Source organism: Pandoraea pneumonica (genome assembly GCF_049918595.1).
Classification (GTDB): domain Bacteria; phylum Pseudomonadota; class Gammaproteobacteria; order Burkholderiales; family Burkholderiaceae; genus Pandoraea; species Pandoraea pneumonica_A.
In genome coordinates this window covers 1-115,343 of record NZ_JBNCRZ010000006.1, presented here as the reverse complement: position 1 = coordinate 115,343, position 115,343 = coordinate 1, and the positions used below count along the sequence as shown (strand labels likewise).

The window sequence follows — 115,343 nt, the reverse complement described above, 5'->3', positions numbered from 1 at the left end:
GCGTTGGCGACCAGCCCGGCACAGGCGTCGTGGGTTTGCGTAAATAGGCCAGCGATGTTGGCGGTCAGGGCGTGCGGGTCGAGGGTGTTGTCATGCGCAGCGAGGTTGCCGGCACGTCTGAGCCATGTATCGGATGCGGTATCGCGCGTGAGCCAGCGATGGGCGAAGTCGGTGAGCGCGGTTGCCGCGTTGTGGCCGCGTGCGATGACGTCGAAGTTTGGCGCAGGGCGTGCTGACTCCGCCATCGCAGCAACGAGCGCGTGGGTGTTTGCAAATACGTCAACCCATTGTGATTCCGGCACCCCGAGCCAAGCCGCAAGCGCGTAAATCGGCTGACGAAAAACGTAGTCATCGAGCGTTTCGGCGAATCGGCGTGCATCGAACAGTGCGGCGGCGCTGGCGTGCGCGAGCGCTGACCTATCGACGGTTAGCGTCGCCAGTTGCGACGCAAGCCAGGGCTTTAGCGTGGAATGCCCTGCGCCGTCGTTCATGCGAACCAACTGCCCGAACCATGCCCCCGCCGCACCGGAGGCGAGCGCTGCGGGAACACGTGCACCCGCCGGGCGCACCCCGAGCGCAGGATGGCTAAGCACCTCGGCAAGCGCCTCCGGTCCTGCGGCGACCCACATACCCAGCGAAGCGTCGAAATCGAACGGCCGCTGCTCTGCCAGTGCGCGGTAATACGGATAGGGATCGGGGTGGGTGACGGCGGCCAGGGCGTTCGTCGGAGGCGACTTGTCGATACGCATGGCGTATGGATCCGTATGAGTGAGAAGGTGCTGTCATTCTGCCGCTCGCCAAATACGACATGGTTCATGACGGATTGAAATGTCGAGCGGGACACGAGACTTATACTGCGCAGCATATTCTCCGACAGAGGCAAACCATGGACCTCACCCGCGATTACGCCCCCGGCGTAAGCTCACTTGCCGCGTTGCTCGCTGACGGCGGCCGCATGACGATGCTTTGGGCGTTGATGGACGGCTCGGCCCGTCCGGCGGGAGAACTGGCGTTGGTCGCCGGGCTCTCCCCTTCTAGCGCTAGCGGCCATCTCGCCCGGCTCGTAGACGGCGGTGTACTCGCGCAAGAAGCCCGTGGACGCCATCGCTACTTCCGCATCGCGACCCCGGAGACGGCCGCCGCCATTGAAGCCCTCGCCAGCGCGGTGTTGGCAACGCGTGAACTGCGTCCGCGCCCGGTTCCGGTCAGCCGCAGCACGCCTGTTCCGCTGCGTCACGCACGCACCTGCTATGACCATCTCGCCGGCGAGATCGCCGTCGACCTCTTCGCACGGATGCGCGATCACCGCTGGATACGCATCGACGGCAGCGACGTCGCACTGACTGACGCCGGTGTCGACGGCCTCACCTCACTCGGCGTCGACCTCACCTCCGCACGCGCCCGCCGCCGCCGTTTCGCCTGCACTTGCCCCGACTGGAGCGAGCGCAAACCACACCTCGGCGGCGCACTCGGAGCAGCATTGCTTAACACCTGTCTTCACGCCAAATGGCTCGAACCCACGCGTGAACCGCGCGCCCTGCGCGTCACGCCACTGGGCGAACGCCATCTCGCAGACTTCGCCACCTGAATCCACCCGACGCACAAAAAGAAACACCCCGCGCAAAAATCGCGCGGGGTGTGAGGCACCGGGAGCGGTGGGCTACGGGACAGGATCCGAAGTCGATCGTCCTGGCCGCCGTGGCCTTTTAACTACCAGCGTAAGTCGAGTTAATCAATTCGGTCGAACCTTGCACACGTGCACCCACCGGATGTCCGTAAGTCTTCAACTGCGGGTACTGGCTATCGGTCTGCGTGAGCTTGCCCTGGGCTTGTGCTTCGATCAGTTCCTGACGAACTTGGGCGCTCGGCACGGCGAGCTTTTCGCTATACACGCTCGATTGCCAGAACAAGTTTTCGTTCGGATAGCCGTTACCGCCAGTGCCAGCGAATGCGGCCGGTGCAGCCGCCACAGTCAGGGTCGCTGCAATCAACAGATGCGAAAGAGTGCGGGTCATGATGTTTCTCCTGTCTTTTCTTCTTGGGTGGTCGGCCGGATCACTTAAGTGTCCGGCACCGCCTACGCCTCTAAGGTAGGACGACCACGCCGCAGGAGTAACCGCACTGGACGCAACAATGCATTGCGGATATCGTGCCACCTCGAAACCCGCATGTGGCAAGGGTTTCAAGGCGGTCGACGTTATCGTATCAGTCGAATGCCGGCTCTAATGAAGATGTTAATTAACAGGAGTGCGACAGGATGTCGCAGCGCTCAGAACTTGTAGCCGACGCCTGCGAGGAAGATATCGCTGTCGCGGTCGTAGCCGGTCACTACGCGGTTCCAAGAGATGCGTCCCACCCAATGATCGGCGAAGCGGTACGCCATGCTCATCGTGAGCAGACCCGCCACGACGTTTTGCGCGCCGCCTGCTGATCGGTTCTGCTTGTACTTGTTCCACGTGACATACGGGCCGAAGCCGAGGCCGAGGCTGAAGCGGTCGCTGAAGAAGTCGTTCTTCACCCACGCTTGCGCCGCAATGCCCTGACGGTTGCCGATATCGCTATGGCCTTCGTTGATCAGCGACACCGTGCCGTCGAACCATCGGCCGAAGCCGTGCCGATATTCGATCCCTTCCGCCGCCGCGTTCTGCGAGTCGAGACTGTTCACGATGGAAAGCCCAGCCATCACCGACAGCACATCGCCTGTCGGCACCGGTGGATCCATGTTGCCGATGACCGGACCCGGCGTCGACGGCTTGTCCAACTGATAACCGACACCCAACAGGTATTGCACGGTGTTGATGCTCGACGGCGATTGCACGTAATTGGCACGCGCTTGCACATACCAGCGGCTAGCGAAGTAATAGGTGGCAGTGGCCGAGAACATGGCGCCCCAGCCGTGATCGTCTTCATAGCGCTTGCCGCGGCTACCGGCCACCGTGTCGTAGTAACGATACGGGCCGACCCCCACGGCAACGTCGAAGCGGCGATCGAAGAACGCCTGACGTGCCCACACCTGCACGGCGAAACCGTCGCGGTGATGGTCGGGCACATGGCCTTCGTTCAGCCACGTGAAGCTCGCTGCGAAATGCTCGCCGAGCCCTTGGCGATAGTCCATGCCCCACGAGTAGGTGTGCGCGTTGTCGTCGTTACGCGCATTCATGGCACCGGCGTAGACAGTGGCTTCCTGCGCTTGGGCAACATGGGTGAGCGCCGACGCGCTACAGAAAACGCCAGCTAAGGCCGTTCGCACCCACCATGGATTGTTCTTCATGTTCGATCCGCTGCAATGAGGGCGTTTGCCCGTCGCGACTGACGACGGTCGGGGAATTCGATGCACGGCACCGAGACGGTGCCTCTCAGTCAGCGCTATCGTAGCAGCGGCCCCCTGACAGGCGCGAAACAACCGGGTGTTGCTTCAAATTACCGAAAATTACGGCATCGGCGATGCCACATCGTATGGCATACCGAAGCACTTTAGCAAACAAGGTGTGAGGCAGTGAAAGGGGGCGATGTTCGACGCGAAGGCGCACGATCCGATCGCGCGAATGCTCTGGGTTTAGGCGGTCCCGGCGACAACGTGTGTCCCCCGGGATCCCGCACGGAAAGTCAGACTCGTTCTGCTGCCGCCAGGAAAGCTGGCGCGTCTGCCAGTAATACGGTGAGATCGGCAGCCCCCGATTTGACGACCGCCGCCGTGCGCTCCCGGCTGAGTGCATCGGTCCCCACCAGCGAGCGTGGCCCGGCCACGCTCAAAGCCGCCAGCGGACGCCCCTGGGCATCAAGCACTGCCGCCGCACAGGCATCGATCCCCGCTTCGAAACCGTCCTGACTCCATGCGCAACCGGTCTCCCGGTCGCGGGCCAACTGCGCATCTAGCGCCGCATACGTTCGTGCACTCTGCGCCGTGGCCGCTGCCAGCGGCTCCGGGCCGAGTAGCGCACGGCGGCGCTCGGGGCTCAAGTGCGCCAACAGCGACCGCCCCGGTGCCGTCAGGTGCGCAGTGACCCGGCTGCCTGCCCGGATGTTGCTCACCAGCGGCAGGGCAGGGGTTTCGCACAACAGATAGCGCACCTGCGTGCCATCGAGCACGGTCAGATAGCTCGACAGGCCGGTCTCGGTGGTCACACGAGCGAGCACGCGTCGCGCCGTGGCGAGATGATCTTCGCCAGCGAGCGCCGCAGCGGACAGCGTGAGAAAACCAAGGCCGAGCCGATGGCCGCCATGCGGCAGCGGCTCGAGCACGCCTTCGTGTTCCAGCGTCGCGAGCAGCCGCATCACGGTCACACGGTTCACGCCGATACGCCGCCCGACCTCGCTCATGTTGGCCGTCGAGCCACCGTCAGCCACGAAGCGCATGAGCTTGAGCGCACGGATGACCGGCGTCACAAGCCCGGCTTGCGCGGCGTCGTGATCGCCATCATGGGGGCTGAGGGCGGCGCTATCCGCGTCAGAAGTGCGGGTACCGCGAGCGGTGTCGGGCGAAGCTTTCGTCATGCGGTGCGATGAACTTCTCGTTGTGTCGAAAGAGGCCGGATATCGATGGCCGGAATCAGGCGTCACGCCCAGCCAATTGCTGAGCAAAAACTCACGCGGCAACCGGCACCTGCCATGCGTCGTATTCGTAGACCCAATCGGCATTGCCGCCTTCCTTGAGCCACTGATTGCCACGCGAGCCGATTTGTACGCGTGCGGTGCGTTCGCGACGTGCCGCCTCGTAGCGAGCGAGCGCCCCGGCCAATGCGTCGGCATCGGCGTTCGGGCCGACCTCGGCGAGGTGGCGAGACATTACCACAGCGTCTTCGATGGCCATACCGGCCCCCTGCGCCATGAACGGCATCATCGGATGACACGCATCGCCAAGCAACGACACTCGGCCACGCGACCACTGCGGCAGCGGGTCGCGCACGTACAACGCCGACTTCAACACGCTGTCGCACGCATCGAGCAGCGCACGGGCCTCCGGATGATAGTCGGCGTACATTGCGCGCAACTCCAGCACGTCGCCCGGTGCCGTCCACGATTCCAAGGTCCAGCTGTCCTGCGCCGTGGTGGCGAACACAAAAATATCGCGGCCGAGATTGAGCGGGAACGTCACGATCTGGCTCGACGCGACCGGCCCCCACCACTTGGTGAACGCGCCCAGATTCGGCACGCCACCGAGTTTCTCCGCAGGCACGACGGCCCGATAGGCGACCACACCGGTGAACTCCGGCGACTCCGGCCCGAACAGGCCCGTGCGCACCACCGAATGAATGCCGTCGGCTCCGATGAGCACATCCACGTCGTCATGCGAACCATCGGCAAACGTGAGCCGAATGCGGCCCGCCTCGCCAACGCCCGGCGCTTCGAACGACACGAGCTTCTTGCCAAGTGCGATGTACTCCGCAGGCACGGCTTGCTCCAACGCCTGAAGCAAATCGGCGCGATGCATCGTGAGTTGCGGTGCGCCGTACTTGGTCTGTGCCGTCTGCGCCATTTCCAGTCGCGAGGTCTCTTCGCCGGTGTCCCACGTGCGGCTGATGCGGTGACTCGGTTGCGCGGCGGTTTCGCGCAACGCGTTGCCAACGCCGAGGCCATCGAGCGCACGCACCGCATTGGGCGTCAGGTTGATATCGGCACCGACGCGTGCGAACTGCGCCGCCTGCTCGTAGACACGCACACGAAAGCCAGCGCGAACGAGCGCAATCGCGGCAGCCAGACCGCCGATGCCGGCACCGTTGATGCCGATGAGAGGAGCTTGCGGAGCTTGCATGGGGACACCCTTTTGATGAAGGTTACGACGAATGCGAAAAAATAAAACGTTCAAATATGAACATGATGTTCAAATATTATTGTTTTTGATTCGATCAATCGCAAGCCATCCTCGGGTAAATCCCGACCTAAGCCGATTCGCAGGAACGGTTTAGCGGCGGGACTTTCGGCAACGCTGACGGGACGAGTAGCACCTGCGACGCACTTGAAATCGTGGAACTTTAACGCCGATTGCGCGCGTGTTATCACACCAAATTCTCGTCATCAATTCGTGCATCTCCGCTGCGAGACTCACGCGTCACCTGGCCTAAGCTCCGCATTGTTGGTTTCATAAGTAATCCAACGTTTCACAGGTGGAACGTCGAAATGCGGTCGCACGAGGGGTGTGACCGGCTGGGGTTGCCGTGCGCCGCACCCGACGTCATCACCGTTTTCGAATCATCGAATCATCGAACGACAGGAGTACACAGATGAAGCGGTTTCCGACGGGGCGGATCTCGGGGATGACAAAAATTGCGGCAGCCATGTTGCTCGCCGCAGGCGTGCCGATGGCGGCAAACGCACAAAGCAACATCACGATCTACGGCAGCATGGATGCTGGTGTGGCCTATGTGAACAACCAAGGCGGCACCAGCAACTGGATGGCGCAGCAAGGCGGCACCCAACCGGATCGCTGGGGTTTTCGCGGCGTTGAAGATCTGGGCGGTGGCAATCGCGCGATCTTCCTGCTGGAAAATGGCTTCTCCACGCTCACGGGCAATACGCTGAAAGCCGGCGCGATGTTCAACCGCCAGTCGTGGGTCGGCTTGCAATCCGACACGCTCGGCACGCTCACCATCGGCCACATGGCCCCGTTCAGCTTCGAATGGCTCGGCCCGTTCAGCACGGCCTATCTGGGCATGAACTGGTACATGTTCCACCCGGGCAACCTCGACGAACTGGCCAACACCTCGGTCGTGCAGCTCGACAACTCGGTGAAGTACGTCACACGCGATTTCGCCGGTTTCAAGGCGGCGGGCATGCTCTCGCTGGGCAACACCACGAACTTCGCAACCGGCAAGAAGTGGAGCGTGGCAGCGAACTACACCAACGCGGGCTTCAAGGCGTCGGTGGCCTACTCGAACGAAAACAACCGCACGCCCAATGTCGCCGTGCTCGGCGGTGCGACCTTCCAGAATCAACCGGTCGCGACCTATTCGGCGTCGAACATCGAGAACATGGGGGCAGGTGTGTCGTATGGCTTCGGCCCGTGGCTGCTGCACGCGTTGTACACGCGCGTGAAACTGGCATCGCCGGGCTACAGCGACACCTACCAGTCGTTCGATGGCGGCGTGAACTACGCCTCGAGCATCGCCAACACGATCACCTTCGGTGCGGCCACGACGAACATGTCGGGCAAGCGCTGGACGCAGGTGAGCCTTGGCGACGTCTACGCGCTCTCGAAGCGCACGCAGGTGTATGTGAGCGGTGTGTATCAGCACGCGAGCGGTAATGGCGCGGTGACGGCAATCAACACCATCGGTGCGTCGTCGACCGCCAATCAGGTCGTGATCATGTCGGGCGTGCATCACGCGTTCTGACGATCGCGCAGAGGCCCATCAGAAAATCACCCTGTGAACTCACTCAGTGGGCTCACCTCGCGCCGATCAGCGTTCGTTGATCGGCGTTTTTTTGCGGCTCTTTTCCGCGTTTTACATGGGATCCACGTGCCGTAACACCCCCAAATCCGGGTTTCCCCTAGTCAAAAAACAATTTTGACTCCGGCCGTCACTCCCTATAATTGATCCATAAGTAAATCAACGTTTCATATATGAAACGTGAGCCGAAAGGCGAAGGACAGGTTGGCAGGCGATGCAGGCGACGAAAGCGGCACGCTGCCCGAGGCAAGTTGAACATCCAGAAACACGGTGGTTTCCCATGCTCAGGTCGATTCAATTGCAGGACGCGAACGTTGCCGAGGCGTATGCCGACGCACGTCACACGCCGGTGACGGCACCGCTGCCGTTTGCCATCGAATATCGCGGCGTGACGCGTCGATTCAAAAATCGCCAGGGCAAGGGCGAGATGACGGCGGTCTCGAACGTCTCCATCGGTATCAAGACGGGTGAGTTCGTCTCGCTGATCGGCCCGAGCGGCTGCGGCAAGAGCACGTTGCTCAACATGGGCGCGGGCTTGTATGCCCCGAGCGAAGGGCACGTCACGCTCGCAGGCAAGCCGGTGCGCGGTCCGTCGCAACAAGTCGCGTTCATGCTGCAAAAGGATTTGCTCATGCCGTGGCGCTCGATTCAGAAGAACGTCGAACTCGGCATGCAGATTCGTGGCCGCAGCAAGGCAGAGCGAGCCGAAGTCGCGCAGAAACTGCTCGCTCGCTGCCATCTGAAGGGCTTCGAGAATCACTACCCGCACCAACTCTCGGGCGGTATGCGCCAACGTGCGGCACTCGCCCGCACGCTCGCCGTCGAGCCCGACGTGCTGCTCATGGACGAGCCGTTCTCGGCACTCGATGCGCAAACGAAGATGGTGTTGCAACAAGACCTCGCGCAGATGCTCGCTGCCGAGGGCAAGACCGCGCTGATGATCACCCACGATCTGGCCGAAGCCATCGCACTCTCGGACCGCGTGTTCGTGATGAGCGAACGCCCGGGCACGATCATCGAAGAGATCACCGTCGATCTGCCGCATCGCGACAACCCGATCGAGCGCCGCAAACAGGCGGGCATGAACGAGTACGTCGCCCATCTGATGGAACTGCTCAAGGTCGGCCGCGACGATCACCTCGGTTGATGCGCACTCGCCATCTCTTGCACAAGACACTGGAATTCCCGCTATGAAAACCCTCACCAAAGCGCAACTGACCGCTGGCAGCTTCGTGTTGCTGCTGCTCTTCGCGGCTGTCTGGCAATGGGGCCCGACGGCGTTCGGCGTGCCCGAGTTCGTGCTGCCCAAGTTGTCGTCGACCATCGTCGAAGGCGTGCGCATGTTTCAGGTTGAAAACCTGTGGCTGCATATCGGCGTGACGGCGCTCGAAGTGATCGCCGGTTTCGTGATCGGCTCGGCACTGGGCGTGATGATCGGTGTGATTCTCGGCTTGTCGCCGTCGACCGAAGCGATGCTCTCGCCGTACATCCTCGCGCTGCAAATCGCGCCGAAGGTGGCGTTCGCGCCGCTGTTCGTGATGTGGATGGGCTACACCATCTACCCGAAGATTCTCGTCGCGGTGCTGATCGTCTTCTTCCCCGTGATGATCAACGTGCTGGGCGCGGTGCGCTCGGTCGACCCCGACATGGTCAACCTCGTGCGCGCCCTGTGCGGCCGCCGTTGGCAGATTTTCCGCTTCGTCGAATTCCCGTCGGCCATGCAGGCGCTCTTCGCCGGGCTGCGCATCGCCTCGACGCTTGCCGTGATTGGCGTGACCGTCGGCGAATTGGTCGGTGGCGATCGTGGGTTGGGCTATCTGCTGGTCTACGGCGAAGGGCAGGGCAACACCGCGATGGTGTTCGTCGCCATCGCCGGGCTGACCGTCATCGGCATTGCCGCCTACGCGGCAGTGGTCTGGCTCGAGCGCCGCGCACTGCACTACGTGCCGCGTGCTGCCATGAACATCGCCTGACGTGTCGATCGTCGATAAGGAACGCATCGTGACCGAACTGCCCATTCTCCCGCTCGACACTGCCACGCTAGCACCGCTCGACGGCAAGAAACTGCTGGTCACCGGTGGTGCCCGCGGTCTCGGTGAAGGCTTCGTGCGTGCTGCGCTCGCGCGTGGCGCACAGGTCACGATTGCCGACATCGCAGTCGACGCCGGACAAGCACTCGCCGCATCGTTGCGCGATGCCGGTCATGCCGTGACGTTCGTGCGCGTCGATCTGTCCAATCCGGCGTCGATTGATGCGGCTGCCAAGGCGGCTGCCGAGCAAATGAGCGGCATCGACGGCTTGATCAACAACGGCGCGATCACCAACTCGGGCGGCAAGCTCGCCACCGAGCTGAGCATCGACACGTGGGACGCCGTGATGAATGTCAACGTGCGCGGCACGTGGCTCATGACGATGGCAGCACTGCCCTATCTGCGCGCGTCCGGTCAGGGCCGCGTCGTGAACATCGCGTCGGACACCGCGCTGTGGGGCGCGCCGCGACTGCTCGCCTACGCCGCCAGCAAGGGCGCGGTCATGGCGATGACACGCTCGCTCGCCCGCGAACTCGGCCCGGACGGCATCACGGTGAATGCTATTGCACCGGGGCTGGTGGAAGTCGAAGCCACGGCTTACGTGCCGGTCGAGCGCCATCGCCACTATCTGGAAGGACGCGCCTTGCCGCGCGCACAAGTGCCCGACGACGTGGTCGGGCCGGTGCTGTTCCTGCTCTCCGACGCTTCTCGTTTCGTGACCGGTCAGGTTTTGCCGGTCAACGGCGGCTTCGTGATGCCCTGACGCGGCATGACGCAGACGCCCTTTAGCCCCCTTATTCGCAACGCCTTCAAGGAGTTACAACATGGCGCAAGCCGAAGCTAAAAACACCGCGACGCCTCAGGCCGTCGAGAGCTGGACGCAGGCCGAAGGCCAACCGTTCAGCGAGTGGCTGGACTCGCGTGTGGCGCGTTTTTCGACGCGCAAATACGACTGGGACGCCCTCAAGTTCCAAGCCGATTACGACCCGAAGTATCGCCGTGCGCAGATGCGCTATGTCGGTACGGGCGGCACCGGTGTTGCTAAAGACAGCAACACCGTGCCCGCAGGTCACTTCACGTTCTCGACCATGGTGATTCCGGCCGGCAACATCGGCCCGAGCCATATCCACATGGACGTGGAAGAAATCTTCTTCGTCATGCGCGGCAAGATGAAAGTGGTCTGCGAGCGCGACGGCGAGACGTGGGAAGCCATTCTCGGCGAGCGCGATCTGATCTCGGTGCCGCCCGGCGTGTATCGCACGGAAATCAACATCGGCGATGAAGACGCGCTGATGTGCGTGATGCTCGGCTCGCAAAAGCCGGTCACGCCGACGTACCCGCCCGATTCACCGCTCGCCAAGATCAAGCGCGAACAGAAGTAAGCGACGGGACGCGAATACCTCCCGAAAGTCCGGTGCAGCGCGCGCCACGTGCGAGCGCTCCACCGGCAAGAATTTTTCCGAGTCATTGCACAAGACGTTACCCGAAGCCATGTCAGCCGAAGCGCTCAAATCCAGTCAGCCCGATGCCAACGATGGCACCGTCGGCCCGCTTTGCGAGCGCCTGAAGGCGTTTGCGTATCGCACGATTGCCACGCGCGCAGGCACGGTCGGTTATCGCTGCACCGTCACGGCCGACGATAGCCGACTGCCGGTGGTAATGCTGCACGGCATCGGTTCGGGCGCGGCCTCATGGCTCGCGCAGCTGGAAGCCGCGGGCCTCGATGTGGCGCTGTATGCGTGGGATGCGCCGGGCTACGGGGAGACGTCCAATGTGGGCGACGCCGAGCCGCACCCCGACGCCTATGCCGACGCGCTCGAAGCTTGGCTCGATGCGCTTGGTCTGGATCGCGTTGCGCTGGTCGGCCACTCGCTGGGCGCGATCATGGCGACGAAGTTTGCCAGCCGCGCACCGCAACGTGTTCGGGGCCTCTTTCTCTGCTCGCCCGCCAATGGCTACGGCAAGGCCGATCCGGCGGTGCGCGTGTCGAAGCGCGACAGCCGACTGGCGATGCTCGACAAACTGGGTCCGGCTGGGATGGCGCGCGAACGCAGCGACAACCTGGTGGCACCGGACGCTGCCGACCTGCCGCGCGCCTGGGTGAAGTGGAACATGAGCCGCGTGCTGCCCGTTGGCTACGCCCAAGCGACGCACCTGCTGTCGAACGGCGATGTGGCCGGTGAGTTGGCGCAATACGTGGCAGCCAACGCAGGCCCGGTGGCCGTGGCGGTCGGCGCGCAAGACGCCATCACGACGCCCGCGGCCTGCCAGACCATCGCCGACGTCGCCGGGGTACCGCTGCAAATTATCGACGGCGCGGGACACGCGTCGTATATCGAAACGCCTGACGTTCTGAACACTGCCCTTGCGGGGTGGCTGGAACGTGTGGCCGCAGGAGCGCGCTGAGATGGCACCGGCAAACCCGAAACGCGCGGCTGCCGCGCTGCCCGACGACGAAGCGCTGGACGCACTCGATGCAGTCGATGAGACGAGCGAACAAGACACCGAGGCGGGACCGACCGAGTCGCGCTATCTCGTCCCCGGCCTAGAGCGCGGCTTGCGCATCCTTACGCAATTCTCGCCGCGCGAGTCGGTGTTCAGCGCCCCCGAGTTGTCGCAGCGCCTGGGCATTCCGCGCACTACCGTCTTTCGGCTGTTGCAGACGCTCGAAGCCATGGGCTTCTTGGAGCGCGCAGGCAGCGAAAAGAACTTCCGTCTGGGCGTCGCCGTGCTGCGTCTGGGCTTTGAATACCTGAGCTCGCTGGAACTGACCGACCTCGGCATTCCGATCATCGAGCGCCTTCGCGACGCGACCCAACTCACATCACACATCGTGATTCGCGACGGCCGCGACATCGTGTTCGTCGCCAAAGCGCAGAGCGTGGCGGGCGTGTTCAATTCGATCAAGGTGAACGTGGGCACGCGCTTGCCTGCCCACGCGACGGTGCACGGCCATGTGCTGATGGGCGATCTGACGCTGGCGGAACTCAAGGCGCTCTATCCGGAAAAGACGCTGGAAAAATTCACGCCGCAAACGCCCGAAACGCTTGCTGAATTGTTTGAGCGCGTGCGCGAAGACGCCGAGCGTGGCTATGCCGTATCGGCTTCCTCGTTCGAGCGCGGCATCAGCGTGGTGAGCGCGCCGGTGCGCAACGACGCAGGCCATATCTGTGCTGCGATCACGGTCACGATTCCGCGCGCCAACATCGATGCGTCGATGCTCGATGCAGGGCTGATCGGACAAGTGCGCGAAGCCGCCGATGCGCTCTCGCACCGGTTGAATTACCGGCCGGGCAGTGACGGCCGCACCACCCCCTACATGAAGTCACTGGGATTGAAATGATCAAGATCGACCTTTCCGCACGCGCGGCGCTGGTCACCGGCGGCTCGTCCGGTATCGGACTCGCCACGGCCGAGCGCCTGCTCGAAGCCGGTGCCGCCGTCGCGATTTGCGGGCGCGACACCGAACGTCTGGCACAAGCCGAAGCGCACTTGCGTGAGCGTCATCCCGACGCACGCCTGATTGCCGCGCAATGCAACGTGCTCGAAGCGGCCGATGTCGCCGTGCTCACCGAGCGTATTCAACGCGAGTTCGGCCGTCTGGACATGCTGATCAACAACGCCGGTCAAGGCCGTGTGTCGACGTTCGCCGACACCACGGACGACGCATGGCGCGAAGAGCTGGAGTTGAAGTACTTCAGCGTGATTCGCACGACACGTGCCTGCCTGCCGATGCTGCGCGACGCTGCGCGCGAGACGGGCGACGCCGCCATCGTCTGCGTGAACTCGCTGCTTGCGCTTCAGCCGGAACCGCACATGGTCGCGACGTCCTCCGCTCGCGCCGGTATCCAGAATCTGGTGCGTTCGATGGCGGGCGAATTCGCCCCCGACGGCGTGCGTGTGAATTCGATCCTGATCGGGCTGGTGGAGTCGGGACAGTGGCGCCGCCGCTTTGCCGCGCAAGGCGAAGGCAAGACGTGGCAAGAGTGGACCGGCGAGCTGGCCCGCAAGAAGCAAATTCAGTTGCAACGTCTGGGCAAGCCTGAAGAGGCGGCCGCAGCGATCTTTTTCCTGGCGAGCCCGCAATCGTCCTATACGACGGGCAGCCATATCGATGTTTCCGGAGGCTTGGCAAGACATGTCTAACAAAACCACCGTCGGCGAAGTCATCGCGGCGTTTCTCGAACAATGCGGCGTGCAAACCGCATTCGGCGTGATCTCGATTCACAACATGCCGATTCTCGACGCCATCGCGCGCCGCGAAAAAATCCGTTACGTCGGCGCACGCGGCGAAGCGGGCGCACTGAACATGGCCGATGGCTTGTCGCGCGTCTCGGGCGGCCTGGGCGTGGCCTTCACCAGCACGGGTACGGCGGCGGGTAACGCGGCGGGCGCGATGGTCGAAGCGCTGACGGCAGGCACGCCGGTGCTGCATATCACCGGCCAGATCGAAACCGAATTCCTCGACCGCGACCTCGCCTACATCCACGAAGCGCCCGATCAACTGAGCATGCTCAAGTCGATCTCGAAGGCCGCCTATCGTGTGCGTTGCGTCGACACGGCACTCTCGACTGTGCGCGAAGCCGTGCGTGCAGCGCTAAGCGCGCCGACGGGCCCGGTCAGTGTCGAAATTCCTATCGATATTCAAGCGGCCGAAATCGAATGGCCAGCCGATCTGGCAGCGCCGCATATCAGTGTGCCGTCGCACGACGAGCAGCGCGTGGCCGAACTGGCCGACAAGCTGGCCGCAGCGCATCGTCCACTGCTGTGGCTGGGCGGTGGCGCACGCGGTGCAGAAGCCGCCGTGAAACGCCTTGTCGACATGGGCTTCGGTGTAGTGACCAGCGTGCAAGGTCGCGGCATCGTGCCGGAAGATCACGCTGCCACGCTCGGTGCCTTCAACATTCACCCGACGGTCGAAGCGTTCTACAAGACGTGCGACGCCGTACTGGTAGTGGGTTCGCGTCTGCGCGGCAACGAAACGCTGAAGTACAAACTCGGTCTGCCGCGCCCGCTGTATCGCGTCGACGCCGACGGCAAAGCCGACAACCGTGGCTATCGCAACGACCTGTTCGTGCAGGGCGACGCCGCGCGTGTGCTGAACGCACTGGCTGACTGCCTGCAAGGCCGTATGTCGGTCGACCCGGCATTCCACGCCGATCTCGCCGCCGCGCGCGACGCAGCCGTCAAGCAAGTGGCCGAGGGCCTTGGCCCGTATCGCCAACTCGTGGCTGCATTGCAAGGTGCGCTGGGCCGCGACTTCAACTGGGTGCGCGACGTCACGATCTCCAACAGCACGTGGGGCAACCGTCTGCTGAAGATCTTCTCGCCGCGCGCAGGCGTGCACGCGTTGGGTGGCGGCATCGGTCAAGGCATGCAGATGGGCATTGGCGCAGCACTGGCTGGCAACGCGAAGAAGACAGTCGCGTTGTGCGGCGACGGTGGCCTGATGGTCAACGTCGGCGAACTCGCCACCGCCGTGCAGGAGAAAGCGCCAGTCATCATCTTGTTGATGAACGACCAGTGCTACGGCGTGATCCGCAATATTCAAGATGCGCAGTACGGCGGCCGCCGTCACTACGTGCAACTGCATCAGCCGGACTTCGCAGCGTTCTGCGCCAGCCTGCAACTCAAGCATGAGCGCATTACCGCCATCGATCAGGCGGAAGGGGCAGTGGCGCGCGCGGTGGCCCACGACGGCCCGGTGCTGCTCGAAGTCGACATGCTGTCGGTCGGCAGCTTCGCGTCGCACTTTGCCGGTCCGCCGGTGCGGGAGCCTGCCAATGCGTGAGTTGAATCATCGACCGGTGGACGTGGCGCTGATCGGCTTCGGTGCCATCGGTTCCAAAGTCTACGAGGCGTTTGCATCTGATCCGTCGCTGCACATCGCTCATGTGATCGTGCCCGAGGATGCCGCAGCCCGCGTGCGCGAGAGCGTACGGGAAGGCACCGAAGTCGTGTCGTCGGCGTCTGCGTTTAGCCGCCGTCCAGACTTCGTCTTGGAATGTGCAGGCCATAGCGCGCTGTCGGCGCACGTCGTGCCGTTGCTCAAGTCGGGTATCGATTGCGCGGTGGCCTCCATCGGCGCGCTGTCCGACTCGGCACTGCTCGCCGCACTGGAGCAGGCCGCCAAGGAAGGCGAGTCGACCGTCACGCTGCTCTCGGGCGCCATTGGCGGTATCGACGCGATTTCTGCTGCTCGCGAAGGCGGGTTGGACGAGGTGGTCTACACGGGCCGCAAGCCGCCGCTGGGCTGGCAGGGCACGCCTGCCGAAGACGTGTGCGATCTGGCGACGCTCGTCAGCGCGACAGTGATCTTCGAAGGCAGCGCCCGCGATGCGGCGCGGCTGTATCCGAAGAACGCCAACGTGGCCGCGACCGTGGCGATTGCCGGTCTGGGGCTCGACGCGACGCGTGTGCGCCTGATCGCCGACCCTGCCGTCACGCGCAACGTGCATCACATTGCGGCGCGCGGTGCTTTCGGTGAAATGTCGCTGGAGATGTGCGGCAAGCCGTTGCCGGATAACCCCAAGACGTCGGCCCTCACCGCTTATTCGGCGATTCGCGCGCTCAAAAACCGCGTTGCGAATTGCGTGATCTAGCTCTCGCAGGACAAGCACCATGAGTCATCAAGATTTGCTGCAAGGTTTTTCGAGCGACATTCTGGTCGGCGGTGAATGGCGTGCCGGCACGGGCAAGCGCTATCAGAGCCTGTATCCGGCCGACGAGAGCGTGAACGCCGAAATTGCGGCGGCAGGCGCGCAAGACGCGACGGACGCCGTAGAAGCCGCCGACGCGGCGTGGCGCCGTGCCGACTGGGCGGGGCTTAAGCCGCATCAACGCGCTGCTGTGTTGCATCGCGTGGCCGATGGCATCACGCAACGCGCCGAGGCGCTGGCGCATCTGCAACGCCGCGACAACGGCAAGCCGATCAGCGAGACGCGTGCGCTCGTCGCAAGTGCTGCGGGCACGTTCCGTTATTTCGCGTCGTGTCTTGAGACGTTGGAAGAAACGCTCACGCCGTCGCGTGGCGACTATCTGACGATGAGCGTGCACGAGCCGCTCGGCGTGGTGGCGGCCATCACGCCGTGGAACTCGCCGATTGCGTCCGACGCACAGAAGCTCGCGCCCGCGCTGGCCGCAGGCAACGCCGTGGTGCTCAAACCGGCAGAAGTCACGCCGCTGGCCTCGCTCGAACTGGGTCGCATCTGCGAAGCCGCGGGGGTGCCGCGTGGCGTGTTGTCGGTGCTGCCGGGCAAGGGTTCGGTGATCGGCGACATTCTCGTGCGCCATCCGAAGGTCAAGAAGGTGGCGTTCACGGGCGGCACCGAAGTCGGTCGCGGCATTGCGCGTCTGGCAGCCGAGAAGCTCATGCCCGTCTCGCTCGAACTGGGCGGTAAGTCGCCGACCATCGTGTTCGAAGACGCGGATATCGACCACGCCGTGGCCGGGGTGCTGTACGGCATCTTCAGTTCATCGGGCGAGTCGTGCATCGCCGGGTCACGCCTGTTTGTGCACAAGAAGATTTTCGACACGTTCGTCGAGCGGCTGGTCGCCGGTGCGAAGCAATTGCGCGTGGGCGACCCGTTGCGCGAAGACACGCAGATGGGGCCGCTCGTCACGTCGGCGCATCGTGAGTCGATCGAGCGGTATGTCGCCATCGGACTGGAAGAGGGCGGCCGCTTGCTGTGCGGCGGCGAGCGTCCTGCGGGCGACGGGCGCGAGAAGGGCTACTTCTATCAACCGACCATCATCGCGGGCCTGACCAATCAGGCGCGCATGGTGCAGGAAGAAATCTTCGGCCCGGTGCTCGCGGTGCTGCCGTTCGAGAACGAAGACGACTTGCTGGCGGAAGCCAACGATAGCGTCTACGGATTGGCGGCAGGCATCTGGACACGCGACTACAAGCGCGCGTGGCGTCTGGGCCGTGCGTTGGAAACCGGCACTGTCTGGATCAACACCTACAAGCAGTTCTCGATTTCGACGCCGTTCGGTGGCTGGAAGGAGAGCGGCATGGGGCGTGAGAAGGGGCGTCTGGGACTGCTCGAATACACGAATCAGAAGAGCCTCTATTGGGGCATGAACGACAACCCGCTCGGCTGGGCGGGACGCGTCTGAACAACAAGAAGCTAACAAGCTGTGGCATCAACCACCGCGATGCACGGGGCATCGCGGTAACCCAAGACTTGAGCGAGGCAGAGATATGTTGTCGATTTTCCGTGCATCGTTGGCGCGCCGCGCCTTTCTGACGGCTGGCCTGTGTGCCTTCACGGGCCTGGCTGCTGCGCCGGTGTGGGCGCAACCGGCCACCCAGCAAATCACCTATTTGCTGCCCGCCCCGGCAAATCTGCCGGCGTTCGCGCCGCTCATGCTGGCCGAGAAAAAGGGCTACTACGCCGCCGAAGGGCTGTCGGTACGCTGGCTCACCGTGCAGGGCGGCGCCGACGTCGGTAAGCAGCTCGCGTCCGGCAACGGCGATCTCGGCGGCGGTCTGGGCGACACGCCCATCGTGCTGCGCCCCAACGGTATTCCGATCAAAGGCGTTGCCCTGCTGGGCGGGCGCACGCTGCACCAGTTGGTGGTGCGCGACGACGCCAACATCAAGTCGCCTGCTGATCTGAAGGGCAAGACGATCACGGTGCTGGCGTATCAGGACACCGGTTTCTACGCGACGCTGGGGCTGCTGGCTTCGGCGGGCCTCACGCGTAACGACGCACGCATTCAGGGCGCTGGCCCGGCAGGCGTGTGGCAGCAAGTGGCCACGGGTAAAGCCGAGGTGATGGTGGGCACGCCGGAGTGGGCGCAGAACATCGAAGACGCGGGCGTGAAAATCACCATGACGTCGACCGACAAGTATTTCCCGGGCATGGCGCAGGCGATTCTCGCCTCGGACAAGACCATTGCCGAGAAGCCCGAGATGATCCGCAAGTTCGTGCACGCCACGCTCAAGTCGGTGGCCGAAATCATGCGCGATCCGGCGGGTGCCGCGAAGGACTACTGCGCGGCGGTGCCCGCTTACAAGGGCAAGGAAGCGGAGATCGAGAAGATCCTCACGTATTACGCGCGCAATGTTTATCCGGGCCAGCAGCGTCTGGGCGCCTTCGATCCGGCACGTGTGACGAAGCTTCAGGATTTCTACGCGCAAGAGAAGGTCATTCGCGACAAGTCGAACCCGGCCGACCTGTTCACAAACCAATTCGTGCAGTAACGCATACCCCATGACCGAGACCGCTACCCCGGTGGATGCCCCGCAAACGATGCTGTTGACAGTGTTTTTGCGGCATGACCAATCGAACAATCTCGACGCGTTTCAGGAGCGCCTGAAGGCGGCCGAGTGGTGGGAGCGCTTTCCGCCGGAGGGCGTGAAGGTGGTGTCGTGGACGGTGGCGATGGGCTTCGGTCAGATCGTGACGCTGGAGTTGCCGCCCCACCTGCTGCCGGTGGTGAACGTGGAGCTAGAGCGTTCCGCGTGGGGCGTGTTTCGCACCGAATGCTATCCGACTTACGACTTTGTACCCGTGCACGCACGCATTCGCGAACGGGTTCGCAACGGAGGGAAATGATGGACCGTTATCTTGACCCGCATCAAGCGCGTCGCCATGTGCCGACGCAATACGAAAGCCTGCTGGGCGACGCCATTGAGCGCGCCTACGCCGCAGGCACGCACGATCTGGCGGGCCTCGTCGCTTACCTGAATCGCACGGGCCCTGGCCCGCAAGAGGGCGAGATGTGGACTGAAGAAGTCTACAAGGCGCAGATCGCCCGCATGGCCGAAGAGTAAAAACATCACATGACGATGCGCTCGCTAACTGGCACGAGCCGGGGCGAGGCGCCGACGATGGAGAGGTCCCCCCATGACTACGCAACAAGTTGTTCTCACTGCTGACGCCATTCTTGAGCGCGGCCTGAAGAATCTTTGGTACCCGATTTGCCCGTCGCATATGGTCGGCCGCGAGCCGGTCTCGCTGCGCCGCCTCGGCAAGAAACTGGTGTTCTGGCGCGATCAAGACAATAAGGTGCATGCGCTCGACGATCATTGCCCGCACCGTGGCGCACCGCTCTCGAAGGGCATCGTGATGGGCGACCGCATCGCGTGCGGCTATCACGGCGTGCAAGTGCGTTGCGACGGCACGGTCATGCGTGTGCCGGGCAGCCCGGGTTGCAAGCTCGAAGGCTCGCGTCCGACGCAGGCGTATCACATCGTTGAACGCAACGAAGCGATCTGGCTGTACAACGCGACCGAAAACATCGACACGCCGCCGCCGCTGGTATTGCCGGAAGAACTCGATGCCGACGGCGAGTTTTCGTCGTTCCTCTGCTACACCGAGTGGAAGGGCGACTACCGCTACGTGCTCGATAACGTGATGGACCCGATGCACGGCACGTATCTGCACAAGCAATCGCATTCGATGGCGGAAGGCGATAACACGGCGGCGTTCCGCATTCGGGATACGGACATCGGCTTTGTCTTCGAGAAGGAAGGCCAGCGCGACGTGAACTTCGACTGGACCGAATGGGCGGATACCGGCACGCATTGGATGCGTCTCGAAATTCCGTATCCGAAGACGGGCGGCCCGGGCGGCAACTTCGTGATCGTGGGCAGCTACACGCCGATTTCGCCGACGCTCGCTGCCGTCTTCCACTGGCGCTGTCGCAAGCTGCAAGACTGGCAGCGCAACACGTGGCGCTTCCTGTATCGCAATCGTCTTGAGGCGCGTCATTGGGCCGTGCTCGAGCAAGACCGCGTGATGCTCGAAGACATGGAGCCGGACGCCAATCAGAACGAGCATCTGTACCAGCACGATATGGGCATCGTGCGTCTGCGCCGCCATCTGAAGAATCTGGCGAAGGCAGAACTCGAACGCATGCAACAGGGGAAGGCGTAAGCCGTTCACGTCATGTCATCCAATGCTCAAGCGTGCGGGCACGCCGACACCGATACCGTGCTGAAAGCGGAGCGCATTCGCGCGCAAACCGTGCCCGATCTGTCGACGGCGACGTGGACGAACGGTATCCGCTTCGGCAACGAGATTCTGCTCTCGGGCATGACGGCGCACCCGGCCACGCGCGATGCTGCGCAGCCGCTGACGGCTTACGAGCAGACGCTCGTCGTGCTCGGCAAGATTCGCGCGCTGGTCGAAGCGGGCGGCGGTCGGCTCGCGAACATCTACAAGCTCGTGGTGTATGTGACCGACATTGCCGACAAGGACGACGTGGGGCGCGCCCGCCGTGATTTCTTTGCCGAAGTGGCGCAGAACGGTGGCGCGTATCCCTGCTCGACGCTGGTGGCAGTGCGCGGATTGGTATTCCCCGAGCTGCGCGTGGAGATCGAAGCGTTTGCGCGGCTCGATATCGATATGTCGAAAGCGGGTTGACCGACGCTGACCGATTCGTTAGCGCCCGAGCAGGTGGTTTTTCATTACGGATGCAGGATACGCCTGCAAGCAACAACAGAGAGCTGGGTCATGAGCAAGTCAAACCTGAGTGCGATGGTGCGCACGCTTCGCTTCGAAGCGGCGGGCATCATGAGTATCGAACTCGTGCCTGCGGCCGTTGGCGGCGCATCGGCGCAGACGTTCCCGGACTTCACCCCGGGCGCGCATATCGACCTGCATCTGCCGAGCGGGCTAGTGCGCAGCTATTCGCTCGTGAACGCGCCCGGGGAGACGAACCGCTACGTGCTCGGTATCCTCGCCGACCCGAAGAGCCGCGGCGGGTCGCGTTTCATCCACGACAATTTCCGCGTGGGCATGACGCTCGATATCTCCGCACCGCGTAATCACTTCGAACTCGACGAGAACGCGGCGCACACCGTGCTGGTGGCTGGCGGTATCGGTGTGACGCCGATTCTGTGCATGTATCGCCGCCTGCGTGTGCTGGGGCGCAGCGTGAAGCTGCTCTATTGCGCGCGCACGGCACCCCAAGCCGCTTTTATCGACGACATCAACGCGCTGGGTGGCGATATCACCTATCACTTCGACGATAAGCAAGGCGGCAAGCCCGCGTCGCTGGCTGGTTTTCTCGCGGGACAACCTGCGGGCACGCACGCCTATTGTTGCGGCCCCGGTGTGATGCTCGATGCGTTCGACGCGGCCTGCGCCGAAGCGGGCATTGCCAACGTGCATATCGAGCGTTTCGCCGCAGCACCCGACGCGCCGCCGCCAGCGACCAGCGAAGGCTATGTCGTCAAGCTGGCGAAAAGCGGCAAGGAGATTGCCGTGCCAGCCGGCGCGACGCTGCTCGACACGTTGCTCGCAGCGGGCATCGACGCTGAACACAGTTGTATGGAAGGGGTTTGCGGGGCGTGCGAGACGCGCGTGCTCGAAGGCTGCCCCGATCACCGCGACTCGGTATTGAGCGCCGGAGAGCGCGCCGAGAACAAAGTCATGATGATCTGCGTGTCCGGTTGCAAGGGCGACCGCCTGACGCTCGATCTTTGATTCCGACCTATCACCCGAGACTGCCATGACGATTCTGGGCATCGAACAAATTACTTACGGGGTGACCGACCTCGACACCTGCCGCCGCTTTCTTGCCGACTGGGGACTCACCGAAGTTTCGGCAGATGCCAATGGCGCGCGCTTCGAAACGCTGAATGGCGGCCGTGTGCTGGCCGTGCGGCACGACGATCCGTCGCTACCGCCTGCGATGGAAGACGGCCCGACCTTGCGAGAGGTGACGTGGGGGGTGACGACGGCCGACGAAGTCGCTGCGATTGCCGACAAGCTTGCCGGTCAGCCGGGGTACTACTTCGCCGATGGCGCGACAGGCTGTATCGACCCGAACGGTTTGGCCGTGCGCGTGGAAGTGAGCACGAAGCGAGCGCTCGACCTGAAGGGCGCACCGACCAACCCGTGGGGGCTGCCCGCGCAACGTGTGAACACGCCGAGCCCGGTGTACGAGCGCGCACAGCCGATTGAAGTCGGGCACGTGGTGTTCTTCACCAATGCGCTCGCGGCGACGCAGAAGTTCTACGAGGACATGCTGGGCTTCGAGTTGTCAGACCGTTATCCGGATCGCGGCGCGTTCATGCGCTGTGCGCCGCACGGCGGCCACCACGATCTGTTTCTGCTCGCGTTGCCCAACGGCAAGCGCGGACTGAATCACGTGGCGTTCACGGTGCGCGATATTCACGAAGTGTTCGGCGGCGGAATGCACATCGACCGCTGCGGCTGGGAGACGCAACTCGGCCCGGGCCGTCACCCGATCTCGTCGGCGTACTTCTGGTACTTCAAGAACCCGTGCGGCGCCTTGATCGAGTACTACGCGGATGAAGATGTGTTGACGCCCGAGTGGCAGCCGCGCGACTTCGAGCCGGGGCCGACGGTGTTTGCAGAGTGGGCGGTCGATGGCGGCATCGATGGCACGACGCGGCGTCAGAAGAAGGGGGGTGAAGCGCCGACCGGCAAGTTCATGACCGACACGGCCAAGCGCTGAGCCGGGCGTTGCAGGCGCGTCGATCCGGGGGGACGGCGCGCCTGTTGTCGCGATGAATTACTTCGCCAGTTCGGCGTCGATGGCGGCGACCAGACGCGGGTCGTCAGCCTTCACGTCGGGCGAGAAGCGGGCAACGACTTCACCGTTGCGCCCGACCAGAAACTTCTCGAAGTTCCACAGCACATCGGCGGGGTTCTCCCGCTCGACGCCAAAGCCTTTCAGACGCTCGCGGAACGGGCCTTCGCCCGTGGCTTCCGGCTTGGCATCGACCAGGGCGGCGTACAGCGGATGGCGATCTTCGCCCAGCACTGAGATTTTTGCGAACAACGGGAAGGTCACGTTGTATTGCGTGGAGCAGAAGTCGAGGATCTCCTGATTCGTGCCCGGCTCCTGCCCCTTGAAGTTGTTGGCCGGGAAGGCCAGCACTTCGAGGCCCGCGCCGCGCTTGTCTTCATACAGGCGCTCCAACCCTTCGTATTGCGGCGTCAGCCCGCATTTCGACGCCACGTTTACCACCAGACGCACCTTGCCCGCGTAATCGCCAAGCTTGGCCGGCGTGCCGTCGTTACGGTTGACGGCGATAGATTCGATATTCGTGCTCATGCGTAAATTCCTTTAGCGAAGATGATGCGGGAGTGGCTGCGATCAACGAATCCCGAGTGTATCGGAAGCCTGGAAACTTCGCTGGCTGGGCGGCTATGGAAGAAATTAATTCGGGGCGATCCAATAAGTTTGGATCGCCCCGTTTGTTATCTGAAGGTTACATATTCAGCGGAATTTTTTCACCAGATGTTGTTTCTGTTTGGTGGTGAAAAATTAATAAAATCAACGATTATTTCGGTGTCCGTGATTACCGATTGACAGTCGTGGAAGCTTGTGAAAGTATTCGCGGAATTAAAAATGTTACTGAATATAACAAGCGCGCAGCGCCGATATCTAAGGCGCGAGTCGATAAATCGGGGATGTCCTTATGCTTTATTCTGAATTTCAGATGTCATGCGCTTTTGCGCGAGCGCAATTTTCCTTTGCTGCTTGGCAAAGCGACGCGTTTTCGACATTTCTCGTCTTGCCCGACCGACTCACCGCGCTCTCGCGCGCCATGACGCACTAGCGTCGCCGCTCCCTCCGCCTCACGCACGGCATATCAACGGATTTCGCCCGTATGGCGACGTTTTTTCGTTGGCATCACAAGCGTTCGAGCGGGACTGTACCGAATTCAGCATCCGTCGCACGAAAAGAATACTCATTAGGGGAAGCCAGTGAATCACGTCTACCGCGTGGTGTGGAGCGCCAGTCTTGGCATGTATCAGGTCGCATCGGAAATTGCCTGCGGCCATAGTGGCAAGTCACGCTCGGTGGACCGCCGCCGGGCTCGCAAGGCGGCAGCCGTCGCGGCGTTGGCCGTGCTCTCGGGAGTGGTTCAAGCGACGCCGGCGCCCTACGCGGGGATACTCACGCAGTCGGATACCAACGGGTTCGCGCTTTCCGGCGCCGCAATGGGTTGGTTCCCCGTCTGGGACTGGAACGGTACCGATCTGAACATCACGATGTCCGGCGTCAGGTCAGTGACTTTCAATAACCTGATCGGACAGATCAAGGTGGGCGCTGGGGCCGCAGTTTCCGGTGGCTCTGAGGGTATTGTCATCGAGGCAACCAGCCTCCAGTCGAACCAGTCGACGCTGACGAACAACGGAACTGTCTCGGGCGCGCTGACCGGCGTGACCGTGGCCGGGGCGCTGGGCTCGATCGTCAACAATGGCTTTATCTCGAATGCGACGTTTAACGCGGCTGCGGTCCAGGTGTCGGGTGCTGTCGGGACGCTGACGAATACCGGTGCGATCGCTGGTGCGAGCGACCGCGGCAACGGCATTACGGTGGCGCCGGTCGACCCTGCGGCACCCACCCGCCTCGATACCATCACCAACACCGGGACGATCTCCGGGGGCACGAATGGCATCAACAACGCAGGCGGGACGATTGGCGCGATCTCGAACACCATTGCCGGATCCGCGACGGGCACGATCAAGGGGCAGGTCGGCATTCTCAACACGACCAGCTACCTCAACGGTACCGTCGTAGCCGGTTCGCTCAATCGTCTTGAGAACTCCGGCGCGATCACGGGGACAGACGTCGGTATTGCCAATGGGTCGACGATCGGTGTGATTCAAAACAACGCCACCGGCGTGATCTCGGGCACCTCCTCCTACGGGATTCGCAACGCGCTCGGCCAGATTTCCGCGATTGAGAACAGCGGCAAGATTACGGGGGGGCTCTATGGTGTCCAGAACGTAAGCACGATTACGTCGATCGACAACGCCGGCACGATTTCCGGCCTCACATCCGGAGTGGTCAGCACCTCAAGCCTCGGAACGTTGACCAATTCGGGCGCGATTACGGTATCGGGTACCGGGATTGCGGGCTTGGCGGTGCAAAACTTTGGGGCGATGGGCACGCTGTCGAACTCTGGCCAGATTACCGCCCCTGCCACCTTGGGTGACGGGAGCAGCGGCGTCTATAACGCGAATCGAATCGATTCGTTGAGCAACCAGAGCGGCGGGCTGATTCAGGCCGACTACGGCGTGCACAACGATCGCAACGGGCACAGCATTGGGACGCTGTCCAACGCCGGCACGATTACCGGGTTAAGCGCAGGTGTGCGTAACTGGGGCGGCGCTATTTCGTCGATCGTGAACACCGGCGCGAACGGCAATGCCGCCGCGGGGACGATTTCGGGCACGGGCAGTGGCCCGAACGTCTTCGGCATCGACAATTCGAGCTACATCGTCGGAACCACGACCAATGCTGCCACCATTGGTGCGATCACCAACGGCGGTGTCATTTACGGCGCGGTGTACGGGATCAACAACAGCGGCTTGATCGGCACGATCAATAACCTGGCAGGGGGCACGATTTCAGGCGGAAGCGGCGCCATCGTGTCAGGCGGCGATGGGATCGGCACCATCAACAATGCCGGTGTCATTCGCGGTGACATCGTGAGTCTCGGCATGCAGGAGCTGACGATCACCGGCGGCACGGGAAGCACGTTCGGAACGTTCACGGGGGCGGATGGCACGTCCGCAGGAACGATCATGAACTTCAATTCGAATGTGCGCCTGACGAGCGGCAACATCGTACTCAACAATTCGGTCGACTTGTTTGGCTTGCGCACGTTGTACAACAGCGGCGCCACGGTGCATGTCGATCGGGCGCTCACGGTCGGCGGCAACTACCAGCAAGACGCTGGTGCCACGCTCGAAATCGGTGTGGCGAACGGTGCGTTCACGACGGGAAGTCTGCAAACGGACACCGGGTATGGCCGATTGGTGGTCAATGGCAACGCAACGGTGGCCGCAGGCTCGACCATCTCCATCAAGTCGATGGGTTACACGCTGGCGGCAGGTCAGCGCTTTGTCGTCATCGACGCGGCCTCCGCCACCTATAACCCCGGCACGTTGAACTACCTCGTGAGCAACCCGACACTCACGGGCAGCGGCGCGCAAGTGATCAACAACGGACGTCAGGATCTTGTCGTCTCGCTCGTCGGTCCGAACTATATCGCCACGATGGGCGGCGTGACGGGGCTCGTCAGCGGTACGCCCACCGCCATGGTGCCGAACTGGAGCTTCGACGGCTCGAACCTGACGGTCACGGGCACGACGTTCACGACGATCACCGGTAACCTCGGTACGATTACGAACTCGGGGACGCTCACCGGCGCCTACGCGTTTTCGGTGGCTAGCACGGGCACCATCGCAAGCATCCTGAACGACGGCACCATTGCGGCGACCGGTCCGAGCAATGCCGCCATTTCCAACGGCGGCACGATCGGCACGATCCACAACGCCGCGGGTGGCTTGATTACCGGTCTCGGCGGCGCAATTTCGAATCAGGCAGTCACGTCGTCGCTGGGCCAGATCAGCAACGCGGGCACCATCGCGGGTGCGATCGTCAATCGCTCGCAGAACGATCTTCGCATCAGCGGTGCGACCGACACGACGTTCGGTACGCTCACGGGCTTTGGCGGTGGTGTTGGCACCATCGTGAGTGCCAATGCAGATGTGCACTTCAATGGCGGCAACCTGCTGCTCAACAACAACTTCGATCTGGCCGGTACGCGCACCGCTTACAACGATTCGTCGGTGTTGCAGGTCAATCGCGTGCTTCAGGTGGCAGGCAACTACAGCCAAGCCGCTGCGGGTACGCTGCAAATCGGTGTGGCGAGCGGTGCGAATACGACGGGTAGCTTCAGCACCGACAGCGGTTACGGCCGTCTGGTCGTCTCGGGCAATAGTTACATCGCGCCGGGTTCGACAATCGCCCTGCAATCGCTGGGTTATGCGTTCGCGGGTGGTCAGCGCTACGTGGTCATCGATACGGCCGGCACGAGCAACTACAACGAGTCGACACTGCGCTATCTCGTGAACGGCTACCCAACGTTCTCGGCGAGCGGTGCGCGCGTGGGCAACGGTCCCAATAACGATCTGGTGGTGACGATCTTCGCACCGACCTACCTCGGCACTATCGGTGGTACGACGGCCCTGGTGGCAGGTACGCCGATCGACGCGTCGCCGTCGTGGACGTTTGACGGGGCCAATCTGACGGTGACGGGCACGACCTTCGGTTCGATCAATGGATCGCTCGGCACGCTCACAAACAACGGCACGCTGACCGGCACGTCGGCGCTGGCCATCGGCACCAACGGCGGCACCATTACCCGCATCGAGAACAACGGCTTGATGCATGCGACTGGCTTGACCGATTCGGCCATCTACAACGGCGGTGTGCTCGGAACGCTGCTCAACCAAGGCACGTTGGTCTCGGACAATGCATCCGGCATTAACAGCGTGACGGCGATCACGCGTCTGGAGAACGCCGGCCTGATCTCCGGCAGAATGTCGGGCCTGTTCAACAGCGGCTCCATCACGTCCGCAGTCAACACCGGCACGATCAGTTCGACGGAACTGTCGCCGAATGCCACTGGCATGTTCACCAGTGGGCAGTTCACCTCGCTTAATAACAGCGGGCTGATCAGCGGCTTCAACGGTCTGATGGTTCGTGCCTCGGGTAACGCCACGCCTAGCACCACGCTGGGCACGCTGACGAACAGCGGCACCATTGCAGGTGGTAGCGGCAATATCTTGACCTCGGCCGCGGGCGTGGCGAATTTCGGCGGCACGATCGGCGCGATCAATAACCTTGCCGGTGGGGTGATCACGGCAACGGGCACCGCGCTGCCGTCCGGAATTCAGAACAGTTCGTCGCTCATTGCCGGCACGCTGTACGGTGGCACGATCGGTGCCATCAACAACGCGGGTTTGATTTCCGGCGACTACTACGGAATTTATAACGCCGACCGGATCAACACGGTCAACAACCTTGCCGGGGGGGTGATCTCGGCGTTTGGCGGTGCGATCGTGAATCAAACCGCAGGCAGTGGCATCGATCAAATCAATAATGCGGGCACGATCGCGGGCTGGGTCGTCAATCGCTCGACCAACGATCTGCGCATCAGCGGTGCGACGGACTCGACCTTCGGCACGATCACCGGCTTCGGCGGGGTCGGCAACATCTTGAGTACAAGTGCCGACGTGCACTTCAACGGCGGCAACCTGCTGCTCGACAGCAACTTCGATCTAGCCGGTACGCGCACCGCTTACAACGATTCATCGGTGTTGCAGGTCAATCGCGTGCTTCAGGTGGCTGGCAACTACAACCAGGCCGCTGCGGGTACGCTGCAAATCGGTGTGGCGAGCGGCGCGAATGCGACGGGTAACTTCAGCACCGACAGCGGTTACGGCCGTCTGGTCGTCTCGGGCAATAGTTACATCGCGCCGGGTTCGACAATTGCGTTGCAATCGCTGGGCTATGCCTTTGCAGGCGGCCAGCGCTACGTCGTCATCGACACCGCAGGCACGAGCAATTACAACGAAGGGACGCTGCGCTATGTTGTGAACGGCTACCCGGCGTTGTCCGCGAGCGGTGCGAGCGTCGCCAATGGTTCCAAGAACGATCTAGTGGTGACGATCTTCACGCCGACCGGCATCGGTACCATCGGCGGTACGACGCCGCTGATGTCAGGCACGCCGGTGAATGCCTCGCCAGCGTGGACGTTCGACGGCGCCAATCTGACGGTGACGGGCACGACCTTCGGTTCGATCAACGGCGCGCTCGGTACGCTCACGAACAACGGCACGCTGACCAGTCTGCAAAACAGCGGGCTCATCTCCGGCAGCATGGTGGGCGTGTCCAACAGCGGCGTCATCACGTCCGCAGTGAACAACGGCACGATTGCGGCAACCGGTGGGGCGCCAATCGCGATGGGTCTGGTTAGCACCGGACAGTTCGGCTCGCTCACGAATACCGGGCTGATCAGCGGCGCCAGCGGCATTGTGGTTCAGGCGTCGGGCAACGGCACATCGAGTGCGACGCTGGGTACGCTGACTAACAGCGGCACGATTGCTGGGGCGAGTGGCACGATCTCCGCGGCGGCATATGGCGTGGCGAATTTGGGCGGGACCATTGGCGCCATCAACAACCTGTCCGGCGGCAAGATCACGTCAACCGGTGCTGGCGGGCCCGCCGGGATCTATAACAGCACGTCGTTCATCGGCGGCGCGCTGTACGGCGGCACGATCAATGCCATCAATAACGCGGGTCTGATCACGGGCGACTACTACGCGATCGACAACATCGACCGGATCAATACGATCAATAACGTCGCCGGTGGTGTGATTACGGCGCTCGGCGGTGCGATCTCGAATCAGAACCCCAATGCCAGCATCGGTCAGATCGCGAACGCAGGCACCATCGGCGGCTGGATCATCAATCGCTCGGTCAACGATCTGCGCATCAGCGGCGCGACTGACTCGACGTTCGGTACGCTCACGGGCTTCGGCGGCGGTGTCGGCACGATCGTGAGCACCAACGCCGACGTGCACTTCAACGGCGGCAACCTGCTGGTCAACGACAACTTCAATCTGAACGGTACGCGTACGGCTTACAACGACGCGTCGGTGTTGCAAGTCAATCGTGCGCTTCAGGTCGCAGGTAACTATGCGCAGGCAGCTGGCGCGACACTGCAAATCGGCGTGGCGAGCAACGCGGTGACGACGGGCGACATGACCTCGGACAGCGGTTATGGCCGTCTGGTGGTGAGCGGCAACACCACGCTCGCCGCCGGTTCGAATGTCGCGTTGCAATCGTTGGGCTATTCGTTTGCCGCGGGGCAGCGCTACGTTGTGATCGATACCGCGGGTACCGCCAACTACAACGCCGATTCGCTGGTGTACAAGGTCAACGGCTCGACGACACTCGCCGCGACCGGTGCCTCGGTGGCGAATGGCACGCACCAAGATCTGGTGGTGACCTTGGCGCAAGGCTCGGGTAACAACGGCGGCACCCCGGGCGGTGGCGACGGTGGCAACAACGGTGGAAATAACGGCGGCAACAACGGCGGCAACAACGGCGGTACCCCGGGCGGCAGCGAAGGTGGCAATACGGGCGGTAACAACGGCGGCACTACGCCGACGTTCGACCCACGCAACAATGCCACTATCGCGTCGAATCCGAATGCCATCTCATCGCTGCGCGGCTTGCTCGGGTACACCGGGGTGAGCGATCCGCAATTGCTCAATCTGTATAACGCGACACTGGGTTCGCTCAGCGATAACTCGACGAGTTCAGCCAACCGCGTCGGTCAGCAACTGATACCGGCGCAGCACATTCGTGCCGCAGGTGCCGCGACGCTCGACTCGATCAGCGTGGTCAATGCGCACGTGAACGGCTTGCGTGTGGCACAGGCGGGCGGCACGGGCGTGGCCACCGGCGACAGCGCATCGAACTGGGGAGTGTGGGGGCAGGCGTTCGGTGGTCACGCCAGTCAGTCCGCGCGTGACGATGTCGATGGTTACAGCGCCAATTACGGTGGTCTGTTGGTCGGTGCCGACCGTGCGTTCGGCGATCACTGGCGTGCCGGTGGTGCGTTCCAGTTCTCGCGCACGGTCATCAACAACGATGGCAGCACGTCGGGCAACAACACGAGCGTGAACGGTTACGGGCTGATCGGCTACGCCGCCTTCACGGGCGAGCCGTGGTACGTGAACCTGTCGGGCTCGGCCGTGATGCAGCGCTACAACTCGACGCGCATGGTGTCGATGCCTGGCTTCAACGGCGTTGCGAACGGCAGCTTCAACGGCCAGCAATATGTGGCGAGTGCCGAGTTCGGTTACCCGCTGGCCGTCGGTCGTGCCGTGGTTACGCCGCTTGCGAGCCTGACGTACAGCTATCTGAACCAGAACAGCTACACGGAAACGGGTGGCAATGGTACGGCGTTGTCGGTGAGCAGCGCGTCGGCGAGCTCGGTGCGTAGCGCGTTGGGTGCGAAGTTTGCACTGCCGTTCGATACGTCGTATGGCAGCCTGGTGCCGGAGTTGAGCTTGCGTTGGGTGCACGAGTACAACCGTACGCGTCTGGCCACCGGGGCAAGCTTCGCGGCAGACCCGATCGGCCAAACGGGCTTCACGACGGTGGGCGCCACGCCGGTGTCCGACCTGGCGGATATTTCGCTGGGTCTCACGCTCCTGCGTGCGAACAACCTGAGCGCCTCGGTTCGTTATCAGTTGCAAGCCGGTTCGGGCTTCATCTCGCACACGGGTATCGTGCGCGTGCAGCAACGCTTCTGATGCGTTGATGTCACACCCGGCGGTCGCACCATTTGACATGGCTGCGACCGCCGTGGAAGTATTGCGCAGTCCTTCACCGCGGGTTCTGCTCGCTTCTGCCGTTCGGCACCCCACGCCCCGATGTCATCCTCTTCCGCTCCCGATTCCGATTCCGGCACGCTGACCTTCGCGCAGGCGATTGCGCTCGCGCAGTCGCATTGGCAGGCCGGGCAGGCCGCGCAGGCGGAATTGCTTTGCCGCCGAGTGTTGGAAGTCGCCCCCGATCAACCCGATGCCCACTATCTGCTGGCACTGATGGCGCACGCCTACGGCAAGCGGGCGATGGCGATCGACCACATGAAGCGGGCGTGCGACGCCTCGGGTGCCCCCGCCGCGTTCTGGTCGGACTTGGCGGAGATGTGCCGTCAGGCCGGGCGGCTGGAGGAAGCGCAGACGGCAGCGCGACACGCGGTGGCGATCGACCCGACGTTTGCTGCTGGATGGAACAATCTTGGCATCGTATTGCAGGAAGCGGGCGAGCTCGAGCCGAGTATGGCGTGCTTGCTGCGTGTGAGCGAATTGCAACCGGCGTCGGCCGATGCACAGAACAATCTCGGCAACACGGCGCGCCTGCTCGGGCGCACCGATGCCGCAGAAGCGCACTATCGCCGCGCGCTGGAATTGGCGCCGCAGCGTGCCGATACGCATAGCAACCTGGCGGCGCTACTTAGTGCGTTGCAACGGTTTGATGAGGCGGCTGTCCATGCACGCCGGGCGATCGACATCGATCCCCAGTTTGTGGACGCTTATCGCAACCTTGCCGATGTGGAACTTTCGCGCGGCAACGTGGCAGGGGCGTTGCAGATCGTCGAGGTGATGAGTGCGTTTGCCGAACGGCATCCGTCCACGCTTGGCGCACGCGCACGCATTCTGCGCCTGGTCGGTCGTCTGGACGAAGCGTTGGTTTGCGCACGTGAGGTAGTGGCATTGCAACCGGAGAGTGCCGACGCGGTGGCCTTGCTTGCTGTCATTCAATCGGAGATCGATAAACGTGGCCTCGAGAGCGCCGACGTCAACGTGCCAGAAGCATCGCCCGCTACCGCGCAGGGGAATGCCGCGGTACGCGATATACCGGTTGCTGTCCAAGGGCGATCGGAGGTGGTGGCGATTCACGAGCGGGCGTTGACGCTGGTGCGTGAACAAGATTTCGCGGGCGCTGAGGCATTGCTGAACGACGTGGTGTCGCGCGGCGTTGCCCCGATGTCGATGTGGCGTTTGCTCGCCATGGTGCTGCGGGCGCAGGGCAAGACGCAGGCCGGGTGCGATGTGCTCGGCATGCTCGCGCAGCAAGTGCCGGGCGACTTGGCCAATCGGTTCGATTTTGCCGAAGCCCTGCTGCTGCTCGGTGACTTCGAACGGGGCTGGCGCGAATATCGCTACCGCTACAGTCTGGAACATACCCAGTCGATCGAGCGCAAAGTACAGCGCCCGCGTTGGGACGGCCGGCCCATTCCCGGTCAGACGCTCCTGATTCACGACGAGCAGGGCTACGGCGATACGTTTCAGTTCATGCGCATGGCGCGGTGGGCACGTGAGCGCAGCCAGGCGCGCGTGATCTTCGAGGTCAATCAGGAAACGTTCTCCATCGCGAAGCGAATGTGGGGGGACGACGATATCGTGGCGCGTGGCACGCTGCCGGTCACCTTCGATCAGCATTGCGAGCTGATGAGCTTGCCCATGGCGATGGGGCTCAAGCTCGACGATCTGCCGGGGGAGATGCCGTACCTCAGTGCCGATCCGGCACGCGTGGCGCACTGGCAGGCGCGCCTTGCTGCATTGCCGAAGCCTTGGGTCGCAATCGTGTGGGCCGGCCGCCCGGAGCATGTGAACGACAGCAACCGGTCGATACACCTTGACCAACTGGGGCCGCTGGGTGCTTCAGGGGCAACGTTCCTGTCGATTCAGAAGGGGCCGGCGTCGTCGCAAGCCGATACGCCGCCGCCCGGGATGTCGGTCGTATCGCTCAGCGATGAAATTCGCGATTTCGAAGACACGGCGGCCATTCTTCATTTGGCCGATCTGCTGATATCGGTCGACTCGTCGCCCGTGCATCTGGCGGGCGCCATGGGGCGTCCGGTGTGGGTGTTGCTGCCGTTTGTTCCTGACTGGCGCTGGTTGCTCGATCGCGACGATACCCCTTGGTATCCGGGGATGCGACTGCTCAGGCAGGCTGATCGCGGAGCGTGGGCACCCGTCATCGAGCGAGCCGCAGTCGATTTGACGCGCTTCGTCGCCGAGCGCAGCGAGAGTGCGCAGTGACACGCTTTGCCATTCGCGCGATTCGATCCGTCGCTGGCTTGTGTAGTGCCGCAGTGCTCGCGCTGCCGGGGTGTGCGAGTCTCGATCGCGACAAACATGCTGAAGCGCTTGCCGCGCCCGCGGGGCTGCATCGCGAAATGTTGTCGACCCCGGAATTCGTGCTGACCGCGTTCGTGCGGATTACCCGTGCCGATGCGCCGGTACGCATTTACATCGAAGGCGACGGTCTGGCGTGGCTCTCGCGCACCGAACCATCACTTGACCCTACACCCGTCACCGCGACCGGTCTGGCACTGGCGGCAGTCGATCCGTCGCCGAATGTGGTGTATCTGGCGCGACCGTGTCAGTTCACGCCGATGGAGATGAACCCGCGTTGCGGCGTTCCCTACTGGACCGGGAAGCGCTTTGCCCCCGAAGTGATCGATGCCATGAACGATGCTGTGAGCCGCGTTGCTGCGCGTGTGCCGGGGCAGCGTGTCGAACTAGTCGGCTACTCCGGCGGTGGCGCGGTTGCGGTATTGATCGCCGCTCGTCGTCAGGATGTCGCGTCGCTCCGTACGGTGGCTGGCAATCTCGACGTGGAATATGTGAATCAATTGCATCGCGTCTCGCCGATGCCCGCGTCGCGCAATCCGATCGATGTTGCCGGGCGCTTAGCCGTGATGCCGCAGGTGCATTTCAGCGGAACGAAAGACACCGTTGTACCGCCAGCGGTGGCGACGCGATTTGCCAAGGCAGTGGGTGGCCAATGCGTGACGACGCGCATGGTGGACGGTGCCACGCATGACGACGAGTGGGTAGAGCATTGGCCAGAATTACTTCGCGTAGTGCCACGCTGTGGTGACGGGCGTTGAGTCGTTTCGCGATCAACTCTCGCGCACCAAGGCAGCGATCGCCTCGATGAGCGTGACGTCGCCGCGGATCGCATGCCGGCCGTCATCCGTAAAGCGGAAGCTGTCGTTGTTGAAGCCGTCGAGCATCTGAATTCTCGGCAGCGGATTGCGCATGCCCTGAGCACGAAAGAGTGGGTCCCATGCGGCGCGCGGTACGGCTTCGGCGTGCACATCACGTACTAAGGCCCGGGCCAGCGCTGCGGCGATATCGTCAGGAGAGTAACGCTCCGGGCCTTCGATTTCGATGACACGCTCGCCTGCGACGTCGTCTTGCATGGCGCGCGCGGCAACGTGGCCGACGTCGCTAGTCGAGACCATCGGAATCGCTCGCTCCACCGGTTGCAGATAACTTGGCAGTACACCCCGCTCGCGCGCTGGCGCGATATCCCACGAAAAATTCTCCATCAGCCATGCCGGGCGTAGAAACGTGACTGGCAGCGAGAGCGAAACCATCGCCGTCTCGAACATGCTCAACGCGCTGAGCAAGCTCGGTGTTTCGCAATCGGCACCGATGCTCGAGAGACACACGACGCGTTGCGGACGCGTGGCGGCGAGCGCCTGCCGGATGGCGTCGATCAGATGCCTTGCGTGCGAGAAGTCCGGCTCGGGATCGGCGTTGGGCGGCAACATGACGAATACCGCCTCGCTACCGCGAAACGCGTTGGTGAGCGCGTGCACGTCACCGTTCTCCGCCACGGCAATCTCTCCACCCAGCGTCGCCCATCGGCTCGACTTGACGGGGTCCTGAACGATGGCGCGCAGCGGTAGCCCCGCCGAGAGCAGATCGTGCCCGATAACGCCGCCAACTCGCCCCGTGATACCCATTACGGTGTACATGGCCATTCCTCGCGCGCAATGTCGTTGCCGTAAAAGTAACACGGGAGCGTCGACGCTTCAGCGGTGACCCTAGGTCGCCTTCGAGATTCGTCTGCCATTGATTCGGCGAGCCGTCGCAAAACGCATGCAAATCGCTCGTGCAAACCTCTCGCAAAGGGGGCTTCTACAGATGAACGGCGTCGGCGGCGGTATGCACCGTCTCGTGTGCGGCGGCACGGCGCGCGTTGAGCATGGCGGCGCCAGCATCGGCTAACCGCACGGCTTCGCGTGCGCGCTCGCACATGTCGCGCTCGTAGGCGGCGATCGCCCGTGAGAGCGACTGCGTGCCTCCGGCGACCGATTGCAGCTGTTCGGCAAGCATGGCGGCATCAGAGAGGGCGGTGTTGGCGCCGAGGCCACCGGCTGGGCTCATCGTATGCACTGCGTCGCCCAGACCGGTGACGCCGTCGAGTTGCCACGGTATCGGGCAGGTCGTACTGCGTACCGGCATCGTGCGCACGGTATCAGGCACCGCGTGCGAGAAGAGTGAGCGCAAGTGCGGGTGCCAGCGTCGCGTGAGCGTGTCGATGCGAGCGAGCGGCGCGAGACCGGCAGCGTCGGGCGACATCCCGTCCCGGCCGAGGAGAGTGTGCGCAGGCCCGATGAAGGCCCAGTACAGATAATCGGAGACCCGGGACAGCGGCACGCGCGCGGCATCGCCGGGGCCACGGCGCCGTGCGTCGACTGCCCGGTGTGTGTCGAGCGATGCATTGCCCGGTGCACGGCGAAACAGCATCGCGTCGACGACCACGGCAAAGCCGTCGGCAAACACGACCGTGCTGCCTTCCATCAACGCCGCTTCTCCATGACTGTCCATGAGCACGAGCAACGCTGTCGAGACCGGTGTGAGGCCGTAGAAGCAAACGTTGCCGGTGTCGCGTGGTGCCATGCCGGGCAACAGATGCTCCCGCACACGCGAGTGCGTGCCGTCGGCTGCGACGATCAGGCCCGGCGCGCTGCATGTGCCGTCTTCGAAGTGCGCGACGCGCAGATTATCGGCGGTGGCTGAGGTGGCGTGGGTGAACGCTTTGCCGAAATGCACGCGATCGAGAATGCCATCGAGCAAGAGTTCGCGCAGTGTCTGGCGATGCAGGCTCAGGTCGCCGTGCACGTCGTCGGCCCGCGCCTTGCTGCGGACATGAGGCTTGGGCGGGGGCGATACCGCGTCGGACTCGATGTGCGAGTCGTGCCAGCTTGGAGGGACGACGACTTCGGCATTCTCCAGCGAGGGGGTAACAAAGCGGCCCCCGGTGCGTGCGACGGCTGCGTGCTCGCGCACGCCTCGCGCCTGAGCGGGCGGCAGGCATCGGTCGAGCGCATCGACGCCGTTATCGTCGATGCGCAGGCGGTAGCCCTGGAAGCGGGCGGCAGGGGCGGCGTCGCGTTCGAAGACGTCGAAGGAAATGCCGGCGCGGCGCAGTCCCTGGGCGAGGCACAGGCCGCCGAGGCCCGCGCCGATGATGTTCACATGCAAGGCAGACATGATGTCGATGACCGCCGTCGGGCGGTTGGCTGTGGCGTTGCGATCATTGTCTGCGTGCCCGCGATTGACCTGATAACATCGTTTGGTCATTCAATAATGCGAATCGGACAAACTGATGACTGCCGACCTGCCTCCCTTGGATACCGACGAGTTGCTGATCTCGTTTTCCGACTCGCCTTTCGCCCGCTACAAACCGAACGACCGGCTCGATGGGCCGCCGATCTGGGCGTTTGGCGGGGACGACCATAAGCGCAGCCTCTTCAAGATGGGCACGCGCGAGCTGGATTGGCACACGCACGTACGGGGCCAGTTGTTCTGTATTCACTCGGGCTTGGTTCACGTGCATACCCCGCATGGCTCGTGGTTGTTGCCGCCTTATCGCGCCGGGTGGATTCCGCCGGGGATGACGCACCGGGTGGCGTTTATCGGGGTGGTCAGCGGGTGGATTGTTCTGGTGGCACCGTCGGCGGCCGGGCGTTTGCCGGTGACACCGCGAGTGGTTGGCGTCTCGGAGTTGCTGGCGGCGCTGGTGAAGCGGGCCGTGACGTGGGCCTCGCGCGACGAATTGACCGATGACGAGTTGCGGCTGGCGCAAGTGCTGGTCGACGAGATCGAACGAGCGCCCACCGAGCCGTTGAGCTTGCCGATGCCGATCGATTCCCGAGTGGTGCGCATCGCGCGAGCGGTACTGGCGGATCTTGGCGGACAGGCGTCGCTGGAGTCGCTGGCGCAACATGCCGGGGTGTCGTCACGCACGGCACGGCGGCTCTTTGTTGCCGAGACGGGGATGGGATTCACGCAGTGGCGTCAGCAGGCGCGGCTGGTGAATGCGCTTGAGCATCTCGCCCGGGGCGAGCCCGTCAGCACCATTGCCGATTCGCTCGGCTATTCCACACCCAGCAATTTCATTGCGATGTTCCGACGCGCGTTCGGGGAATCGCCGGGACGGTATTTCCGGCAGGTGGGCCCGCGCGATGAGGTGGATGCGCTGGACGAAGGTGACGAAGCGGGCGAGGTGGATGCGGTGGAGGAGACGAATGCAAGGGGCAACGTATGAGCGAGCGGGGCGAATTGTTGCCGAGGCGTGTCGACACGTTGGTGATCGGTGGCGGGCAATCGGCACTGGCGACAGCGTATTTTTTGCGGCGCTGGCAGGTCGATTACGTGGTGCTCGACGATCAGCCCGAAGCGGGCGGCGCGTGGCAGCGCGCGTGGCCGTCGTTACGACTGTTCTCGCCTGCGCAATGGAGTTCGTTGCCCGGATGGCCGATGCCGGGGGGCGAGCGGCACTATCCTTCTCGCGACGATGTGGTGCAGTACCTGCGTGCATACGAAGCGCGGTATGGCGTGCCGGTGGAGCGGCCGGTTCGTGTTGAGGGCGTCGTTCCGGCAGGCGACGGGGGTGGCCTGCGTGTGCAAACGGATCGGGGCGATTGGATCGCGAAAACGGTGGTCAGTGCGACGGGGTCGTGGCGTGCGCCGTTCGTTCCGGAGTATCCGGGGCAGACGCTGTTTCGCGGCCGGCAGGTGCACTCGGCGGAGTATCGCGGGGCACAGGATTTGCAAGGTTTGCGTGTGCTTGTGGTCGGGGGAGGAAATTCGGGCGCGCAGATTTTCGCTGAAGTCTCGTCGCTATGCGAGGCAACGTGGGTCACGCTGACGCCGCCAGACTATTTGCCTGATGACGTCGACGGCCGCGTGCTGTTTGAGCGGGCGACGGCACGATGGCAAGCGAAGCAACGTGGGTTACCTGATCCCTACCCCGATAGCGGGCTCGGTCACATCGTGATGGTGCCGTCCGTGCGGGCGGCACGCGAGCGTGGCGCGTTGCGTAGCGTCAGGCCCTTCGCGCGATTTGTGGACGATGGGGTGGTGTGGACGGATGGCTTGCACACGCCCGTTGACGTGGTGATTTGGTGTACGGGATTTCGTCCGGCGTTGGCGCACTTGGCTGGGCTGGGAATTACCGACGCAGAGGATCGGATTCGTCTGGAAGGCACACGCGCGGTTGACGAGCCGCGGCTGTGGTTGGTTGGCTACGGCGAGTGGACGGGATACGCCTCGGCGACGCTAATCGGCGTGATGCGTAGTGCCCGCGCGACGGCGCAGGAGGTGGTGGCGTATCTCGATCAGGGGGAAGTACGGACTACGCAGAACCAACAGGGTGGGGTGACGGGATAGAGTGATTCCATGCGGTGGCGAGTGTGCGTGAGGGCTGGGTGGAAAGTTTGGTAAATGCCCTTGTTTCTTCGTGAAATGCTCGTGGCTGCACTTCGTATTCAACCCGCAACGACAAGACAGTTCGGAAGTCTCGTCGTCGCGGAAGGTGCAGGTAAAGATGGGAACACTCCGGAAATTTGACCCGCGCCAGGTGCGCGAAAGTATCGACGATACCTTCAGCAATGAAAGGAACGACAGCATGAGGCTTCACGAACGCGTAACGAAAATTGAAGCGGTGCTGCCGACGCTTGCCACTAAGGAGGATTTGGCTCGGGAAGTGGGTGGCTTGCGTTCGGATATGCATCTCGAGTTTGGCAAGGTCCGGCAGGAGATGAGCACTGAGTTCAGCAACGTCCGGCAGGAGATGAGCACTGAGTTTGGCAAAGTCCGGCAGGAAATGAGCGCTGAGTTTGGCAAAGTCCGGCACGAAATGGGCGCTGAATTTGCCAAGGTGCGAAAGGAGGTGAGCGCCGAGATTGCCTGCGTCAAGGAGGATGTTCACGAACTACGTCAGACAGTCTTCTCGGAGATCCACGGGGTGCGCACGGAGATCAGCGGACTGCGGGTTGAGATGCATCAGGCCATAGGCGCGATGACTTGGCGGTTAATCGGTACGCTAATCACGGTTTGTACCGCACTTGTTGCTGCGACGTACTTCATCTCGAAGGACGGTTGATCGCACTGAATTTCGCCCCGTACCGGCAAAAGCATGGGAAAAGGACCGGCGCTTATCGAATGTCAACGCGTTGTGTCACGCGATTCGGAAGTTGCTGAAACTCAAGTGACGGTCCCGCTGCGATGATGGATGTGCCCCCCATTTGGTTGGGAAGCATCCATTTAAGGAGCGATTCATGAGTGACGCGAAAGACGATGACACGCAACCCGCGCAGTGCACTAACCCCAAGCAACTCACGAAACCGCCGAAGCGCACACGGGCGACACGTAGGCGTACCAGAAAGGCGAAACCGCGCGCGGTGCCAGAATCGCTCGCGCGAGAGGGCTACGTCATCTGGTTTCTGAACCACGGCAAGTTCCTCGGGTACGCGTGGGTCGAAGCGGAGCAGGAGATCCGGCGCGCACACGTGAAGGATTCAGAGCACGCCATTTATTTCGATACGTTCGCGCAAGCGGCCGTGGTATCGAACAAATTAATCAGCCCGAGCCGGGTGTTGCACTCCCCAGGGGCAGGGATGACGCCAAAGGTGATGGGGTAGATGCGATTTCGGTCCGTCAAGGTTGGCGGGCCGTTTTCATTTCTGGGAGTGTTAGCCAGATAAGGCTGTTGTGGTGCCCAGGGCCGGAATCGAACCGGCACGCCTTGCGGCGGGGGATTTTGAGTCCCCTGCGTCTACCAATTTCACCACCTGGGCAGGTGTGCGTTCACCGAACGGTGTCGCAGCGTGACTCGTCAGATGGGCTTGTTTAGCTACCGGACGAAGGCGAGATTATGACCGATATTTTTGATGTCGACAACCCCATCTGCAATATCGCGCGCCAGACCGGGCAATGACCCGCCCGAACCCGGCGCGTCACGCACTCAGTGCAACTGTTGCTGACCTTCCAGCACGCGCAGAAGCGACGACGTATCGTCGTGACCCCAGCCATTTTCCATCAACGCCGACAATTGCCCCTTCACCAGCGACAACGCGGGCAATGCCAGCCCCGCATCCGCCACCGCTTCCAGAATCATCGAGAAATCCTTGTCGTGCAGCCGCGCTTCGATGCCCGCCGAAAAATCCCGATGCGCCATCTTCGGCCCCATCATGTCGAGCATCCGGCTCCCGGCCAACCCCTGCGAAATCGCTTCGATCACCTTGTCTTGATCGACGCCATTACGCGCCGCAAACAACATGGCCTCGGCAATCCCCTGAATGTTGATCACCTGAACGATCTGGTTGCACGCCTTCGCCACCTGACCCGCGCCCGTGTCGCCCACATGCGTGATCGTCGTGCCCAAGGTGGCTAATATCGGCTTCACTTTCTCGAAAGCGTCTTGCGAAGCGCCGACCATGATGGACAGCGAGGCATCCGCTGCCCGCGACGGCCCACCCGACACCGGCGCATCCACCAACTGAATGCCCTCGCGTGCCAAGCGCGCCGCCATTCGACGCGTCGCCTCCGCCGAAATGGTGCTGTGGTCGATGCAAATCGTACCGGGCCGCGCGCCGTGAATCACCCCGTCCTCACCCAGCAACACTTGCTCCACGTCATGCGTGGTCGTCACGTTGGTGATCACGAAGTCGGCTTGCGCCGCAGCCTGCGCCGGACTCGAAAACGCTCGCGCGCCTTCATCGACGTAGGCCGTGGCCGCTTCCGGGCGTCGCGCATAAACATGCAACCGATGACCCGCCGCCATCAAATGCCGCACCATCTGGCCGCCCATCGCGCCCAGACCGATAAATGCAATGGTGTATGTCGTCATGCCGCGATCAATCCGAGACGTACACGAACTTGCCGTTCTTGATCTGACCCATCACGCCAGCCCGCTGATCCAGCCCAACGTGATCGGCAGGGCTCAGGTTCATGATGCCGTTGGGAATCGCCAGGTTATGCGTCGATTCGAGCGCGTCGCGCAACGCAGCGCGGAACGCCGGCGTACCCGGTTGCGCCGTCTTGGCCGCACGCGGCACCGCGTCATTGAGCAGATCCCACACGCCGTAAGCATCGGCAGCGAACTGCGTCACCGTATCGGCGCCATACTTGGCTTCGTACTTCTTCGTGAACGCCAACGCGGCCGTGCGCGCCGGATGCCCCGCCGGAAGCGTCTTCGCGACAACGCCCGGCTGCGTCGGGAACAGCGTGCCTTCGACATCCTTGCCGCCCACGCGCACGAAGTCGTAGGTGGCAATACCGTGCGTCTGATAAATCTTCCCGGCGTATCCACGCTCTTGCAGCGTGCGCTGCGGCAGCGCCGCAGGTGTGCCCGACCCAGCCACCAGAATCGCGTCGGGCTTGGCCGACATCAGCTTGAGCACTTGCCCGGTCACGCTCGTGTCGGTGCGGTTGAAACGCTCCTGTGCCACGATTTTCAGCTTGCGCAGCTCGGCAAACTTCGAGAACTCTTTCCACCAGCTCTCACCATAGGCATCGGCAAACCCAATGAAGCCCACCGTCTTGATGCCGTGGTTCGCCATGTAGCGCGTCATCACGTCGGCCATCGCGGAATCGTTGGCCGCCATCTTGAAGGCCCAGCGGCGCTTGGCATCCTGCGGCTCCACCGCCACGGCCGACCCGATGAGCGTAATCATCGGCGTGCTGGCCTCCGAAATCGGGTCCAGCATGGCCAGGGCGCTCGGCGTGATATTCGGGCCGACGATGACGTCGACCTTGTTCTCGCTCATGAGCTTGCGGGCATTCTTCACGGCGGTGCCGGGGTCGGAACCATCGTCCAGGAAGATGTAATGCGCCTTCTGTCCTCCGATCTCGTCGGGCCACAGTTGCATAGCGTTCTTGCTGGCGATGCCGATGGCGGCTGCCGGGCCGGTCGACGATAGATCGATGCCGACGGTAATGTCGGCACGGGCTGCCGTCACCACGCCCGCGAGGGTCACGGCGAGCAGTACGCCCGACAGGCGAATGCCGCGAAGGGGTGAGCGCATGGGGTCTCCTTTTGGTCGAATCACGCAAGGATACCGTACGCTGCGGGCCGCGCAAACGCTGTCAAAAGACAGGCTGCTGTGCCGCATAAAACAAAGGCGCTACTAATAGATAGCAGCGCCTGGGGGTGAACGGTACGACGAGGTTATGCGCAGAGCAACGTGCGACCCGAGGTCAGGCTAGGTGTGCGGCCCGAAGCGCTGCCTGACACATTGCGCTCCGCGTGCGACATCACAGCTCGTAGCTTTCGTGCTCGCCCCGTAACGCCTGCTCGACCAGCTTGCGCGTGAGAATCGGCGAGAGCAGCTCGACCATCGTATACACATAGCCGCGCAGGTAAGCGCCTTGCTTGAGCGCCACGCGGGTGACGTTCGTGCCGAACAGGTGGCCGACCTGAATTGCCCGGAGGTTGCGATCGCGTTCGGGGTCGAACGCCACGCCCGCCAGAATGCCCACGCCAAGCCCCAACTCCACGTAAGTCTTGATGACGTCTGCGTCGATGGCCTCGAGCACGATGTCCGGCTGCACATGACGCAGCGCAAACGCCTGATCGATCTTGGCGCGCCCGGCAAACTGCGGATCGTAAGTAATCAGCGGGTACTTCGCCAAATCTTCGATGCCGACCGACGGCAACTGCAACAGCGGGTGATCGGGCGGCACCACGGCCACGTGCTGCCACTGATAGCACGGCAGCGAAACCAGATCCTTATAACCGGCAATGGCTTCGGTCGCGATCGCCAGATCGGCCTGATCGTGCAGCACCATCTCGGCAATCTGCGTCGGGCTGCCTTGCAGAATCGACAAGCGCACCTTCGGATAACGGCGCTTGAACTCCGCCACCGCGTGCGGCAGCGAATATCGCGCCTGCGTGTGCGTCGTCGCAATCGTCAGGTTGCCCTGATCTTGGGCGGCGTAGTCCTTGCCGATCCGCTTGAGGCTTTCCACCTCCAACAAGATCCGCTCGACGGACTCGAAAATGATGCGCCCCGGCTCGGTGAGGTTTCGGATGCGCTTGCCGTGGCGGGCAAAGATGTCGACGCCAAGCTCTTCTTCAAGCTCGATGATCGCCTTCGAAACCCCCGGCTGGGACGTGAACAGCGCCTTGGCAGCTTCCGTCAAATTGAAATTCTGACGCACGGCCTCGCGCACAAATCTGAACTGGTGCAGGTTCATTTGTATAACTTTAGAAAATATACAAACAATTTTTAATTCGTTTGAAGTATATAGCGTTTTCATTACAGTGGGTGCCACTGTTTCGATAACGTTATTCCTTTCAGGTATTTAGACCCCACCAGGAACGTCATTCATGTCGCTGTGGCTCGAACCCATTTCCGGATTTGGCGTCGGCCTGCTGGTCGGCCTGACCGGCGTGGGAGGCGGCTCGCTGATGACGCCGTTGCTCACGCTCCTGCTGGGCTACGCCGCTCCGGTGGCGGTGGGGACCGATCTGGCGTTCGCGGCCATCACGAAAAGCTTCGGCACGGTGGCGCACCGCTCGCACGGCCATGTGAAGTGGCACATCGTGCGACGTCTCACGATCGGCGCACTGCCGGCGGCGCTGGTGACGATTCTCGGCCTGAAGCGACTTGGCGGTATCGATGAGAGCGCATTGCACGTCATCAAACTGACGATTGCGGCCTCGGTGCTGCTCACCGTGCTCTCGCTGCTGTTCCGGGCCAAGTTGCTCGCCGCGCTGCGCGCACACCCGAATTGGCAACTGACCGGCCGCGCCCAGACGATTGCCACTGTATTAGTAGGCGCCGTGATCGGCGTGCTCGTGACGATTTCCTCGATTGGCGCCGGTGCCGTGGGCGCGACGCTGATCCTGATGCTTTACCCGCAGTTGGAACCCGCCGAGGTTGCCGGTACCGATATCGCCTACGCGGTGCCGCTCACCGCCATCGCAGCGCTAGGCCATATTTGGCTCGACACGGTGCACTGGGCACTGCTCGGCAGTTTGTTGATCGGCTCGCTGCCTGGTATCTGGCTGGGCGCGAAGCTTACCCGCCATTTGCCCGAGCGCATCGTGCGCGGGGCGCTGGCGGCCACGCTCACGCTTGCAGCAGTGAAGCTGGTCGGCTGACACCCCCACATAAAACAAGGAATTCGCGATATGCGAAACGAATCCCGTTGGCAGCCGACGGCGTCTGCGGCCCCGGCATCCCCGATTTCTGCCCCGGCCGCCGCGTCGGCGCAGGCAGAACATCTGGACGCCGCCCTGCTCGATGAGATGGAGGCCGTGCTGGCCGAGCGTCTCGCACGCATCACGTCGTTGCATCGCAACGTGAAGTTCGCGAGCAGCCTGGCCGCTGAAGACATGCTGATTACGCACGTCATCCTGCGCCAGCAACTGCCGATCACGATCTTCTCGCTCAACACCGGGCGTTTGCATGACGAGACGGTCGGCATGATCGACCGGATCAAATCGCAGTACGGCTACGACGTGGTGCAGTACACCCCGCAGCCCGAAGCCGTTGAACAGTACGTCAGCGAGCACGGTGCCAATGCCTTCTATGAAAGCGTGGATCTGCGCAAGGCTTGCTGCCATATCCGCAAGGTCGAGCCGCTGGGGCGTGCGTTGGCCGATGCCGACGCATGGCTCACGGGCCAGCGTCGCGAGCAGTCGGTCACCCGCGGTGAGCTGGCGTTCGCCGAGCAGGACGACGCACGCGGTATCGCTAAGTACAACCCGCTGTTCGACTGGACCGAAGCGCAAGTGTGGGCGTACCTCACGGCGCGCGATGTGCCGGTGAACCCGCTGCACGCCCGCGGCTACCCGAGCATCGGGTGCGAACCATGTACGCGTGCGATCCGCCCCGGCGAAGACAGCCGGGCGGGCCGCTGGTGGTGGGAGTCGCGCGACAGCAAGGAATGCGGGCTGCACGCGGGCAACCTGAGCAAGATCCCGGTCACGGTGCAATCGAACTAACGCACGCGAGACCCACAACTGAAGCGACGCGATGCCGCCGTAACCCGCGAGTAGCGCGTCGAAGCAAAACCGAATCACGGAATCGTCAAGGAAAGGAACACTATGGGTGCGATGCACGAAGTCGCGCAGGCCAGCGGCGCGCGGATGGACCATCTGGACTGGCTCGAAGCGGAATCGATGTACATCCTTCGCGAGGTGGTGGCCGAGTGCCGCAAGCCTGCACTGCTGTTCTCGGGCGGCAAGGATTCGGTCGTGGTGTTGCACCTCGCGCTCAAGGCCTTCGGCCTGGGCCCGAACCGCAAGACGGTGCTGCCGTTCCCGCTCGTGCATATCGACACCGGCCATAACTATCCGGAAGTGATCGAGTTCCGCGACCGTCATACCAAGGCACTCGGTGCCGAACTGGTGGTCGGCCATGTGGAAGACTCGATCAAGCGCGGCACGGTGCGTCTACGTCGCGAAACCGATTCGCGCAATGCCGCACAGGCTGTCACGTTGCTCGAGACGATTGCCGAGCACGGCTTCGACGCGATGATCGGCGGCGCGCGCCGCGACGAAGAGAAGGCGCGTGCGAAAGAGCGCATCTTCTCGTTCCGCGACGAATTCGGCCAGTGGGACCCGAAGGCGCAGCGCCCGGAACTGTGGCATCTGTTCAACGCGCGCCTGCATAACGGCGAACACCTGCGCGTGTTCCCGATTTCGAACTGGACCGAACTCGACGTGTGGCAATACATCGCCCGCGAGAAGCTCGATCTGCCGTCGATCTACTACGCTCACGAGCGCGAGATCGTGCGCCGCAACGGTCTGCTGGTGCCGGTAACGCCGCTCACGCCGAAGCAAGACGACGAGTCGAGCGAGTACGCCTCGGTGCGTTTTCGCACGGTCGGCGACATCAGCTGCACTTGCCCGGTAGCCAGCGTTGCCGCCAGCCCGGTGGAGATCATCGCCGAGACGGCCGTGACCGACATCACCGAGCGCGGTGCCACGCGCATGGACGATCAAGCGTCCGAAGCGGCGATGGAACAGCGCAAGAAGCAAGGCTACTTCTAAGTCGACCGGCGCAGAACATCGCAGCCTGACAAGCTATCGAGCAAACGGAAATAACGGCCCAACCGGTGCCTGCCGCAGCGAATGCGCAAGCACCGGGGCCAAGAATTCGAGTGGATTTGACCATGAGCCTGACCCCTCACCAAGAAGACCTCGGCGTGCTGCGCTTCATTACGGCGGGCAGCGTCGACGACGGCAAGAGCACGTTGATCGGCCGCCTGTTGTATGACAGCAAGGCCGTGCTGACCGACCAGTTGTCGGCCCTCGCACGCGCGAAGCACAAGCGCACCGCAGGTGAAGATATCGACTTCTCGCTGCTGACCGACGGCCTCGAAGCCGAACGCGAGCAAGGCATCACCATCGACGTGGCCTATCGCTACTTCACGACCGCACGCCGCAAGTTCATCATCGCGGACACGCCGGGCCACGAGCAATACACGCGCAACATGGTCACCGGTGCCTCGACGGCGCATGCCGCGATCATTTTGGTCGATGCCACGCGCGTGACCGAAGTCGACGGCCGCACCGAACTACTGGCACAAACGAAGCGCCATAGCGCTATCGTGAAGTTGCTGGGCTTGCAACACGTGATCGTCGCCATCAACAAGATGGATCTGGTCGATTACAGCGAAGCCACGTTCGACGCGATTCGCGCGGCTTATCTGGAACTGGCACATCGCCTGGGCCTGCAAGACGTGCGGTTCGTGCCGGTGTCGGCGCTCAAGGGCGACAACATCGTGCTCGCCAGCGAGCGCATGCCTTGGTATCAGGACGAGCCGCTGCTCGACGTGCTCGAGTCGCTGCCGGTGACGCAAACGGGCGGCGAATTGCGCTTCCCGGTACAACTGGTCGCGCGTCAGGATGGCTCGCATGCCGACGACTTCCGCGGTTACATGGGCCGTGTGGAATCGGGTTCGGTTCGCGTGGGGCAAGCCCTGCGTGTGCTGCCCGCTGGCCGTGATGCAACGGTTGCCGAAATCGTCGGGCCGCGCGGTTTGCTCGAAGATGCGTTTGCCGGTCAATGCGTGACGATTCGTTTGTCGGAAGACGTGGATGTGTCGCGTGGCGACACGTTCGTCGCCGCAGAGTCGGTACTGCAACCGTCGCGCAAGCTGTCGGCCGACGTGTGCTGGTTCGACGAGGATGCCCTCGCGCCGCAGCGCAAGTACGTGCTCAAGCAATCGACGAACTCGGTGTACGTGAAGATCGGCAGCGTGGATACGGTGCTCGACGTGACCACGCTGCTGCACGGCACGGAAAAGACCACGCTCGCGATGAACGACATCGGCCGCGTGCAACTGAGCTTGCAAAAGCCGATCACGGCCGACACCTACGATGCGAATCCCGCTACGGGCGCTTTCGTGCTGATCGACGAAGCGACGCATCACACGGTCGCTGCGGGCATGATCCGCTCGCTGGCGGCGTAATCATGACGGTAACTTCTTCGCAATCCGCCACGCTTCCCGGCAAGGTCTATCTGGTCGGTGCCGGCCCCGGTGCCGCTGACTTGATCACCGTGCGCGGCGCACGCCTGCTTGCCCAAGCCGACGTCGTGCTGCATGACGCCCTGGTCGAGCCGGAGATGCTGGCGCTTTGCCCACAGGCGAAGCTGATTGCGGTGGGCAAGCGTTGCGGCAAGCATTCGAGCGCGCAGCACTTCATCAACAAGCAGTTGATCGACAACGCGCGCACGCACGCGCTTGTGGTGCGCCTGAAGGGCGGCGATCCGATGCTGTTCGGCCGCGCCGACGAAGAACTGCGCGCACTGGAAGCCGTAGGTATCGACGTGGAAGTGGTGCCGGGAATTACTGCTGCGTTGGCCAGTGCTTCGTCGCTGAAAAGCTCGCTCACGCTGCGCGGCGTTGCCCGTAGCGTGGCATTTGCCACGCAAAGCCGTGCGCCGGATTCCGCGGAAATCACCGCGCACGCCTCGGCCGATTCGCTGGTGTACTACATGGGCCGCGACTCGGCGCCGCAAATTGCCGCCGAACTCATCGCCGCCGGGAAGCTCGCATCGACGCCGGTCGCCATTGTCGAAGCGGCTACGACGTCGCGCGAGCGTCGCGTCACGCTCACCCTCGGTGCATTGCGCGATGGCGACGCCGCGCACTGGTTCGACGCGACGCAGCCCAGCGTGTTGCTCATCGGTCAGGCGTTTGCGCGCGCCAATGCCGAAGCGCTCGACGACGACGCATCCGTGACGGCCTACCGCGCGGCATAAGCGCACCAAAGAACCGCCGCCTCGCGCGCGTTCGGCAGCTAGATGCCGAACGCCTGATGCATCGGTATCACCTCTTCGAAATCACGTACGATCGACGCGTCGGCCAGACGCTGCACATCGACTTCCGAGAGCGTCACGATGGATGCGCCATTCTGCCGCGCAATCGCATATTCCCCGGACATGGCTTCCAGATGGGCGCGCGCCATGCTGATCAACTGATTTCGCTGCGTCGTCGAAACGAACGCGACATTCGGATCCAAAAAGAAATACACATTGGCTTGCTCGCTATGCGGTCGGCGTCCGATCAGCACTGTGCGCGTTCCGGCGCGCATCTCGAATACACGGTAGGGCCCCTGCATATCGTCAAAAATACCCTCCAGATTGGCAAGGGGAACACTGCGCGTCTCGGTGAAAATAAGCGATTCGGGGATGGTGCCCGCAAGGCTCAAATCCTCCATAAACGATGCGGAGGCGGCGGGCGGGAGTGTCGCGATTTCGTTAAACCAGGCGGGCATTAACTCGATAGGCCCCGTGCGAGCGTTGAGCGCCGTCACGCGAGCCAAGCCACGCCGGACATGGCCAAGATAGGTATGAGGGCGCTGTGCGAGCTGGAGATACTGTGCGCCCGCCGCTTCGGCCTGTTGGCGCATTGGACTCAATCCGACGGCCTCGGTGGCGTCGACGGCATTCTGTGCCGTCTCGATTCGCCCGGCCAATGCGCCGAGCTGAGCCGGGTCACGGATCGACCGGTCGAGAAATTCCAGCTTAAGTAATCGCAAGCTCGACCGCGACGCGGCCGTATTCTGCGCAGCCTGGGCGGCGCCCGCGTTGGCACTGGCGCGCCTTGCCTCCTCGAACACGGGATTGCGCCGTGCACGCAACAGATCGTAGCGCGCCCGAAAGCGCTGATCGACATGCCAGCCGATGTGCGGATCTTCCAACGGCGCCGTGGGGAGATCGTCCGGCGAGACCGTATGCCAGCGCCCCCCGGGCGAGAGTCGCATGAGCGGCCCGGCTTCCGGTGAGCGGATCGAATCCGGCCCTCGTACGGCTCGGAAAAAGCCGGTCGGTTCGTCGAACGACAGGTACGTGCGTGTGTTCGAATCAACGGCAGCGTAAAGGCGTTGTTGCGTGCGATACAGCCCCGGAATCAGGGCCTCTCGCGCATTGGGGGCCTCGTCGACGAAGAACAGGAAACGTGGGTCCCGGGTAATGAGTGCACGTGCCTTGAAACGGACCGTGGCGAGTCCCTGCCCCCCAATGGCTGCGGCCAGCGACTGCCATCCCTGACGAAGTAGCGCTGCATCGCCGGTCGCCCCGCCGACGCTCACGCCCACGACACCGAAGCCTGCATCGATCATCGCCATCGTGGCACTGAACGGGCGCAATTCCGGGGCAAGCCAGGTTCCCATGCCGACAAGCAGGTCGAGTTGTGAGAGATAGCGCATCACATTGACCAGCATCGTGTGGGGATTGTCGATGCGCTCGAAACCGCGCGACAGTCGTGTCTTGTACGCCTGAGTCAAGGCGGTGAACGTGCCAGTCCCCGTCGGGATCGGCTCGCCTTGCCCATCGATGCTGGCATATCTGAGCCAGTCGTTGCCGGAGGGCATGGTGCTGGCCACGGATGTCGCACTGGCCAGCCGTTCGCGCCCCTCGGTGCTACGCGTTTGCGTATCGAACCACGCCGTGAGCGCACTGCGGTCTTTGAAGCCGTCGACATGCAGACCATCGGCATAGCCCGCCAGCAACAGCACGGCGGGTCTTCCGGCGATGGAGACCGCCATCAGCGATGTTGGGTGGCCCTGAATCTTCAGCCACTCGCGCTGGACGTCCGGCGTCGGGATTTTTTGCCGGAGCACCGTACGATTCAACCGGCTCAGTTCGATCGGTCCGGCCATGCGCTGCGCAATTTCCATGACCTCGCAGGACAGCGCTTGCGACGCATTGCCCAGCCAGCACTGAGCGATGAATTCGCCCTTGAGCGACTGGCGGATGTCGTCGAAATGCTCGCGCCAAAGTGTGTCGAACGCGTTGCTGACTTGCGCAAGATAGGCGGTTGCCGAGCGTTGATCGACCAGTTCGTCTGCATCCAGTGCACGGTTTTCGCGCGAATTTCCAGGGCGCCAAGGTTCCATGGATTCGGCGTCTCGCATTCGCAGTAACGAGCCGACCGGCTCTGCCGTCGGCCTCGCCGCCCGATAGATGAGGGCATCCGGCAGTCGAATCGGCCGAAGCGATCGATCGAACCGAACGAAGAGTTCATCGGGGTCGACCCCCGTGACCCGATTTGCAGACATCGTCGATATCACGTACTGGCGCGCGATTTCACGGGGTTCGGGCAACGCGAACGACAGGTCGCCGCGCAGTGTCTGGTAGTGCTCGATGTGGCTGATATCCGATGCCGTCCACGTCAGGCCGTGGGTAAATGTTGGATGAACGCGAGCCTTGGCGTTGGCCCTCGCCTGCGTGACATCGCGTTCCAGATCGCCGGTGGAAGCGCCATCGATCCAGCGTCGATACTGTGCAATGCGCCCGCTTGTCTGCGACTGGGCGGCGAGAAGGGGCAACTCAGCGTTGATGACCGCCACTGTCGCGTTCGCCGCCACAGTCAAGGGCGCCACCGCCGCACGGGAATCGAGCCCTACAGAAAGGGTGTGCTGCGCAGACGCTGCTAAAAACGCGTGGGGAAGGCGTGTGTGCAAACTGTCGCGCACCCCTTCAATGTTCTTCTCGACGGCATGCACCAGCGCTTGCGGGCTTGAAAACTCTCGCCACGCGACCGGTTCACCCATCATGAAGAGCAGGGTCATGCCGCTTCGCGGTTGCTCGCACAACACAAACGTGCCGGCTGGCGGGGCGACGATGGTGATGCCGTCCCGAGGGAACGAGAACCGGAGCGGGTACACATTGACGGCAGCCGGTTTGCTCGCAACGGCGTTCGTGGGGAGCAGTCCGCTGCGTCCCAAGCGCATGGCGCGGTGAGAAAGCCACCCGGCCTCATAGGCGATGGTGAGATCACTCAGCGCCATATCTCGCTGCAACGAAACGGTATCGGTCGAGTTCACGAGTGCTGCGAACGATTCGTGAGGTTGCCAAGTTTGGCGGTTTCTGGCCTCGCATTGCGTGCGCCACGTGGTGACGAGTTCGGCAAAGGCTGTGGCGCTCATCACGCTGGGCGGCATCACAATCGCGCCGGCAGGTGTCTTCTCGCTGACGGAGAATGACGTGTCGCTATCGGGTTGAAGAATATCGAGCTTGCCCGAGCGCATGAGTTGCGCTGCCTGTCGCAACGTCCAGTAGTGAACCAGATTCACGCGCGAGTCCGGTGCGCTCGGGCTGACGCGCCTAAGAACGAGTGCGTCGACATCGAGGCCCGCGAGTTCCGAGGCTCGGTCGAGCAGATTCAGGAGCAGGTGAGTCTCGCTCGGTGGCGGGGTGAACAACAGCGCCGGACCCGACGACATTTGTTGTTCATGATGAAGCGCCGCGCGATGGCGCCAGAGATTGGCGATATCGAACAGACGCTGAAGCGCAGGGGAGGTGGCGTTGAACTCGCGTTGTCGATGGGGCGGCAGCGGCGCCGGACCCAATATGAAGGCTCGCGATTGCGCACCCGGCGGCAACTGGGCACCGGCCACGGGCATACGCAGCGGGTCGAACGGCAAAGGGGTATCGAGCAGCTGCTGAGCCAGCGCGTTGACGCCTGCCGTTGTCTCCAGAAATGCATCCCAGCCATCTGCCGTGATCTGCGCGAGGTGCGCGAACACGGACGGATCTGGATCGCGAGGCAGGCGCGCTGTGCCATGAACGGGCTCGGGGCGATTCACGACGGCGAGGCCATATAGCAGGGCTATCAGATAACCCGCCTTCCCCGCTCGTGTGAAATCCGGCAGCGGTGCGTAAGGCTGAAAGGTGGGCGATGTTGGCGAGTGGGATCTCTCAGCAACGGCGGCAAGGGCGTGAACGTTGGCATTAATGTTGGCATTAGCGTCGGCATTAACGTCGGCGGTAGCGTCCGTGTCAATGCCGCGCGCGGTCAAGGCGTCGCGCGCAGGCGGCTGCCATTCATGACCGGAACCCAGCAGCATCAAATGGCGCATCGTGTCGACGATCTGCGCCCGCCAGTGCGTGAAGTAGCTGCGCCAACGGGTGCCGTAGTCAGCCCCCTCGGAAACATCGACGTCGCGGCGCCCGATGGACCGCTCAAGATCGCGCAACGCTTGACGGGTCAGCGACGCATGGCAAACGTCTTGCACGGATTGCCACGGCTTGCGATTCGCCAATCGGGACGGCAATCCGGCTAACCAGAATTTGACGAGCGCCGGATGTTCGGCGTGAAGTTGCGTCACTTGTTCGATGACCGGCTCATCGAGCGCCATCAGATCGTGCGCGGGGATACCCTCCTCCGCTAGCCGTAACAACAGGCCTAGTGCGAGAGCTGCCTCAGGGGGTTCGTCAAGCGCTGCGCAGGCAGCATCGGACAATGTATCGAATCGCTCGATCTGCGCTAACACTTGTCGGTGGCAGGGCGTGGCCGTGTCCTCGCGTGGCGTGGTCATGCCGATCAAAGGGAGTGAATGCGAAGGCGACACGTGCATGTGAGGGGTTCCTTGTCGAGGCGCGCATGGCGCAGTTAGCGAACATGCGGGACGAGATCGCCCGCGCGCACGGTGCCGGCCGCGCTTTCGGCTAGCCGGGCGACGTCGACCTCGCGGACCATGACGGCCGGTTGTCCGGCAATTGAGTAGGGGGAATACGCGGCGCGGGCGCTGCTCAGATGGCGTACGGCGCGCTCGACGATGACGCGCTTGTTGCGATCGACGACGATGCTGCTGGCTGGATCGAAAAAGAAGTACTCGACGTCCCGGCTGCTAGTCAGCCTGCGCCCAAGCAACATGCCATGGTCTCTCGTGGTGATCTCGAACGTGCTCGGCGTGGACGCCTTGCCCCGAAAGATGCTGCGAAGGTCGCTGATCCTGACGCTGTTCGGCGCGTCGCCGCGAAATCTGAACGATTCGCGTGCTGCCTCGTTGCGGCCCAATGCCCGCACACGAGCGATATAGGTGGCTGTGGCTGATGCATCGGGCGTTTGCGCCAGTCTCGCTAGCTCGTCGAGCAATGCGCCGTCGTGTCCATCGCGGGACGCGATCGCCATGAGTCTGACAAGGCCGCTGTCGAATGGCCCGCCGGCGGTGCCACTCATGTGAGGCACGGTCCTGACGGTGGCGCCTGCCGCAGCCGCTTCTGCTGCCAGATTGGCAATGTCTTCGGCGGCGGCTTCCGCTGCCTGTGCACTCTCGACTTCGCCCGCGAGCGTGCCCAGCGCCTCGAAGTCGGTGATTCGCGGGTCGAGAAAGCGAATCTTTTGCGTCATGGACGGCAGGCGTTGTGCTTGCCCAAGCATGCTTCGTTCATACGCTTGTCGCTTGGCGGCGCGAAAGAGTTGCCGCTCGGCCGAGGTGCCCGCGTTCATCGTGGCACTCAACCGTTGCCCGTAAGCACGCTCGACCGCATAGGCGACGTGCGGCCGGCTAACGGCCGGTGCCATACCCGGAGGCGGATTGCGGGTGAGGCGCCATGTGCCGTCGCGACCGAGGCGCACGTAACCGCCCATCGACGACAGATCGTGATTGATCAACCGGAACTCGCCGGTGTCGGCCTCCAGCATGAGTCCTGCGTAGGTCGACGACGCAGCGTCTTCGCCGAATTGCGCCACAAACTGCCCGCCAACGTAATACAGACCGTCGACGAGCGGATCGTTGTCGTCGATGTCACCCTCGAATACATAGGCATAGCCGTCGGTGAGGAGCGCGTCTTTGAACGTCAAACAGCGTGCCGCCGAGACACCGCTCGCGCCTACGGCAGTCGCTAGCGAATACCATCCTTCGGTGCGCATGTCGCCGCGGCCGGCGACGATCAACGAGAGGCCGAAGGCGCCGTCCGCAGCGCTCACAATCATGGATGCCGGGCTAAGTGATTCGCCGAACCATGAACCGATTCCCATCCCGACGTCGAGCCAGCGGATCGCGTGCGCTGTGGTGAGCAGCACACCGATACCGAAACCGCGGGCCGGATCGTCGGCACCATCGATCTCGATGCCATGTTCTAAGAAGGTGTCCAGGACGTTGGTAAAGACGTCGCCTTCGAGCCGCTTGCCATTGGCATCGAACGGACACGTTGTGGGTGACACCTGCGCCGCGCAGGCCGTGAGCTTCGCGCTGACGCGTTCATGGGCACTGGCGGGAAACGCGTCGACAATTTGCGCGCGTGCGGCGGGGTCGCGCACTTGGGCCGCGAGCCAGGCATCGAGCGCACTTCGGTCTTTGAAGCCGCGAAGTACGGCATCCGGCGACGTGGGCGAGTAAAGCAGGACGATGCCGCTATCGCGGTCGGTGAGGACCATCATCAACGACGTGATGCCCTCGACGCTCAGCCACGAGTGTTCAAACGGTCTGTTGTCTTCCCCTGGAAGCACGGCGGCGAGATCGTCGAACCCGGCGCGCATGGCAATCGATTTGGCGAGTGAGATGTGCCCGCTACCGAGCGTGTTGTGTGTTTGCATCGCGACGGCTTGCAACGCAAAGGTCGATGCCACCGTCTTGCGAAGCACGTTTCGGTGCGTGGATACAAAGTCTCGGAGCTCACGGTCGAAACTGACGCGAAACCGCGCGGCGGACAGGTTGCCGATCAATCGCTCGGCCTGCGGCAACGACACCGCCGACGCGTCGCCGCCCGGCGATGCCAAACTGAGCGCTACCGTCTGGTTAGGCGACGTGCGAAGCGCGCCGTCGATCTGCTTGAGCACAGCCTCCGGCAGCGCATACGAGACGTTCGACGCTGGGACGATGGCGTCGGCCGGGCTCGAAGGCGGTGCGACAAGCGTCAGGCGAACGTCGTTGGCGTCGATATCCTTTGCGCCCAGTTCAGTGAGCACCTCGTTTGCCAAACTTCTCGCGATGCGACGCTGCGTTGGCATCTGCGTTGAGATCTGCGCCCGCATATCGAGCAGAGACTGAAAGGTGCGAGCGATGTTCTCGGGCAGATCGAGCGCCGGTGAGCGATGCGACGAGGCTTGTATACCCGGCACGCTTGCGGCGTCTGCTGCGCGCAACGCGTCTGAGCGGCGTTGCGGGGCGGCGCCCGCGAACCAACTGATGTATTGGTCGATCTGGCCGGATGCGGTTGCGGCGTCGAAATCGGTGCGCATGTCGTGGCGTACGACCGACAGGGACGCATGGCGGGCGCCAGCTAATGGGTCGTTCGGTGTCGGGGTCAGTTGAACGGTGGTGATGATGTGCCTTGCGGTGTCGCGAGGCAGACGTGCCTTTAACAGGTCGTGAAGCCCGTTGCCGGATGACCACGTCAAATCTCGCATGAGCGCATCGCGATCCTCGTATTCGCGCCACGGGTGCGGATCGCCGGCGATGTACAGCAACCCGTAGCCGTATGCCGGTTGGGAGCCGACGAAGAACATGCCGGCCGGCGATATCGGCTCGTGCGACCCGGCAATGGTCACAAGAATCCGATAGGCCGTCACACCAGCCTGCTGGCCATCGCTCTCGCGCCGTGCCAACGCGCTGGGGAGATGCAGGATGATTTCGCCAAGGACCACGGCATCTGCCGAGATGTGCCCCGCCATATACGACAACTGAAGATCGTCGTGCGCCAACTTGCGCTCGAAAGGATCGAGTGCCTGAACGAACGCGTCCGCCTGCGGGGCATCGGCGTCGTCGGCCGTCAGCCATTGCCACTGTCCGACGACATCGAGAAAGTCGGCGGCCGACAGGCCCGGCACCTGATCCTGCGCGCGATAGTGGTGATTTCGATCCAGTGTGCCGGCATGTACGCCGTAGTCAGGGCGCACAGAACCGGTGGTAGCGTCATGTCGGGGGCGTGCGGGCTCAGCGATTTGCAAGCGGCCCGCAAGGACCTTTATCGCTGCGTCTGCAATGGGAATGCTCAAGCGGGGACGCCAGCGTTCGAGATACGTGTCGTCGTAACTCGGGGCCGATGGCATGTATCCGAAGATGTTGAACTGTGTGAGCGCAATGTCTTCGATGCGTGGCGGCGGCGCGTCGTGGGGCGGCGTGGCTGCCTGAATGCGTCGTTCGAACTCGGCACACAGGGCGGGTTTCAGATCGATGACGCGTTCGGTGTAAGTCCGTGCGTCATCGAACGCATGCACGCGTTTGCTCAGCGCGGCGTAGAAGACTTGTATTTCGCGATCGAGCACCGCTGGGTTCAGCAAACCGGCGATTTCATTCTCGATGTCCGGCGTGTCGGCATGGCGTCGCACCCGTAGACGGCTCAGATGTGCAGATTCCTGCAATGTTGGCGTCGTCGTCATTGGCGCCATATCGACAGGCACGCTGGCCGTCGTGAGTGCCCATGCGGTCATCTCGTCTACCGAGCGATTCGAAGGCGAGTCGGGGCTTGTATGACGGATCGCGGCGCGTGTCGGTGCATTGACGGCGGAGAAGAAGTACAGCCATGCCACGACATAGTCCAACGCGCCATTGCGCCCAAGGTGCATTCTGGGCAATGGCGCAGGCGTGGGATCGGGCAGTGGCGGTATGCCGCTCGCCAACGCCGCTCTGTGCCCCGAGCCCGCCCAGCGAAAGCGATCGAGCGCGTCGATGAGGAAGTCGAACCCTCGCGCGATCAGGTTGCGCTGTCGGAGCGTGTCGGTTGGCTCGACCGAATCCTGCGTCAAACGCTGGTCTAGCGTTTCAAACAGCGATGCCAGCGCCTCGGTGTGAGGCGTTGCGTCCGAGGCGGGGCTCACGCGCGGCACATGCAAGACAGGTGCCGCCGACACGTCGAGCGCTAGGCGTTGCGCGGCGGCGGGCGTGTGGGCTTCCGTTTGCGCGCGGGGTGGCAACTGAGGCGGCTGAGGCAGTTGGGGCAGGGTGGTCGGATAGTTCGTTACGCCTTGCATATCGCTTGTCCAAAATGGGGGAGTCCAGCGTGGCAAATCTCAGCGGGAGAGCAACGGTGGGCGGCTCAGGTCTTTGACGGATCGATAGGACACGGGCGATTGCGCGAGCTCGTTGACCTTGATCCGGCGAAGTACTACGGCCGGGCTACCGGGAATTTCGAACGAGCCATATGTGGGACGCATGAATTTCAGATGGCGCGTGACGAGTTCGAGCAGCACCTGCTTGTCGGTATGCACGATGCTGGCCACGGCAGGGTCGAAGAAGAAGTACTCGGGGTTGCCCATTTCAGACACCCGGCGCCCGAACAGCATCGTGTGTCGCGGGGTGTTCAACTGATACGTAATCGGTGTGGTGGCCTTGCCGTCGAGTGCCGAGCGCAGGCTGTCGATGCCGTGGGAAAGCGCCGTGTCGCCGCCAAGTTCGATGGTGTCGCCAGCGGCCTCGCTGGTGCCCAACTGCCGCAACGCCGTGAGATACGTCCGTGTGGCCGATGACGCGGGGGCCATCGCGTACTCCGCATGCCGTGCGAGCAGCGTGCCCTCTTGGCTATCGCGTATGGCCACAGCCATGGCGCGTACCAGCCCGCCTTCTATCTCGCGGCTCTCGATACCCGCGATGGCGGGCACGGTGGTCACGACGGCCCCCAGCGATGGCGCTTCGTTCACGATGTTGCCAATGCGCTCGAGCGAGGCTTCGGCGTCCATCGCAGATTCGATCTCGCCAGCGATGGAACCCAACGCTGCATGGTCGGTGACTTCAGGCGCGATGAAGCGCAGTTTGTGAAAAGCCGAGGGCGTGGTCGGACCCCTGCCGCGTGCGGCATCGGCGCGGAACATGGCTTCTTGCTTAGCATTGCGAAACACCTGACGCTGCGCGTGATCGATGTCATTGTTGACCTCCTGCAAACGCTCGCCGTAAGCGTTTTCTATGTCGTACAGCACGTGCGGATCGGTGAGGCTCGTCGGGTCTCCCGGTTCGGGCTTCGGCACGCAACGCCACACGCCCTTGCGCCCCAGCTTGATATGCGGGCCGAGTGCCCCGGTGTCTGTGTTGACGAGACGGAACTCCCCGGCTTCGGCGTCGAAAACGACGTTGGCAAAGGTGAATTCGTCGATCTTTGCGACAAAGCGGCCGGAGGCGAAATACAGCCCTTCGATGACGCCGTCTTCGCCGTCCATGGCACCGTCGGTGAAATAGCGAAAACGTTCACCACCGGGGACGCGGCCCAGAACGGTGAATTTCGAGGCGGCAAGGCCTTGCGTGCCGATCGCCGTCGCAATTGACTTCAAGCCCTCCCGGCGCCAGTTGCCATCGCCCAACAGCATGACCGTCCCCAGTCCGGCGTCTGCCACGCTGATGGAAAACGACAGCGGCTTGAACAACGGAGATGCCCAAGTCGCGGCGCCGAAGGCCAGATCGAAATAACGCAAGCTCAGCGCAAGTTGAAAGATGGATTCGCGCGCGGCATCCGGATCGAACGAGGCGTCCGATGGCATCGTCGACACTGCGTAGTCGGTCAGACGCCTGCCGACGGCTTCAAAGGTGTCGCCGACGACCGGTGCGCCTGCGGCATCGAGCAGTGCATGCGCCGGCGAGGTGCCCTCAGACGAGGCCGGACGAGGCGCGTGTTCTATCAGAAACTCGTTGATCGTTGCGTGTATCCCCGGACGGAACATGGCGACGATTTCCATGCGTGTCGTGCTTTCGCCTGCCTGCTCGCCGAGCCAACGTTGCAGGTCGTCCCGATGGGCAAACCCGCGCACACTCGTGCCCTTGCCGAGTGGCGCGAACATCAGCAGTTTCTGACTCGCGCGGTCAGTGATCAGCATCGTGGTGGAATCGTATCCATCGATGCACAGCCATTCACGATCGAAGTGTCTCGGGGTTCTGGCAGGCGGTGCCAGCCCGTCGCCCCATTGCGCACCGTCGGCAACGGCGCGCGCCAGTGCGACAAGGTCGTCGTCGAGATTGCCATCGGCACCCCCGGCTATCGCATCTAGAATAAAAGTCGTGCGGATGTCGTGACGCACCGCCGACGCGCTCGAGCGTGTGAAACCCGCCAGGTCGGTTTGCAGGCGGTCGCGAAACGTGGGCACCGACACGCGCTCCATCAATGCGGTGGCATCCGGCAACGGCTCGGTTTGCATTGCATCGCGGCTGGACGAATCGTCGATGCGGGTAAGCGCCATCACTTGCCCCGGTTCCAGTTTGGGCAGCGTGCCGTCGATCTTGCCGAGCGTCGCATCGACAAGACTCATCGAGACGACAGGCATTGACGTGTTCGACGGTGCATTCGGTGCATTCGGTGCGGACGGCGCCGACGCACGGATCTCCAGCCGTATGTGGTCCGGATTGAGCGGGCCTGCACCGATATCGACCATCGTGTCCTGCACCAATTCGCGCGCCAGACGTCGCTCGTCGGGCAGCGCGAGCGAGAGACGCATGCGCACGTCGAGCATCGCCTCGATGGAATCCGCGATGTTCTCCGGCAACAACACAACGGGATCGGGCCTGTGTTTTCCCGGCGCAGGGTGCGTGTTCGCACGCGCACGGGACTGCAATGCGCGGTATCGAAGATTCGGTGACGCTCCTGCGAGCCACGCCGCATAACGCGCGCTACGCGCCGGTGCGATGGCCTTCTCCACGTCGAAGCGCATGTCGTCTCGCAGCGTGGCTAGCGATGCTTCACCCGCGAGTCGTAGCGGGTCGTTGGGGGTGGGGACGAGCCGTAACGGCGTTGTTGCCGCGGCTGTTACGGCTTCCATGCGAACCGGTAGGCGGGCAAGCACAGCCTCGGACAGATCCGCCTGCGATAACGTGCGCAGCGCTGCTCGCAACGCGTCAGGACTTTCGTATTCCCGCCACGGCTGCAAGTCGCCCGCGAGGTACAGCAGAGTGGTGCCGTCATCGGGATATTCCGACACGGCAAATATCCCCGCAACGGTGGCATTGTCACTGCCCGCATGGAGCGTGTAGGCGGTGACGCGCCGGTATTCGCCGCCGCTTGCCATGCGGCGCGCTGCGTCAGGCTGTGTCAGAACGAGCTCGCCGAGCACTGCGGCTTCTGCCGTGATGTCGCCTGCCTGATACGACAGCCGGAGGTCGGCGCGCGCCAGCGCTCGTTGCGGTGCGTCGAGCGAGGCTAGCAACCGGCGCCCGGTATCGGGTAACGCGCTGCCGTCGCCCAGCCATCGCCACGCGTCGATCGCTTCGAGCAACTGCGTGATGGAGAGTCCCGGCACTTGATCGTTGGCGTGATAGGTGTGATCGCTTTGGAGCTGACCGTGATAGACGCCGTACGCGGCAGGCGAGTATTCCAGTGTGGCGGACGTGTGGGCCGTCGTGATCGGTAGGCGCCCGCTTACGATCTGCATGGCGGCATCAAGGATCGGGACGCCGGGGTGGGGGCGTCTGCGTTCGACGTGATCGAGATCGTATTGACCGGGGTTGCGCGCGAAGCCGAAGGTGTCGAACGCGTACAGACGGACGTTGTCGAGTGAGGGGGGCTGTTGGTTGCCGATGGTGCCACCAGCGAGCATGCCCTGTAGCTGGCTCTCGATAATCGTCTTGAGATTCAGAAGGGGATGGAGGCGGCCGAGGGCGGCTTCGTGCGAGTCGGTCCGGTTGCGCACTGTCTCGACGAAGCTGCGCACCGATTGCTCGAAGGCAAGTGCGGGTGAGACTTTACCGATGGTGCGGTCTGGCGACGTGGGGGGAGGTGACGAGGCTGCCGGTGGGGAGGTGTCGCGCGCACTCGTGGTCATCGCATCGCGGCGAACCCGTATCGCACGCGAATTCGCCAGATCAAACCTTGGTTGGGCCAGCGTCGTTGCGTCACGCACCGCATGTCCGGATCCGGCCCAGCGCGCCTGCTCGAGCAGCATGCGCAACCCGCCAAGCCAATGTGCGATGTGAGTGCGCCAGACGTGCACTTCGCCGGGCGTCGAGCGCACACGCTGGCGCGCAATTGAGCGTCGCAGGTCGCGCAGCGATGTCTCCGATAACGCACGTGCGCAGACTTCATGTACTGTCTCGAACGGCCGGCGCTGCTGCAAAGCCGTGGCGACGTGGTCGAGAATATGCGCGGCAATGTCGGGGTGCGCCTCTTGCACGAAGACGATATCGATCAGCGCCTCATCGATCAATTGCGAGATCTGTTCGCTCGACAATCCCAACTCCGCGACGCGCACGGTGAAGTCGAGGGCGGGCGTGAGGTGAGGAGCGACGTCAAACAGGGCGTCATAGGCGGAGACGCGTTGTTCTGCGAAGGAGTCTTGTGGGGCGACGTGAGCGATTGGCGTGGGAAGCGGGGCGATGCTATTCGGCAACGGGGGCGCGAGGGCCTGCATGTACGATGCTCCGAAGTGAAAGGCACTCGCCTGCCAGGCAGGACGGCCGGGCGAAGAGAGGCGTGTACCTTCATCGAGCGCTATGCTCGTTCGGCGTACGCGTTGTGAATTTCAGATTTTGGCTCGCGCCCGGACATTGGGAAGTCACCGCGCGCCGTGCCTGTGAAAGCACTTTGCGGTGAAGACTAGCGACGGTCGAGTTCGTCGGCGCAGTAGGTGGCGAGCGCTTGCAACACACCGTCGTTTTCGCCGACGGCAGTGCTCACTCGGAGGGTGAGATTGGGGTGCTTTTGCCGGCAGGCGTCGGCGAGCAGGGGAAGGTCGCGGCGCAGATGCCCGCCTTGGCCGAGAAACACCGGGACGAGCGTGATATCGAGGCTGCCCAGTGTGACGAGCTCGGTGACGGCGTCGTCGAGCGACGGTGTCATCAACTCGAGGAAGGCGAGGCGGACGTCGGCGTCCGGGCGTTGCGCCCGGAGTTTGCCATGCAGCCGCTCGAACGGCTCCGCCCAGCGCGGATCGCGCGAGCCATGGGCGAACAGGATGAGACCCGGTTTGCCGCTCATGGCTACGCGCTCAGTGTTTGTCGACCCAGCGCAACGCCCCGATGGCGAGCACCAGATACAGCAGCGATGGCAATGCGGCCGTGAACCACGCCGGCCAGGTGTTGAGCAGCCCCAGATGCGAGAACAGATTGTTGAGCAACTGGAAGCTCATACCGAGCATGATGCCGCCGAACACCTTCAGACCGATCGCACCGGCGCGCGCGTGCAGGTACGCGAACGGCAGTGCCAGCGCCATCATCACGAACACGGCAAACGGATACAGCAGCTTTTGCCAGAGCGCGAGGTTGTAGCGGTCGGTGTTCTGCTGGTTTTCCTTCAAGTGGCCGATGTACTTGTACAAGCTGCCGATCGCCATGTTGTCCGGCGAGACCATCAGCACGGACAGAATCTGCGGCGTCAATTCCGACTTCATCTGTACCTTGTCGATGTGCACTTGCTTGCTCTGCACGAGTGCGCGCAGCGGATCTTTACCCGCCGTGGCATCGTCGGTGGCCGTGAAGACGGTTTCGGACACGTCGGTCAACTGCCAGAAGTTCGGTGCCTGAAACTGGCCGAGCTTGGCCAGACGTACGCTGTCGAGCCGCAGCGCCGAGTCGAACTCGTAGATGCGAACGTCGGCAATCGTGTTGTCCGGATTGAGCGTGCCCACGTTGATGAAGCGCGTGACGCGTCCGCCGTCCTGATCGACCGTGTCCTTGACCCAAACACCCGAGCGGAAGCCCGCCGAGACGGAACTGCCCAACGCTTCCAGACGAATCTTCTGGGCCAGTTGTTCCGCACCCGGGGCGATGAACTCGCCGATAGCGAACGTCACCAGCACGACCGGCAGGCCGATCTTGAGCAGCGAGCGCAGCGCTTGCCCGGTCGAGAGACCCGAGACGCGGAAAATCGTGAATTCTGAATTACCGGCCAACTGCGCGCAGACATAAATCGCGGCAATCAACGTGGCGACCGGAATGATTTCGTACATGCGCTGCGGCGCGAACAGCAACACATAGGCCAGTGCATGCTGGAAGCGGTAGCCGCCACGGCCCACGTCGCCCAGTTCGCTCACCAGGTCGAAGAAGACGAACAGACCGACAAACGCCAGCAAGACGAACAGGAACGCCAGGTAGATCTGGCGGGCAAAGTATTTCTCGTAGACGCGCATCAGCGAGTCCCTCCCGCATTCAACTCGCTTTTGCCCGGGTTGCGACGGCGACCGAATAGCCCGCGGAAGCGCACGCGGCGCACGTAAAGCAACACGATGATGACGAGCGCGAGTGCATGCAGCAGCCACACGCCGATGGCCAGCGGCAGGCGTTCCTGCGCGACATAGGCTTGCGACAGACTCAGCAGGTTGGTGTAGCCCAGATAGATCAACACGGCCATCACGAGGTTGATGGTGCGGCCATGGCGCGGGTTCTGGTAGGCCAACGGCACAGCGAGCAGCACGAGCGAGAGCGCGAGCAGCGGCAGGCCGATACGCCAGACGATTTCGCCCCGGAAGATCGGGTTGGCGATTTCGCGGAACAAGCGCGCCGTCGGCACGCCCTTGGTCGGGGTGTTGTCGACGTCGGTCGGTGCCGGGTTATCGATCTTCACGCCGTAGCGCTCGAACTCCATCACGCGGTAATCGGGCTGTCCCGGTACGCCGTCGTAGCGGCGGCCGTTTTCCAACACGATATAGCGATTGCCGTCCTTGGCCGTCTCGATGTGACCCTCTTTCGAGACCACGACGTTGACCTTGCCGTTCTCGGTGCCCGAGACGAACACGTTGCGCACCTTGGTGGCATCGGGAGAGACGGTCTCGACGAAGAACACGCGATGATTGGCGGCGCTCTCGCGGAACTGACCGGGCGCGATCATCGAGACGTCGTCGCGCTGAGCGAAGCGGGCTTCGAGGGCAGAGATCTGAAGGTTCGCCCACGGCCACGCGACCAGCGCGCAGAACGTGATGACGGCCAGATACGGCGCGGCGAAGCGCAGCACCGGCTTGATGAAGTCCGTGATCGACAGACCGGAGGCAAACCACACGACCATTTCGGAGTCGCGGTACCAGCGGGTCAGCACGAACAGGATCGAGACGAACAGGGTGACGATCAGAATGACCGCGAGGTAGCCGACCACGGCCAGACCGATGAGCACGAGAACATCGCGCGGATCGGCCTTCCCCGACGCGGCGAAGCCCAGGATGCGGATCATCATGGTGGTGAGCATGACGGTGATCAGCACCATGAAGACGGCCCCAGCGGTGTAGTTCAGCTCGCGCTGTAGGGAACGCTGAAAAATCATGTGATGAAGATTGGGGAGCTCTCGCGGTTGGGCGAGCGCGGAAAAAAGCGGATAATTGCGGCTCGTACGAATTTTACCCGAGGAAAGCGCGATGGACTTTAGCACAAAAGCCTTCGATTCGACCAAGACCGGCCTAGCCGATCTCGCCAATGCGAAGACGGAATGCCTGGTGGTCGGCGTATTCGAGCAACAGCCGCTCGCGGGCCTCGCCAAGGCGCTCGACGCCGCCAGCAAGGGTCTGCTCGCCCGCATGGTCAAACGCGGCGAACTCGACGGCAAGCTCGGCAGCACCCTGATGCTGCACGAAGTCGCAGGCTGGAGCCCCGCACGCGTGCTGTTCGTCGGCCTGGGCCGCGAAGACCAGCTCTCACAAAAGGGTTTCAATGACGCCACGCGCGCCGCCGTGCGTGCTGTGCTGGCCTCGCGTGCCACCGACGCGCTCTGGACGCTGCCGCAGGCCAAGGTCGCCAAGCAGGACGCCGCCTGGGCCGTGCGCGCCTCGGTGCTCGCGCTGCGCGACGCCACCTACCGTTTCACCCAGATGAAGAGCAAGGTCGAGCCGGCCAACGTGGCGCTGCGCAAGATCGTGTTCGCAGTCGCCCCGGAAGACCTCAAGGCCGCCAAGCTGGCGGCCAAGCGCGGCGACGCGATTGCCAACGGCATGATGCTCACCAAAGACCTGGGCAACCTGCCGGGCAACGTGTGCACGCCGACGTATCTGGCGGACACGGCCCGCAAGCTGGCACGCGAGTTCAAGCTCAAGGCCGAGATTCTCGGGCCGAAGCAGATCGAGGCGCTCAAGATGGGGTCGTTCCTGTCGGTGGCGCGCGGTTCGGTGCAACCGCCGCAGTTCATCGTGCTCAAGTATGACGGCGGCCCTGCCAAGCAGGCCCCGATCGTGCTGGTGGGCAAGGGCGTGACCTTCGACACGGGCGGCATCTCGCTCAAGCCGGGCGAGGGCATGGACGAGATGAAGTACGACATGTGCGGCGCCGGTTCGGTGCTGGGCACGATTCGCGCGGTCGCCGAGATGGGCCTCAAGCTCAACGTGATCGCCATCGTGCCGGCCACGGAGAATATGCCCAGCGGTCAAGCGACCAAGCCGGGCGACGTGGTGACGAGTATGTCGGGTCAGACCATCGAAGTGCTCAATACCGACGCGGAAGGCCGTCTGATTCTGTGTGACGCGCTGACGTATGCCGAGCGCTTCAAGCCCGCTGCCGTGATCGACGTGGCGACGCTCACGGGCGCGTGCATCATCGCACTGGGTCATGTGAATTCGGGGCTGTTCTCGAAGAGCGACGCGCTCGCCGACGAACTCGTGGCCGCGGGCCGCACGACGGGCGACACCGCCTGGCGTCTGCCGGTCGAAGACGAGTATCAGGAGCAGCTCAAGTCGAACTTCGCCGATATGGCGAACATCGGCGGGCGTCCGGCCGGTAGCGTGACGGCGGCGTGCTTCCTCGCGCGCTTCACTGAAAAGTATGAATGGGCGCACTTGGACATCGCCGGTACGGCATGGAAGAGCGGCGCGGCGAAGGGTGCGACCGGTCGTCCGGTGCCGTTGCTCACGCAGTTCCTGATCGATCGCGAGGCCCGGTGACCCGCGTCGATTTTCATACCCACGTCGCGAACCGGCTCGAATACGCGTGCCGGTTCGCGCGCAAGGTCTACCTGGCCGGGCAGACGCTCGTCGTCGTTGGCGAGCCGGAGGTGCTGCGCGCCTTCGATCAGACGCTGTGGACGTTCTCGCCGCTGGAGTTCGTGCCGCATTGCTTCACCGGCGACGACGTGGCCGCCAAGACGCCGGTGGTGCTGGCTACGCCGGACGAAGCGGCGCAACACCATCAGGTGCTGCTCAATCTGGCGAACGTGGTGCCCACGCACTTTGCGCGTTTCGAACGTGTGGTGGAGATCGTGGGCGATGCCCCCGAGGACTTGGGCGGTGCGCGTGAGCGTTACCGCTTTTACCGCGATCGCGGCTACACCCTGAACAACTACAACCAGCGAGGCTGACCGTGACGTATGAGCCCGAGCGCACCGACCCCGGCATTCCCACGCTGACCGAAGTGCTCGCGCCCGGCGACGAGGTGCCGGTTTTGAGCGCGCCAGCCGTCGCGGGCGCATCGTCGAGTCAAGCCGAGCAGGGAGTGCCGGCCGATGTCGCCGTGTTTGCCGAGCGCGTAAGCGCGCGGCTCACGCTGCAACTGGCCGACGAGATCACGACGATGGTGGAGCGCCGCTGTCACGATGCGCTAATCGATCAGACGGCGTGGCTGGTGCAGCTCATCGGCAAACAGGTCGCCGACGCGTTGCAAGCGCAACTGCCGGATCGTATCCGGCAGGCGGTCATCGAGGAAGTGGCGAAGCAGGTGCGCGCTTAACGCGTGAAACCCAAGATCCAAGACGCCAGGCGCTCGGCCTCGCCCGGGGCCAATTGCGGGCTGGCGGGCATGGGAATGCTGCCCCACGCGCCACGGCTGCCATCTGAAATGGATTTCACGAGGTCGTCCGCGGCGCCGGGCTTGTTGGCGTAACGCTTGGCAATGTCGCGATACGACGGCGCGAGCAACGTGCGGTCGATGGCGTGGCATGTCATGCAGTTGCGATCACGCGCCAGCTTGAGCATGGCCTGATCGTTGGCAGACGACTGGGCGATGGCGCTGGGCGCGGCAAGCGCGACCAGTAGGCCTGCGATCAGTACGGCGATCTTCTCGCCCAAATCCCTCATGTGCGACTCCCCGATCGTTGATGGATCGCGATGCGAGGCTGCGTGATAGGAATGGACGGCTGTGCCGCAGGGCGCATCGACGCGCCATTATACGGCGGGTACCGACGCGCTCCCTTTCAGAGAATCACCCAATAAAAAACGGCACGACTGCCATGCAGGCAAGTCGTGCCGTCGTGCTTCGCGGCTACGGTAAATCAGCCCTAACGATCAGCCAGTGACTGCGCCCTTGTTGGCGGGTTGCGCGAGCGCGGCAAATTTCGCCATCACGCCACGGGTGTAACGAGGGGCGGGTGCTTTCCATGCGGCGCGTCGGCGGGCGAGTTCGTCGTCCGGTACGTTCAATTGCAGCACCAACTTGTGGGCATCGATGGTGATCGAATCGCCTTCCTGCACCAGCGCGATGGTGCCGCCGACGAACGCTTCCGGGGCGACGTGGCCGACCACCATTCCCCATGTGCCGCCAGAGAAACGCCCATCGGTGATGAACCCGACCGACTCGCCAAGCCCCTTGCCGATGATGGCCGATGTCGGTGCCAGCATCTCTGGCATGCCGGGGCCGCCCTTCGGGCCGAGGTAGCGCAGCACGAGGACATCGCCTGCGTTGATCTTGTCGGCGAGAATCGCGTCCATCGCGCTTTGCTCGTCGTCGAACACACGTGCCGGGCCCGTGATGACCGGATTCTTCAGACCCGTGATTTTCGCGACCGCACCGTCTTCGGCAAGGTTGCCCTTGAGGATGGCCAGATGGCCTTCCTTATACAGCGCCTTTTCGATGGGGAAAATGACGTGCTGGTCGGCGCGCGGCACAGACGGCACGTCCTTCAATTCTTCCGCAAGGGTGCGCCCGGTGATGGTCAGGCAGTCGCCGTGCAGCAACCCCGCGTCGAGCAGAATCTTCAACACTTGCGGAATCCCGCCTGCCTTGTGCAGATCGGTCGCCACGTACTTGCCCGACGGCTTCAGGTCGCAGATGACCGGGACGCGCGCACGCACACGCTCGAAGTCTTCAATGCTCCATTCGACTTCGGCAGCGTGCGCAATCGCCAGATAGTGCAGCACGGCGTTGGTCGAACCGCCCGTCGCCATAATCAGCGCCACGGCGTTTTCGATGGACTTGCGCGTGATGATGTCGCGCGGCTTGATGTCTTGCTTCACGGCCTCGATCAGCACGCGGGCCGATTCGGCAGCGGAGTCGACTTTCTCCTGGTCGGGGTTGGCCATGGTCGACGAGTACAACAACGACATGCCGAGCGCCTCGAACGACGAGCTCATCGTGTTGGCTGTGTACATCCCGCCGCACGAGCCGGTCGACGGGCAGGCGTTCTTCTCGATGCCCTTGAAGTCGGCCTCGGTCATGCGCCCGGCAGTGAATTCGCCCACGGCTTCGAACGACGAGACGATGGTCAGGTCTTTGCCTTTCCAGTTGCCCGGTTTGATCGTGCCGCCATATACGTAGATGCCCGGAACGTTGATGCGGGCGAGCGCGATCATGCCACCTGGCATGTTCTTGTCGCAGCCGCCGATGACGACCACGCCATCCATCCACTGGCCCTGTACGGCCGTCTCGATACAGTCGGCGATGACTTCGCGTGAGACGAGCGAATACTTCATGCCTTCAGTGCCCATCGACATGCCGTCGGAGATGGTCGGCGTGCCGAACGTCTGCGGGTTGGCCTGATGGGTTTTGATGGCGTCGACGGCGGCGTCGGTCAGGCGTTGCAGCCCAGCGTTGCACGGCGTGATCGTCGAGTGGCCGTTTGCCACGCCGATCATCGGATTGTCGAAGTCTTCTTCCTTGTAGCCCAGCGCGTAGTACATCGAGCGGTTGGGCGAGCGGGCCACGCCTTGCGTGACGTTGCGCGAACGACGGTTGAATGCCATGACTGTCTCCTCTGTCCTGTGGGGATGGGCCGGGCGGCACATGCACGTGGCACCGGCGCGGCCTGGATTACGCAGACTCTTACGCAGACTCGTTACGCAGATACATGCGTTGTTGTATCACACGTCAGATGCAAAAACGGCGCACTCCCCAAGGGCGTGCGCCGTTTTTCGTTACGTCTGGCGGCTGGCTGGCTTAGCCACGCTTCGCCTGCTTCAACTGCGACAGGTCGCGCACGGCACCACGGTCGGCGGAAGTCGCCAGCGCTGCATAAGCTTGCAGGGCTTGCGATACCACGCGCTCGCGGCCGATCGGCTGCCATGCCTCGTCGCCACGGGCTTCCATGGCGGCACGGCGGCGGGCCAATTCTTCGTCGGAGACGGCCAGATGCATCTTGCGCGTGGTGATGTCGATTTCGATCAAGTCGCCGTCTTCCACCAGACCGATGGTGCCGCCCTCAGCCGCTTCCGGCGAGGCGTGGCCGATCACGAGACCCGACGAACCGCCCGAGAAACGGCCGTCCGTGAACAGGGCGCAAGTCTTGCCCAGACCCTTCGACTTCAGATACGACGTCGGGTACAGCATTTCCTGCATGCCCGGGCCGCCCTTCGGACCTTCGTAGCGGATCACGACCACGTCGCCCGCCTGCACCTTGTCGCCGAGAATGGCTTCGACGGCGTCGTCCTGGCTTTCATACACGCGCGCACGGCCGGTGAAGATCCACTGCGATTCGTCCACACCTGCCGTCTTCACGATGCAGCCCTTTTCGGCGAGGTTGCCGTACAGCACGGCCAGACCGCCGTCCTTCGTGTAGGCGTGTTCCAGGTCGCGGATGCAACCGGTTTCGCGGTTCACGTCGAGGCTCGCATACGTCGACGACTGGCTGAACGCCACGGTCGTCGGCACGCCACCCGGGGCGGCGCTGTAGAACGTTTGGGCCTTGTCGTTCACCTTCTCGGCGCTGGCAGCCACGTCCCAGTTGGCAATGGCGTTGCCGAGCGTGCCGCTGTGCACGTTGCCGCACGAGGTGTCGAGCAGGTTGGCGCGTGCGAGCTCACCCAGAATGCCGATGATGCCGCCGGCGCGGTGCACGTCTTCGATGTGGTACTTGTCGGTCGCAGGCGCCGCCTTGCACAGGCACGGCACGTTGCGCGAGATGCGGTCGATGTCGGCCATCTTGAAGTCGACACCGGCTTCTTGGGCGGCAGCCAGCAAGTGCAGCACGGTGTTGGTCGAGCCGCCCATGGCGACGTCGAGCGTCATGGCGTTTTCGAACGCGGCCTTGGTGGCGATATTGCGCGGCAGCACCGAGGCGTCTTCTTCTTGATAGTAGCGGCGGCACAGGTCGACCACGAGGCGGCCGGCTTGCTCGAACAGCCCGCGGCGCCAGGCGTGCGTGGCGACGATGGTGCCGTTGCCCGGCAGCGCGAGACCGATGGCTTCGGTCAGGCAGTTCATCGAGTTGGCGGTGAACATGCCCGAGCACGAGCCGCACGTCGGGCAGGCGCTGCGCTCGACTTCGGCCACTTCGGCGTCGCTGATCTTCGGATCGGCAGCCTTGATCATGGCGTCGATCAGGTCGATCTTGGCGATGACTTGTCCGTCGCCCGACTTGACCTTGCCCGCTTCCATCGGGCCGCCCGAGACGAACACGACGGGGATGTTCAGGCGCATGGCGGCCATGAGCATGCCCGGGGTGATCTTGTCGCAGTTCGAGATGCAGACCATGGCGTCGGCGCAGTGCGCATTGACCATGTATTCCACCGAGTCGGCGATCAATTCACGCGACGGCAGCGAGTAGAGCATGCCGCCGTGACCCATGGCGATGCCGTCGTCCACGGCGATGGTGTTGAATTCCTTCGCGACGCCACCCGCGGCCTCGATCTCCTTGGCGACGATGGCGCCCAGATCGCGCAGGTGCACGTGACCCGGCACGAACTGCGTGAAGGAGTTCACCACGGCGATGATCGGCTTGCCGAAGTCGGCATCGGTCATGCCGGTGGCGCGCCACAGCGCGCGGGCGCCGGCCATGTTGCGGCCGTGGGTGGAGGTGCGGGAACGGTAGTGAGGCATGGTCGTCTCGTGAAACGCTGTGCTTGTGGGTAAAGAGTTGCCGGGCTTTTTAGGCGGCCGCACCGCTTGTGAGGGCGTGTGAGGCTTTGGCCGGACTGAATTGGACGTTAAGATTCGTCTTTCCTTGCATGCTTGTCAAATATATTATTTGACTCGGATTAGGTCGAAAAACATATCATGGATCTGCGTCAACTCCGGTATTTCGTGGCGGTGGCCGAGGAGCGTCATTTCGGGCGTGCGGCGCAGCGTCTGGCGATGACCCAGCCGCCGCTCTCGCAGCAGATTCGGGCGCTGGAGACGTCGCTCGGCGCGCCGTTGTTCGTGCGCACGAACCGTTCGGTGGAACTGACGGCGGTCGGGCGTCAGCTGCTGCCCGAGGTGCGGCGCATTCTCGCGGATGCCGAGGCGCTACCCGCGCTCGCGCAAGGGCTGGCCCATGGCGAAGTGGGGACGCTCTCGCTCGGGTTCGTCTCTACGGCGGACTACGGCATTCTGCCGCCGCTGCTACGCGAGTTCGGTGAGCGTTACCCGCGCGTGCGGCTGCAACTGTTGGAGGCGACCAGCGACGTGCAGGTCGAGGCACTCATGGACGGCCGGATCGACGCGGGCCTGTTTATCCCGCCGGTGCCCGCGCGCTTCGCGAATGAGCTTTCGTATCTGCCGATCGTGCGCGAGCCGCTAATGCTGGCGCTGCCTGCCGGGCGGGGGAGTGCATCGGGCGAGCCGGTCAGCCTCGCGGACTATGCCGACGAGCCGCTCGTGATCTTCCCGCGCCGGGTGGCTCCGGCGTTCTACGACATCATCATGGGGTGCTATGCGGCGCTGGGCCTCACGCCGCGCGTCGGGCAAGAGGCGATTCAGATGCAGACGATTGTGAGTCTCGTGTCCGCGGGTATGGGCGTGGCGTTGGTGCCGCAGTCGTTATGTCATCTGCGTCGCACGGGCGTCGAGTATCGTGCGTTGCGCGAGACGAGCGCGTTGATCGAAACGGGGTTGCTTTGGCGTACGGCGGAAGTGACGCCCGTGCTCGAAGGCTTTCTCGAGACGGCGCGAGGTGTGGCGCACACCCCGCCGGGACCGACGCTCGAAGACTGACGCGCTCGTGGTATTGTGCACGCCATCCGACGGCACGCCGTGATCGGCGTTTTACGAGCCGAAAGCCGCGTCCTTTTCACCGAGGACTGCACGCGTCGTGTGCGGATTTTTGGAACTTTTGTTCGCGAATCGATATCTTCTGATCCATGCTGATTCATCCCCAATTCGACCCGGTCGCGATTCACCTCGGCCCGCTCGCCATCCGCTGGTACGGCTTGATGTACCTGGTTGGCTTCATTCTCTTTTTGCTGGTCGGACGTTTGCGCGTGCGTCAGCCGTCGATGGCCGCGCAAGGCTGGAAGGCGCAGGATCTCGACGACATGCTGTTCTATGGCGTGATCGGCGTGATTCTCGGCGGCCGTCTGGGCTATGTGATTTTCTATAAGTTGTCGTTCTATCTGGCAAACCCGCTCGACATCTTCAAGGTGTGGGAAGGCGGGATGTCGTTCCACGGCGGCTTCCTCGGTGTGCTGGTGGCGATGTGGTTGTTCACGCGCCGTCGTGGTCACTCGCTGCTCGAAGGCACCGATCTCATCGCGCCGATGATTCCGCTAGGTCTGGCGGCAGGGCGTCTGGGCAACTTCATCAACGGCGAACTGTGGGGCCGTGTGACGAGTCCGGATTCGCGCTGGGCGATGCTGTTCCCGCAAGCGGCAGCTGAAGATGCACAGTGGGCAGCGGCACACCCGCAAGCGATGGCCGACAGCGCAATGCAAATGGTGTTCGCGCAGTTCCACGGACTGCCGCGTTACCCGTCGCAGCTGTTCGAAGTGGCGCTCGAGGGCGTGGCATTGTTCCTGCTGTTGTGGTTCTTCGCACGCAAGGCGCGTCCGGTGGGCGCCGTCTCGGGCATGTTCCTCGTGGGCTACGGGCTGTTCCGCTTCCTTGCCGAATTCACGCGTGAGCCGGATGCCTTCCTCGGCCTGCTCTCGTTCGGTTTGTCGATGGGCCAGTGGCTCTCGCTGCCGATGATTGTGGCGGGCGTAATCATGCTGGTTTGGGCGCATCGGCGCGCGGCACCTTCGGTTGCGTAGCTGACCGCCTTTCCCAAAGCGTATTGACCCAATGAAACGGGCTGCCAGATTGTCTCTGGCAGCCCGTTTTTTGTTGTGTCGATGGGTAGACGCTCAGTTCTCTCCGTCTCAACCGGCCTTTCGCTCCAGCGCCCGCAATGACGCCATCAAGTCGCCGAAGCGCTCGCCTTGCACGGTGACGTGCGCTCGCAGGCATTCGGCGGCGGCATCGGCATCGCCCGCTTCGATCGCGCTAAAGACCGCGTCGTGCTCGTTGAACGAATGTCCCAGCCGGTCGCGCACGCGCAACTGCATGCGGCGATAAACGCGCAGACGCTGGTGCAGTTGCAAGGCGGTTTCGTGCAGATAGGCGTTGTGACTCGCCGCATAAATCTGCGCGTGAAAACTCGCGTTGATCGTGTAGTAACGGTCGAGATCGCGCGCTTCGGCGGCGGCCTGACTCGCGATGTGCGTCGCGCGCAACTCGGCCAGCTCGGCCTCCGTGATCCGGCGCGCAGCGAGCCGCCCGCACATCGCTTCGAGTTCCGCCATCACTTCGAACATTTCACAAAGCCGCTTCGGATCGACTTCGGCGACGATGGCGCCTCGCCTTGGGCGCATCTCCACCACGCCCGACATTCCCAACTGAATCAACGCTTCGCGCAGCGGGGTGCGTGAAACGCCGAAGGTGGCAGACAACTCGGCTTCGTCGAGGCGCATGCCCGGCGGAAATTCGCCCAGTGCAATCTTCTCTTCGATGGCCTGGCGCAGCGCATCCGATCGCTTCGGTTTTACCGTCATGACGCTCTCGCTAGGTCGCTATTCGTTGTGAGTCGACCCCGTCGCCGGGGCCGCTGGGGGAATCGTTCCGATCAAGGTAGCGCGCTGGGCGATGCCTGAAGATCGGGGTTAACGCCGAAAGTGTATTTTTTACGATGTCAATTTGTATACACCGTAACGGATTAACTATACGATTTCATCTCGAGTGCGGCAACTTCTGTGCTCGAAATATCAAAAAACAAAGCAAGTCATCCGTACATGCAGTGCCGGTTGGGCCGGTGGTGCACTCGGGGCGATCTTCGACCCGGGCGACGTCAGACACCGTGCTACGCCGGTTTATCACTGACAGAAGTCACAGGAGACGCCATGGAGACGACACCTTCCCCGCTGCGGCGGCAACTCATGCTCGGCGCTGCATCGGCGCTGGCGACCGGCGGGCTGGCCAGCCCGTGGGGCAGCGCTTTCGCGCAGACCGGTCCGCTCAAGATCTCGCATCAATTCCCCGGGGGCACCCTCACCGAAGGCGATTTTCGCGATCGGCTGTGCCGCAAGTTCGCGCAGGAAGTCGAGAAGCGCACCAATGGGGCACTCAAGTTTCAGGTCTATCCGGGCAGCTCGCTCATGAAGACCAACGCGCAGTTCTCGGCATTGCGCCGGGGCGCGCTCGATCTCTCGCTGTATCCGCTGCCGTACGCCGGCGGCGAGGTGCGCGAACTCAATATCGGCCTGATGCCGGGGTTAGTCACCTCGTACGCGCAAGGCAACGCCTGGCGCAACGGCGAAATCGGCAAGGTGCTGACCGACGTGCTCGCCGAGAAGAACATTGTGATCGTGAGCTGGGTCTGGCAAGCCGGTGGCGTCGCCAGCCGCTCGGCGCCGCTCGTGGCCCCCGAAGATGCCAAGGGCATGAAGGTGCGCGGGGGGAGCCGCGAGATGGACATGATGCTCAAGGAAGCCGGGGCCGCCGTGATCTCGCTGCCGTCCAACGAGTTGTATGCCGCGATGCAGACCGGTGCGATGGATGCGGCCATGACGTCATCGACGAGCCTGATGTCGTTCCGTCTCGAAGAAGTGTCGAAGCATCTGACCACGGGGCGCAACAAGTCCTACTGGTTCATGCTGGAGCCGCTGCTCATGTCGAAGCAGATCTTCGACAAGCTGCCGAAAGACCAGCAGCAAATCATTCTGCAAGTGGGCAAAGACCTGGAATCGTTCGGTACCGAAGCCGCCAAGGCCGACGATGCGCAGATCGCGAGCGTCTATACCAAGGCCGGTGCGAAGGTGTATGACCTCGACGAAGCGACCGTGATGAAGTGGCGTGACATTGCCCGACGCACCGCGTGGAAGGATTACGCGAGCAAGTCGGACACCTGCGCCAAGCTGCTCGCGCTGGCCGAGAAGGTGCCTGCATGAGCGGGGTTGCCATGGGGGCCGATCCTGTGGTGCCGCGAACGCGGGTCTTACGTCGGCTCGACGCCCTGTTGCAGGGCGTGAGCCGTCTGCTCATGGTGGTGTGCATGCTCGCGCTCGTGGGGGCCGCACTGGTCCTCAGTTACAGCGTGTTTGCGCGCCACGTGCTCAAGCTCGCGACCGACTGGCAGGACGAAGCCGCCGTTTTCCTGCTGGTGGGCGCCACGTTCGTGAGTGCCGCGCACGTGCAGCATCTGCGCGGGCACATCGGCATTGAGGCCATCACGACACTGCTCTCGCCGCGCGTGAATCGCGTGCGGCGCTGGCTGGTCGATATCGCGACCTTGGCGTTCTGCACGTTCTTTGCCTGGAAGTCTTGGACGCTGTTTTGGGAGGCCTATGTCGACGGGCAGACCAGCAGTTCGACGTGGGGGCCGCCGCTCGCCATTCCGTATGGCTTGATGGCCGCTGGCATGACGCTGCTCACCGTGCAACTGCTGCTGCAAGTGGCGATCGGTGCGTGCGAGATGGGGGTCCACGTCGGTGATGCCGGTGACGCGGGCGACGCTGGCGATAAACATGCCGCGAAGCGAGCAGGAGGGGCGCACTGATGAGCGAACTCGGTATCGGTCTGCTGTACGGCGGCGCTACGCTCGTCGCCATGTTCTCGGGCATGCCCATTGCCTTCGCCCTCGGCGCTGTGGCGGTGGCGTTCATGTTCGGCTTTATGCCTGCCTCGTCGCTCGACACGGTCACGCAAAACGTCTACGAAGAAATGGCCAGCATCACGCTGCTGTCGATTCCGCTGTTCATCCTGAAAGGTGCTGCCATCGGCAAATCGCGTGCGGGGCAGGATCTGTATCTTGCACTGCACGCGTGGATGCGGCGGATTCCGGGTGGACTGGGCATCGCAAACGTGTTCGCCTGCGGGCTGTTCGCGGCCATGGCGGGGTCGAGTCCGGCCACGTGTTCGGCGATCGGCAGCGCAGGCATTCCCGAGATGCGCATGCGTGGCTATTCGCCGGGCTTCGCCGCCGGGATCATCGCCGCAGGGGGCACGTTAGGCATTTTGCTGCCGCCGTCGATCACGATGATTCTCTACGCAGTGGCCGCCGAGCAGTCGCTGGGACGGTTGTTTCTCGCGGGTATCGTGCCTGCGCTGCTGCTCGTGGGGCTGTTCTCGTGCTATGCCGCTTGGCGCTATCGGAAGGAGTACGGCCGTGCAATGGTCGCGCTCGCGCGTGACGGCACGCCGTCGCCGTTCCCGAACGAGCCGCCCGCGACGATGCGTGAAAAGCTCGCCTTGCTGCCGCGCGTGCTGCCCTTCATCACGTTGCTCATCGGCGTGATGGCGGCGCTCTACGGCGGCTATGCCACACCGTCGGAGACGGCCGGGCTGGGCGGCTTGCTAGCACTGGCGCTCATCGCCGTGATTTACCGCATGTGGCGCCCACGCCAGCTCGCACCGATTCTCACCAGTACGCTGCGCGAGTCGACCATGTTGATGTTCATCATCGGCATGTCGCTGTTGTACTCGTACGTAATGAGCTATCTGCATATCAGCCAGTCGGCGGCGCAGTGGATCGTAGGGCTGCATCTCTCGCGCTGGGTGTTGCTCGCCGCCATTTTGCTGATGGTGGTCGTGCTCGGCTTTTTCCTGCCGCCGGTGAGCATCATCTTGATGACCGCGCCGATCATCCTGCCGCCATTGCGTGCCGCAGGGTTCGATCTGGTGTGGTTCGGCGTGGTGATGACGATTGTCATGGAACTGGGGTTGATTCACCCGCCCGTGGGACTCAACATATTCGTCATCAAGAACACCGCGCCCGACATCGCACTGCGTGACATCGTTTGGGGTGTGATGCCGTTCGTGGTGCTGATGGTGGTCGCTGTCGTCCTCATCTGCCTGGTGCCCGGCCTCTCGCTGTGGCTGCCGGACTGGGTGATGGGGTGAATTGAGTGTTCGACTTGAGAGGAAACCATGAAGGATGAGCCGATCCTGTCTGCGATGACCGCCCCGGTCTCGCTTTCCCTGTCTGCGTCTGCCGACGTGAGCGCGCCAGTGCCGTCGCCTTCGAAGCCTTCTCTCAAGTCGCGGCTAGGGCAGTGGTTCGGTCGTGGCGGGGGCGGTGGCGCCGGTGGCTCGGGGGACGGTGGCAAGTCCGATGCCAAGGGCGACGGCAAGGTCGAACCGACCAAGCTGTCGGCGCGTGCCGATGCCGCATTGCGGCGTCAGTTGTCGCAGTGCCTTTCGGCACGTCTCACCGATTCGGCGGCGAACGAAGCGGCGCGCGAGTTCATGACGCGTTACTGCGAAGCGTCCCCCGGCGAGCAACTCGCGCTGCTTCAGGTGGTCGCGGACGTGTGCGGCAGCACGGAAAGTGCTGGCAGCGATGGCGGTAAGGATGGCGAGGCCAGTGCGGCGACGGCGAAGCGTGCCGCCAGCGGGTTGGCCGGGGCACTCGGCAGCGAGCGCGTGCGTTTTCTCAAGCGCTTCAACGCGCTGCCCGACGGCTTGCCGTTCCTCGTGCGCTGGCGCGCCGACATGCTGCATCATCGCGCCGCGCTGCCCGGGCTTGCTGCCCTCGAAGACGATCTCGGCAGCTTGTTCTCGACATGGTTCGACGTCGGTCTGCTGGAATTGCATCCGATCACGTGGGACTCGCCTGCGTCGCTGCTCGAGAAGCTCATGCGCTACGAAGCGGTGCACGAAATTTCGTCGTGGGCGGATCTGCGCAACCGGCTCGATTCGGACCGTCGTTGCTATGCGTTCTTCCATCCGCGCATGCCGCGCGAGCCGTTGATTTTCGTGGAAGTGGCGTTTGTGCCTGACATGGCCGCCGACGTCCATTCGCTGCTTGATGAGAAAGCGCCGCTCGAAGACTTGCGCCGGGTGCGCTGGGCCATCTTCTATTCGATTTCCAACACGCAGCCCGGATTGCGCGGTGTCAGCTTCGGCAACTTCCTGCTCAAGCGTGTCATCGACGAGTTGCATGTCGACTTCCCGAAGCTGCGCAACTTCGCGACGCTCTCGCCGATTCCCGGGTTCACCGATTGGCTGAAGTCGGTACCGGCGAGCGGCGTGGCGCAAACGTTAGGGCCGAAGCGGTTGAAGTTGTTGGCGCAGGACGAGTCGCTTGCTGCGGACGCGACCGGCGCGCAATTGGTCGCTTGGTTGCAGGCCTCGCCTGAGCGCAAGAGTGCGCAGGCGCTGCAACGCGCGATTGGTGAAGCGCTGGCAGCACATTATCTGGCGCGCGAACAGGTGCGCGGGCAGCCGCGCGACCCGGTGGCGCGCTTTCACTTGGGCAATGGCGCCCGGGTGGAGCGCATCAACTGGCACGCCGATCTCTCGAAGAAAGGCGCAAAGCAGTCGTGCGGCATGATGGTCAACTATCTTTACGAGCCCGATGAGCTCGACGCCAACCTGCAACGCCTGATCGATGGCGAGGCGGCGCTGGGGCGTGCGGTATCGCGGCTGTTATGAAGGGCTGTAACGCCTGCCGGGTAGGTGCCCGGCAGGGTTCACTATTCCAAGGGAGACATCTGTGAGCGAAGTTCTGCGCGATGACAGTCTCGCGGGCGAGGGGCTGGTGACGCTCACGCTCTCGAACCCCGGCAAGCTCAACGCGATCTCGGTGGCGATGTGGCGGGCGTTACGGGCGCACTTGCTCGCGCTCGATGCCGAGCCGAACGTGCGCGCGATCGTGATCCGTGGCGCAGGCGGCAATTTCGCCGCGGGCGCGGACATCGAAGAGTTTCCCGTCGAACGTGGCACGTATGACGCGCTTCGCCGCTATCACGGTGAAGTCATCGGGCCGACGCTTGAAGCACTCGCCAACTGTCGGCATCCCAGCGTCGCGCTGATCGAGGGCGTATGCGTCGGCGGCGGACTGGAGATCGCGGCGCATTGCGATTTGCGCATTGCCGCCGAGAACGCCCGCTTTGGCGTGCCGATCAACAAGCTAGGGTTTCCGATGGCGCCGGGCGAGCTCAAGGGCGTGCTGGCGCTAGTCGGCCGTGCCACGGCGCTGGAGATCCTGCTGGAGGGCAGGGTGTTCGGTGCTGACGAAGCCCGCGAGAAGGGGTTGCTCACGCGCGTGGTGGACGCCGAGTCGGTCGATGAGGCCGGTTACACTTGCGCCCGACGCATTGCTGCGGGTGCCCCGCTCGCCGCGCAGGCGAACAAGTGGCTGATTGCCCGCTTGGCACCGCCCGTGCCCGCCTTGTCCGAAGCCGAGTGGCAGCGTGCTTTCGCTTACTGGGATTCGCATGATCACCGCGAAGGTGTGGCGGCGTTTCTCGAGAAGCGGCGGCCCGATTTTCAGGGGCGCTGAGCGCGGGCGCTAACCTGCGCACGCCGCCCACAGGTTTTCTTTTTTCTTCGACGTTTCGATCCTTTCGAATCCGGTTCTGTTTATGACGCAAGACGCCAATCTCTATCGCCTGTTTGCCGAACGCTTTCCTGCGGATAAATCCGCATGCGCTATCGAGACGCCCGAAGGGCTGTACTACAGCTGGGATGATCTCGAGCACGCCAGCGCCCGCATTGCGAACCTGCTCGCGAGTCTGGATCTCGCGCCCGGCGCACGGGTTGCCGTACAGGTCGAAAAATCGCCCGAAGCGTTGCTGTTGTATATCGCAACGCTGCGTGCCGGTCTGGTTTATCTGCCGCTGAATACCGCCTATCGCGACGCCGAGATCACGTATTTCGTCGAGAACGCAGAGCCTGACGTGGTGGTGTGCAGCCCGGCGAATTTCGGCTGGGTGTCGAAGATTGCGTTCACGAGCGGTGCGAAGCACGTCTATACGCTGGGCGACGATCGTACCGGCTCGCTGCTGGAGCGCGCTGCATGGTTCGGCGACACGTTCGAGACGGTGCCGCGCGCGCCTGACGATCTGGCCGCCATTCTGTACACGTCGGGCACGACCGGACGCAGCAAGGGCGCCATGCTCTCGCACGGCAACCTCGCCAGCAATACGCGCGTGCTGCATGCGTTCTGGGGCTGGGGCGAGCGCGAGGGCGGCGACGTGTTGCTGCACGCGCTCCCGATCTTCCACGTGCACGGGCTTTTTGTGGCGAGTCACGCTGCGTTGTACTCGGGCAGCAAGATGATCTGGCTGTCGAAGTTCGACGCCCGCGAAGTGCTGCATCAACTGCCGCGCGCCACGGTGTTCATGGGCGTGCCGACGTATTACGTGCGGTTGCTTGCCGAGGCGGGGCTCGACCGGCATGTGTGTCGCAATATGCGCTTGTTTATCTCAGGCTCGGCACCGTTGCTGCGCGAGACGTTCGACGCGTTCCGCGAGCGTACGGGGCACACGATTCTGGAGCGCTACGGCATGTCCGAGACGGTGATGCTCGTGTCGAATCCGTATCACGGCGATGCCGCACAAGTGCGCCGCGCTGGCACGGTCGGCGTGCCGCTGCCGGAAGTGACCGTACGCGTCGTCGGCGACGACGGTGCGGCCATGGCGCAAGGGGATATCGGCCACATTCAGGTCAAGGGGCCGAATGTGTTTGCGGGCTACTGGCGTATGCCGGAAAAGACGGCGGAGGAATTCACCGGCGACGGGTTCTTCAAAACGGGGGATGTCGGCAAGTTCGATGACGACGGCTACGTGCACATCGTCGGCCGCTCGAAGGATCTGATTATCTCCGGCGGGTACAACGTGTACCCGAAAGAGATCGAGGGCTTCATCGATGAGATGGATGGTGTGGCTGAGTCGGCGGTGATCGGCGTGCCACATCCGGACTTCGGCGAAGCCGTGGTTGCTGTCGTGGTGCCGCGCGATGGTGGGGCCGCACCCGATGAGCGCAGCGTGATCGACGCGCTCAAGCAGCGCATCGCCAACTTCAAGGTGCCCAAGCGCGTGCATTTCGTGACCGAACTGCCGCGTAACACGATGGGCAAGGTCCAGAAGAACTTGCTGCGCGACCGGTTCAAGTAATCGGTCGGTACGGGAGGGCACGCTGGCTTGGCGGTGCCCTCCCGGTCTTGGCTTTGTGCGCTTTCCCTACTGGGCGTTCATTCCGCGTTTATCACGCGATCTCGTTGAGCACCTTCGCCAGACTCTCAACGGTGCGCTCGCGGTTGTGGAGCTTCTCCAGCCCGAACAGCCCGAGGCGGAACGTCTTGAAGTCTGCCGGTTCGCCGACCTGAAGCGGCACGCCCGCGCCAATCTGCATGCCCTGCACGACGAACTTCTTACCGGTGTGAATGGCGTCGTCGTCGGTGTAGCTCACGATCACGCCCGGGGCTTCGAAGCCCTTCGCCGCCACGCTGCGGTATCCCTTTTCAGCCAGCAATGCGCGGACCTTGTCGCCAAGGGCCTGCTGTTCGTCGCGAACCTTTTCGAAACCGTAGGCTTCGGTCTCGAGCATGACGTCGCGCAATACCTTCAACGCATCGGTCGGCATGGTCGCGTGATACGAGAAGCCGCCTTTTTCGTAGGCCTGCATGATTTGCAGCCACTTGCGCAGGTCGCACGAGAAGCTGGTGCTGGTGGTGGTTTCCAGTTTTTCCAGCGCCGCTGCACTGAGCATCACCAGTGCACAGCACGGCGACGCGCTCCAGCCCTTTTGCGGTGCGCTGATCAGGATGTCGACGCCAGAAGCTTCCATGTCGACCCAGATCGTGCCCGACGCGATGCAATCGAGCACGAACAAGCCACCGACGGCGTGGGTGGCGTCAGCCACCGCGCGCAGATAGCCGTCGGGCAGCAGAATGCCGGAGGCGGTTTCGACGTGCGGCGCGAACACCATCTCAGGCTTGTGCTCGCGGATGGCGGCGACCACTTCGTCGATGGGCGGCGGGGCGTAGGCAGCTTGACGGCCGTCGGTGACCGGGCGCGCCTTGAGCACCTCGGTGCTGGCCGGAATGCCGCCCATGTCGAAAATCTGACTCCAGCGATAGCTAAACCAGCCATTGCGAATGACCAGGCAGCGTTTGTCCGTCGCGAACTGGCGTGCCACGGCTTCCATGCCGAATGTGCCGCTGCCCGGCACGATGATCGCGGCCTGTGCGTGGTACACGGTCTTGAGCACGCGCGAGATGTCGCGCATCACGCCCTGAAAGGCTTGCGACATGTGGTTGAGCGCCCGGTCGGTGTAGACCACCGAGTATTCCAGCAGGCCGTCGGGGTCCACAGTCGGGATAAGGCTGGTCATGTTCGTCTCCTGTTTGCGTTCTGCGTGTGCGCCATCCTACCCCGAATGACTGGGGTGACGAAACCCGAGTGACCACGGGGGAGGGCTGATGCCGGGAATCGGCGCATGCGACGTAAAATACGCAAAACGCAGTCACTCCTCATTTTGCAAAGGTAAAGCGGCTCCCGGTGGATCGACAGCACGGTTTTCTCCTGACACGGCATTGGCGCGATACGCCCGCGGGCACCGAAGTCGAATTCTGGCTTGCCACCGACGACGGTCCTCGCCGCGTGCGGCTGCCTGTACAGACGAATGTCGTTTTCGTGCCCGCCGAGCAACGTGCGCGCGTGGTGGCTTTGCTGCGCAGTGAAGGGGCGTCGGCACAGTACGGCCAGTACGAATTGCGTGAGTTGGCGCTAACCGACTTCCACCGCCGCCCGATACTTGGGGTGTACTGCCGTCATCAGCGGCCGCTGCTCAAGCTGGAGACCTTGCTGCGTGGTGCCGGCGTCGATGTGTATGAGGCGGATATTCGTCCGCCGGAGCGTTTCCTGATGGAGCGCTTCATTACCGCGCCGGTGGCGTTTGCAGGGGAGGCGGCGGCTGACGGTGTGGCCGCACGTGACGACGGCGTCATCACCGAGGTCAAGATGAAGCCCGCGCTGCGTTACCGGCCCGCGCTGCGCATCGTATCGCTCGATATTGAAACGACCATCCACGGCGAGTTGTATTCGATTGCGCTCGAAGGTTGTGGGCAGCGTCAGGTGTACATGCTCGGGCCGCCCAATGGCGACGCCAGCGATATCGACTTCGCGCTCGACTATTGCGAGACCCGTGCGCAACTGATCGAACGCTTGAACGAGTGGCTGGTGCGGCACGACCCCGACGCGATCATCGGCTGGAATCTCGTGCAGTTCGATTTGCGTGTCCTCAATGAGAGCGCAACACGTTTTCAAACGCCGCTGCTGCTAGGGCGCGGCAATACGCCGCTGGAGTGGCGCGAGCATCGCAATCACTTCTTCGCGAGCGCACCCGGGCGCGTGTTCATCGATGGCATCGAATCGCTGCGCTCGGCGACGTGGACCTTTCCGTCGTTTAGTTTGGAGAACGTAGCGCAGACGCTGCTAGGCGAAGGCAAAGCCATCGATACGCCGTACGAGCGTATGGCTGAGATCGACCGGATGTTCGCGCAGGACAAGCCCGCGCTGGCGCGCTACAACCTGAAGGACTGCGAGCTGGTCACGCGCATTTTCGCCAAGACGGGGCTTATCTCGTTCTTGCTCGAACGCTCGGCGGTGACCGGGTTGGCGCTCGATCGCAGTGGTGGGTCGGTCGCGGCTTTCACGCACTTGTACATGCCGCTCATGCACCGGCAAGGGTATGTCGCGCCCAATGTCGGTGACGTGGAAGGGGCGGCGAGTCCGGGTGGCTTTGTGATGGACTCACGCCCCGGCTTGTACGACTCGGTGCTGGTGCTCGATTACAAGAGTCTGTATCCGTCGATCATTCGTACTTTCCTGATCGATCCGGTGGGGCTCGTCGAAGGCATGCATCGGCCCAGTGATGCGGACTCGGTGCCGGGGTTTCTCGGTGCTCGGTTCTCGCGTACGCGGCATTGTCTGCCCGCCATCGTTCGGCAAGTCTGGCAGGGGCGTGACGAGGCGAAGCGCGAGAAGAATGCGCCGTTGTCACAGACGCTGAAGATCATCATGAATGCGTTTTACGGTGTGCTGGGATCGAGCGGCTGCCGCTTCTTCGATCCGCGGCTGGCGTCGTCGATCACGATGCGTGGGCACGAGATCATGCGCAAGACGCGTGAGCTGATTCAGGCGCGTGGCTATCAAGTGATTTATGGCGATACCGACTCGCTGTTTGTGTGGCTGCGCGTGCAGCGCACCGAGGCGCAGGCCGAGGACATCGGGCGCGCGCTGGTAACGCATGTCAACGACTGGTGGCGCACGCATCTGCGCGACACCTACGATCTGGAAAGTGCGCTGGAGTTGGAGTTCGATACGCACTACCGGCGCTTTCTGATGCCGACCGTGCGGGGGGCCGAGCAGGGGAGCAAGAAGCGCTACGCGGGGCTCGTCACGCTGCCCGATGGTCGTGAGGATGTTGTCTACAAGGGGCTGGAGACGGTGCGCACCGACTGGTCGCCGTTGGCGCAGCAGTTCCAGCAGGATCTGTATTCGCGGATATTCCGTGGCGAGCCGTATCGCGATTACGTGCGCGATTACGTTGCGCGTACGCTCTCAGGCGAGATGGACGATCGACTGGTCTATCGCAAGCGCTTGCGCCGTAAGCTGGGCGATTACGAGCGCAACGTGCCGCCGCATGTGCGTGCGGCGCGTCTGGCCGATGACTTCAACCGGCGGCACGGGCGCCCGCCGCAGTATCAGAACGGCGGCTGGATCAGTTACGTGATGACGACGGCGGGGCCGGAGCCGCTGGAGGACCGGCGCTCGGCGCTCGACTACGAGCACTATCTGGAGAATCAACTCAAGCCCGTCGCGGATGCGATTCTGCCCTTCGTCGGCGATGCGTTCGATGCGCTCGTGACGCGGCAGATGGGGTTGTTCTAAGGGGAAATGAAAAACCGCCCGAGAGAGGGCGGTTTTTCGTTGCAGCATGCGCGGGCGTAATGCCCGGCGCTTACTTCATTTGCACAGTGCCCGAGACCGTCACGGTGACTTGCGTCTTGCCGCCTTCGAGTTGCATCGGCGGCGCGGCGTCGGCGCTGGCCGCCATCGGGGCCGCCTTCATCGCATACATGCGCGGCATGATCGGCGCATTGGCACCGACTTGCACCTGACGGATCGTGTAGCCGCCGTAACCGAACGCCTTCGCGTTGCTTTGGGCCTGCTCACGGAACGCCTGAATCGCCTGGTTGGTCAGCTCGGCCTGCGTCTTCTCCTGCGCTTCACGCGAGAGCGAGAACGAGATGCCGTTCATCTGCATTTGGCTCGACAGGTCGCTCGCGAGACGCGAGGCTGCGCCGAAATCCTTCGACTTCAGTTGCAATTCGGTACGGCCACGCCATGCGGTGATCTTGCCGTCGCGGTTGGTCGTCGGGTACAGCGAGACGTTGCCCGTCTGCACTTCCACGGCGTTCTGCGCTTTGGCCTTGGTCATCGCGCTGTTGGCCTTTTGCGTGAGGTTGCGCGACACGGTCGCGGCGTCAGCGCCTTGCTCTTCGGCAGACATCGTGATGTGCACGGTGTCCTGATCGACTTCCTTCGTGGCGTGGGCTTCCAGGCCCAGCACGCCGGCAAGCTGGCGGTTCGACTCATCACCCGATTGGGCATAGGCCGCGTTGGCGGCGGTCGCAATCAACAGAGCGGCAGCGAGAGATTTGCGCATAGTTAGTCCTTTTTTGAATGTGAGTTCGCGTCTTGATGGCGAACGTTTGACCGGTTGCCGATAGACGCCATCGCACAGAGGGGGTACGCACTATGCGTTTATCGGCAACGTTATACAGACGCTATCGATGCAAAATTGGTTCCCAATCGCTATTTGAGTAAGTGCTTGCTGATGAACTTCCAATGCTCGGGGGCGACTGGCGTGATCGAGAGTCGGTTGCCGCGTGCGAGGACGAGCATGCCTTCGAGTTGCGGCGTCTCGCGCATCTCGGTGAGCGGCACGAGGCGAGTCTTGCGGTCGAGTTTGACGTCGACGAGCAGCCAGCGCGGGGCGTCCGGTTTCGACTTGGCATCGTAGTAGGGGCTCTTCGGGTCGAACTGCGTCGGGTCGGGGTAGGGCGTGGATGCCACCGTCGCCAGGCCGGCGATGCCCGGCACCGCGCAACTGGAGTGATAGAACAGCACGCCGTCGCCGATGCGCATGTCGTCGCGCATGAAATTGCGCGCCTGATAGTTGCGCACGCCGGTCCAGGGCAGGGTCTGCTGCTTGGCGCTCGCGAGATCGTCGATGCTCACCTCTTCGGGCTCGGATTTCATCAGCCAGTAGCGTTGCGTCATGTCGGTTTCAGTTGTTTTTGTTGGCGGAACAGCCGATATCCTCGCATAACCGGTGCAATACCGAAGCTTCTGTCCGCGATTTTGTGCCGCGCTGCGACATTGGGACAATTCCTATACTATGCCTTTGTGAACTTCGTGTGACCTTTGTGAGCCTCAGCATGTTCAACCCCGCCTATTCCGATAGGAGAGTGTGTCATGGCAGCAGAGCCGTCTGTCCGAACCAACGCGTTCATCTTCTATTCCCTCGCCACGGTGTCGTTCATCGAGACGAGCGTGCCGGAGTTCGTCTCCACGCTTAATCAGATGTATGGCGACGACGACGACATGAAAACGTGGCTGCGCGATACCTGGCTGCCCGAGGAAGTCGAGCACGGGCGTTTGGCCAAAGACTACATTGCACGCGTCTGGCCCGAGTTCGACTGGGCACCCGCCTACGACGCGTTTCTTGCCCGCTATAAGCCCAAGTGCGATGTGGAGCATATGCGCCCGTCGTTGGCGCTTGAAGCGCTGTCGCGATGTGTCACTGAGACGCAGACGGCGATGATCTACCGTTGCCTCGAATCGTATATGCCGGTGGACGAGCTCAAGCAGATGATGCACAAGCTGAGCAACGAGGAGGTGGGGCATTACCGGTACTTTCGTAAAACGTTCGACCGCTATAACGCGGTGGAGCAGCACGGCGTTATCAGCCGTTTGCGCACGATGGTGGCGCGTAGCGCGTTGGTGCGCGACGAGGACATCGCGTTTGCGTTCGAGCCGCTGAACAACTTCTGGCGCTCGCCACCGCCGTTCGAGACGATGACATGGGAGGCGTTTCTCGCGATGTCAGGCGACGTCATGAAGCAATACATGCCGGTCGAGGCTGCTACGCGGATGATGTTCAAGCCACTGGAGACCGGGTCTTGGTGGCGCGACCGTCCTGTGAAAGCGCTGATGTCTTTCATGGTGAAGCGCCAGTATCCGCAATTGGGTAGTGAGGCTTGAGGCGACGTGGTGCGAACTGATGCGACTTGATGTCGCACTGGCTCGGAAGGGCGCCAAGAGATCGACGAAAAGCTGGACGAAACGACAAAACAAAGCGACAGACGAAAAAAAACCCCGCCGAGGCGGGGTTTTTTAATCGGAGAGCGAGACTTACTTGCTCGTGCCGACCACTTCCACTTCCACGCGGCGATCCGGTGCCAGGCACGAGATCAGCTGAGTGCGGTTCTTCTGGTTGCAACCCGTGGTAACCGGGTTACGCTTGCCCTTGCCTTCCGTGTAGACACGGTTGGCTTCGACACCCTTGCTAACCAGATAAGCCTTCACAGCTTGAGCGCGGCGCAGCGACAGACGGTCGTTGTACTTGTCCGAACCGATGCGGTCGGTGTAACCCGTGGCGACCACAACTTCCAGGTTCAGAGCTTGGACCTTGCCTGCGAGGTCATCCAGCTTTTCCTTACCGGCCGGCTTCAGGATGGCTTTGTCGAAGTCGAACAGTGCGTCGGCTTGGTACGTCACCTTTTGCGACTGGATCACCGGAGCGACCGGGGTCGGTGCCGGAGCCGGAGCCTGGGCGATGATCGAGCCGTCGCACTTGGCGTTGGCCGTCGCCGGGGTCCAGTAGGCATCGCGCCAGCACAGTTCGTCCGAACCGTTCTTCCAAACCCACTCGCCGCTGCCGTTAACCCAGTTGTCGTTGACTGCTTGTTTCGAGGCCGCGATCGGGCCCGGAGCGGTCTGGACGTAATTTTGAGCCATAGCCGAAGCAGCCATCACTGCGGTAGCTGCAACGATCGCGAGCTTAGCGAATTTATTCATATTTCTCCTCTCGAAATGAGATTACCGCAGGTTTACTGCGAGCCTAGACGACGGAACCAAAGTCTTACATCGCTCGAAGTATAACATCGCCGAGTGCGCGAAAGCATGGCCCATGCACTTCGAATAATGTCTAACTTATGCCACGGCATTTTGCCATAGCGCTCCAGCCGCCCGCGAGAAAAAACCCAGGTTTGCCGCCCCTCATGACGCAGTTGTGGTGTGAGCGCAACACCTTTTAAGGCCCCTCGCCAACCGTTTCATTCATCTTCATTACGCGACGTTTTGGCGTCCACGACATCTCTTGTGCGCTGCATCACGCCGGTTTCGGATGCCAATAGCGAGCATGTTAGAATCGCAAGATCATATCGCTGGCAGCCGCCTATCGCGATAAGCGTTTGATAGACACGGATAATGGATCAGTTCGCCAAAGAAACTCTCCCGATTTCACTCGAAGAAGAAATGCGACGGTCGTACCTCGATTACGCGATGAGCGTGATCGTCGGCCGTGCATTGCCCGATGTGCGCGACGGCCTGAAACCGGTTCACCGCCGGGCGCTGTTCGCCATGCACGAGTTGAACAACGACTGGAACAGGGCATACAAGAAATCGGCGCGTATCGTCGGTGACGTCATCGGTAAGTACCACCCGCACGGTGACGCTTCTGTATACGACACGATCGTTCGCATGGCTCAGCCGTTCTCGCTGCGCTATATGTTGGTCGACGGCCAGGGCAACTTCGGTTCGGTCGACGGCGACAATGCCGCGGCCATGCGATATACCGAAGTGCGCATGGCCAAAATCGGTCATGAGCTACTCGCGGACATCGACAAGGAAACCGTCGACTTCGGTCCGAACTACGACGGCAGCGAGAAAGAACCGCTGATTCTGCCCGCCCGCATCCCGAACCTGCTGCTCAACGGTTCGTCGGGTATCGCGGTCGGTATGGCCACGAATATCCCCCCGCATAACCTCAATGAAGTGGTCGAGGGGTGTCTGCACGTTCTCAAGAACCCGGACGCCACCATCGATGAACTCATCGAGATCATCCCGGCCCCTGACTTCCCGACCGCCGGCATCATTTATGGCATCTCGGGCGTGCGCGAAGGCTATCGCACCGGCCGCGGCCGCGTGGTGATGCGAGCAAAGACTCACTTCGAGGACATCGACCGCGGTCAACGCGTGGCGATCATCGTCGACGAGTTGCCGTATCAGGTGAATAAGCGCTCACTGCTCGAGCGCATTGCCGAGCTGGTCAACGAGAAGCGCCTGGAAGGTATCTCCGACATCCGCGATGAGTCCGACAAGAGCGGCATGCGCGTGGTGATCGAGCTCAAGCGCGGCGAAGTGCCGGAAGTGGTGCTGAACAATCTATATAAGCACACGCAGCTGCAAGACACGTTCGGCATGAACATGGTGGCGCTGGTCGACGGCCAGCCCAAGCTGCTGAATCTGCGCGAGATGCTGGTGCACTTCCTGGCGCACCGCCGCGAGGTGATTACTCGCCGCACGATCTATGAACTGCGTCGTGCGCGCGAACGTGGGCATGTGCTCGAGGGTCTGGCGGTAGCACTCGCTAACATCGACGACTTCATCGCTATCATCAAGGCTGCCCCGACGCCGCCGATCGCGAAGGCTGCGTTGATGGAAAAGGCGTGGGATTCGTCGGTCGTGCGCGACATGCTGGCGCGTGCCGAGAGCGAGACGCAAGGCGGCCGTGCGGCCTATCGTCCGGAAGGTCTCGATGCTGCGGTCGGCATGCAGCCCGATGGTCTTTACCGTCTGTCGGAGACTCAGGCACAGGAAATCTTGCAGATGCGTCTGCAACGCCTGACGGGTCTGGAACAAGACAAGATCGTTTCCGAATACAAGGAAGTGATGGCGCAGATCGCCGACCTGCTCGACATCCTGGCCCGCCCGGAACGTGTGACGGCAATCATCAGCGAAGAGCTGACCGCCGTGCGCGCCGAGTTCGGCGATGCCCGCCGCTCGACCATCGAACACAACGCCACCGAACTCGATACCGAAGACCTGATCACCCCGCAAGATATGGTGGTCACGCTGTCGCATACCGGTTACATCAAGTCGATGCCGCTGTCCGAGTACCGTGCGCAGAAGCGCGGCGGCCGGGGCAAGCAGGCCGCGGCGACCAAGGACGACGACTGGATCGATACGCTGTTCATCGCGAATACGCACGATACGATCCTGTGCTTCTCGAACCGTGGCCGCGTGTACTGGATCAAGGTCTGGGAAGTGCCGCAAGGTTCGCGGAACTCGCGTGGCCGTCCGATCGTCAATATGTTCCCGTTGCAAGAAGGCGAAAAGATCAACGTGGTGCTGCCGGTCAAGCAGTTCACGGAAGATCGCTTCGTGTTCATGGCAACGAGCTTGGGCACGGTCAAGAAGACGCCGCTCGCGGCCTTCAGCCGACCGCTCAAGAAGGGCATCATCGCCGTAAATCTCGACGATGGCGACGTGCTGATCGGTGCTGCGATTACTGATGGCGCTCATGACGTCATGCTGTTCTCAGACTCGGGCAAGGCGGTTCGCTTCGACGAGAACGACGTGCGTCCGATGGGGCGTGAGGCACGCGGCGTGCGCGGCATGCAACTCGAAGACGGTCAGACGGTCATCGCGCTGCTGGTCGCTGAAAACGAGCAGCAGTCGGTGCTGACGGCCACCGAAAACGGCTACGGCAAGCGGACTTCGATCACCGAATATACGCGCCACGGCCGAGGCACTAAGGGTATGATTGCGATCCAGACGAGCGAGCGCAACGGCCGGGTGGTCGCGGCGACGCTGGTCGAGCCGGATGACGAGATCATGCTGATCACGACGGGCGGGGTACTGATCCGTACGCGAGTGTCTGAAATTCGCGAAATGGGACGTGCCACGCAGGGCGTGACGCTGATCAGCCTGGACGAGGGCACGACGCTCTCGGGGCTGCAACGTATCGTCGAGTCCGACGCGGAAGTTGCCGAGAACGGTGACGCCGAAGGCGGCGACGATGCGGCCGAGGAAGGCACCACCGAGTGACGCGCCGTAACTGGCTGTAACCGTAACTCGTTGTAAGCTGTAGGTGCATTACCCCGAAAAGTCAGTAGAATCTGGCCCGATGCAGTGAAGTGCCCAGGCGAGGATGCATCTATTTATCGTCGGCGGAAGCTGGCGAATTTTGGAGTGACTATTACTATGCAACACAACGTCAAGAAGTGGATGTGGCTGCTGTTGGCAGCCCCGGCAATGGCAATGGCTCAGGCCCCGGCGAGCGCTCCGCTGGACGCTGACAAGAAAGCGGCCATCAAGGAACTGCTCGACGCGATCGACTCGAACAAGCTCGTGACGGCCATCGGCGAAGGCGCGCAACAGCAAGCCAAGCAGTTGGCACCGCAAGTGCTGGAGCGCCAACTGGTCGAGAACAAGACGTTGAGCGATGCCCAGAAGCAAGCCATCGTGCCGACCCTGCAACAAAACTCGGTGCAGAAGCTGGTTGACGGCGCGGGTAAGGTCTTCACTTCGGACGCGTTCAAGAACGACGCAGTGCAAGCCCAGTACGCCGCCTACGGCAAGTACTACACGACGGACGAAATCAAGGGTCTGACGGCGTTCTACAAGAGCCCGGTCGGCCAGAAGTACATCAAGGTGCAAGATCAGGTCGGCCAGGAAGTGGTTGGCGGTCTGATGCAGAAGTACATGCCGCAATCGATCCAGGCAACCAGCTCGCAAGCTGACCAGGAAATTGCTGCGGCGTCGAAGTCGGCACCGAAGGCTCCGGCCAAGAAGTAAATTCCGGCGGGTCCCTCGGGGATTAGCCGATAATGGCCGTTTGCGAGTGATCGCAAACGGCCATTTTGCATTGCATGGGCAAATCGGCATGACGTGCTCGGAATTCCCTCAAAGCCGATGCTTTCGCAGGGAATCTGGCCCAACGCCCGCACGGGACGGGCAACTGGCGGTATAGTTGGCCTTTACCGCTGCCGCGCAACCGATTGACGCTAGACGTGAAACGCAAGCCGCCCGGGTCCGAATCCGACGGCTTGCGTTTCACTTTTACCGCAGCAAAACATTATGACGCGCGCTTTCAATTTTTCCGCCGGACCGGCGGCACTGCCCGCTGAAGTCCTCACGCAGGCGGCCGAGGAGATGCTCGACTGGCACGGTGCCGGGATGGGCGTGATGGAGATGAGCCATCGCGGCCGTGAATTCATGAGCATTCTGGCGCAGGCGCAAGCCGATCTGCGCGAACTGCTGGCCGTGCCGGATAACTACCGCATTCTGTTCATGCAGGGCGGTGCACTCGCCGAGAACGCGATCGTCCCGATGAATCTGCTGGGCGGCGCACGTGCGAACGAGCGAGGCACGGCGGATTACATCGTGACCGGCTCGTGGTCGGTGAAGTCGCAGAACGAAGCGCGCAAGTATTGCGACGTCAACATCGCAGCAAGCACGGAAGCCGGGAAGTTCACGCGCCTGCCGCAGGTGTCGGAATGGCAGTTGTCGAAGGACCCCGCGTACGTGCATATCTGCACGAACGAGACGATTCACGGCGTCGAGTACTTTTGGACCCCCGATCTGGCAGCAGCCGGGCTGCCTGCCGATACGCCACTCGTGGCGGATGTGTCGTCGCATGTGCTCTCGCGCCCAATGGACGTCTCGAAGTTCGGTGTGATGTACGGCGGAGCGCAGAAGAACATCGGGCCGTCGGGGCTGACGCTCGTCATCGTGCGTGATGACCTTCTGGGCCGCTCGTTGCCGTTCACCCCGAGCGCGTTCGATTGGAAGACGGTCGCCGAGAACGACTCGATGTTCAATACGCCGCCCACCTACGCTATCTATATTGCGGGGCTGGTGTTCCAGTGGCTCAAGCGTCAGGGCGGTCTGGCAGCCATGGACGCTCAGAACAAGGCCAAGGCCGAACTGCTCTACGGGTATCTCGATAGCAGCGACTTTTATCGGACGACGGTCGAGAAGGACTGCCGCTCGCGCATGAACGTGCCGTTCTTCCTGCACGACGACGCACTCAACGAAGCTTTCCTGACCGGCGCTCGCGAGCGCGGTCTGCTGCAACTCAAGGGCCACAAGTCCGTGGGAGGCATGCGCGCCTCGATTTACAACGCGATGCCGCTCGCCGGTGTCCAGGCGCTGGTCGACTATCTGCGCGAATTCGAGCGCAGCCACGGCTGACGAGGGCAAATGGCCGGCGCAGGTATGTCCTCCCGAAATATCGGCAGGCATGCTGCGCCGCGAGCTGCCTGACTATGTCCCATCGAAAAAAGACAACACGCTCCATGGATGATGATCTGAACGCATCGCTTCGCCCTCTGCGCGAGAAAATCGATGCCATCGACGAGCAACTGCTCAAGTTGCTCAACCAACGTGCCGCCGTCGCCCTGGAAGTGGGCGAGGTGAAGAAGCGCTTTGGCGCGCCGGTGTTCCGGCCCGAGCGCGAATTGCAGGTGATTTCGCGCCTGCAACAGGCCAATGACGGCCCGCTCTATGGTGACAATCTGGCGTCGATCTGGCGCGAGATCATGTCCGCGAGCCGCGCGCTCGAAAAGGTGATGACCGTGGCTTATCTCGGCCCGGCGGGTACCTACAGCGAACAGGCCGCGTTCAGCTACTTCGGACAGAGCGTCAAGGGCCTGCCGTGCCCGTCGCTCGACGAGGTGTTTCGCGCCGTCGAGGCGGGTAGCGCAGACTTCGGCGTCGTGCCGGTCGAGAACTCGACCGAAGGCGTCGTTTCGCGCACGCTGGATCTGCTGTTGCAAAGCCCGCTGACCATTGGCGGGGAAGTCGCACTGCCGATTCATCACAACCTGATGTCGCAATCGGGTGCGCTCGATGGCGTCACCCGTATCTGCTCGCACGCGCAATCGCTCGCCCAATGTCAGCATTGGCTCACTGCACATTACCCGACGCTGGAGCGTCAGGCGGTGTCGAGCAATGCGGAAGCCGCGCGCATGGCCGCAGCCGACCCGGCGATTGCCGCGATTGCCGGTGACTCGGCCGCGACGCAATACGGCTTGCAGATCGCGTTCTCGCATGTGCAGGACGATCCGCACAACCGCACGCGCTTTGTCGTGATCGGCACGCAAGATCCGTCGCCGAGCGGTCACGATCAGACGTCGTTGATTCTCTCGGTGCCGAACCGCGCCGGTGCGGTGGTGGCACTCCTTGAACCGCTCGCGAACAACGGTGTGTCGATGACACGCTTTGAGTCGCGTCCGGCCAAAAGCGGCGCGTGGGAGTACTACTTCTACGTCGACTTCGAGGGGCATCGTGATGACCCCAACGTCGCCAAGGCGCTCGACTCGCTGCGTCAGAACGCGGCGTACTGCAAAGTGCTCGGGTCCTACCCGCGCTCGGCCTGACGCGTGGCAGGCGATAGATCCATGAGTCTGAACAAAGTCGTTATCTGTGGCGTCGGCCTGATTGGCGGTTCGCTGGCGCGTGCGCTCAAAGCTGCGGATGCCGTGCGGGAAGTCGTTGGTGTCGGGCGCAGCGAAGCGTCGCTGGCGCGCGCCTGTGAGCTCGGCGTGATCGATCATGCCGCCACGTCGATGGCCGACGCGGTCGCAGGTGCCGACGTCGTGGTGCTTGCGGCACCCGTCGCGCAGACGCCGGCGTTGCTTGCTGCGATGCGCGAACACCTGCGCGGCGACACGATCGTCACCGACGCGGGCAGTACGAAAAGCGACGCGGTTGCCGCCGCACGCGAAGCGCTGGGCGATGCGGTCTGGCGGTTCGTGCCGGGGCATCCGATTGCTGGTGCCGAATTGTCGGGCGTCGATGCGGCAAAGGCTGATTTGTATCGCGATCGCCGCGTCGTGCTGTGCCCGCAGCCGGAAAACCGAGCTGAGGATGTGGCGCGAGTGCGCGCAATGTGGGAGGCGACCGGTGCACGTGTCTCGGAGATGACCGAAACGCAACACGACCGCGTGTTCGCATCCGTCAGTCATTTGCCCCACGTGCTTTCTTATGCGCTGATTGCACAAATTCTCGACGCACCCGACGCCGCACTAAAGTTCGGCTTCGCGGGCGGCGGCTTTCGCGATTTCACGCGTATTGCTGCTTCGAATCCGGAAATGTGGCGCGACATCTGCGTCGCCAATCGCGATGCGCTGCTTGGCGAACTCGATGGCTACCTGGCAACCCTCGGTGAACTGCGCCAACTGATCGATGCCGGTGACGGTGAAGGTCTCGAGGCCGTGTTCGCGCGCACCAGTCAGGCGCGCACGGACTGGGCTAAGCAACAGGAAAAGTAATGGAAACGCTCGATCTCGGCCCCTACGGCCACGCCGAAGGCACGCTACGTCTGCCCGGCTCGAAAAGTATCTCGAATCGTGTGCTGCTGCTCGCCGCGCTGTCGCACGGCACGACGCGCGTGCGCGACCTGCTCGAATCCGACGACACCCGTGTGATGCTCGATGCGCTTGCGGCGCTCGGCGTCACGTGCACGCAAGTGGGCGATACCCGCGACTTTATCGTCGAAGGCTGTGGTGGCGTGTTTCCTGTGAAGTCCGCCAAGCTCTTCATGGGGAACGCAGGAACGGCCATTCGTCCGCTGACAGCGGCGCTCGCGCTCAGTCATGGCGATTACGAGGTGTCGGGGGTGGCGCGGATGCATGAGCGGCCGATTGGCGATCTGGTCGACGGCTTGCGTCAACTGGGCGCGCAGATCGACTACTTGGGCAACGCGGGCTATCCGCCGTTGCACATCAAACCTGCCGACGTTGCGGCACCGGCGACGCCGATTCGCGTGCGTGGCGATGTGTCGAGTCAATTCCTCACCGCGCTGCTGCTCACGTTGCCGTTGCTGCCTTCGTCGACTGGCGAAATCGTGGTGGAAGTCGAGGGCGAATTGATTTCCAAGCCGTATATCGACATCACGCTGCGTTTGCTGCGCCGATTCGGTATCGATGTGCGGCAGGACGGCTGGGAGCGCTTTACGCTGCCGGCGGCGGGTGCCGACGGGGCAAATTACCGGAGTCCAGGTGAGATTCGTGTCGAGGGCGACGCTTCGTCCGCGTCGTACTTCCTTGCCGCGGGGGCGATTGGCGGCGGCCCGCTGCGGGTAGAAGGTGTCGGGCGCGACAGTATTCAGGGCGACGTCCGATTCGTGGATGCGCTCGCCGCGATGGGCGCGCGGGTCACGATGCACGACGACGCCATCGAAGTGCACGGCATCGATACGCCCAGTGGCAAGTTGCGTGCACTCGACATGGACTTCAATCACATTCCCGATGCAGCGATGACGATTGCGGTGGCCGCGTTGTTTGCCGATGGCACGACGACCCTGCGAAATATCGCAAGCTGGCGAGTGAAGGAAACGGACCGTCTGGCCGCAATGGCTACGGAGCTGCGCAAGGTGGGGGCGACGGTGGAAGAGGGCGCAGATTACCTGCGGGTGACGCCGCCCGCAGCGCTCACCCCGAATGCGGCCATCGACACCTACGACGATCACCGCATGGCGATGTGTTTCTCGCTAGTGAGTTTGGGCGGCGTACCGGTGACGATCAACGATCCGAAATGCGTTGCGAAGACGTTCCCGACGTACTTCGACGAGTTTGCCCGCGTAGCGTCGTGATTCTGGTGGTTCAGGCGTGGTGGCGGGCGAGGCTTAACCCTGTCCCGTCATCGTCTGCCACAGCAGCACGCCGTTGAGCGCCACGATGGCCGCTGCGATGATCCACGCGAGGGCTAGCAGTATTCCGCCCACGCGCCACTGCCCCATCAACTTGGCGTCGCCAGCAAAGCGCACCAGTGGAATCACCGCGAACGGCAGTTGCAGGCTCAGCACGACCTGACTAAAGATCAGCAGGTTCGTCGTCTGGGCCTCGCCACCATGGCCGACGATCAGCAATGCGGGGATCAAGGCGAGTCCGCGTGTGATCAGCGCCCGTTGCCACGCCTTCATGCGCAGGTTCAGGAAGCCTTCCATGGTGACCTGGCCCGCCAGCGTGGCCGTGACGGTCGAATTGAGGCCGCAGGCGAGCAATGCGACGGCAAACATCACACCCGCCCATTTATTGCCAAGCAATGGCGCGAGCAATTTGTGGGCGTCGCCGAGCGACTCCACGCTGGTGTTGCCGCTGGCGTGAAACACGGCCGCGGCGAGTATCAGCAACGCCGCGTTGATCAGAAATGCGAAGCCGAGCGACAGCGTGGTGTCCCATTGCGTTGCGCGTAGGGCGCGGGCCATGGTGACGGGTGTGCGCTCGGGCATCGCTTCGCCGCGCATGCGCAAGAGCGCCGAATGCAAGTACAGGTTGTGCGGCATCACGGTGGCACCGAGTATGCCGGTGGCGAGCCAAAGCATGCCGGCCTGCGCAACGATTTCGCTGCGTGGGCGCATACCGGAAAGTGCCGCGCCCCAGTCGGGGTTGGCCAATGCCAGTTGTGCCGCAAAGCAGCCGGCGGTCAGCAAGATAAGCGCGGCGACGGCACCTTCGAGGCGACGTTGCCCGAAGCCTTGCAGGCCGAGCATGGCGAAGGCGAGCGCCCCGGCAAGCAACACGCCGACGGGCAGCGATACGCCGAAAAGCAGTTGCAGGGCGACAGCACTGCCGATGATCTCAGCGAGGTCGCAGGCAATGATGGCGATCTCGCAAAGCCCCCATAACGCCAGCGAAGTGCGACGGCTATACTGGCTACGTGAGAGTTGGGCGAGGTCGCGCCCGGTCACCAGACCGACGCGCGCGGCCAGCCACTGCAACACCAAGGCCATGACGCTCGAGAGCAGCACGACGCTCAGGAGCGTGTAGCCGTAACGGGCACCCCCGGCAATGGCCGTGGCCCAGTTGCCCGGATCCATATAGCCGACGGCGATCAGCGTGCCCGCGCCGGCGAAACCCAGCCAGCGCTGTGGACGGCGAGGCGGTTCGTCGGGTGAAGGGGCCCATTCGGGGCCGACTAAGGGATAATCGCGGCTTTGCATGGCAGTCACATCTTCCGGGACGCGAGTTGCGTCTACATCTAAATGATAATCATTATTATTTGATTCGGAAGTTTTATTTTTCAATGCGTTGGATAGACAGAGACGAAGGGATGCCTGATTCGATGTTCGTGGACGATTCGGTTTCGGTAATTACGGTGGACGGCCCGACGGCGTCCGGCAAGGGCACGGTCGCGCACCGTGTGGCCGACGCGTTGGGTTTTCACTATCTGGATAGTGGTGCGCTCTATCGCCTGACGGCGCTGGCGAGTGCCCGTCACGGCATCGACCCGGACGACGTGAGCGGGCTGACCGTGTTGGCCGAAACGCTCGATGTACGTTTCAAGGATCAGCGGATCTGGCTGGCCGGCGAAGATGTGACCGATGCGATTCGGGCGGAGGCGATCGGTAATCGGGCGTCGAGCATTGCGGTGCACAAGGCGGTGCGTCAGGCGCTGGTGGCCTTGCAGCGGGGCTTCAAGACCGCGCCGGGGCTCGTGGCGGACGGCCGCGACATGGGTACGGTGATCTTCCCCGAGGCCGAGTTGAAGGTGTTTTTGACCGCTTCGCCACAGGCCCGTGCCGAGAGGCGGTATAAGCAATTGATAGAAAAAGGTTTTTCTGCTAACATAGACAGTCTCATGCTGGATCTTGAGGCGCGTGATGCGCGGGATCGAACCCGTGCCGAAGCGCCGCTACGGCCGGCAGAGGGTGCGCGGGTACTCGATACTTCTGGACTCAACGTCGATCAGGCGGTGGCCCAGGTGCTCGAATGGTTCGCGCAAGTGCAGTACCCGCAAGGCGCCTGACCGTGTGTTTCATGCAGTCACTCAGTCAGGATTTGTCTAACCTTTAACCCAACCGTTGTGCGTTTTTGTCAGCCCCCCCTCCGGGATCTGAGACGCCAGCGGCGTAATCCACTTTTATGTCCGACCTGCAAACCTCGACCAACGAATCTTTCGCGGCGCTTTTCGAAGAGTCGCTCTCCCGCCAAGACATGCGTGCTGGTGAAGTCATCAGCGCTGAAGTCGTTCGGGTTGACCACAACTTCGTGGTCGTCAACGCCGGGCTCAAGTCCGAAGCGTACATCCCCATCGAAGAATTCCTGAATGATCAGGGCGAGGTCGAAGTTCAGGCCGGCGACTTTGTTTCCGTGGCGATCGACGCCCTGGAAAACGGCTACGGCGACACCGTGCTGTCGCGCGACAAGGCCAAGCGTCTGGCCTCGTGGCTGCAACTGGAAAAGGCCCTCGAGTCGGGCGACCTCGTGACCGGTACGATCACCGGCAAGGTCAAGGGCGGCCTGACCGTGATGGTCAACGGCATCCGTGCATTCCTGCCGGGTTCGCTGGTTGACACGCGTCCGGTCAAGGACACGACCCCGTACGAAGGCAAGACCCTCGAATTCAAGGTTATCAAGCTCGACCGCAAGCGCAACAACGTTGTGCTGTCGCGCCGTGCCGTGATCGAAGCCACCCAAGGTGAAGAGCGCGCCAAGCTGCTCGAAACCCTGAAGGAAGGCGCGATCGTCAAGGGCGTGGTCAAGAACATCACCGACTACGGCGCGTTCGTGGACCTCGGCGGTATCGACGGCCTGCTGCACATCACCGACATCGCATGGCGTCGTGTGCGTCACCCGAGCGAAGTTCTGTCGGTTGGCCAAGAAGTCACCGCCAAGATCCTCAAGTTCGATCAAGAGAAGGGCCGTGTCTCGCTGGGCGTTAAGCAACTCGGCGAAGATCCGTGGGAAGGCATTGCTCGCCGTTACCCGCAAGGTACCCGCCTGTTCGGCAAGGTCACCAACATCACCGACTACGGCGCATTCGTCGAAGTGGAATCGGGCATCGAAGGCCTGGTTCACGTGTCGGAAATGGACTGGACCAACAAGAACGTTGCTCCGACCAAGGTTGTCCAACTGGGCGACGAAGTCGAAGTCATGGTGCTCGAGATCGACGAAGACCGTCGTCGTATCAGCCTCGGCATGAAGCAATGCAAGCCGAACCCGTGGGATGACTTCTCGCGCAACTTCAAGAAGGGCGACAAGATCAAGGGCGGCATCAAGTCGATCACCGACTTCGGCGTGTTCATTGGTCTGCCTGGCGGCATCGACGGCCTGGTCCACCTCTCGGATCTGTCGTGGAGCGAAACCGGCGAAGACGCCGTCCGCAAGTACAAGAAGGGCGACGAAGTCGAAGCCGTGGTTCTGGGTATCGACGTCGAGAAGGAACGCATCTCGCTGGGTATCAAGCAGCTCGAAGGCGATCCGTTCAACACGTTCGTTGCTATCAACGACAAGGGCTCGATCGTCAACGGTACGGTCAAGTCGGTTGACCCGAAGGGTGCTGTCGTGTCGCTGGGTGAGGACGTCGAAGGCTACCTGCGTGCTTCGGAAATCTCGCAAGACCGCGTGGAAGATGCTCGCAACGTGCTCAAGGATGGTGACGCCGTCAACGTGATGATCGTCAACATCGACCGCAAGTCGCGCAACATCAACCTGTCGATCAAGGCTAAGGATTCGGCTGAACAGCAAGAAGCGATGAGCAAGCTGTCGTCGGACAGCTCGGCAGCGAGCGGCACCACCAACCTCGGTGCGCTGCTCAAGGCCAAGCTGGACAGCCAGAATCAGTAAGGTCCAAGGCCTATGACCAAGTCTGAATTGGTCAACCAGTTGGCGGCGCGGTTTCCCCAGTTGGTGCTCAAGGATGCCGATTTCGCGGTGAAGACGATTCTCGACGCGATGGCTGACGCGCTTGCGCGCGGCCACCGTATCGAGATCCGCGGATTCGGTAGTTTTGGGCTCAACCGTCGGCCACCGCGCGTCGGCCGCAACCCCAAGTCGGGTGAGAAAGTGATGGTGCCGGAGAAATTCGTGCCTCACTTCAAGCCCGGTAAGGAACTGCGAGAGCGGGTTGATCACAAGGCGTCGGACCAATAAGGCCCTTTGGGATCTACTACGCAAAAAAAGCGCCCTCGGGCGCTTTTTTTGTTTTCGGCGAATGCGCATGCGCACAATTCCCGGAAATGTGGAGCGCGTTGCATGAACGCCGCCTCTTAGGGCACATCCGGTACAATACGCGCACGTGCCGGCCAGGGCGCGAGCGGCGTCAACGCTGCTCATAGCGACAGGGTCGGCTCAAGTCGCAAAACATACGGCAATCCTGCCGCAGGAGCCTTTCGGCATGAAGCTGATTGTTTGGATCGTTCGTCTCATCGTCTTCGTGGTGTTGCTGTGTCTCGCGCTCGCCAATACGGGCGAGGTCACGTTGAACCTGTTCCTGGGGCATACGTGGACGGCGCCGCTCATCATGATCGGTCTGGCGTTCTTCGTGGTTGGTGGCGTGATCGGTGTGTTGGCAACGTTGCCGAGCCTGACGCGTCAGCGACTGGAACTGCGTCGCACCCGCCGGGATCTGGCCCGTGCGCAGCGCGATCCCGAGGCGAGCGATCAGCCGCCGATGCTGCCGCCGGTATAAGCGGCAGGCGATCAAGCGGCGACGTTCGCCATCCTCATCGACTGTTTCAAAGACAACACGCATCCATGGAATTCGAGGTCTGGTGGCTTCTGGCCATCCCGGTGATTTTCGGCTGCGGCTGGGTCGCTGCGCGGCTGGATTTGCGCAGCCTGCTCTCCGAGAGCCGCAACTTGCCGGCGTCCTATTTTCGCGGGCTGAACTTCCTGCTCAACGAGCAGCCGGACAAAGCGATCGATGCCTTCATCGAAGTCGCGAAGCTCGACCCCGAGACCACCGAACTGCACTTCGCGCTCGGTAGCCTGTTTCGCCGTCGCGGCGAGACCGAGCGCGCCATTCGTGTGCATCAGAATCTGCTCTCGCGCGACGACCTGCCTAAGACCGATCAGGAACACGCGCTCTACGAGCTCGGTCACGACTTTCTGAAGGCGGGGCTGCTCGATCGCGCCGAGGAAGCCTTCGGCCGCTTGCAAACCGGCAACTACGCGAAGGCCGCTCAGCACGCCAAGCTCACGATCTATCAGATCGAGAAAGAATGGCGCAAGGCACTCGCTGAAGCCGAGACGCTCAGCGACCTCGATCCCGCCGTGTCGTATCGCAAGGAGATTGCACAGTTCCACTGCGAACTGGCGCAGGAAGCCTTGCAGCGCAAGGACGCGGAAGCGGTCGCGCGCGAGCTGGATGCTGCGCTCGACGTGAATCCGGCCAATGTGCGCGCGCCTTTGTTGCGTGGCGACATGCTGCTGGCCGCAGGGGACGCGGAAGGCGCGCTGCGCGTGCTGCGTACCATCGAAGAGCAGAACCCCGTCTATCTGGGGTTGGCGGCCAAGCGTCTTATGAAGGCGTACGAAGCGCTGGGCCGCGCGCCGGAAGGGCTGGCGTTGCTGCACGACGCCCTGCTGCGCAACCCGTCGGACGATCTGCTAGAGATCGTCTATGAAAAGACACTTGCTTTGCACGGCCCCGAAGCCGCGCTCAAGGTGATGCGCGAGCAGATGCAGCGTGCACCGAGCGCCCCGGGCATGGCGCGCTTGCTCGAAGCGCACGCCGCGACCGCGCATGGCGAGACGCAAGCCGACCTGCAATTGATGGGTAAGCTCATCACGCAACGCACGAAGTCGCTGCCGCGCTATGTTTGCGATCAGTGCGGCTTCCGCGCCCGACTCTTTTACTGGCAGTGCCCCGGCTGTAATGGCTGGGAGACCTACACGCCGCGACGTGCCGACGTGCCGGCGGCCTCCTAATTTTTATAAGTTCGCGCAATCATGAAAGTCACTATCATCGGCTCCGGTTACGTCGGCCTCGTTACGGGCGCTTGTCTGGCAGATGTCGGCAACGACGTGTTCTGTCTGGACGTCGATCCGCGCAAGATCGAGATTCTCAACAACGGTGGCGTGCCTATCCACGAGCCGGGTCTGCAAGAGATCATCGCGCGCAATCGTGAGGCGGGTCGCCTGCATTTCTCGACGGACGTGGAAGCGTCGGTCGCGCACGGCGAAGTGCAATTCATCGCCGTGGGCACGCCGCCCGACGAAGACGGCTCGGCCGACCTGCAATATGTGGTCGCTGCGGCACGTAACATCGGCCGCTACGCCAAGGAATTCAAGGTCATCGTCGACAAGTCGACCGTGCCTGTGGGCACGGCAGACAAGGTGCGCGCAGCAGTGAACGACGAGCTCGCGAAGCGCGGCGAAACCGTGCCGTTCTCGGTGGTCTCGAACCCCGAGTTCCTGAAGGAAGGCGCGGCCGTGGACGATTTCATGCGTCCCGACCGGATCGTGATCGGCGTGGACGACGACGCCGACGGCCAACAGGCGCGCGCCATGATGAAACGCCTGTATTCGCCGTTCAACCGTAATCACGAACGCACGCTCTATATGGACGTGCGCTCGGCGGAATTCACGAAATACGCCGCCAACGCGATGCTCGCGACGCGTATCTCGTTCATGAACGAGTTGGCCAATCTGGCCGATCGCGTGGGCGCCGATATCGAAAACGTGCGTCAGGGCATCGGCTCGGACCCGCGCATCGGCTATCACTTCCTCTACGCCGGTTGCGGCTACGGTGGCTCGTGCTTCCCGAAGGATGTGCAAGCGCTGGTGCGCACGGCTGACGATTATGGTTTGCCGCTGCGAATTCTCGATGCGGTGGAAGCCGTCAACGAGACGCAGAAGACGGTGCTGATCGGCAAGATCGTGAAGCGTCTGGGCGAAGACCTCTCGGACAAGACGTTCGCGTTGTGGGGCCTCGCGTTCAAGCCGAACACCGACGACATGCGCGAAGCACCGAGCCGCCGAGTGATCGCCGAGTTGGTGGCGCGCGGCGCACGTGTTCGCGTCTACGATCCGGTGGCGCTCGAAGAAGCCCGCCGCGTCATTGCACTCGACTTCGCGAACGATCCGACGGCGCACGCCCGTATCGAATTTTGCACGTCGCAGAACGACACGCTTACGGGCGCCGACGCGTTGGTGATCGTCACGGAATGGAAGGCCTTCCGCAGCCCCGACTTTGCCCGCGTGAAGGCGTCGCTGTCGATGCCGCTGATCTTCGACGGCCGCAATCTCTACGATCCGGAAGCCATGCGCGACCTGGGCGTGGAATACCACGCGATCGGCCGTGGCTTGCACGTGCCCGTCTGAGTTTGGAGGAGCGACGCATGACATCGACGGCAACTTCGCTCACTCGCACGGTGCAGGCACCGGGCGTGCCTACGGTTCCTCGTGAGGCTTTCGCGCGCGCGCGCGTGCTGATCGTCGGCGACGTGATGCTGGACCGCTATTGGTTCGGCGACGTCAATCGCATTTCTCCGGAAGCACCGGTGCCGGTGGTGCACGTCAAGCGCAACGAAGAGCGCTTGGGTGGTGCGGCCAACGTGGCGCTCAACGCGACGTCGCTGGGCGCCAAGGCGGGCCTGCTGTGCGTGCTGGGGGAAGACGAACCGGGCAACCGCGTCGCCGATCTGCTCGACGCTAGCGGCGTGACCTCGTACGTCACGCGCGATGCCGACCTGGCCACCACGATCAAGCTGCGCATCGTCTCGCGCCAGCAGCAACTGCTGCGTATCGATTTCGAGAACCTGCCTGCCCGTGAAGTGCTGCTGGCTGTGCTCGATCAGTATCGCCAGTTGGTGAACGACTACGACGTCGTTTTGTTGTCGGACTATGCCAAGGGCGGTTTGACACACGTCCAGCCGATGATCGAAGCCGCACGTGCGGCCGGCAAGGCGGTGCTCGTCGACCCGAAGGGCAGCGATTACGAGCGCTATCGCGGCGCGACGATTCTTACGCCCAACCGCGCGGAGTTGCAGCAAGTGGTGGGCGAGTGGCGCTCTGAAGACGATTTGACGCAACGCGCGCAAAACCTGCGCGAATCGCTCGACCTCGAAGCGCTGCTGCTCACGCGCTCGGAAGAGGGGATGACCCTCTTCACGGCCACCGGCGCGCTGCACGTGCCGGCGCAGGCGCGCGAAGTGTATGATGTTTCGGGCGCGGGCGACACCGTTATCGCGACGCTCGCGGCGTCACTTTCCGCCGGTTTGCCGCTGCCGCAGGCCGTGGTGCTGGCGAATCGCGCCGGCAGTATCGTCGTCGGCAAGCTCGGCACGGCGAGCGTGGATTACTCCGAACTTTTCCCGAACTGACATGACCATCATCGTGACCGGCGCCGCCGGGTTTATCGGCGCCAACCTCGTCAAAGCCCTCAACGAGCGCGGCGAGACCGACATTGTGGCGGTCGACAATCTCACCCGCGCCGACAAGTTTCGCAATCTGGTGGATTGCGAGATCAGCGACTACCTCGACAAGACCGATTTCGTCGCGCGCTTTCAGCGCCGAGAGTTCGGCCGCGTGCGTGCGATTTTTCATGAAGGTGCCTGCTCCGACACGATGGAGACCGATGGTCGCTACATGATGGAGAACAACTTCCGCTACACGCGGGCGTTGTTCGACGCGTCGCTCGCGCAAGCGGTGCCGTTCCTCTACGCCTCGTCGGCGGCCACTTACGGGGCGTCGGAGACGTTCGTGGAAACACGCGAATACGAGAAGCCGCTGAACGTCTACGGTTACTCGAAGTTTCTGTTCGATCAGATTGTGCGCCGCGCCATGCGCGAAGCCGGGGGCAAGCTGCCGAGTCAGGTGGCCGGTTTCCGTTACTTCAACGTGTACGGCGCGCGCGAAGCGCACAAGGGCCGCATGGCGTCGGTGGCGTTCCACAACTTCAATGAATTCCGCGCGAACGGCCGCGTGAAGCTCTTCGGCGAGTACAACGGCTACGCCGCCGGTACGCAAAGCCGTGACTTCGTGTCGGTGGAAGACGTGGTCAAGGTGAACCTGCACTTCTTCGATCACCCGGAACGTAGCGGCATCTTCAATCTGGGCACGGGCCGCGCACAGCCGTTCAACGACATTGCGGTGGCGGTGATCAACACGCTGCGCGAAGAGAAGGGCGAAGCGCCGCTGGGGCTGGAAGAATTGGTGCGTCAGGGCTTGATTGAATACGTTGACTTCCCGGATGCCTTGCGTGGCAAGTATCAGTGCTTCACGCAGGCGAGCATCGAAAATCTGCGTCAGGCGGGCGGTTATACGCAGCCGTTTTACACGGTCGGCGAGGGCGTCTCGCGCTACGTACGCTGGTTGCTGGCGCAATGAAACGCGCCGCCATGCAAATCGACTGACACCGGTAGATCGACGGGGAACCCAGCGGGTTCCCCGTTTTGTTTGGGGCATGGGCGCTCGGTTGTCATCCGGACGCGCCCGAGCGCGTTAACCTCGTTATACGTATCGATTCCCGGGCATCACAGCCCTTTGTGGGCATCGTCCGGGGAATACGTGGTTCTGACTACGCAAGGGTTGAGAAGGGCGCGTAGGGCTGCCGACGCGGGCAGCAAAGGGAGGAGGTGGCCGGGAGGACATCACGATCCGCTCGCCATCGCCGGTCTTGTTCGTCGAGTCACGCCGTTTTTCCCGGTCGTCTCGCATGCGCCGGACGCTGGACGCGGCAAGCCTCGGACTGTCTCAAAAAGGATTGCACCATGCTCCGCAAGCTCTTGCTGGCAGTTGTTACCTTTTTCGCCCTGTGCGGCCTGGCCATGGCCGCGGTCGACATCAATACCGCCGATCAGGCGACCCTCGAATCGCTCAAAGGCATTGGGCCCGTCAAATCCAAGGCCATCATCGACGAGCGCAATGCCCATGGCCCCTACAAAGATGCCGCCGACGTGGCGAAACGCGTCAAGGGGCTGGGGACGAAGTCGGTCTCGACGTTGCAGTCGGAAGGCATGACGATCAACGGACAGGGCGGTGGCACACCGGCGGCTGCGGCAACCAAGCCCGCCGCACCCGCTGCGCCGACACCGCCAGCCGCGCAGACGCCTGCCGCGCCCGCCAAACCAGCACCGGCCACTGCGCAGGCACCGGCTGCTCCGGCACCTGCCACGACCATGAAGCCCGCACCGTCCAGCACCATGTCGCCTGCACCGGGTACTGCGATGAAGTCCACGACACCGGGCCCGGCGATGACGGCTAACCCTGCGGCGCCTGCCGCAACTACGGCGGCCCCGACAGCGACCGCTGCGTCGGCCACCGACACCACGGCCAAGTCGAAGTCGTCGAAATCGAAGAAGGCTAAGGACACGGCGACCGCCGCACCGGCAGGGGCCTCCGCGGCAACCGCAGCGGCACCCGCAACGGATGCCAAGGCCACCAAGTCGAGCAAGTCCAAGTCGTCGAAGGCTTCGGCTGCGGCCGCTGCGCCGTCCACGGCATCGGCACCCGCTGCGGCCACCGACGCCGCACCGGCAAAGTCGAGCAAGTCGAAGAAGGCCAAAGCCCCGGCAGCGGCGAGTGCGCCCAAGGCGTAACTTCGCGTAAAGCGGCAAAGCAAAAGCGGGCCGATTGGGGCAATCACACGCCTGAATCGGCCCTCGGCATTTGATGCGCGGGCACTGCGCTAACCCATACCGTCAGCGCGGACATGGCCGGTGGATTAGAATGTTTCGATTCCCGACCGAAAAAGCTTAGCGCAATGGCCTATAAGACTATCGAAGACACCATCGGCAATACGCCGCTGGTGCAACTGGTGCGTTTGCCCGACGACGAAATCCGCCGCCGCAACAACGTGATTCTCGGCAAGCTCGAAGGCAACAACCCGGCTGGCTCGGTGAAAGACCGTCCGGCGCTCTCGATGATCAAGCACGCCGAACTGCGCGGGCGCATCAAACCGGGTGACACGCTGATCGAAGCCACTTCGGGCAACACCGGTATCGCACTGGCCATGGCCGCCGCCATCCGCGGTTACAAGATGGTGCTGATCATGCCGGAAGACCTGTCGATCGAGCGTCGTCAGAGCATGGGCGCGTACGGCGCCGAAATCATCCTGACGCCGGTCAAGGGCGGCATGGAGTATGCCCGCGATCTCGCCGAGCAGATGCAGCGCGACGGCCGCGGCATCATCCTCGATCAGTTCGCCAACCCGGACAACCCGCTGGCGCACTACGAAAGCACCGGTCCGGAAATCTGGCGCGACACGGAAGGCCGCATCACGCACTTCGTGTCGGCGATGGGCACGACGGGCACGATCATGGGCGTGTCGCAGTACCTCAAGGAAAAGAACGACGCTGTGCAGATCATCGGTGCCGAGCCCGCCGAAGGCTCGCGCATTCCGGGCATTCGCAAGTGGCCTGAAGCTTATCTGCCGAAGATTTTCGACCGCGCGCGCGTGGATCGTACGGTGTCGGTGACGCAAGCGGAAGCCGAGATCATGGCGCGCCGTCTTGCGGCGGAAGAGGGCATTTTCTGCGGCATTTCAGCCGCGGGCGCTTGCCAGATCGCGCTGAACCTCGCGCACGAAGTCGAGAACGCGACCATCGTGTTCGTCGTCTGCGACCGCGGCGATCGCTATCTGTCGACGGGTGTGTTTCCGGCGTAATCAATGGAGCAATAAACGGTGCAACACGCCGCGTGACCATCGCGCAGCGAAACGTCACGCGAATGTAGAAACGGGACCTTGCGGTCCCGTTTTCATTGGTGGCTCAGATGCTGCCGCCGAGTCGGCCTCTACCTAGCTCAGGGCGCACGTGCCGCCTTGATCGCATCGGCCAGGTCGTACACCGACATCGCGTAGAAGAAGCTGCGGTTGTAGCGCGTGAGCACGTAGAAGTTATTCAGACCCATGCGGTACTGCGTGGCTTCACCCGGCGTGGGCAGGTCGACGATCAGCACCGGCGTGTCGAGCTTCGCACCGATGTCCAGACGCGGCTCGTTCATCAACATCCCTGCCTTGATGAAGTCGCTGAGTTTCCAGTGCGGCTCGGGCTGACCGTCGGCACCGGCTTCCGCCAGACCCTGACTTCCGCGGTCATTCGCGATATTCCACACGATGGGCTGACCGCTCTGCCAACCATGCTGCTTGAGGAAGTTGGCGACGCTGCCGATGGCATCGGCGACATCGTTGGTCAGATTGATCTTGCCGTCGCCGCTGTAGTCGACTGCATAGTTGCGAATCGACGAAGGCATGAACTGCGGAATGCCGATGGCGCCCGCGTACGAACCGTAGATGCTGAACGGATCAACGGCGCGCTCGCGTGCATAGAGCAGCAGGTTTTCGAGCTCATTGCGAAAGAGCGCCATGCGCTCCGAGCGATTGCGCGCGGGCGGGTAATCGAACGCGAGCGTCGTGAGCGCATCGATGGTGCGGAAGTTACCCATGTTGCGACCGTAGATCGTCTCGACGCCGATGATGGCGACGATGATCTCCTCGGGCACGCCATACTGCTGCGCGGCGCGTGCGAGCGTATCCGCATTTTGATTCCAGAATCTCACGCCGCCATTGATGCGCGTGTTATCGAGAAAACGCTTCTCGTAGTTTTTCCAGTTCTTCTGCCCCGGCACGGCGGGCGGTGCCGCGAGACGTGCCGCGGTTTGCGAGAACACGACGCGCGAGAAGATCTTCTGCAATTCGGCGCGATTGAAGCCGTCGCGTGCGACCACGTCATTGATAAACGCGTCGACTTCCGGGTTTGCCGCGTAGCGCTGCGGCACCACTTCTTCTTCGAACTCTGTCGATTGCTGTGCAACCTGCTTGGGACGTGCCGATTGTGCTTGCGCACTCGATACGCCCAGCATCGTCATGGCGAAGGCGCCAACACAGAGGGCCGTGCCGAGAACCCGTATCGGGCGCGCGAGTTGCAGGGGGAGGCGCGATTGCGCCGGCGGGAGAGAATCGTGCATCCGTACCGGTGATGTCATGCTGTCTGTCAGGCCTGTATGAAGTCCGAATGCGAACTGCCGGTGTGGCTGGCGGTATCGCGTGAGCGTTTCGTCTAGCGGTTACGTCTAGAGCGTCGGTCATTCGTGTGGGTTCCGGCCGTTTTACAGAATTGCAGGTTTGCAGCACTGCGAACGGCCTTTGCCAACTGACACGGGTCTGCTGGAAAGAGACTGCTTGGCAGTATAACCGAGTGCACCTGTGATACCTTAAGGCCTGTGCACTGTCAGTGACAGGCTCATGGGGGATGTCCGCCATCGGCAGGCGTTTGCCAGTGTTTGCCAATGAAGACCAGTGCATTCCGGCTCACGCTCGCCAGGCTCCTTGCCCGGCCGCTACCGGACGTGGAGACTACGGCGCGGCGGGCATCCCCCGCCTCGTTCCAATATAACGATACGAACGCGACACATCGAATGGCTACCGGGTTTTATACGCACCCCGACTGCGTCCGTCACGAGATGGGCGAGTGGCATCCGGAATGTCCCGAGCGGCTGCGCGCCATCGAGGATCAACTGATCGCCGGGCGCATCGACGGCCTGCTGGAGCGCCGTGAAGCGCCTGCGGCCGACGAGTCCAGCTTGCGGCTCGTGCACACGCAAGATCACATCGACTTCATCCGCGACAATATCCCCGAAACGGGTTATTTCCCTATCGATCCCGACACGTTGCTCAATCCGTACTCGTGGCGCGCTGCCACGCGCGCGGCGGGAGCTGCCGTGGCGGCGACCGATGCGGTGATTCGCGGCGAACTGGATAACGCGTTTTGCAGCGTGCGCCCGCCGGGCCATCACGCGACGCCGACGCGTGCGATGGGCTTCTGCCTGTTCAATAACGTGGCCATTGCCGCAGCGCACGCGCTCGAAGTGCATGGGCTCTCGCGCGTGGCGATCGTCGACTTCGACGTGCATCACGGCAACGGCACGGAGGCGGCTTTCGCCAACGATGACCGTGTGTTGATGTGCGGCATCTTCCAGCATCCGTTCTATCCGTTCTCGGGCGCCGATCATCCGGCACCGAACATGCTCAACATTCCGCTCTCGGCACGCACGTCGGGCATGGCGGCACGCGAGGCGATCGATTACGGCTGGCTGGGGCAACTCGACGCGTTCCGTCCCGAGATGATCTTCTTCTCGGCTGGTTTCGATGCGCACCGCGAAGACGATCTCGGCAATCTGGGCCTCACCGAGGCGGATTTCACGTGGATGACCGAGCGCGTGAAGGCGATTGCCGACCGTCATGCGAAGGGCCGCATCGTCAGCTGCCTCGAAGGCGGCTATAACCTCTCGGCACTGGGCCGCAGCGTTGTCGCGCATTTGAAGGTGCTGGCCGACGTTTAAGCGGCACCGCCGTCGCGCATATCGGTGCGACGGCTTCATCATGCCGTGCTCGGCACCGACAGCGCCTCACCCCATTCGATGCCGCGCGGCATGACGTGGCACAGGAGACGATCATGACCGCTGTCACGCCCGCCACTCCCTCCGACGAACCGCTGGTCCTCGTCACGCACGGCGAGGGCGACCTCGCGGGTGTGACGACGCTCACGCTCAATCGCCCGCGCCAGTTCAACGCGCTGTCGGAAAGCCTGCTCGACGCGTTGCAACACGCACTCGACGCCGTTGCGAACGACAACACCGTGCGTGTGGTGGTGCTGGCTGCGGCGGGGGCAGCATTCTGCGCAGGGCACGATCTCAAGGAAATGCGCGCCGAGCCATCGCTCGATTACTATCGGCGGCTCTTCAACCAATGCACCCGCGTAATGATGACGATGCAGCGCATGCCGCAGCCAGTTATCGCGCGTGTGCACGGCATTGCCACCGCGGCAGGTTGCCAGTTGGTGGCGATGTGCGATCTCGCGGTCGCGGCGTCCGCGGCACGCTTCGCCGTGTCGGGCATTAACGTGGGGTTGTTTTGTGCGACGCCGGGCGTGGCGTTGTCGCGAAATCTGTCGCGCAAGCAGGCGATGGAGATGTTGCTGACCGGCGACTTCATCGATGCAGCGACGGCGCGCGAGCGTGGTCTGATTAACCGCGTGGTGCCGATGGAGAAGCTCGATACGGAAATAGCGGCGCTGTGCGCGTCGATCCTGGCGAAGCCCGCTGCGGCAGTCGCGGCTGGCAAGGGCCTTTTCTACCGCCAGTTGGAGACCGGTATCGAAGCGGCCTATCAAATGGCTGGCCAGACGATGGCCTGCAACATGATGGACGATTGCGCGCTCGAAGGCGTGCAGGCGTTTATCGAAAAGCGCGCGCCGGATTGGGCGAAATCGTAAGCGGCGCTTTTCAGCTTGCCTACCACTGCTTCTCCAGCACTAACGGCCCCGGCGTTGCGGTGCGGCTAACGGCGTAGCCTTTGCCGGTGAACCAAGCGCGTAGCTCCTTCACCATATCCGGGTTGCCGCACACCATGATGCGCGACGTAGCGGGGTCCAGCGTCGCCCCCATCGCCTTTTCCAATTCCCCCGATTCGAGCAACGACGTGATGCGGCCATAGAGCGCACCCGGCGTCTCTTCACGCGTGACGCACACGCCGAAGTGCAGCTTGCCGACCAGTGCCGGATCGACGTCCGGATGCGAGAAGTGGCGCAGTGCTTCGTAATAGGCGAGGTCGCGCTCCCAGCGCACGCTGTGCACGACATAGATGTTCTCGAAGCGCTGCCACACGGCCGGATCGCGCAAGATCGACACGAAGGGCGCAAGGCCCGTGCCTGTGGCGAGCAGCCAGAGGTCGTCGCCACCGGTGAAGCGATCGAGCGTGAGGAAGCCGTAGGACGTGTGATCGACGAACATTTCGTCGCCCACTTTGAGCTTCGACATGCGTGGGGTCAGCAGCCCTTCCGGAATGGTGATTACGTAGAACTCCAACGTATCTTCCGCGGGCGAATTCACGAAGGAATACGCGCGCCAGATCAAGTTGCCATCGTCATCGGGCAAGCCGAGTCGCACGAACTGGCCCGGCAGGAATTGCAGGCCGGGCGGGCGTGTGGTCTTGATGCTGAAGATCGTCGGCGTCCAGAAGTGCACGCCGGTGACGGTTTGCGGCGAGTATTTCGTCTGCGCTTGCATGCCGGAGCTCCTCGCGAATGCGAACGCGTCCAGTGTAACGCGCAGTACGGCGTACCGGGACGAGACCCTGCTCCCGTGTTGGGATCGCAGGGCGCTCGCCCGTCACGTCATCCGGTTGCTCAGACGCTGTCGTGCGCGGGCTCGGGCGTTTTGGCGAGCGGCAGATGCTGCAACATCCACTGCGTGAGATCGCCGACGACCTTCTCCCGATCGAAATCGTTGAGCGTTTCGTGAAAGTGGCCCTGATAAAGACGGAGTGTCTTGTCCTGCGAGCCCGCGTTGTGATGAAACTGCTCGCTCGCCCACGGCGCGGTGAGCTTATCCGCGGTGCCATGAAAGACATACAACGGCAGATGCAGCGCGTCGGCATTCGCGTGTATGCGCGCCATGGCGTCGAGCAGTTCGGCCGCCGTGCGCGCGGGCGTGCCGCGATAGGCGTTCAACGGGTCTTGTTTGGCGGCGTCGACCACGGCCTTGTCGCGCGAGATCATCGCCGGATCGATCTTGAAAACCGGCACCTTCGGCAGCCAGCGCGACACCCAGCGGCCCGCCTTGGCCATCCACGGGGCTACGGGCTCGCCGGGGGCGAGGGCGGGGCTGCTGAGAATCAGTCCACGCACGTGCGCCGGGGCACGGGTGATGGTGTAGAGCGCGGCGATGGCGCCGCCCATACTGTGGCCGAGCACGAACAACGGCACTTGTCCGAACGTATGGCGCACGTGGGTGAGGAAGATCTCGGTGTCGTCGAGATACTCGTTGAAGTCGTTGATGAAGACGCGCGCGCCGGCAGAGCGGCCGTGTCCGCGTAAGTCATACGTGATGGTGGCGATCTGGTGCGATGCAAAATGCGCGGCGAGCCTTGCGTAACGGCCACCGTGTTCGCCCATGCCGTGCACGATGGCGACCACCGCGCGTAGCGGTTCCGTCGTGTTCTCCGGTCGCCAGCTTTGTACATGCAGTTCGAGGCCGTCGCTGGCCTTCAGACGCGATTCCGAATGCGTGGTCATGTCTTCCTCCTCGCCCGGTGGCAGGGCGCTTGTCACCGAATTCCGAATAATTTTCCGGCAAGCCGTCGTGCGTGCGACGGTCTGAATTCCGGGTGCGCCATTCGATCATAGGCGCCCTTGCGACGGGTGGATTTCTCTAGAGGAAATGCACCACGAAGACACTGGTTGAGCGTCACGATTTGCATAAAAATAGCACGATCGTTCGGGCGGGAGCGGCGCCTCGGCGCTTGCGAGCATCCGCCCGACACCGCTATCGCGAGGATCGCGCATGCGTGGCTTGATTCAGCGAGACATTGAGTTTTGCCACAAAATGCCAAAAATATGCAATAAATGCGTCATCAACCCTGTGGTTATAATGGCAGCGGATTGACGTAAACGTAACTTTGGAGCGAGTTCATGAAGATCCTGGTACCGGTCAAACGGGTAGTGGATTACAACGTAAAGGTTCGCGTGAAGAGCGACGGCAGTGGCG

91 protein-coding genes, 1 tRNA gene and 2 pseudogenes (1 of these 94 running past the window's edge) are annotated in these 115,343 nt (G+C 62.8%); 64 read left to right on the top strand and 30 right to left on the bottom strand.

The annotated features are described in order from the left end of the window. On the bottom strand, positions 1-749 hold the 5' portion of the coding sequence (locus tag ACPWR9_RS22325; RefSeq protein ID WP_426300825.1) for a cytochrome. The gene continues 445 nt to the left of window position 1, outside the view; the window shows 749 of its 1,194 coding nt (coding positions 1-749); it begins with the start codon at positions 747-749; the stop codon falls past the left edge of the window. A gap of 137 nt (positions 750-886) precedes the next feature. Here ACPWR9_RS22325 and ACPWR9_RS22320 point away from each other — a divergent pair, with 137 nt between their 5' ends. Continuing rightward, the gene (locus ACPWR9_RS22320) at positions 887-1,588 is read left to right on the top strand and encodes an ArsR/SmtB family transcription factor (RefSeq protein ID WP_426300823.1); all 702 of its coding nucleotides are present in this window, start codon (positions 887-889) and stop codon (positions 1,586-1,588) included. 118 nt (positions 1,589-1,706) lie between these two features. Here the strand turns inward: ACPWR9_RS22320 and ACPWR9_RS22315 are convergent, their stop codons facing one another. From ACPWR9_RS22315 to ACPWR9_RS22300, 4 genes are all read right to left on the bottom strand, one after another. Next, positions 1,707-2,015, bottom strand: a complete 309-nt coding sequence (locus ACPWR9_RS22315; protein ID WP_426300821.1) for a DUF4148 domain-containing protein — start codon at positions 2,013-2,015, stop codon at positions 1,707-1,709. 254 nt (positions 2,016-2,269) lie between these two features. Continuing rightward, positions 2,270-3,271, bottom strand: coding sequence for a hypothetical protein (locus ACPWR9_RS22310; protein ID WP_426300819.1), 1,002 nt, complete (start codon positions 3,269-3,271; stop codon positions 2,270-2,272). A 335-nt stretch (positions 3,272-3,606) separates the two neighbouring features. Continuing rightward, complete coding sequence (locus tag ACPWR9_RS22305; RefSeq protein ID WP_426300817.1) at positions 3,607-4,494, bottom strand: IclR family transcriptional regulator; 888 nt, start codon at positions 4,492-4,494, stop codon at positions 3,607-3,609. Between the two features lie 91 nt (positions 4,495-4,585). Then, positions 4,586-5,752 carry an FAD-dependent monooxygenase gene (locus ACPWR9_RS22300; RefSeq protein ID WP_426300815.1) on the bottom strand — a complete coding sequence of 389 codons (1,167 nt, stop codon included), beginning with the start codon at positions 5,750-5,752 and terminating at the stop codon, positions 4,586-4,588. Positions 5,753-6,254: 502 nt separating this feature from the next. Between ACPWR9_RS22300 and ACPWR9_RS22295 the strand changes: the two genes are divergently transcribed. From ACPWR9_RS22295 to ACPWR9_RS22210, 18 genes are all read left to right on the top strand, one after another. After that, the gene (locus ACPWR9_RS22295; RefSeq protein ID WP_426301041.1) at positions 6,255-7,331 is read left to right on the top strand and encodes a porin; all 1,077 of its coding nucleotides are present in this window, start codon (positions 6,255-6,257) and stop codon (positions 7,329-7,331) included. A 337-nt stretch (positions 7,332-7,668) separates the two neighbouring features. Then, entirely contained in the window at positions 7,669-8,535 is an 867-nt protein-coding gene (locus ACPWR9_RS22290; RefSeq protein WP_426300813.1) for an ABC transporter ATP-binding protein, read from the top strand. Positions 8,536-8,578: 43 nt separating this feature from the next. Next, a complete protein-coding gene (locus ACPWR9_RS22285) occupies positions 8,579-9,361 on the top strand; it encodes an ABC transporter permease (RefSeq protein ID WP_150681894.1) in 783 nt (260 codons plus the stop codon). Between the two features lie 28 nt (positions 9,362-9,389). Next, a complete protein-coding gene (locus ACPWR9_RS22280; RefSeq protein WP_426300811.1) occupies positions 9,390-10,181 on the top strand; it encodes an SDR family oxidoreductase in 792 nt (263 codons plus the stop codon). A gap of 61 nt (positions 10,182-10,242) precedes the next feature. Then, positions 10,243-10,800, top strand: a complete 558-nt coding sequence (locus ACPWR9_RS22275) for a cupin domain-containing protein (RefSeq protein ID WP_150681896.1) — start codon at positions 10,243-10,245, stop codon at positions 10,798-10,800. A gap of 109 nt (positions 10,801-10,909) precedes the next feature. After that, positions 10,910-11,824, top strand: a complete 915-nt coding sequence (locus tag ACPWR9_RS22270; RefSeq protein ID WP_426300809.1) for an alpha/beta fold hydrolase — start codon at positions 10,910-10,912, stop codon at positions 11,822-11,824. A gap of 1 nt (position 11,825) precedes the next feature. Further along, a complete protein-coding gene (locus tag ACPWR9_RS22265; RefSeq protein ID WP_426300807.1) occupies positions 11,826-12,761 on the top strand; it encodes an IclR family transcriptional regulator in 936 nt (311 codons plus the stop codon). Then, positions 12,758-13,564: an SDR family oxidoreductase gene (locus ACPWR9_RS22260; protein WP_426300805.1), complete on the top strand. Its 807-nt coding sequence runs from the start codon at positions 12,758-12,760 to the stop codon at positions 13,562-13,564. Before ACPWR9_RS22265 ends, ACPWR9_RS22260 begins: the two co-directional genes overlap by 4 nt. After that, entirely contained in the window at positions 13,557-15,209 is a 1,653-nt protein-coding gene (locus ACPWR9_RS22255) for a thiamine pyrophosphate-binding protein (protein WP_426300803.1), read from the top strand. The genes ACPWR9_RS22260 and ACPWR9_RS22255 overlap by 8 nt, the downstream gene beginning before the upstream one ends. Further along, complete coding sequence (locus tag ACPWR9_RS22250) at positions 15,202-16,020, top strand: aspartate dehydrogenase (RefSeq protein ID WP_426300801.1); 819 nt, start codon at positions 15,202-15,204, stop codon at positions 16,018-16,020. Before ACPWR9_RS22255 ends, ACPWR9_RS22250 begins: the two co-directional genes overlap by 8 nt. 19 nt (positions 16,021-16,039) lie before the next feature. Beyond that, a complete protein-coding gene (locus ACPWR9_RS22245; RefSeq protein WP_426300799.1) occupies positions 16,040-17,536 on the top strand; it encodes an aldehyde dehydrogenase in 1,497 nt (498 codons plus the stop codon). Between the two features lie 85 nt (positions 17,537-17,621). Further along, a complete protein-coding gene (locus tag ACPWR9_RS22240; protein ID WP_426300797.1) occupies positions 17,622-18,626 on the top strand; it encodes an ABC transporter substrate-binding protein in 1,005 nt (334 codons plus the stop codon). Positions 18,627-18,636: 10 nt separating this feature from the next. Continuing rightward, positions 18,637-18,981: a hypothetical protein gene (locus ACPWR9_RS22235; protein ID WP_426300795.1), complete on the top strand. Its 345-nt coding sequence runs from the start codon at positions 18,637-18,639 to the stop codon at positions 18,979-18,981. Further along, complete coding sequence (locus tag ACPWR9_RS22230; RefSeq protein ID WP_426300793.1) at positions 18,981-19,199, top strand: recombinase-like helix-turn-helix domain-containing protein; 219 nt, start codon at positions 18,981-18,983, stop codon at positions 19,197-19,199. Before ACPWR9_RS22235 ends, ACPWR9_RS22230 begins: the two co-directional genes overlap by 1 nt. A 73-nt stretch (positions 19,200-19,272) precedes the next feature. Beyond that, on the top strand, positions 19,273-20,304 hold the full coding sequence (locus ACPWR9_RS22225; RefSeq protein ID WP_426300791.1) for a Rieske 2Fe-2S domain-containing protein: 1,032 nt from the start codon (positions 19,273-19,275) through the stop codon (positions 20,302-20,304). Positions 20,305-20,316: 12 nt separating this feature from the next. Further along, positions 20,317-20,793, top strand: a complete 477-nt coding sequence (locus ACPWR9_RS22220; protein WP_426300789.1) for a Rid family hydrolase — start codon at positions 20,317-20,319, stop codon at positions 20,791-20,793. 90 nt (positions 20,794-20,883) lie between these two features. Then, entirely contained in the window at positions 20,884-21,858 is a 975-nt protein-coding gene (locus tag ACPWR9_RS22215; RefSeq protein ID WP_426300787.1) for a PDR/VanB family oxidoreductase, read from the top strand. A 25-nt stretch (positions 21,859-21,883) separates the two neighbouring features. After that, a complete protein-coding gene (locus ACPWR9_RS22210; RefSeq protein ID WP_426300785.1) occupies positions 21,884-22,855 on the top strand; it encodes a VOC family protein in 972 nt (323 codons plus the stop codon). A 57-nt stretch (positions 22,856-22,912) separates the two neighbouring features. Here ACPWR9_RS22210 and ACPWR9_RS22205 read toward each other — a convergent pair whose 3' ends face one another. Further along, positions 22,913-23,458: a glutathione peroxidase gene (locus tag ACPWR9_RS22205; protein WP_426300783.1), complete on the bottom strand. Its 546-nt coding sequence runs from the start codon at positions 23,456-23,458 to the stop codon at positions 22,913-22,915. A 656-nt stretch (positions 23,459-24,114) separates the two neighbouring features. Here ACPWR9_RS22205 and ACPWR9_RS22200 point away from each other — a divergent pair. The 4 genes and pseudogenes from ACPWR9_RS22200 (at position 24,115) to ACPWR9_RS22185 (ending at position 34,688) form a co-directional block, all read left to right on the top strand. Then, positions 24,115-31,536: an ESPR-type extended signal peptide-containing protein gene (locus tag ACPWR9_RS22200; protein ID WP_426300781.1), complete on the top strand. Its 7,422-nt coding sequence runs from the start codon at positions 24,115-24,117 to the stop codon at positions 31,534-31,536. Between the two features lie 120 nt (positions 31,537-31,656). After that, positions 31,657-32,382: pseudogene (locus ACPWR9_RS22195) on the top strand (tetratricopeptide repeat protein); the annotation flags it as partial. Positions 32,383-32,643: 261 nt separating this feature from the next. Then, the gene (locus ACPWR9_RS22190; RefSeq protein WP_426301039.1) at positions 32,644-33,834 is read left to right on the top strand and encodes a glycosyl transferase family 8; all 1,191 of its coding nucleotides are present in this window, start codon (positions 32,644-32,646) and stop codon (positions 33,832-33,834) included. Beyond that, a complete protein-coding gene (locus ACPWR9_RS22185; RefSeq protein WP_426300779.1) occupies positions 33,831-34,688 on the top strand; it encodes an alpha/beta hydrolase family protein in 858 nt (285 codons plus the stop codon). The genes ACPWR9_RS22190 and ACPWR9_RS22185 overlap by 4 nt, the downstream gene beginning before the upstream one ends. 12 nt (positions 34,689-34,700) lie before the next feature. Here ACPWR9_RS22185 and ACPWR9_RS22180 read toward each other — a convergent pair whose 3' ends face one another. Together ACPWR9_RS22180 and ACPWR9_RS22175 are read right to left on the bottom strand one after the other, a co-directional pair. After that, positions 34,701-35,564, bottom strand: a complete 864-nt coding sequence (locus tag ACPWR9_RS22180) for an NmrA family NAD(P)-binding protein (protein WP_426300777.1) — start codon at positions 35,562-35,564, stop codon at positions 34,701-34,703. 163 nt (positions 35,565-35,727) lie between these two features. Then, positions 35,728-37,176: an FAD-dependent oxidoreductase gene (locus ACPWR9_RS22175; RefSeq protein WP_426300775.1), complete on the bottom strand. Its 1,449-nt coding sequence runs from the start codon at positions 37,174-37,176 to the stop codon at positions 35,728-35,730. 25 nt (positions 37,177-37,201) lie between these two features. Here ACPWR9_RS22175 and ACPWR9_RS22170 point away from each other — a divergent pair, with 25 nt between their 5' ends. From ACPWR9_RS22170 to ACPWR9_RS22155, 4 genes are all read left to right on the top strand, one after another. Then, positions 37,202-38,143: an AraC family transcriptional regulator gene (locus ACPWR9_RS22170; RefSeq protein WP_426300773.1), complete on the top strand. Its 942-nt coding sequence runs from the start codon at positions 37,202-37,204 to the stop codon at positions 38,141-38,143. Further along, the gene (locus ACPWR9_RS22165; RefSeq protein WP_426300771.1) at positions 38,140-39,267 is read left to right on the top strand and encodes an ArsO family NAD(P)H-dependent flavin-containing monooxygenase; all 1,128 of its coding nucleotides are present in this window, start codon (positions 38,140-38,142) and stop codon (positions 39,265-39,267) included. The genes ACPWR9_RS22170 and ACPWR9_RS22165 overlap by 4 nt, the downstream gene beginning before the upstream one ends. Before the next feature lie 157 nt (positions 39,268-39,424). Next, positions 39,425-39,982, top strand: a complete 558-nt coding sequence (locus ACPWR9_RS22160) for a coiled-coil domain-containing protein (protein ID WP_426300769.1) — start codon at positions 39,425-39,427, stop codon at positions 39,980-39,982. 175 nt (positions 39,983-40,157) lie between these two features. Further along, a complete protein-coding gene (locus tag ACPWR9_RS22155) occupies positions 40,158-40,520 on the top strand; it encodes a hypothetical protein (RefSeq protein WP_426312912.1) in 363 nt (120 codons plus the stop codon). Between the two features lie 71 nt (positions 40,521-40,591). Here ACPWR9_RS22155 and ACPWR9_RS22150 read toward each other — a convergent pair. The 4 genes from ACPWR9_RS22150 to ACPWR9_RS22135 all read right to left on the bottom strand — a co-directional run bounded on the left by ACPWR9_RS22150 (position 40,592) and on the right by ACPWR9_RS22135 (position 44,076). Then, positions 40,592-40,676 (bottom strand) — tRNA-Leu (locus ACPWR9_RS22150). A 167-nt stretch (positions 40,677-40,843) separates the two neighbouring features. Next, on the bottom strand, positions 40,844-41,728 hold the full coding sequence (locus tag ACPWR9_RS22145) for an NAD(P)-dependent oxidoreductase (RefSeq protein WP_426300765.1): 885 nt from the start codon (positions 41,726-41,728) through the stop codon (positions 40,844-40,846). 7 nt (positions 41,729-41,735) lie between these two features. After that, positions 41,736-42,905, bottom strand: a complete 1,170-nt coding sequence (locus tag ACPWR9_RS22140; RefSeq protein WP_426300763.1) for an ABC transporter substrate-binding protein — start codon at positions 42,903-42,905, stop codon at positions 41,736-41,738. 229 nt (positions 42,906-43,134) lie between these two features. Continuing rightward, entirely contained in the window at positions 43,135-44,076 is a 942-nt protein-coding gene (locus ACPWR9_RS22135; protein ID WP_426300761.1) for a CysB family HTH-type transcriptional regulator, read from the bottom strand. 133 nt (positions 44,077-44,209) lie between these two features. Here ACPWR9_RS22135 and ACPWR9_RS22130 point away from each other — a divergent pair, with 133 nt between their 5' ends. The 5 genes from ACPWR9_RS22130 (at position 44,210) to cobA (ending at position 49,100) form a co-directional block, all read left to right on the top strand. Then, positions 44,210-44,986 (top strand): sulfite exporter TauE/SafE family protein, encoded by a 777-nt coding sequence (locus ACPWR9_RS22130; protein WP_426300759.1) that lies wholly within the window; start codon positions 44,210-44,212, stop codon positions 44,984-44,986. Positions 44,987-45,016: 30 nt separating this feature from the next. Beyond that, positions 45,017-45,832 (top strand): phosphoadenylyl-sulfate reductase, encoded by an 816-nt coding sequence (locus tag ACPWR9_RS22125; RefSeq protein ID WP_426300757.1) that lies wholly within the window; start codon positions 45,017-45,019, stop codon positions 45,830-45,832. 102 nt (positions 45,833-45,934) lie between these two features. Continuing rightward, entirely contained in the window at positions 45,935-46,882 is a 948-nt protein-coding gene (gene cysD, locus ACPWR9_RS22120; RefSeq protein WP_426300755.1) for a sulfate adenylyltransferase subunit CysD, read from the top strand. 122 nt (positions 46,883-47,004) lie between these two features. Next, on the top strand, positions 47,005-48,306 hold the full coding sequence (locus tag ACPWR9_RS22115; protein ID WP_426300753.1) for a sulfate adenylyltransferase subunit 1: 1,302 nt from the start codon (positions 47,005-47,007) through the stop codon (positions 48,304-48,306). Positions 48,307-48,308: 2 nt separating this feature from the next. Continuing rightward, positions 48,309-49,100 carry a uroporphyrinogen-III C-methyltransferase gene (gene cobA / locus ACPWR9_RS22110; protein WP_426300751.1) on the top strand — a complete coding sequence of 264 codons (792 nt, stop codon included), beginning with the start codon at positions 48,309-48,311 and terminating at the stop codon, positions 49,098-49,100. 38 nt (positions 49,101-49,138) lie between these two features. Here cobA and ACPWR9_RS22105 read toward each other — a convergent pair whose 3' ends face one another. The 6 genes from ACPWR9_RS22105 to lptF all read right to left on the bottom strand — a co-directional run bounded on the left by ACPWR9_RS22105 (position 49,139) and on the right by lptF (position 65,231). Beyond that, the gene (locus tag ACPWR9_RS22105) at positions 49,139-53,662 is read right to left on the bottom strand and encodes a dermonecrotic toxin domain-containing protein (protein WP_426300749.1); all 4,524 of its coding nucleotides are present in this window, start codon (positions 53,660-53,662) and stop codon (positions 49,139-49,141) included. Positions 53,663-53,736: 74 nt separating this feature from the next. Beyond that, on the bottom strand, positions 53,737-58,041 hold the full coding sequence (locus ACPWR9_RS22100; protein ID WP_426300747.1) for a dermonecrotic toxin domain-containing protein: 4,305 nt from the start codon (positions 58,039-58,041) through the stop codon (positions 53,737-53,739). A gap of 39 nt (positions 58,042-58,080) precedes the next feature. Beyond that, a complete protein-coding gene (locus ACPWR9_RS22095) occupies positions 58,081-62,391 on the bottom strand; it encodes a dermonecrotic toxin domain-containing protein (protein ID WP_426300745.1) in 4,311 nt (1,436 codons plus the stop codon). A gap of 185 nt (positions 62,392-62,576) precedes the next feature. Next, complete coding sequence (locus ACPWR9_RS22090) at positions 62,577-62,957, bottom strand: sirohydrochlorin chelatase (protein ID WP_426300743.1); 381 nt, start codon at positions 62,955-62,957, stop codon at positions 62,577-62,579. A gap of 10 nt (positions 62,958-62,967) precedes the next feature. Further along, a complete protein-coding gene (gene lptG / locus ACPWR9_RS22085; RefSeq protein WP_426300741.1) occupies positions 62,968-64,107 on the bottom strand; it encodes an LPS export ABC transporter permease LptG in 1,140 nt (379 codons plus the stop codon). Beyond that, entirely contained in the window at positions 64,107-65,231 is a 1,125-nt protein-coding gene (gene lptF, locus ACPWR9_RS22080; RefSeq protein ID WP_426300739.1) for an LPS export ABC transporter permease LptF, read from the bottom strand. The genes lptG and lptF overlap by 1 nt, the downstream gene beginning before the upstream one ends. Positions 65,232-65,322: 91 nt before the next feature. On the opposite strand from lptF, the gene ACPWR9_RS22075 reads away from it, so the two are divergent. The 3 genes from ACPWR9_RS22075 to ACPWR9_RS22065 are packed head-to-tail and all read left to right on the top strand — an operon-like array spanning position 65,323 to position 67,615. After that, positions 65,323-66,834: a leucyl aminopeptidase gene (locus ACPWR9_RS22075; RefSeq protein WP_426300737.1), complete on the top strand. Its 1,512-nt coding sequence runs from the start codon at positions 65,323-65,325 to the stop codon at positions 66,832-66,834. Then, positions 66,831-67,247, top strand: a complete 417-nt coding sequence (locus tag ACPWR9_RS22070) for a DNA polymerase III subunit chi (RefSeq protein WP_426300735.1) — start codon at positions 66,831-66,833, stop codon at positions 67,245-67,247. The genes ACPWR9_RS22075 and ACPWR9_RS22070 overlap by 4 nt, the downstream gene beginning before the upstream one ends. Positions 67,248-67,249: 2 nt before the next feature. Next, on the top strand, positions 67,250-67,615 hold the full coding sequence (locus ACPWR9_RS22065) for a DUF2486 family protein (protein ID WP_426300733.1): 366 nt from the start codon (positions 67,250-67,252) through the stop codon (positions 67,613-67,615). Here the strand turns inward: ACPWR9_RS22065 and ACPWR9_RS22060 are convergent. The 3 genes from ACPWR9_RS22060 to ilvD (ACPWR9_RS22050) all read right to left on the bottom strand — a co-directional run bounded on the left by ACPWR9_RS22060 (position 67,612) and on the right by ilvD (ACPWR9_RS22050) (position 71,914). Next, on the bottom strand, positions 67,612-67,962 hold the full coding sequence (locus ACPWR9_RS22060; protein WP_426300731.1) for a c-type cytochrome: 351 nt from the start codon (positions 67,960-67,962) through the stop codon (positions 67,612-67,614). The two genes, ACPWR9_RS22065 and ACPWR9_RS22060, sit on opposite strands and share 4 nt — an antisense overlap. 207 nt (positions 67,963-68,169) lie before the next feature. Beyond that, positions 68,170-69,843: a dihydroxy-acid dehydratase gene (gene ilvD, locus ACPWR9_RS22055; RefSeq protein ID WP_426300729.1), complete on the bottom strand. Its 1,674-nt coding sequence runs from the start codon at positions 69,841-69,843 to the stop codon at positions 68,170-68,172. Between the two features lie 193 nt (positions 69,844-70,036). Continuing rightward, a complete protein-coding gene (gene ilvD / locus ACPWR9_RS22050) occupies positions 70,037-71,914 on the bottom strand; it encodes a dihydroxy-acid dehydratase (RefSeq protein WP_426300727.1) in 1,878 nt (625 codons plus the stop codon). Between the two features lie 177 nt (positions 71,915-72,091). Between ilvD (ACPWR9_RS22050) and ACPWR9_RS22045 the strand changes: the two genes are divergently transcribed. Both ACPWR9_RS22045 and lgt read left to right on the top strand, forming a co-directional pair. Further along, a complete protein-coding gene (locus tag ACPWR9_RS22045; RefSeq protein ID WP_426300725.1) occupies positions 72,092-73,009 on the top strand; it encodes a LysR substrate-binding domain-containing protein in 918 nt (305 codons plus the stop codon). 146 nt (positions 73,010-73,155) lie between these two features. Further along, entirely contained in the window at positions 73,156-74,043 is an 888-nt protein-coding gene (gene lgt / locus ACPWR9_RS22040; RefSeq protein ID WP_426300723.1) for a prolipoprotein diacylglyceryl transferase, read from the top strand. A 108-nt stretch (positions 74,044-74,151) separates the two neighbouring features. Here the strand turns inward: lgt and ACPWR9_RS22035 are convergent, their stop codons facing one another. Then, the gene (locus ACPWR9_RS22035) at positions 74,152-74,823 is read right to left on the bottom strand and encodes a GntR family transcriptional regulator (protein ID WP_426300721.1); all 672 of its coding nucleotides are present in this window, start codon (positions 74,821-74,823) and stop codon (positions 74,152-74,154) included. 345 nt (positions 74,824-75,168) lie between these two features. On the opposite strand from ACPWR9_RS22035, the gene dctP reads away from it, so the two are divergent. The 6 genes from dctP (at position 75,169) to ACPWR9_RS22005 (ending at position 82,164) form a co-directional block, all read left to right on the top strand. Next, a complete protein-coding gene (dctP, locus tag ACPWR9_RS22030) occupies positions 75,169-76,215 on the top strand; it encodes a TRAP transporter substrate-binding protein DctP (protein WP_426300719.1) in 1,047 nt (348 codons plus the stop codon). Next, positions 76,212-76,823: a TRAP transporter small permease gene (locus ACPWR9_RS22025; protein WP_426300717.1), complete on the top strand. Its 612-nt coding sequence runs from the start codon at positions 76,212-76,214 to the stop codon at positions 76,821-76,823. The genes dctP and ACPWR9_RS22025 overlap by 4 nt, the downstream gene beginning before the upstream one ends. Continuing rightward, entirely contained in the window at positions 76,823-78,166 is a 1,344-nt protein-coding gene (locus ACPWR9_RS22020; protein WP_426300715.1) for a TRAP transporter large permease, read from the top strand. The genes ACPWR9_RS22025 and ACPWR9_RS22020 overlap by 1 nt, the downstream gene beginning before the upstream one ends. A 54-nt stretch (positions 78,167-78,220) precedes the next feature. Further along, positions 78,221-79,699: a malonyl-CoA decarboxylase domain-containing protein gene (locus ACPWR9_RS22015; protein WP_426301037.1), complete on the top strand. Its 1,479-nt coding sequence runs from the start codon at positions 78,221-78,223 to the stop codon at positions 79,697-79,699. Between the two features lie 61 nt (positions 79,700-79,760). Beyond that, positions 79,761-80,549, top strand: coding sequence for an enoyl-CoA hydratase/isomerase family protein (locus ACPWR9_RS22010; RefSeq protein ID WP_426300713.1), 789 nt, complete (start codon positions 79,761-79,763; stop codon positions 80,547-80,549). A gap of 82 nt (positions 80,550-80,631) precedes the next feature. Beyond that, the gene (locus ACPWR9_RS22005) at positions 80,632-82,164 is read left to right on the top strand and encodes a malonate--CoA ligase (RefSeq protein WP_426300711.1); all 1,533 of its coding nucleotides are present in this window, start codon (positions 80,632-80,634) and stop codon (positions 82,162-82,164) included. Between the two features lie 91 nt (positions 82,165-82,255). Here the strand turns inward: ACPWR9_RS22005 and ACPWR9_RS22000 are convergent, their stop codons facing one another. Continuing rightward, entirely contained in the window at positions 82,256-83,383 is a 1,128-nt protein-coding gene (locus tag ACPWR9_RS22000) for an alanine--glyoxylate aminotransferase family protein (RefSeq protein WP_426300709.1), read from the bottom strand. Between the two features lie 167 nt (positions 83,384-83,550). Here ACPWR9_RS22000 and ACPWR9_RS21995 point away from each other — a divergent pair, with 167 nt between their 5' ends. Continuing rightward, complete coding sequence (locus ACPWR9_RS21995; RefSeq protein WP_426300707.1) at positions 83,551-85,944, top strand: DNA polymerase II; 2,394 nt, start codon at positions 83,551-83,553, stop codon at positions 85,942-85,944. Positions 85,945-86,014: 70 nt separating this feature from the next. On the opposite strand, the gene ACPWR9_RS21990 is transcribed toward ACPWR9_RS21995, so the two are convergent. Both ACPWR9_RS21990 and ACPWR9_RS21985 read right to left on the bottom strand, forming a co-directional pair. Continuing rightward, entirely contained in the window at positions 86,015-86,722 is a 708-nt protein-coding gene (locus ACPWR9_RS21990) for an SIMPL domain-containing protein (protein WP_150681946.1), read from the bottom strand. Between the two features lie 149 nt (positions 86,723-86,871). After that, on the bottom strand, positions 86,872-87,339 hold the full coding sequence (locus ACPWR9_RS21985) for an EVE domain-containing protein (protein ID WP_426300705.1): 468 nt from the start codon (positions 87,337-87,339) through the stop codon (positions 86,872-86,874). A gap of 195 nt (positions 87,340-87,534) precedes the next feature. On the opposite strand from ACPWR9_RS21985, the gene ACPWR9_RS21980 reads away from it, so the two are divergent. Further along, on the top strand, positions 87,535-88,323 hold the full coding sequence (locus tag ACPWR9_RS21980; protein ID WP_426300703.1) for a hypothetical protein: 789 nt from the start codon (positions 87,535-87,537) through the stop codon (positions 88,321-88,323). 150 nt (positions 88,324-88,473) lie between these two features. Here ACPWR9_RS21980 and ompA read toward each other — a convergent pair whose 3' ends face one another. Then, positions 88,474-89,139, bottom strand: coding sequence for an outer membrane protein OmpA (gene ompA, locus ACPWR9_RS21975; RefSeq protein ID WP_058375482.1), 666 nt, complete (start codon positions 89,137-89,139; stop codon positions 88,474-88,476). 411 nt (positions 89,140-89,550) lie between these two features. On the opposite strand from ompA, the gene gyrA reads away from it, so the two are divergent. The 6 genes from gyrA (at position 89,551) to aroA (ending at position 97,723) form a co-directional block, all read left to right on the top strand. Next, positions 89,551-92,172, top strand: coding sequence for a DNA gyrase subunit A (gene gyrA / locus ACPWR9_RS21970; protein WP_426300701.1), 2,622 nt, complete (start codon positions 89,551-89,553; stop codon positions 92,170-92,172). Positions 92,173-92,328: 156 nt separating this feature from the next. Continuing rightward, positions 92,329-92,922: a DUF2059 domain-containing protein gene (locus tag ACPWR9_RS21965; protein WP_426300699.1), complete on the top strand. Its 594-nt coding sequence runs from the start codon at positions 92,329-92,331 to the stop codon at positions 92,920-92,922. Positions 92,923-93,204: 282 nt separating this feature from the next. Next, on the top strand, positions 93,205-94,320 hold the full coding sequence (gene serC, locus ACPWR9_RS21960) for a 3-phosphoserine/phosphohydroxythreonine transaminase (RefSeq protein WP_426300697.1): 1,116 nt from the start codon (positions 93,205-93,207) through the stop codon (positions 94,318-94,320). Between the two features lie 104 nt (positions 94,321-94,424). Then, positions 94,425-95,507 (top strand): prephenate dehydratase, encoded by a 1,083-nt coding sequence (gene pheA / locus ACPWR9_RS21955; protein ID WP_426300695.1) that lies wholly within the window; start codon positions 94,425-94,427, stop codon positions 95,505-95,507. 21 nt (positions 95,508-95,528) lie between these two features. Beyond that, positions 95,529-96,401: a prephenate dehydrogenase gene (locus tag ACPWR9_RS21950; protein ID WP_426300693.1), complete on the top strand. Its 873-nt coding sequence runs from the start codon at positions 95,529-95,531 to the stop codon at positions 96,399-96,401. Beyond that, positions 96,401-97,723, top strand: a complete 1,323-nt coding sequence (gene aroA, locus ACPWR9_RS21945; RefSeq protein WP_426300691.1) for a 3-phosphoshikimate 1-carboxyvinyltransferase — start codon at positions 96,401-96,403, stop codon at positions 97,721-97,723. Before ACPWR9_RS21950 ends, aroA begins: the two co-directional genes overlap by 1 nt. 33 nt (positions 97,724-97,756) lie before the next feature. Here the strand turns inward: aroA and ACPWR9_RS21940 are convergent, their stop codons facing one another. Next, positions 97,757-99,073, bottom strand: a complete 1,317-nt coding sequence (locus ACPWR9_RS21940) for an Nramp family divalent metal transporter (RefSeq protein WP_426300689.1) — start codon at positions 99,071-99,073, stop codon at positions 97,757-97,759. Positions 99,074-99,195: 122 nt separating this feature from the next. Between ACPWR9_RS21940 and cmk the strand changes: the two genes are divergently transcribed. The 10 genes from cmk (at position 99,196) to cysM (ending at position 109,464) form a co-directional block, all read left to right on the top strand. Continuing rightward, the gene (gene cmk, locus ACPWR9_RS21935; RefSeq protein WP_426300687.1) at positions 99,196-99,879 is read left to right on the top strand and encodes a (d)CMP kinase; all 684 of its coding nucleotides are present in this window, start codon (positions 99,196-99,198) and stop codon (positions 99,877-99,879) included. Between the two features lie 116 nt (positions 99,880-99,995). Further along, positions 99,996-101,699, top strand: a complete 1,704-nt coding sequence (rpsA, locus tag ACPWR9_RS21930; protein WP_058375474.1) for a 30S ribosomal protein S1 — start codon at positions 99,996-99,998, stop codon at positions 101,697-101,699. A 12-nt stretch (positions 101,700-101,711) separates the two neighbouring features. After that, a complete protein-coding gene (locus ACPWR9_RS21925; RefSeq protein ID WP_017232087.1) occupies positions 101,712-102,005 on the top strand; it encodes an integration host factor subunit beta in 294 nt (97 codons plus the stop codon). A gap of 244 nt (positions 102,006-102,249) precedes the next feature. Beyond that, on the top strand, positions 102,250-102,543 hold the full coding sequence (locus ACPWR9_RS21920; protein ID WP_150681958.1) for a LapA family protein: 294 nt from the start codon (positions 102,250-102,252) through the stop codon (positions 102,541-102,543). Positions 102,544-102,608: 65 nt separating this feature from the next. Further along, positions 102,609-103,784 (top strand): lipopolysaccharide assembly protein LapB, encoded by a 1,176-nt coding sequence (gene lapB / locus ACPWR9_RS21915; RefSeq protein ID WP_426300685.1) that lies wholly within the window; start codon positions 102,609-102,611, stop codon positions 103,782-103,784. Positions 103,785-103,805: 21 nt separating this feature from the next. Then, a complete protein-coding gene (locus ACPWR9_RS21910) occupies positions 103,806-105,179 on the top strand; it encodes a UDP-glucose dehydrogenase family protein (protein ID WP_426300683.1) in 1,374 nt (457 codons plus the stop codon). 17 nt (positions 105,180-105,196) lie between these two features. After that, a complete protein-coding gene (rfaE1, locus tag ACPWR9_RS21905) occupies positions 105,197-106,180 on the top strand; it encodes a D-glycero-beta-D-manno-heptose-7-phosphate kinase (protein WP_426300681.1) in 984 nt (327 codons plus the stop codon). Between the two features lies 1 nt (position 106,181). Next, positions 106,182-107,186, top strand: a complete 1,005-nt coding sequence (gene rfaD, locus ACPWR9_RS21900; protein ID WP_426300679.1) for an ADP-glyceromanno-heptose 6-epimerase — start codon at positions 106,182-106,184, stop codon at positions 107,184-107,186. A gap of 383 nt (positions 107,187-107,569) precedes the next feature. Continuing rightward, complete coding sequence (locus tag ACPWR9_RS21895; protein ID WP_426300677.1) at positions 107,570-108,397, top strand: ComEA family DNA-binding protein; 828 nt, start codon at positions 107,570-107,572, stop codon at positions 108,395-108,397. Positions 108,398-108,561: 164 nt separating this feature from the next. Continuing rightward, positions 108,562-109,464, top strand: a complete 903-nt coding sequence (cysM, locus tag ACPWR9_RS21890; RefSeq protein WP_426300675.1) for a cysteine synthase CysM — start codon at positions 108,562-108,564, stop codon at positions 109,462-109,464. Between the two features lie 137 nt (positions 109,465-109,601). Here the strand turns inward: cysM and mltB are convergent, their stop codons facing one another. Next, positions 109,602-110,666 (bottom strand): lytic murein transglycosylase B, encoded by a 1,065-nt coding sequence (gene mltB / locus ACPWR9_RS21885; protein ID WP_426300673.1) that lies wholly within the window; start codon positions 110,664-110,666, stop codon positions 109,602-109,604. 549 nt (positions 110,667-111,215) lie between these two features. Here mltB and ACPWR9_RS21880 point away from each other — a divergent pair. Both ACPWR9_RS21880 and ACPWR9_RS21875 read left to right on the top strand, forming a co-directional pair. Next, positions 111,216-112,139, top strand: a complete 924-nt coding sequence (locus tag ACPWR9_RS21880) for a histone deacetylase family protein (RefSeq protein ID WP_150683608.1) — start codon at positions 111,216-111,218, stop codon at positions 112,137-112,139. 113 nt (positions 112,140-112,252) lie between these two features. After that, positions 112,253-113,071, top strand: a complete 819-nt coding sequence (locus tag ACPWR9_RS21875; RefSeq protein WP_426300671.1) for an enoyl-CoA hydratase — start codon at positions 112,253-112,255, stop codon at positions 113,069-113,071. A gap of 19 nt (positions 113,072-113,090) precedes the next feature. On the opposite strand, the gene ACPWR9_RS21870 is transcribed toward ACPWR9_RS21875, so the two are convergent. Together ACPWR9_RS21870 and ACPWR9_RS21865 are read right to left on the bottom strand one after the other, a co-directional pair. Next, a complete protein-coding gene (locus tag ACPWR9_RS21870) occupies positions 113,091-113,864 on the bottom strand; it encodes a ferredoxin--NADP reductase (RefSeq protein WP_426300669.1) in 774 nt (257 codons plus the stop codon). A 119-nt stretch (positions 113,865-113,983) separates the two neighbouring features. Next, positions 113,984-114,871, bottom strand: a complete 888-nt coding sequence (locus ACPWR9_RS21865) for a lysophospholipase (protein WP_426300667.1) — start codon at positions 114,869-114,871, stop codon at positions 113,984-113,986. A gap of 396 nt (positions 114,872-115,267) precedes the next feature. On the opposite strand from ACPWR9_RS21865, the pseudogene ACPWR9_RS21860 reads away from it, so the two are divergent. Next, positions 115,268-115,343: pseudogene (locus ACPWR9_RS21860) on the top strand (electron transfer flavoprotein subunit beta/FixA family protein); the annotation flags it as partial.

What these genes read in the sequence shown, in the direction of transcription:
- ACPWR9_RS22060 (WP_426300731.1), bottom strand. Translation starts at nt 67,962, where the DNA reads ATGAGGGATTTGGGCGAGAAGATCGCCGTACTGATCGCAGGCCTACTG.
- ACPWR9_RS22165 (WP_426300771.1), top strand. Translation starts at nt 38,140, where the DNA reads ATGAGCGAGCGGGGCGAATTGTTGCCGAGGCGTGTCGACACGTTGGTG.
- ACPWR9_RS22220 (WP_426300789.1), top strand. Translation starts at nt 20,317, where the DNA reads ATGTCATCCAATGCTCAAGCGTGCGGGCACGCCGACACCGATACCGTG.
- ACPWR9_RS22315 (WP_426300821.1), bottom strand. Translation starts at nt 2,015, where the DNA reads ATGACCCGCACTCTTTCGCATCTGTTGATTGCAGCGACCCTGACTGTG.
- ACPWR9_RS22265 (WP_426300807.1), top strand. Translation starts at nt 11,826, where the DNA reads ATGGCACCGGCAAACCCGAAACGCGCGGCTGCCGCGCTGCCCGACGAC.
- ACPWR9_RS21985 (WP_426300705.1), bottom strand. Translation starts at nt 87,339, where the DNA reads ATGACGCAACGCTACTGGCTGATGAAATCCGAGCCCGAAGAGGTGAGC.
- ACPWR9_RS22005 (WP_426300711.1), top strand. Translation starts at nt 80,632, where the DNA reads ATGACGCAAGACGCCAATCTCTATCGCCTGTTTGCCGAACGCTTTCCT.
- rfaD (WP_426300679.1), top strand. Translation starts at nt 106,182, where the DNA reads ATGACCATCATCGTGACCGGCGCCGCCGGGTTTATCGGCGCCAACCTC.
- ACPWR9_RS21920 (WP_150681958.1), top strand. Translation starts at nt 102,250, where the DNA reads ATGAAGCTGATTGTTTGGATCGTTCGTCTCATCGTCTTCGTGGTGTTG.
- ACPWR9_RS22020 (WP_426300715.1), top strand. Translation starts at nt 76,823, where the DNA reads ATGAGCGAACTCGGTATCGGTCTGCTGTACGGCGGCGCTACGCTCGTC.
- ACPWR9_RS22225 (WP_426300791.1), top strand. Translation starts at nt 19,273, where the DNA reads ATGACTACGCAACAAGTTGTTCTCACTGCTGACGCCATTCTTGAGCGC.
- ACPWR9_RS21950 (WP_426300693.1), top strand. Translation starts at nt 95,529, where the DNA reads ATGAGTCTGAACAAAGTCGTTATCTGTGGCGTCGGCCTGATTGGCGGT.
- ACPWR9_RS22105 (WP_426300749.1), bottom strand. Translation starts at nt 53,662, where the DNA reads ATGACCACGCCACGCGAGGACACGGCCACGCCCTGCCACCGACAAGTG.
- aroA (WP_426300691.1), top strand. Translation starts at nt 96,401, where the DNA reads ATGGAAACGCTCGATCTCGGCCCCTACGGCCACGCCGAAGGCACGCTA.
- ACPWR9_RS21910 (WP_426300683.1), top strand. Translation starts at nt 103,806, where the DNA reads ATGAAAGTCACTATCATCGGCTCCGGTTACGTCGGCCTCGTTACGGGC.
- cysM (WP_426300675.1), top strand. Translation starts at nt 108,562, where the DNA reads ATGGCCTATAAGACTATCGAAGACACCATCGGCAATACGCCGCTGGTG.
- ACPWR9_RS22305 (WP_426300817.1), bottom strand. Translation starts at nt 4,494, where the DNA reads ATGACGAAAGCTTCGCCCGACACCGCTCGCGGTACCCGCACTTCTGAC.
- ACPWR9_RS22230 (WP_426300793.1), top strand. Translation starts at nt 18,981, where the DNA reads ATGGACCGTTATCTTGACCCGCATCAAGCGCGTCGCCATGTGCCGACG.
- pheA (WP_426300695.1), top strand. Translation starts at nt 94,425, where the DNA reads ATGGATGATGATCTGAACGCATCGCTTCGCCCTCTGCGCGAGAAAATC.
- lptG (WP_426300741.1), bottom strand. Translation starts at nt 64,107, where the DNA reads ATGCGCGTCTACGAGAAATACTTTGCCCGCCAGATCTACCTGGCGTTC.
- ACPWR9_RS22015 (WP_426301037.1), top strand. Translation starts at nt 78,221, where the DNA reads ATGACCGCCCCGGTCTCGCTTTCCCTGTCTGCGTCTGCCGACGTGAGC.
- ACPWR9_RS22130 (WP_426300759.1), top strand. Translation starts at nt 44,210, where the DNA reads ATGTCGCTGTGGCTCGAACCCATTTCCGGATTTGGCGTCGGCCTGCTG.
- ACPWR9_RS22125 (WP_426300757.1), top strand. Translation starts at nt 45,017, where the DNA reads ATGCGAAACGAATCCCGTTGGCAGCCGACGGCGTCTGCGGCCCCGGCA.
- ACPWR9_RS22310 (WP_426300819.1), bottom strand. Translation starts at nt 3,271, where the DNA reads ATGAAGAACAATCCATGGTGGGTGCGAACGGCCTTAGCTGGCGTTTTC.
- ACPWR9_RS22320 (WP_426300823.1), top strand. Translation starts at nt 887, where the DNA reads ATGGACCTCACCCGCGATTACGCCCCCGGCGTAAGCTCACTTGCCGCG.
- rpsA (WP_058375474.1), top strand. Translation starts at nt 99,996, where the DNA reads ATGTCCGACCTGCAAACCTCGACCAACGAATCTTTCGCGGCGCTTTTC.
- ACPWR9_RS22285 (WP_150681894.1), top strand. Translation starts at nt 8,579, where the DNA reads ATGAAAACCCTCACCAAAGCGCAACTGACCGCTGGCAGCTTCGTGTTG.
- lapB (WP_426300685.1), top strand. Translation starts at nt 102,609, where the DNA reads ATGGAATTCGAGGTCTGGTGGCTTCTGGCCATCCCGGTGATTTTCGGC.
- ACPWR9_RS22255 (WP_426300803.1), top strand. Translation starts at nt 13,557, where the DNA reads ATGTCTAACAAAACCACCGTCGGCGAAGTCATCGCGGCGTTTCTCGAA.
- ACPWR9_RS22295 (WP_426301041.1), top strand. Translation starts at nt 6,255, where the DNA reads ATGACAAAAATTGCGGCAGCCATGTTGCTCGCCGCAGGCGTGCCGATG.
- ACPWR9_RS22275 (WP_150681896.1), top strand. Translation starts at nt 10,243, where the DNA reads ATGGCGCAAGCCGAAGCTAAAAACACCGCGACGCCTCAGGCCGTCGAG.
- ACPWR9_RS21925 (WP_017232087.1), top strand. Translation starts at nt 101,712, where the DNA reads ATGACCAAGTCTGAATTGGTCAACCAGTTGGCGGCGCGGTTTCCCCAG.
- cysD (WP_426300755.1), top strand. Translation starts at nt 45,935, where the DNA reads ATGGGTGCGATGCACGAAGTCGCGCAGGCCAGCGGCGCGCGGATGGAC.
- ACPWR9_RS22270 (WP_426300809.1), top strand. Translation starts at nt 10,910, where the DNA reads ATGTCAGCCGAAGCGCTCAAATCCAGTCAGCCCGATGCCAACGATGGC.
- ACPWR9_RS22250 (WP_426300801.1), top strand. Translation starts at nt 15,202, where the DNA reads ATGCGTGAGTTGAATCATCGACCGGTGGACGTGGCGCTGATCGGCTTC.
- ACPWR9_RS22035 (WP_426300721.1), bottom strand. Translation starts at nt 74,823, where the DNA reads ATGACGGTAAAACCGAAGCGATCGGATGCGCTGCGCCAGGCCATCGAA.
- ACPWR9_RS21870 (WP_426300669.1), bottom strand. Translation starts at nt 113,864, where the DNA reads ATGCAAGCGCAGACGAAATACTCGCCGCAAACCGTCACCGGCGTGCAC.
- ACPWR9_RS22235 (WP_426300795.1), top strand. Translation starts at nt 18,637, where the DNA reads ATGACCGAGACCGCTACCCCGGTGGATGCCCCGCAAACGATGCTGTTG.
- ACPWR9_RS22240 (WP_426300797.1), top strand. Translation starts at nt 17,622, where the DNA reads ATGTTGTCGATTTTCCGTGCATCGTTGGCGCGCCGCGCCTTTCTGACG.
- ACPWR9_RS22045 (WP_426300725.1), top strand. Translation starts at nt 72,092, where the DNA reads ATGGATCTGCGTCAACTCCGGTATTTCGTGGCGGTGGCCGAGGAGCGT.
- ACPWR9_RS22115 (WP_426300753.1), top strand. Translation starts at nt 47,005, where the DNA reads ATGAGCCTGACCCCTCACCAAGAAGACCTCGGCGTGCTGCGCTTCATT.
- ilvD (WP_426300729.1), bottom strand. Translation starts at nt 69,843, where the DNA reads ATGGCATTCAACCGTCGTTCGCGCAACGTCACGCAAGGCGTGGCCCGC.
- ACPWR9_RS22135 (WP_426300761.1), bottom strand. Translation starts at nt 44,076, where the DNA reads ATGAACCTGCACCAGTTCAGATTTGTGCGCGAGGCCGTGCGTCAGAAT.
- ACPWR9_RS22170 (WP_426300773.1), top strand. Translation starts at nt 37,202, where the DNA reads ATGACTGCCGACCTGCCTCCCTTGGATACCGACGAGTTGCTGATCTCG.
- ACPWR9_RS22090 (WP_426300743.1), bottom strand. Translation starts at nt 62,957, where the DNA reads ATGAGCGGCAAACCGGGTCTCATCCTGTTCGCCCATGGCTCGCGCGAT.
- ACPWR9_RS22260 (WP_426300805.1), top strand. Translation starts at nt 12,758, where the DNA reads ATGATCAAGATCGACCTTTCCGCACGCGCGGCGCTGGTCACCGGCGGC.
- ACPWR9_RS22000 (WP_426300709.1), bottom strand. Translation starts at nt 83,383, where the DNA reads ATGACCAGCCTTATCCCGACTGTGGACCCCGACGGCCTGCTGGAATAC.
- ACPWR9_RS22245 (WP_426300799.1), top strand. Translation starts at nt 16,040, where the DNA reads ATGAGTCATCAAGATTTGCTGCAAGGTTTTTCGAGCGACATTCTGGTC.
- mltB (WP_426300673.1), bottom strand. Translation starts at nt 110,666, where the DNA reads ATGACGATGCTGGGCGTATCGAGTGCGCAAGCACAATCGGCACGTCCC.
- ACPWR9_RS22175 (WP_426300775.1), bottom strand. Translation starts at nt 37,176, where the DNA reads ATGACCAAACGATGTTATCAGGTCAATCGCGGGCACGCAGACAATGAT.
- lgt (WP_426300723.1), top strand. Translation starts at nt 73,156, where the DNA reads ATGCTGATTCATCCCCAATTCGACCCGGTCGCGATTCACCTCGGCCCG.
- ACPWR9_RS22215 (WP_426300787.1), top strand. Translation starts at nt 20,884, where the DNA reads ATGAGCAAGTCAAACCTGAGTGCGATGGTGCGCACGCTTCGCTTCGAA.
- ACPWR9_RS22155 (WP_426312912.1), top strand. Translation starts at nt 40,158, where the DNA reads ATGAGTGACGCGAAAGACGATGACACGCAACCCGCGCAGTGCACTAAC.
- ompA (WP_058375482.1), bottom strand. Translation starts at nt 89,139, where the DNA reads ATGAATAAATTCGCTAAGCTCGCGATCGTTGCAGCTACCGCAGTGATG.
- ACPWR9_RS22290 (WP_426300813.1), top strand. Translation starts at nt 7,669, where the DNA reads ATGCTCAGGTCGATTCAATTGCAGGACGCGAACGTTGCCGAGGCGTAT.
- ACPWR9_RS21965 (WP_426300699.1), top strand. Translation starts at nt 92,329, where the DNA reads ATGCAACACAACGTCAAGAAGTGGATGTGGCTGCTGTTGGCAGCCCCG.
- ACPWR9_RS22205 (WP_426300783.1), bottom strand. Translation starts at nt 23,458, where the DNA reads ATGAGCACGAATATCGAATCTATCGCCGTCAACCGTAACGACGGCACG.
- lptF (WP_426300739.1), bottom strand. Translation starts at nt 65,231, where the DNA reads ATGATTTTTCAGCGTTCCCTACAGCGCGAGCTGAACTACACCGCTGGG.
- ACPWR9_RS22140 (WP_426300763.1), bottom strand. Translation starts at nt 42,905, where the DNA reads ATGCGCTCACCCCTTCGCGGCATTCGCCTGTCGGGCGTACTGCTCGCC.
- cmk (WP_426300687.1), top strand. Translation starts at nt 99,196, where the DNA reads ATGTTCGTGGACGATTCGGTTTCGGTAATTACGGTGGACGGCCCGACG.
- ACPWR9_RS22300 (WP_426300815.1), bottom strand. Translation starts at nt 5,752, where the DNA reads ATGCAAGCTCCGCAAGCTCCTCTCATCGGCATCAACGGTGCCGGCATC.
- serC (WP_426300697.1), top strand. Translation starts at nt 93,205, where the DNA reads ATGACGCGCGCTTTCAATTTTTCCGCCGGACCGGCGGCACTGCCCGCT.
- ACPWR9_RS22145 (WP_426300765.1), bottom strand. Translation starts at nt 41,728, where the DNA reads ATGACGACATACACCATTGCATTTATCGGTCTGGGCGCGATGGGCGGC.
- ACPWR9_RS21895 (WP_426300677.1), top strand. Translation starts at nt 107,570, where the DNA reads ATGCTCCGCAAGCTCTTGCTGGCAGTTGTTACCTTTTTCGCCCTGTGC.
- ACPWR9_RS21990 (WP_150681946.1), bottom strand. Translation starts at nt 86,722, where the DNA reads ATGCGCAAATCTCTCGCTGCCGCTCTGTTGATTGCGACCGCCGCCAAC.
- ACPWR9_RS22095 (WP_426300745.1), bottom strand. Translation starts at nt 62,391, where the DNA reads ATGCAGGCCCTCGCGCCCCCGTTGCCGAATAGCATCGCCCCGCTTCCC.
- ACPWR9_RS21980 (WP_426300703.1), top strand. Translation starts at nt 87,535, where the DNA reads ATGGCAGCAGAGCCGTCTGTCCGAACCAACGCGTTCATCTTCTATTCC.
- ACPWR9_RS21880 (WP_150683608.1), top strand. Translation starts at nt 111,216, where the DNA reads ATGGCTACCGGGTTTTATACGCACCCCGACTGCGTCCGTCACGAGATG.
- ACPWR9_RS22210 (WP_426300785.1), top strand. Translation starts at nt 21,884, where the DNA reads ATGACGATTCTGGGCATCGAACAAATTACTTACGGGGTGACCGACCTC.
- rfaE1 (WP_426300681.1), top strand. Translation starts at nt 105,197, where the DNA reads ATGACATCGACGGCAACTTCGCTCACTCGCACGGTGCAGGCACCGGGC.
- ilvD (WP_426300727.1), bottom strand. Translation starts at nt 71,914, where the DNA reads ATGCCTCACTACCGTTCCCGCACCTCCACCCACGGCCGCAACATGGCC.
- cobA (WP_426300751.1), top strand. Translation starts at nt 48,309, where the DNA reads ATGACGGTAACTTCTTCGCAATCCGCCACGCTTCCCGGCAAGGTCTAT.
- ACPWR9_RS22075 (WP_426300737.1), top strand. Translation starts at nt 65,323, where the DNA reads ATGGACTTTAGCACAAAAGCCTTCGATTCGACCAAGACCGGCCTAGCC.
- ACPWR9_RS22160 (WP_426300769.1), top strand. Translation starts at nt 39,425, where the DNA reads ATGGGAACACTCCGGAAATTTGACCCGCGCCAGGTGCGCGAAAGTATC.
- ACPWR9_RS21865 (WP_426300667.1), bottom strand. Translation starts at nt 114,871, where the DNA reads ATGACCACGCATTCGGAATCGCGTCTGAAGGCCAGCGACGGCCTCGAA.
- ACPWR9_RS21940 (WP_426300689.1), bottom strand. Translation starts at nt 99,073, where the DNA reads ATGCAAAGCCGCGATTATCCCTTAGTCGGCCCCGAATGGGCCCCTTCA.
- ACPWR9_RS21875 (WP_426300671.1), top strand. Translation starts at nt 112,253, where the DNA reads ATGACCGCTGTCACGCCCGCCACTCCCTCCGACGAACCGCTGGTCCTC.
- dctP (WP_426300719.1), top strand. Translation starts at nt 75,169, where the DNA reads ATGGAGACGACACCTTCCCCGCTGCGGCGGCAACTCATGCTCGGCGCT.
- ACPWR9_RS22100 (WP_426300747.1), bottom strand. Translation starts at nt 58,041, where the DNA reads ATGCAAGGCGTAACGAACTATCCGACCACCCTGCCCCAACTGCCTCAG.
- ACPWR9_RS22025 (WP_426300717.1), top strand. Translation starts at nt 76,212, where the DNA reads ATGAGCGGGGTTGCCATGGGGGCCGATCCTGTGGTGCCGCGAACGCGG.
- ACPWR9_RS22180 (WP_426300777.1), bottom strand. Translation starts at nt 35,564, where the DNA reads ATGTACACCGTAATGGGTATCACGGGGCGAGTTGGCGGCGTTATCGGG.
- gyrA (WP_426300701.1), top strand. Translation starts at nt 89,551, where the DNA reads ATGGATCAGTTCGCCAAAGAAACTCTCCCGATTTCACTCGAAGAAGAA.